Annotated in this window: 94 protein-coding genes, 4 pseudogenes and 1 riboswitch (1 of these 99 running past the window's edge); of the genes and pseudogenes, 66 read left to right on the forward strand and 32 right to left on the reverse strand. The window is 62.6% G+C overall.

Annotation, left to right across the window (positions count from 1 at the left end; translation table 11 throughout):
- Positions 1-2: 2 nt before the first annotated feature.
- From EV679_RS11990 to EV679_RS12000, 3 genes and pseudogenes are all read left to right on the forward strand, one after another.
- Entirely contained in the window at positions 3-569 is a 567-nt protein-coding gene (locus tag EV679_RS11990; protein ID WP_130487352.1) for a S26 family signal peptidase, read from the forward strand.
- Complete coding sequence (locus tag EV679_RS11995) at positions 566-1,009, forward strand: hypothetical protein (RefSeq protein WP_130487353.1); 444 nt, start codon at positions 566-568, stop codon at positions 1,007-1,009. The genes EV679_RS11990 and EV679_RS11995 overlap by 4 nt, the downstream gene beginning before the upstream one ends.
- Positions 1,006-3,000, forward strand: a pseudogene (locus tag EV679_RS12000) (relaxase/mobilization nuclease domain-containing protein). The gene EV679_RS11995 and the pseudogene EV679_RS12000 overlap by 4 nt, the downstream one beginning before the upstream one ends.
- 38 nt (positions 3,001-3,038) lie before the next feature.
- Here EV679_RS12000 and EV679_RS12005 read toward each other — a convergent pair.
- On the reverse strand, positions 3,039-3,713 hold the full coding sequence (locus EV679_RS12005) for an ArsR/SmtB family transcription factor (RefSeq protein ID WP_068370981.1): 675 nt from the start codon (positions 3,711-3,713) through the stop codon (positions 3,039-3,041).
- A 106-nt stretch (positions 3,714-3,819) separates the two neighbouring features.
- Here EV679_RS12005 and EV679_RS12010 point away from each other — a divergent pair, with 106 nt between their 5' ends.
- The 5 genes and pseudogenes from EV679_RS12010 to EV679_RS12030 all read left to right on the forward strand — a co-directional run.
- Positions 3,820-4,206, forward strand: a complete 387-nt coding sequence (locus EV679_RS12010; RefSeq protein WP_068370512.1) for a DUF1360 domain-containing protein — start codon at positions 3,820-3,822, stop codon at positions 4,204-4,206.
- Between the two features lie 71 nt (positions 4,207-4,277).
- Entirely contained in the window at positions 4,278-5,438 is a 1,161-nt protein-coding gene (locus EV679_RS12015; protein WP_068370514.1) for an efflux RND transporter periplasmic adaptor subunit, read from the forward strand.
- Position 5,439: 1 nt separating this feature from the next.
- Entirely contained in the window at positions 5,440-8,637 is a 3,198-nt protein-coding gene (locus EV679_RS12020) for an efflux RND transporter permease subunit (protein WP_068370984.1), read from the forward strand.
- Positions 8,638-8,640: 3 nt separating this feature from the next.
- On the forward strand, positions 8,641-10,116 hold the full coding sequence (locus tag EV679_RS12025) for an efflux transporter outer membrane subunit (RefSeq protein ID WP_130487354.1): 1,476 nt from the start codon (positions 8,641-8,643) through the stop codon (positions 10,114-10,116).
- 133 nt (positions 10,117-10,249) lie between these two features.
- Positions 10,250-10,453 (forward strand): annotated as a pseudogene (locus tag EV679_RS12030) (LysR family transcriptional regulator); the annotation flags it as partial.
- Here the strand turns inward: EV679_RS12030 and EV679_RS12035 are convergent.
- Positions 10,394-10,627: pseudogene (locus tag EV679_RS12035) on the reverse strand (TrbI/VirB10 family protein); the annotation flags it as partial. The pseudogenes EV679_RS12030 and EV679_RS12035 overlap by 60 nt on opposite strands.
- Here EV679_RS12035 and EV679_RS12040 point away from each other — a divergent pair.
- Positions 10,595-10,810, forward strand: a complete 216-nt coding sequence (locus EV679_RS12040; RefSeq protein ID WP_083969589.1) for a DUF2274 domain-containing protein — start codon at positions 10,595-10,597, stop codon at positions 10,808-10,810. The pseudogene EV679_RS12035 and the gene EV679_RS12040 sit on opposite strands and share 33 nt — an antisense overlap.
- Before the next feature lie 34 nt (positions 10,811-10,844).
- Here EV679_RS12040 and EV679_RS12045 read toward each other — a convergent pair whose 3' ends face one another.
- Positions 10,845-12,038, reverse strand: coding sequence for an MFS transporter (locus EV679_RS12045; protein WP_278043809.1), 1,194 nt, complete (start codon positions 12,036-12,038; stop codon positions 10,845-10,847).
- A gap of 117 nt (positions 12,039-12,155) precedes the next feature.
- Here EV679_RS12045 and EV679_RS12050 point away from each other — a divergent pair, with 117 nt between their 5' ends.
- Positions 12,156-12,779, forward strand: a complete 624-nt coding sequence (locus EV679_RS12050; protein ID WP_207224927.1) for a TetR/AcrR family transcriptional regulator — start codon at positions 12,156-12,158, stop codon at positions 12,777-12,779.
- A 55-nt stretch (positions 12,780-12,834) separates the two neighbouring features.
- Here the strand turns inward: EV679_RS12050 and EV679_RS12055 are convergent, their stop codons facing one another.
- Together EV679_RS12055 and EV679_RS12060 are read right to left on the reverse strand one after the other, a co-directional pair.
- Entirely contained in the window at positions 12,835-13,245 is a 411-nt protein-coding gene (locus EV679_RS12055; protein ID WP_130487356.1) for a barstar family protein, read from the reverse strand.
- A gap of 73 nt (positions 13,246-13,318) precedes the next feature.
- On the reverse strand, positions 13,319-14,266 hold the full coding sequence (locus EV679_RS12060; RefSeq protein WP_242611480.1) for an AraC family transcriptional regulator: 948 nt from the start codon (positions 14,264-14,266) through the stop codon (positions 13,319-13,321).
- A 197-nt stretch (positions 14,267-14,463) separates the two neighbouring features.
- Here EV679_RS12060 and EV679_RS12065 point away from each other — a divergent pair, with 197 nt between their 5' ends.
- The 4 genes from EV679_RS12065 to EV679_RS12080 all read left to right on the forward strand — a co-directional run bounded on the left by EV679_RS12065 (position 14,464) and on the right by EV679_RS12080 (position 17,527).
- Positions 14,464-15,207: an SDR family oxidoreductase gene (locus EV679_RS12065; protein ID WP_130487357.1), complete on the forward strand. Its 744-nt coding sequence runs from the start codon at positions 14,464-14,466 to the stop codon at positions 15,205-15,207.
- Between the two features lie 33 nt (positions 15,208-15,240).
- Entirely contained in the window at positions 15,241-16,008 is a 768-nt protein-coding gene (locus EV679_RS12070; RefSeq protein WP_130487358.1) for an SDR family NAD(P)-dependent oxidoreductase, read from the forward strand.
- A gap of 37 nt (positions 16,009-16,045) precedes the next feature.
- Entirely contained in the window at positions 16,046-16,903 is an 858-nt protein-coding gene (locus tag EV679_RS12075; protein ID WP_130487359.1) for an SDR family oxidoreductase, read from the forward strand.
- Between the two features lie 66 nt (positions 16,904-16,969).
- Entirely contained in the window at positions 16,970-17,527 is a 558-nt protein-coding gene (locus EV679_RS12080) for a flavin reductase family protein (protein WP_130487360.1), read from the forward strand.
- Between the two features lie 576 nt (positions 17,528-18,103).
- On the opposite strand, the gene pdxA is transcribed toward EV679_RS12080, so the two are convergent.
- Positions 18,104-19,108 carry a 4-hydroxythreonine-4-phosphate dehydrogenase PdxA gene (gene pdxA / locus EV679_RS12085; protein WP_068370990.1) on the reverse strand — a complete coding sequence of 335 codons (1,005 nt, stop codon included), beginning with the start codon at positions 19,106-19,108 and terminating at the stop codon, positions 18,104-18,106.
- Between the two features lie 243 nt (positions 19,109-19,351).
- Between pdxA and EV679_RS12090 the strand changes: the two genes are divergently transcribed.
- Both EV679_RS12090 and clpB read left to right on the forward strand, forming a co-directional pair.
- Positions 19,352-19,762, forward strand: a complete 411-nt coding sequence (locus EV679_RS12090; protein ID WP_068370539.1) for a YbaN family protein — start codon at positions 19,352-19,354, stop codon at positions 19,760-19,762.
- Between the two features lie 265 nt (positions 19,763-20,027).
- The gene (gene clpB, locus EV679_RS12095) at positions 20,028-22,628 is read left to right on the forward strand and encodes an ATP-dependent chaperone ClpB (RefSeq protein WP_068370540.1); all 2,601 of its coding nucleotides are present in this window, start codon (positions 20,028-20,030) and stop codon (positions 22,626-22,628) included.
- A 218-nt stretch (positions 22,629-22,846) separates the two neighbouring features.
- On the opposite strand, the gene EV679_RS12100 is transcribed toward clpB, so the two are convergent.
- Positions 22,847-23,269, reverse strand: a complete 423-nt coding sequence (locus EV679_RS12100; RefSeq protein WP_130487361.1) for a helix-turn-helix domain-containing protein — start codon at positions 23,267-23,269, stop codon at positions 22,847-22,849.
- A gap of 123 nt (positions 23,270-23,392) precedes the next feature.
- On the opposite strand from EV679_RS12100, the gene EV679_RS12105 reads away from it, so the two are divergent.
- From EV679_RS12105 to EV679_RS12120, 5 genes are all read left to right on the forward strand, one after another.
- A complete protein-coding gene (locus EV679_RS12105; RefSeq protein ID WP_240733232.1) occupies positions 23,393-23,908 on the forward strand; it encodes a DUF2938 domain-containing protein in 516 nt (171 codons plus the stop codon).
- Positions 23,909-24,090: 182 nt separating this feature from the next.
- On the forward strand, positions 24,091-25,728 hold the full coding sequence (locus EV679_RS12110; RefSeq protein ID WP_130487362.1) for an ABC-F family ATP-binding cassette domain-containing protein: 1,638 nt from the start codon (positions 24,091-24,093) through the stop codon (positions 25,726-25,728).
- 93 nt (positions 25,729-25,821) lie between these two features.
- Positions 25,822-25,944 carry a hypothetical protein gene (locus tag EV679_RS17975; RefSeq protein ID WP_274519717.1) on the forward strand — a complete coding sequence of 41 codons (123 nt, stop codon included), beginning with the start codon at positions 25,822-25,824 and terminating at the stop codon, positions 25,942-25,944.
- A gap of 149 nt (positions 25,945-26,093) precedes the next feature.
- A complete protein-coding gene (locus tag EV679_RS12115) occupies positions 26,094-26,861 on the forward strand; it encodes a GrpB family protein (protein ID WP_242611481.1) in 768 nt (255 codons plus the stop codon).
- On the forward strand, positions 26,858-27,337 hold the full coding sequence (locus tag EV679_RS12120; RefSeq protein ID WP_068370546.1) for a GNAT family N-acetyltransferase: 480 nt from the start codon (positions 26,858-26,860) through the stop codon (positions 27,335-27,337). The genes EV679_RS12115 and EV679_RS12120 overlap by 4 nt, the downstream gene beginning before the upstream one ends.
- Here the strand turns inward: EV679_RS12120 and mgrA are convergent.
- Positions 27,306-28,379: an L-glyceraldehyde 3-phosphate reductase gene (gene mgrA / locus EV679_RS12125; RefSeq protein WP_130487363.1), complete on the reverse strand. Its 1,074-nt coding sequence runs from the start codon at positions 28,377-28,379 to the stop codon at positions 27,306-27,308. The genes EV679_RS12120 and mgrA overlap by 32 nt on opposite strands.
- A gap of 319 nt (positions 28,380-28,698) precedes the next feature.
- On the opposite strand from mgrA, the gene EV679_RS12130 reads away from it, so the two are divergent.
- From EV679_RS12130 to EV679_RS12145, 4 genes are all read left to right on the forward strand, one after another.
- Positions 28,699-29,994 (forward strand): O-acetylhomoserine aminocarboxypropyltransferase/cysteine synthase family protein, encoded by a 1,296-nt coding sequence (locus tag EV679_RS12130; RefSeq protein ID WP_130487364.1) that lies wholly within the window; start codon positions 28,699-28,701, stop codon positions 29,992-29,994.
- 60 nt (positions 29,995-30,054) lie between these two features.
- Positions 30,055-30,861, forward strand: a complete 807-nt coding sequence (locus tag EV679_RS12135) for a MetQ/NlpA family ABC transporter substrate-binding protein (RefSeq protein WP_068370551.1) — start codon at positions 30,055-30,057, stop codon at positions 30,859-30,861.
- Between the two features lie 67 nt (positions 30,862-30,928).
- Positions 30,929-31,969 (forward strand): isopenicillin N synthase family dioxygenase, encoded by a 1,041-nt coding sequence (locus EV679_RS12140; protein WP_068370555.1) that lies wholly within the window; start codon positions 30,929-30,931, stop codon positions 31,967-31,969.
- A gap of 119 nt (positions 31,970-32,088) precedes the next feature.
- On the forward strand, positions 32,089-32,937 hold the full coding sequence (locus EV679_RS12145; RefSeq protein WP_207224928.1) for a MetQ/NlpA family ABC transporter substrate-binding protein: 849 nt from the start codon (positions 32,089-32,091) through the stop codon (positions 32,935-32,937).
- Here EV679_RS12145 and EV679_RS12150 read toward each other — a convergent pair.
- Complete coding sequence (locus EV679_RS12150; protein WP_130487365.1) at positions 32,934-33,911, reverse strand: pyridoxal-phosphate dependent enzyme; 978 nt, start codon at positions 33,909-33,911, stop codon at positions 32,934-32,936. The genes EV679_RS12145 and EV679_RS12150 overlap by 4 nt on opposite strands.
- A 105-nt stretch (positions 33,912-34,016) precedes the next feature.
- Between EV679_RS12150 and EV679_RS12155 the strand changes: the two genes are divergently transcribed.
- The 3 genes from EV679_RS12155 (at position 34,017) to EV679_RS12165 (ending at position 36,971) form a co-directional block, all read left to right on the forward strand.
- Positions 34,017-34,961 carry a LysR family transcriptional regulator gene (locus tag EV679_RS12155; protein WP_130487366.1) on the forward strand — a complete coding sequence of 315 codons (945 nt, stop codon included), beginning with the start codon at positions 34,017-34,019 and terminating at the stop codon, positions 34,959-34,961.
- A gap of 54 nt (positions 34,962-35,015) precedes the next feature.
- Positions 35,016-35,831, forward strand: coding sequence for a DODA-type extradiol aromatic ring-opening family dioxygenase (locus tag EV679_RS12160; protein WP_130487367.1), 816 nt, complete (start codon positions 35,016-35,018; stop codon positions 35,829-35,831).
- Between the two features lie 153 nt (positions 35,832-35,984).
- Positions 35,985-36,971 carry a diaminopimelate dehydrogenase gene (locus tag EV679_RS12165; RefSeq protein WP_068370570.1) on the forward strand — a complete coding sequence of 329 codons (987 nt, stop codon included), beginning with the start codon at positions 35,985-35,987 and terminating at the stop codon, positions 36,969-36,971.
- A 170-nt stretch (positions 36,972-37,141) separates the two neighbouring features.
- Here EV679_RS12165 and EV679_RS12170 read toward each other — a convergent pair whose 3' ends face one another.
- Positions 37,142-38,023 carry a PhzF family phenazine biosynthesis protein gene (locus tag EV679_RS12170; protein WP_415777674.1) on the reverse strand — a complete coding sequence of 294 codons (882 nt, stop codon included), beginning with the start codon at positions 38,021-38,023 and terminating at the stop codon, positions 37,142-37,144.
- A 69-nt stretch (positions 38,024-38,092) separates the two neighbouring features.
- Positions 38,093-38,773 carry an epoxyqueuosine reductase QueH gene (locus EV679_RS12175; RefSeq protein ID WP_130487368.1) on the reverse strand — a complete coding sequence of 227 codons (681 nt, stop codon included), beginning with the start codon at positions 38,771-38,773 and terminating at the stop codon, positions 38,093-38,095.
- 271 nt (positions 38,774-39,044) lie between these two features.
- Between EV679_RS12175 and EV679_RS12180 the strand changes: the two genes are divergently transcribed.
- The 5 genes from EV679_RS12180 (at position 39,045) to EV679_RS12200 (ending at position 45,022) form a co-directional block, all read left to right on the forward strand.
- Positions 39,045-39,848 carry an SDR family oxidoreductase gene (locus EV679_RS12180; RefSeq protein ID WP_068370578.1) on the forward strand — a complete coding sequence of 268 codons (804 nt, stop codon included), beginning with the start codon at positions 39,045-39,047 and terminating at the stop codon, positions 39,846-39,848.
- A gap of 594 nt (positions 39,849-40,442) precedes the next feature.
- Positions 40,443-41,237: a response regulator transcription factor gene (locus EV679_RS12185; protein ID WP_068370580.1), complete on the forward strand. Its 795-nt coding sequence runs from the start codon at positions 40,443-40,445 to the stop codon at positions 41,235-41,237.
- Between the two features lie 245 nt (positions 41,238-41,482).
- Positions 41,483-41,959 carry a MarR family winged helix-turn-helix transcriptional regulator gene (locus EV679_RS12190; protein ID WP_127774607.1) on the forward strand — a complete coding sequence of 159 codons (477 nt, stop codon included), beginning with the start codon at positions 41,483-41,485 and terminating at the stop codon, positions 41,957-41,959.
- Between the two features lie 214 nt (positions 41,960-42,173).
- The gene (locus EV679_RS12195; RefSeq protein ID WP_068370586.1) at positions 42,174-43,466 is read left to right on the forward strand and encodes an HlyD/EmrA/EmrK family protein; all 1,293 of its coding nucleotides are present in this window, start codon (positions 42,174-42,176) and stop codon (positions 43,464-43,466) included.
- A gap of 2 nt (positions 43,467-43,468) precedes the next feature.
- Entirely contained in the window at positions 43,469-45,022 is a 1,554-nt protein-coding gene (locus tag EV679_RS12200) for a DHA2 family efflux MFS transporter permease subunit (RefSeq protein WP_068370588.1), read from the forward strand.
- A 150-nt stretch (positions 45,023-45,172) separates the two neighbouring features.
- Here EV679_RS12200 and EV679_RS12205 read toward each other — a convergent pair whose 3' ends face one another.
- The 3 genes from EV679_RS12205 to glnE all read right to left on the reverse strand — a co-directional run bounded on the left by EV679_RS12205 (position 45,173) and on the right by glnE (position 49,577).
- Positions 45,173-45,682 carry a 6,7-dimethyl-8-ribityllumazine synthase gene (locus EV679_RS12205; RefSeq protein ID WP_068370590.1) on the reverse strand — a complete coding sequence of 170 codons (510 nt, stop codon included), beginning with the start codon at positions 45,680-45,682 and terminating at the stop codon, positions 45,173-45,175.
- A gap of 89 nt (positions 45,683-45,771) precedes the next feature.
- A riboswitch (FMN riboswitch) is annotated at positions 45,772-45,925 on the reverse strand.
- Between the two features lie 91 nt (positions 45,926-46,016).
- Positions 46,017-46,688: a glutathione S-transferase gene (locus EV679_RS12210; RefSeq protein ID WP_068370591.1), complete on the reverse strand. Its 672-nt coding sequence runs from the start codon at positions 46,686-46,688 to the stop codon at positions 46,017-46,019.
- 12 nt (positions 46,689-46,700) lie between these two features.
- Positions 46,701-49,577, reverse strand: a complete 2,877-nt coding sequence (gene glnE, locus EV679_RS12215; protein ID WP_130487369.1) for a bifunctional [glutamate--ammonia ligase]-adenylyl-L-tyrosine phosphorylase/[glutamate--ammonia-ligase] adenylyltransferase — start codon at positions 49,575-49,577, stop codon at positions 46,701-46,703.
- Between the two features lie 260 nt (positions 49,578-49,837).
- Between glnE and EV679_RS12220 the strand changes: the two genes are divergently transcribed.
- Entirely contained in the window at positions 49,838-53,530 is a 3,693-nt protein-coding gene (locus tag EV679_RS12220; protein WP_130487370.1) for a YhdP family protein, read from the forward strand.
- A gap of 134 nt (positions 53,531-53,664) precedes the next feature.
- On the opposite strand, the gene rho is transcribed toward EV679_RS12220, so the two are convergent.
- Both rho and trxA read right to left on the reverse strand, forming a co-directional pair.
- A complete protein-coding gene (gene rho, locus EV679_RS12225; protein ID WP_068370594.1) occupies positions 53,665-54,921 on the reverse strand; it encodes a transcription termination factor Rho in 1,257 nt (418 codons plus the stop codon).
- Positions 54,922-55,036: 115 nt separating this feature from the next.
- On the reverse strand, positions 55,037-55,363 hold the full coding sequence (trxA, locus tag EV679_RS12230; protein ID WP_068370596.1) for a thioredoxin TrxA: 327 nt from the start codon (positions 55,361-55,363) through the stop codon (positions 55,037-55,039).
- A gap of 210 nt (positions 55,364-55,573) precedes the next feature.
- On the opposite strand from trxA, the gene parE reads away from it, so the two are divergent.
- Both parE and parC read left to right on the forward strand, forming a co-directional pair.
- Complete coding sequence (gene parE, locus EV679_RS12235) at positions 55,574-57,571, forward strand: DNA topoisomerase IV subunit B (RefSeq protein WP_439649292.1); 1,998 nt, start codon at positions 55,574-55,576, stop codon at positions 57,569-57,571.
- Positions 57,568-59,904 carry a DNA topoisomerase IV subunit A gene (parC, locus tag EV679_RS12240; protein ID WP_130487372.1) on the forward strand — a complete coding sequence of 779 codons (2,337 nt, stop codon included), beginning with the start codon at positions 57,568-57,570 and terminating at the stop codon, positions 59,902-59,904. Before parE ends, parC begins: the two co-directional genes overlap by 4 nt.
- A gap of 160 nt (positions 59,905-60,064) precedes the next feature.
- Here the strand turns inward: parC and EV679_RS12245 are convergent, their stop codons facing one another.
- A complete protein-coding gene (locus tag EV679_RS12245; RefSeq protein ID WP_068370600.1) occupies positions 60,065-61,081 on the reverse strand; it encodes a LysR family transcriptional regulator in 1,017 nt (338 codons plus the stop codon).
- Positions 61,082-61,240: 159 nt separating this feature from the next.
- On the opposite strand from EV679_RS12245, the gene EV679_RS12250 reads away from it, so the two are divergent.
- The 7 genes from EV679_RS12250 to EV679_RS12280 are packed head-to-tail and all read left to right on the forward strand — an operon-like array spanning position 61,241 to position 68,250.
- Positions 61,241-62,455 (forward strand): ABC transporter substrate-binding protein, encoded by a 1,215-nt coding sequence (locus EV679_RS12250; RefSeq protein WP_068370602.1) that lies wholly within the window; start codon positions 61,241-61,243, stop codon positions 62,453-62,455.
- Between the two features lie 37 nt (positions 62,456-62,492).
- Positions 62,493-64,007 carry a CoA-acylating methylmalonate-semialdehyde dehydrogenase gene (locus EV679_RS12255; RefSeq protein ID WP_068370604.1) on the forward strand — a complete coding sequence of 505 codons (1,515 nt, stop codon included), beginning with the start codon at positions 62,493-62,495 and terminating at the stop codon, positions 64,005-64,007.
- 19 nt (positions 64,008-64,026) lie between these two features.
- Positions 64,027-64,914: a 3-hydroxyisobutyrate dehydrogenase gene (mmsB, locus tag EV679_RS12260; RefSeq protein WP_130487373.1), complete on the forward strand. Its 888-nt coding sequence runs from the start codon at positions 64,027-64,029 to the stop codon at positions 64,912-64,914.
- A gap of 39 nt (positions 64,915-64,953) precedes the next feature.
- The gene (locus tag EV679_RS12265; protein WP_238591365.1) at positions 64,954-65,718 is read left to right on the forward strand and encodes an ABC transporter ATP-binding protein; all 765 of its coding nucleotides are present in this window, start codon (positions 64,954-64,956) and stop codon (positions 65,716-65,718) included.
- Between the two features lies 1 nt (position 65,719).
- Positions 65,720-66,424, forward strand: a complete 705-nt coding sequence (locus EV679_RS12270; protein ID WP_068370612.1) for an ABC transporter ATP-binding protein — start codon at positions 65,720-65,722, stop codon at positions 66,422-66,424.
- A gap of 6 nt (positions 66,425-66,430) precedes the next feature.
- On the forward strand, positions 66,431-67,318 hold the full coding sequence (locus tag EV679_RS12275) for a branched-chain amino acid ABC transporter permease (RefSeq protein ID WP_068371002.1): 888 nt from the start codon (positions 66,431-66,433) through the stop codon (positions 67,316-67,318).
- Positions 67,315-68,250: a branched-chain amino acid ABC transporter permease gene (locus EV679_RS12280; protein WP_068370613.1), complete on the forward strand. Its 936-nt coding sequence runs from the start codon at positions 67,315-67,317 to the stop codon at positions 68,248-68,250. Before EV679_RS12275 ends, EV679_RS12280 begins: the two co-directional genes overlap by 4 nt.
- A 49-nt stretch (positions 68,251-68,299) precedes the next feature.
- On the opposite strand, the gene EV679_RS12285 is transcribed toward EV679_RS12280, so the two are convergent.
- Positions 68,300-70,999: a TRAP transporter permease gene (locus tag EV679_RS12285; RefSeq protein WP_130487375.1), complete on the reverse strand. Its 2,700-nt coding sequence runs from the start codon at positions 70,997-70,999 to the stop codon at positions 68,300-68,302.
- A gap of 115 nt (positions 71,000-71,114) precedes the next feature.
- The gene (locus EV679_RS12290) at positions 71,115-72,113 is read right to left on the reverse strand and encodes a TAXI family TRAP transporter solute-binding subunit (RefSeq protein ID WP_127774591.1); all 999 of its coding nucleotides are present in this window, start codon (positions 72,111-72,113) and stop codon (positions 71,115-71,117) included.
- Between the two features lie 466 nt (positions 72,114-72,579).
- Here EV679_RS12290 and EV679_RS12295 point away from each other — a divergent pair, with 466 nt between their 5' ends.
- From EV679_RS12295 to EV679_RS12310, 4 genes are all read left to right on the forward strand, one after another.
- The gene (locus EV679_RS12295) at positions 72,580-73,626 is read left to right on the forward strand and encodes a CDP-6-deoxy-delta-3,4-glucoseen reductase (protein WP_130487376.1); all 1,047 of its coding nucleotides are present in this window, start codon (positions 72,580-72,582) and stop codon (positions 73,624-73,626) included.
- 196 nt (positions 73,627-73,822) lie between these two features.
- Positions 73,823-75,079: a D-amino acid dehydrogenase gene (locus EV679_RS12300; RefSeq protein ID WP_130487377.1), complete on the forward strand. Its 1,257-nt coding sequence runs from the start codon at positions 73,823-73,825 to the stop codon at positions 75,077-75,079.
- 14 nt (positions 75,080-75,093) lie between these two features.
- Complete coding sequence (locus EV679_RS12305) at positions 75,094-76,419, forward strand: extracellular solute-binding protein (RefSeq protein ID WP_068370618.1); 1,326 nt, start codon at positions 75,094-75,096, stop codon at positions 76,417-76,419.
- Positions 76,420-76,620: 201 nt separating this feature from the next.
- The gene (locus EV679_RS12310) at positions 76,621-77,661 is read left to right on the forward strand and encodes a metal-dependent hydrolase (protein WP_130487378.1); all 1,041 of its coding nucleotides are present in this window, start codon (positions 76,621-76,623) and stop codon (positions 77,659-77,661) included.
- A 184-nt stretch (positions 77,662-77,845) separates the two neighbouring features.
- On the opposite strand, the gene EV679_RS12315 is transcribed toward EV679_RS12310, so the two are convergent.
- Together EV679_RS12315 and acnB are read right to left on the reverse strand one after the other, a co-directional pair.
- On the reverse strand, positions 77,846-79,534 hold the full coding sequence (locus EV679_RS12315) for an amidohydrolase (protein WP_130487379.1): 1,689 nt from the start codon (positions 79,532-79,534) through the stop codon (positions 77,846-77,848).
- A gap of 321 nt (positions 79,535-79,855) precedes the next feature.
- Positions 79,856-82,441, reverse strand: a complete 2,586-nt coding sequence (gene acnB, locus EV679_RS12320; protein ID WP_068370621.1) for a bifunctional aconitate hydratase 2/2-methylisocitrate dehydratase — start codon at positions 82,439-82,441, stop codon at positions 79,856-79,858.
- 260 nt (positions 82,442-82,701) lie between these two features.
- Between acnB and tauA the strand changes: the two genes are divergently transcribed.
- From tauA to EV679_RS12335, 3 genes and pseudogenes are all read left to right on the forward strand, one after another.
- Positions 82,702-83,760 carry a taurine ABC transporter substrate-binding protein gene (gene tauA / locus EV679_RS12325; protein ID WP_130487380.1) on the forward strand — a complete coding sequence of 353 codons (1,059 nt, stop codon included), beginning with the start codon at positions 82,702-82,704 and terminating at the stop codon, positions 83,758-83,760.
- Between the two features lie 230 nt (positions 83,761-83,990).
- Positions 83,991-84,746, forward strand: a pseudogene (locus tag EV679_RS17900) (taurine ABC transporter ATP-binding protein); the annotation flags it as partial.
- A gap of 209 nt (positions 84,747-84,955) precedes the next feature.
- The gene (locus tag EV679_RS12335) at positions 84,956-85,801 is read left to right on the forward strand and encodes an ABC transporter permease subunit (protein WP_130487382.1); all 846 of its coding nucleotides are present in this window, start codon (positions 84,956-84,958) and stop codon (positions 85,799-85,801) included.
- Positions 85,802-85,923: 122 nt separating this feature from the next.
- Here the strand turns inward: EV679_RS12335 and EV679_RS12340 are convergent, their stop codons facing one another.
- Positions 85,924-86,910, reverse strand: a complete 987-nt coding sequence (locus EV679_RS12340) for a malate dehydrogenase (RefSeq protein WP_068370629.1) — start codon at positions 86,908-86,910, stop codon at positions 85,924-85,926.
- Positions 86,911-87,384: 474 nt separating this feature from the next.
- Between EV679_RS12340 and EV679_RS12345 the strand changes: the two genes are divergently transcribed.
- The 7 genes from EV679_RS12345 to EV679_RS12375 all read left to right on the forward strand — a co-directional run bounded on the left by EV679_RS12345 (position 87,385) and on the right by EV679_RS12375 (position 93,250).
- On the forward strand, positions 87,385-88,191 hold the full coding sequence (locus EV679_RS12345; protein WP_130487383.1) for a GntR family transcriptional regulator: 807 nt from the start codon (positions 87,385-87,387) through the stop codon (positions 88,189-88,191).
- A gap of 106 nt (positions 88,192-88,297) precedes the next feature.
- Positions 88,298-88,717 (forward strand): succinate dehydrogenase, cytochrome b556 subunit, encoded by a 420-nt coding sequence (gene sdhC / locus EV679_RS12350; protein WP_068370631.1) that lies wholly within the window; start codon positions 88,298-88,300, stop codon positions 88,715-88,717.
- Entirely contained in the window at positions 88,717-89,100 is a 384-nt protein-coding gene (sdhD, locus tag EV679_RS12355) for a succinate dehydrogenase, hydrophobic membrane anchor protein (protein ID WP_068370634.1), read from the forward strand. Before sdhC ends, sdhD begins: the two co-directional genes overlap by 1 nt.
- Positions 89,101-89,103: 3 nt before the next feature.
- Positions 89,104-90,882 (forward strand): succinate dehydrogenase flavoprotein subunit, encoded by a 1,779-nt coding sequence (gene sdhA / locus EV679_RS12360; protein WP_130487384.1) that lies wholly within the window; start codon positions 89,104-89,106, stop codon positions 90,880-90,882.
- 13 nt (positions 90,883-90,895) lie between these two features.
- Positions 90,896-91,612, forward strand: a complete 717-nt coding sequence (locus EV679_RS12365; RefSeq protein ID WP_068370636.1) for a succinate dehydrogenase iron-sulfur subunit — start codon at positions 90,896-90,898, stop codon at positions 91,610-91,612.
- A gap of 49 nt (positions 91,613-91,661) precedes the next feature.
- Positions 91,662-91,922, forward strand: coding sequence for an FAD assembly factor SdhE (locus tag EV679_RS12370; protein WP_068370637.1), 261 nt, complete (start codon positions 91,662-91,664; stop codon positions 91,920-91,922).
- 29 nt (positions 91,923-91,951) lie between these two features.
- Entirely contained in the window at positions 91,952-93,250 is a 1,299-nt protein-coding gene (locus EV679_RS12375; RefSeq protein ID WP_068370638.1) for a citrate synthase, read from the forward strand.
- A gap of 91 nt (positions 93,251-93,341) precedes the next feature.
- Here EV679_RS12375 and EV679_RS12380 read toward each other — a convergent pair whose 3' ends face one another.
- Both EV679_RS12380 and EV679_RS12385 read right to left on the reverse strand, forming a co-directional pair.
- Entirely contained in the window at positions 93,342-94,523 is a 1,182-nt protein-coding gene (locus tag EV679_RS12380) for an MFS transporter (RefSeq protein WP_130487385.1), read from the reverse strand.
- A gap of 48 nt (positions 94,524-94,571) precedes the next feature.
- Positions 94,572-95,813, reverse strand: coding sequence for an MFS transporter (locus EV679_RS12385; RefSeq protein ID WP_130487386.1), 1,242 nt, complete (start codon positions 95,811-95,813; stop codon positions 94,572-94,574).
- Positions 95,814-95,947: 134 nt separating this feature from the next.
- Here EV679_RS12385 and EV679_RS12390 point away from each other — a divergent pair, with 134 nt between their 5' ends.
- A complete protein-coding gene (locus tag EV679_RS12390; protein WP_130487387.1) occupies positions 95,948-96,568 on the forward strand; it encodes a TetR/AcrR family transcriptional regulator in 621 nt (206 codons plus the stop codon).
- A 104-nt stretch (positions 96,569-96,672) separates the two neighbouring features.
- On the opposite strand, the gene EV679_RS12395 is transcribed toward EV679_RS12390, so the two are convergent.
- Positions 96,673-98,001 (reverse strand): aminotransferase-like domain-containing protein, encoded by a 1,329-nt coding sequence (locus EV679_RS12395; RefSeq protein WP_068370639.1) that lies wholly within the window; start codon positions 97,999-98,001, stop codon positions 96,673-96,675.
- 81 nt (positions 98,002-98,082) lie between these two features.
- Here EV679_RS12395 and EV679_RS12400 point away from each other — a divergent pair, with 81 nt between their 5' ends.
- On the forward strand, positions 98,083-98,715 hold the full coding sequence (locus EV679_RS12400; RefSeq protein ID WP_130487388.1) for a LysE family translocator: 633 nt from the start codon (positions 98,083-98,085) through the stop codon (positions 98,713-98,715).
- Between the two features lie 239 nt (positions 98,716-98,954).
- Positions 98,955-99,410: a MaoC family dehydratase gene (locus tag EV679_RS12405; RefSeq protein ID WP_068370642.1), complete on the forward strand. Its 456-nt coding sequence runs from the start codon at positions 98,955-98,957 to the stop codon at positions 99,408-99,410.
- Between the two features lie 14 nt (positions 99,411-99,424).
- Here the strand turns inward: EV679_RS12405 and EV679_RS12410 are convergent, their stop codons facing one another.
- Entirely contained in the window at positions 99,425-100,828 is a 1,404-nt protein-coding gene (locus EV679_RS12410; protein WP_242611483.1) for an aminotransferase-like domain-containing protein, read from the reverse strand.
- A 120-nt stretch (positions 100,829-100,948) separates the two neighbouring features.
- On the opposite strand from EV679_RS12410, the gene EV679_RS12415 reads away from it, so the two are divergent.
- Positions 100,949-101,818, forward strand: coding sequence for a DMT family transporter (locus EV679_RS12415; protein WP_068370643.1), 870 nt, complete (start codon positions 100,949-100,951; stop codon positions 101,816-101,818).
- A gap of 207 nt (positions 101,819-102,025) precedes the next feature.
- Positions 102,026-102,793 (forward strand): thiol:disulfide interchange protein DsbG, encoded by a 768-nt coding sequence (gene dsbG / locus EV679_RS12420; protein ID WP_130487389.1) that lies wholly within the window; start codon positions 102,026-102,028, stop codon positions 102,791-102,793.
- Positions 102,794-102,836: 43 nt separating this feature from the next.
- Here the strand turns inward: dsbG and EV679_RS12425 are convergent, their stop codons facing one another.
- Positions 102,837-103,613 carry an AraC family transcriptional regulator gene (locus EV679_RS12425; RefSeq protein WP_130487390.1) on the reverse strand — a complete coding sequence of 259 codons (777 nt, stop codon included), beginning with the start codon at positions 103,611-103,613 and terminating at the stop codon, positions 102,837-102,839.
- Between the two features lie 262 nt (positions 103,614-103,875).
- Here EV679_RS12425 and EV679_RS12430 point away from each other — a divergent pair, with 262 nt between their 5' ends.
- Both EV679_RS12430 and EV679_RS12435 read left to right on the forward strand, forming a co-directional pair.
- Entirely contained in the window at positions 103,876-104,847 is a 972-nt protein-coding gene (locus EV679_RS12430; protein ID WP_130487391.1) for an MFS transporter, read from the forward strand.
- A 101-nt stretch (positions 104,848-104,948) separates the two neighbouring features.
- Positions 104,949-105,383, forward strand: a complete 435-nt coding sequence (locus EV679_RS12435) for a VOC family protein (protein WP_068370646.1) — start codon at positions 104,949-104,951, stop codon at positions 105,381-105,383.
- Positions 105,384-105,707: 324 nt separating this feature from the next.
- Here EV679_RS12435 and EV679_RS12440 read toward each other — a convergent pair whose 3' ends face one another.
- Both EV679_RS12440 and EV679_RS12445 read right to left on the reverse strand, forming a co-directional pair.
- Entirely contained in the window at positions 105,708-107,279 is a 1,572-nt protein-coding gene (locus tag EV679_RS12440) for an ABC transporter ATP-binding protein (RefSeq protein WP_130487392.1), read from the reverse strand.
- Positions 107,276-108,892, reverse strand: a complete 1,617-nt coding sequence (locus EV679_RS12445; protein WP_130487393.1) for an ATP-binding cassette domain-containing protein — start codon at positions 108,890-108,892, stop codon at positions 107,276-107,278. The genes EV679_RS12440 and EV679_RS12445 overlap by 4 nt, the downstream gene beginning before the upstream one ends.
- A 169-nt stretch (positions 108,893-109,061) precedes the next feature.
- On the opposite strand from EV679_RS12445, the gene EV679_RS12450 reads away from it, so the two are divergent.
- Both EV679_RS12450 and EV679_RS12455 read left to right on the forward strand, forming a co-directional pair.
- Positions 109,062-109,664, forward strand: coding sequence for a TetR/AcrR family transcriptional regulator (locus EV679_RS12450; RefSeq protein ID WP_130487394.1), 603 nt, complete (start codon positions 109,062-109,064; stop codon positions 109,662-109,664).
- Between the two features lie 177 nt (positions 109,665-109,841).
- Positions 109,842-111,500 carry a carboxylesterase/lipase family protein gene (locus EV679_RS12455; RefSeq protein WP_238591368.1) on the forward strand — a complete coding sequence of 553 codons (1,659 nt, stop codon included), beginning with the start codon at positions 109,842-109,844 and terminating at the stop codon, positions 111,498-111,500.
- 114 nt (positions 111,501-111,614) lie between these two features.
- On the opposite strand, the gene EV679_RS12460 is transcribed toward EV679_RS12455, so the two are convergent.
- The 3 genes in view from EV679_RS12460 to EV679_RS12470 are tightly spaced (each overlapping or abutting the next) and all read right to left on the reverse strand, a layout consistent with a single transcriptional unit that may run on beyond the window.
- Positions 111,615-112,388, reverse strand: a complete 774-nt coding sequence (locus tag EV679_RS12460) for an iron ABC transporter ATP-binding protein (protein ID WP_130487395.1) — start codon at positions 112,386-112,388, stop codon at positions 111,615-111,617.
- Positions 112,385-113,401 carry an iron chelate uptake ABC transporter family permease subunit gene (locus EV679_RS12465; protein WP_083969577.1) on the reverse strand — a complete coding sequence of 339 codons (1,017 nt, stop codon included), beginning with the start codon at positions 113,399-113,401 and terminating at the stop codon, positions 112,385-112,387. Before EV679_RS12465 ends, EV679_RS12460 begins: the two co-directional genes overlap by 4 nt.
- Positions 113,398-113,771: the 3' portion of an ABC transporter permease gene (locus EV679_RS12470; protein ID WP_130487396.1), read on the reverse strand. Its footprint extends 646 nt past the window's final position; 374 of the gene's 1,020 nt are visible here — the last part of the coding sequence; the start codon falls outside the window, past its right edge; the stop codon is at positions 113,398-113,400. Before EV679_RS12470 ends, EV679_RS12465 begins: the two co-directional genes overlap by 4 nt.

Raw genomic sequence — 113,771 nt, forward strand, 5'->3', positions numbered from 1 at the left:
ACGTGGCGCCGCGTCCTCGCTCGCGCCTGCGCGCTCGCATCGTCGTGGCGACACTGGCCGCCATCGGCTTCGCTGCGCTGGCCTGGGCGGCTTTCCTGCCTGACAACATGTGGCCGCTGCCGCGTCTGACCTACAACCCGTCCGACAGCGTGGCGGTCGGCTGGTATCGCATCGACCCGCGCACCGCCTCGCTGCCACGTCCGTTGTCCGTGGACAGCATCGTGCTGGTGCCACTGCCGGCCAGGGCCGCCATGCTGGCCGCGCAGCGCGGCTACCTGCCGACCCGCGTGTCGCTGCTCAAACGTGTCGGCGCGGTCGCGCCACAACACGTCTGCATCGTCGCCGGTCAGGTACGCATCGACGGCGTGCCTGCGGCCGCCGTGCTGCCTGCCGACCGGCTGGGCCGGTCGCTGCCGTCCTTGCAGCTTTGCCGCCGCCTCGAACCGGGCGAGCTGTTCCTGTTGAGCGTGACCAATCCGGCGTCGTTCGACAGCCGCTATTTTGGCCCGGTCAGTGCATCCGCCGTGATCGGCGTTGCGCATCCGGTGTGGCTGGAGTCCCGCCAATGATGGCCGCCGACTCGCTGCACGTTGCCGTGCATCTCATCGTGCCATCGGGCGTGTCGATCCAGTGGCTTTCCGGCTGTTGTCGCGCGTGCAGTGCAAGCGCATCCGCGCTGCACTTCGCGCTGCCTTCCCATGTGCAGTCGTCTTGCCTCGAACGCGCCCGGCCTGCGGCCGTCGCCGCGTTCGCCGGCGTGCTGGCTGCAAGCAACGCAGCGCCGCCGCGCCGCCGGTGCCTGGAGCGTCAGCGGAAGGCAAAGGCGGAAGGCAAGACAAAAGAACGCGGCACCGGGCCGCGTCGAAAGACTGTCTGCACATGGGGGTGGCGCGGCACGGAGCGGCTTTGCCGCCGTGCCGCGTTCGGCGCGAAAGTTGCGCCAATGCAGGCATGTCCGCGTGCTTCGCACGACAGGACACGCCAGAGCTTGCAGGGAGCGCAGCCATGACCGACCGCCGCGACGACGATTTCCGCGTGCGCCCCAGCGCCCCGAAGAATCGTGGCAAGGGCCAGAGCCAGAGCTTCGTTTCCAAGGTGCTCAAGCAGGCCGGCAAAGCCAGCAGCGGCAAGTCAGCGGTGCACCGTCCTGGGGCGGCAGGCACCGGCCAGCGCCCCGGCTCGCGGCTTGGGCGCGGCCATACGGCGGCGCGCTTCGCCGGGGCGAAGCTGGCGCCCATGTCCCGGCGCGCGACCATCAAGACCTTGCTGGTGAATCATCAGCGGACCAGTCCGCAGTCGCTCGCCAAGCACCTGCGCTACATCGAGCGCGACGGCGTGGGCCGCGACGGCGAGCCGGGCCAAACCTACGGGCCGCAGACCGATGCCGCCGACCTCGACGCCTTCAAGGAACGCTGCGCCGACGATCGGCACCATTTCCGCTTCATCGTCTCGCCCGAGGACGGGGCCGAGCTGGACGACCTGCGCACCTACACCCGGCATCTGGTGAACCGCACGGAAGCCGATCTGGGCACGCGGCTGGATTGGGTGGCGGTCGATCACTGGAACACCGACAACCCGCATACCCACCTGATCGTGCGCGGGCGCGACGACACCGGCAAAGACCTCATCATCGCGGCTGACTACATCGCCCACGGCTTCCGCCATCGGGCCGCCGAACTGGCGACCGAATGGCTGGGGCGGCGCACCGAACTGGAGATCCAGCAGACCTTGAGGCGCGAGGTGGAACAAGAGCGGTGGACGAGCCTGGATCGCACCTTGCAGCGCGAGGCCGGCGACGATGGCCGAGTGCGGATCGAACGCTTCAACGAACCGCACTTGCAGCGCCAGCGCCTGCTGCTGATCGGCCGCCTGCAACGCTTGCAGCGCCTGGGCCTGGCCGACGAGACGCAGCCAGGCTGCTGGGCCATCCATACCGATGCCGAGAAGACTTTGCGCGCCCTGGGCGAGCGTGGCGACATTATCCGAACGATGCAGCGGGCCATGGGCGGCCAGCCGCGCGAGCTGGCGGTGTTCGAGCCGGGCCAAGATGCCGATGGAGGTGGCCGCAGCATCATCGGCCGCGTGGCCGCGAAGGGGCTGGCTGACGAGCTGCACGACCGCAGCTATCTGGTCATCGACGGCGTGGACGGCAAGGCCCACTACGTCGCGCTCAACGCCCACGACGAACTGGCGAACTACCCCACGGGCGCCGTGGTGGAGGTGAAGGGATCGGCCGACGTGCGTGCGGCCGACAGGAACATCGCCGCGCTGACAAGCGATGGCCTGTACCGCACCGATCATCACCTGGCCATCGAACAGGGCCGGGCCACGCCCGGACGCGACCCTCAGGAGGTTGTCGCCGCCCACGTCCGGCGGCTGGAAGCGTTGCGCCGGGCTGGCATCGTGGAGCGTGTGGCAAAGGGGCTATGGAAGGTGCCGGACGACCTGCCCGAGCAGGGCCGCCAGTACGACGCGCAGCGCCTGGGAGGCGTGGCGGTGGAACTGAAATCGCCCCTGCCCATCGAGCGGCAGGCCCGCGTCATCGGCGCGACCTGGCTGGATCAGTAATTGATCGGCGGCGGCCGTGGGCTGGGCGACCTGGGCTTTGGTGGCGACGCCAAGCAGGCGATGCTGCAGCGCGCCGACTTCCTGGCCGAACAGGGGCTGGCCGAGCGACGCGGGCAGCGCGTGATCCTGGCCCGCAACCTGCTGGGCACGCTGCGCAATCGGGAACTGGCGTAGGCCGCCAAGGACATTGCCGCCGACACCGGCCTGGAGCATCGACCCGTAGGGGACGGGCAGCGCGTGGCCGGTATCTACCGGCGTTCCGTCATGCTGGTGAGTGGCCGTTACGCGATGCTCGATGACGGCATGGGTTTCAGCCTGGTGCCGTGGCGGCCGATGATCGAACAGCGGCTGGGGCAGCATCTCACCGCGACGGTGCGTGGTGGCAGGGTGTCTTGGGAGCTTGGGAGGCAACGTGGGCCTTCTGTAGGTTAGCTAGCCACGTATGTTTCTATGGCTGAACCCGCATGGGATCAGCCTTCAGCGATATCAACGTTCAAACCGGCGGCTCGCCATGCCGGGAAGCCACCCGACAATTTCACCGCGTCATGACCTCGTGTGCGAAGTAACGCCACAGCTTCAGATGACAGTACGCAGTATGGATCTCGGCAGTATGCAACTATCGGAGAACCTGTCTTCAACTCCTCTAGCCGACTAGCTAGTTGATCCAGAGGAATATTGATGGCGCCGGGAAGGTGTCCGTCTGTGAACTCATCACTGGGGCGCACGTCCAGTAGCACCACGGCCTCTTCAGATAGCCGGCGCAGCAATGCTTCAACTGTAAGACCTTCCAGCTTGTCGCGCTCATGCAGGCTATCCATGGCGACCTGTGCGATTTGGCTGCGCTTGTGTTGAACGAATTTCCAGAGCGCGGTGGTCAATTCAGCCACCGGCGCATCATCCAGGGCGTAGATGACATGCTTACCTTCACGCCGGGTCGCCACAAAACCAGCGCGCTTAAGGAGCTGCAGATGCTGGGAAGCGTTTGCCAGGGTCAAGCCACAGCGTTCGGCTAACTGCTCCACCGAACTCTCACCTTGGGAGATGTGGTGCAGAAGCATCAAGCGGTGGGCATGCCCCAACGTCTTTGCGACATCGGCAAGATCGGCGGGATCCTTGAAGACTGATGACAGATCGTGAGTGCTCATTGACAGCATGGTACACTCACTCTATCGTTCAATCAATCTCTTGATTGTTTTATCGTAAGCCTGATCAGGCTCTTCCCCGAATCACGTCAATCTGGATGTCATTGAAATGAATCCCTACCTCACCAATGAGAATCTGCATGCCTTGTGGGCATGTCTGGTCCTGGCCGTCGCTGCCAGCAGCATCGCCATCACCATCACACACACCGAAGTTTTCGCGCCGCTGCGAGCGTGGACGCAAAAGCTGGGGCACATGGTCGGTTATCTCTTCCAGTGTTTCTATTGCATGAGTCACTGGGTGGTCTTTCTCGGCATCCTGATTTACCGCCCGAGGATTCTTAGTAGCGGAAGTCTTCTAGCCGATCTTGTCGTTTCCGCATTCTTCACTCTTACGCTGAGTGCCTTTGTTAGCGGGATCTTTTTCAAGGTTTTCCTGACCGCCATGGCCATGAAGGTTCGAGAAAAAGAAGTCAAAGAAATCATGGCGAAGAAATGACTAATGCCGGGAGTGATCGAAGCGATCGCCGCCATTAAGTTTTTGCGCTATTAACCAAAAGAAGTTGCTCTATGCCAATCCTACTAAAGCGGAAAATCCTTCCGCTACTACTTGTTCTCGCCCTATGCACGACGGCGGCGTTCTACCGCACGTCAGATGTAAATGCGGGTTCCTCTGAAGAGGGTTCGCTTGCAACAGTTACCGTCAAGCCTGCAGCAGAGGAAACAGTGACCGATTGGGAGGAATATACCGGACGGCTCGAAGCGCCAGAACGCGTGGAGGTTCGCTCGCGTGTAGCGGGAACGATCGCAGCAGTTCATTTCAAGGACGGTGAGCAGGTGGCCCAAGGTCAGCTTCTCTTTTCAATCGACCCTGCACCATTTGAGATAGAACTACAGCGCATGCAGGCGATGCTCTCCCAAGCACGCGATCGTGTGCAATTCACTAGGAAGGAATTGGAGCGAGGTAAACGTCTTGTGGAGGTCAATGCGATCGCACGTCGAGATTTCGATGCACTGCAACACGATGCGCAAGAAGCGCGTTCTTCGTTGCAAGCAGCCGAAGCAGGCGTAAAGCGCGCAGAACTGGATTTGGCTTATACAAAAATCGTTGCTCCCATTTCAGGAAAAATATCAAGAGCTGAAATTACCAAAGGGAATTTGATCAAAGCTGGAGAAGATGCCTCTCCTCTTGCATTAATCGTTAGCCAAAGTCCCATCTATGTCTCTTTCAATGCCGATGAACGCACATATCTTCGCTACTACAGTAATCCGAAGAGCGCTCACGACACATCGGTCAGGGTGGGGTTGATCGCCGAAGAAAACTATCCGCATAGCGGAACCTTGGTTTCCGTTGACAACCAACTGGATACGCGATCTGGAACGCTCCGGATGCGCGCATTACTGCCGAATACGGATGGCGTCATGATTCCTGGCCTGCAAGCCCGGGTGCGCCTCCAAACTGGAGAACCCTATCGGGCGGTGCTGATCGACGAGGCGGTTATCGGCACCGATCAGGACAGACGCTTCGTCCTTGTCGTCGACGGCCAGGGTCAAGTCGAGCGGCGGATTTTGACGCTCGGCAGCCGCCAGGGTACGCAACGGGTAGTACTGCAAGGCTTGCGTGCTGCAGATCTCGTAATTGTCGACGGGGCACAACGCGTTCAGCCAGGTCAGAAAGTAAAGGCAGATGTTCCTCCCAGCCCGGGTGTTGATGAGGGCGTGCGGGATTGATATGAACATTTCGAAGTTTTTTATTGATCGGCCCATATTCGCAGGCGTTCTGTCCACGCTGATTTTTTTGTGCGGGCTGATTGCCTTATTCCGTCTGCCTGTCTCTGAATATCCCGCAGTCGTCCCTCCGTCTGTCGTAGTTCACGCGCAGTATCCGGGGGCCAATGCCACGACGATCGCTCAAACTGTCGCAGCACCCATTGAGGAGTCAGTCAATGGCGTGGAGCACATGCTCTACATGCAGTCGCTGGCAAATGATGACGGTAATCTCTACCTTACCGTGACGTTCAAACTGGGAACCTCTTCGGATCAAGCGCAGCAGTGGGTTCAGAATCGCGTTTCCCAAGCGCTTCCACGTCTGCCCGAAGAGGTGCAGCGTTTGGGCGTCACAACCGTAAAAAGCTCACCGAACATTACGCTTGCGGTTCACCTGGAGTCTCCCGACGGCCGGTTCGACGTTAATTACCTTAGCAACTATGCGATTCGCAATGTCAAGGACGAACTGGCGAAGATTGAAGGCGTTGGCCAGGTAACGGTATGGGGGCCGGGCGGCTACGCCATGCGTGTCTGGCTCGATCCCGCGGCAGTCGCCGCACGTGGCCTCACCGTGTCCGATGTCATCGCTGCGATCCGAGAGCAGAATTCTCAGGCGGCAGTCGGCAGTATTGGCGCGGCGCCCACGGTGGCCGACGCGCCCTTGCAGATGACAGTCAGTACCGATGGCAGATTGAGCAGTCCGGAACAGTTCGGCAATATCGTCCTGCGCGCCGATCAAAGCGGCCGGACGACTCTGTTGCGGGATGTGGCGCGCGTGGAGCTGGGCGCGGAAAGCTACGGCATGCGCACCTATCTGAATGAGCGAGAGGCCGTGGCGGTTGCCATTCAAGAGGCACCGGGAGCCAACGCGCTCAAGATTGCATCTGACGTTGAGCGCACGATGGCGCGGCTCAAGCAGCAGTTTCCCGACGGACTGAATTACGAGATCGCCTATAACCCGACCAAATCGGTGGAGGCGAGCATTGAAGCGGTGGTTCACACGTTGCTCGAAGCGATCGTTCTCGTGGTGATCGTGGTGTTCCTGTTTCTTCAGACCTGGCGTGCCTCGATCATCCCTCTGCTGGCGGTGCCGGTGTCCATTGTCGGAACCATGGCCTTCCTGCATGCTTTCGGATTTTCTATCAATGCGCTTTCCCTGTTCGGCTTGGTGCTTGCCATTGGTATCGTGGTGGACGATGCCATCGTTGTGGTGGAAAACGTCGAGCGAAACATCGAAGCCGGCATGCCCCCTCGTGAAGCGACCTACCGCGCCATGAAAGAGGTAAGCGGCCCAATCATCGCAATTGCGCTGACGCTTGTGGCTGTTTTCGTTCCTCTGGCTTTCCTGTCTGGATTAACGGGGCGGTTCTACCAGCAGTTCGCAGTCACGATCGCCGTCTCGACCGTGATCTCTGCAGTCAATTCCCTGACGCTATCGCCGGCCCTGGCATCGCTGCTGCTGAAACCGCATGGGGCGCAATCGGACTGGTTGACCCGGCTCATGCATCGAGTATTCGGGCGCTTCTTTGCTTGGTTCAATAGCGCCTTTTCTCGCAGTTCGGAACGCTATGGCCAGCGCGTGGCATGGCTAGGGCGGCGCAAGGTTCTTGTTGTCGCCGTTTACGCGGTGCTCGTGGCAATCACGGTTCTTCTGAGCCGAAGCATTCCAGGTGGGTTCGTCCCCTCGCAGGACAAGGAATACCTGATCAGCTTCGTCCAGCTTCCCGCAGGCGCATCGCTCGATCGAACGGACGCTGTTTTGAAGCAAATGAATGAGGTTGCCAGGGCCGAACCCGGAGTGGCACGCACCTCGTCATATGCAGGGCTGTCACTCAACGGAACCACCAACAGCGCAAACTCCGGGCTGACTTTTATTCTCTTGAAACCCTTTTCGGAGCGATCCGGACTCAGTGCCGACGACATCGCAGCATCGTTAAACGGAAAGTATTCAAGCTTGGAGAAAGCCGCGTTCGCAGGCGTGTTCTCCGCGCCACCTGTTATGGGCCTGGGCTCTACTGGCGGATTCAAGCTCCAGTTGGAGGATCGAGGCAACCTTGGCTATGACGCGCTGTTCGAGGCCACACAGGAATTCATGGCGAAAGCCAGGGCCGCACCGGAGCTGACGTCGCTGTTCTCGACCTATCAGATCAATGTCCCCCAGTTGCATGTGTCCATCGACCGCATTGCGGCCAAGCAGTATGGGATATCGGTCGCGGACATTTTCCAGACGATGCAGGCCAATCTTGGATCGTTTTACGTCAATGACTTCAACATGTTGGGACGCGTGTATCAGGTTCGCGTGCAGGCAGATGGCAGGTATCGCGCTCATCCCGAGGATGTGCTCAAGCTCCAAGTCAGAACGGCAACCGGAGAGATGGTGCCCCTGTCCACGGTAGCTTCCATCGAGCAAAGCTATGGCCCCGAGCTAGTCACCAGGTACAACGCCTATACCTCTGCCGATGTCAGCGGATCGCCGGCACCAGGATATTCGTCTTCGCAGGCCATGGCGGCGATAGAACGCATCGCGGAGCAAACCCTGCCTTCAGGCATCGAGTATGAATGGACGGATCTGACATACCAGCAGATCATCGCGGGCAACAGCGCGCTTTGGATCTTCCCTTTGTGCGTGTTGCTGGTCTTTCTTGTCCTTGCTGCTCAGTACGAAAGCCTGACACTGCCCCTGGCCGTGATCCTGATTGTCCCTATGAGCATTCTTTCCGCGCTCCTAGGCGTTTGGATAACGAAGGGGGACAACAACATCTTTACGCAGATCGGTCTGATCGTGCTGGTTGGACTGGCATCCAAGAACGCGATTCTGATCGTGGAATTTGCCAGGGAGCTGGAGATGGCGGGATGGCGCACGCTGGATGCGGTTCTCGAAGCATGCCGTCTCAGACTTCGCCCGATCCTAATGACATCTCTTGCCTTCATCATGGGCGTGATCCCTCTGGTCATCTCTACCGGAGCTGGCGCTGAGATGCGACATGCAATCGGTGTGTCGGTATTTTTCGGCATGCTGGGCGTGACATTCTTTGGCCTTTTCTTGACGCCAGTCTTCTATCTTCTTGCTCGAAAACTATCGTCGGGAAAGCTGCATTCTGCCGCTCAACATGAGCCCCCTGTGACGCTGCCACACTCGGCTATAGATCAGAAGGGGGAATAAATAATGAAAGCCAGAGGAAATATAGAATTTCGAATTCTATGTCTTGCCATCTTGGCATCAGTAACGACGGGCTGCTCCGTGATGCCAACTTATGAACGCCCGACATTAAATGTCCCCGGCAGCTACAAGGAGGAATTTACGCCATTGCTTGAGGGCAAAGAGGCCGCTGGAGATTGGAAGCTCGCTGAGCCGGCGCCTGAGGAATTAGCCAATACTGACTGGAGTGCATTTCAAGACGAGCAACTAACCGATTTGCAGTCGAAGGCACTTTCAGATAATCAAGATATCGCCGCAAAAATAGCACAGCTTGGCCGCGCCAGAGCTCTAATAAAGGACGCGCAGGCAGCCTATTACCCAAGTATCTCGGCAAGTACTGGCCCTACAAGGCAGCGAATTTCGAGTACTGGTCAATACCTGTCAGATGGAGACCCAGGAATATCTCAAAGTTATTGGCGAGCACAGGTGTCAGTAGCCTACGAGGTAGACCTTTTCGGGAAAAACTCGTCGGCGGTTGCTGCCACGCTCGCGGATTATGAAAGCAAGCAAAATGATCTGGCAGCTTTGAAACTCTTGGTTCAGGCTGATGTGGCGAGCACCTATTTCCTGCTTCGACAGTTAGATAGTGAGATTCATTTAACTCAAGGCGCTGTCGCGAACAGAGAAAACACAGTAAGCCTGATCGAACGGAAATTGGTTGAAGGCGTTGTAAGGCCAGGCGTCCTGTCCAGCGCCCAGGCGGAATTGGCAAAATCGCGGGCAGCATTGACTGCAATACAACGTCAACGTGCGATTGTGGAGCATGCATTGGCTGCTCTCCTTGGCCGAGCGCCTAGCGATTTTTTCTACGACAGTCATGAGCAGCGTTTCATCACCGTCCATATACCGCCAGGCTTGCCATCATCATTGTTGGAACGCCGGCCAGATATCGCCTCTGCTGAACGACGGATGGCTGCTGCCAATGCGGAAGTCGGCGTCGCAAAGGCTGCTTATTTCCCCGCGCTGAATCTGACCGGATCTGCCGGTTATGAGTCATCCAGCTTAGGGAATCTATTCAATTGGTCACAGCGAACATTTCTATTGGGGCCGTTGGTGGGGGCTGCTCTTAGCTTGCCAATTTTTGATGGCGGAAGACGCGAGGCAACTATTGAGCAAGCGCGAGCACGGTACCAAGAAGAAGTCGCTGCATACAGAGGAACCGTACTCAAGGCTTTCCGAGAAGTCGAAGACAGTTTGGTGTCGATACGAACGCTTGATGAAGCAATAGAGCAACTCCGCCTGGCACAGGCGGCAGCCCAAAGCGCATCAAGCGAAGCGCAGAGCCGGTTTGAAATTGGCGACAGTGATTACCTCTTCTATCTCGATACACAGAGAACCTTGATTGAGCAACAGCTAGAACTAGTGCGTGCTCAGGGAGCCAGATTACGAGCTTCGGTGGATCTTATACGTGCGTTGGGTGGCGGTTGGAGACAATTGAATTGAGTTTCAAATGACAACTCAAGTAATGCGGAGCGACATTCGGGATATCCAGGGACTGCCAGGAGGAAAGGACGCTGAGTTGCCTCTTCTATCCAGTCAGACTGGTCAGGCTCTATTCGAGCTTAAGAGCTAGTTTATGGAATTTCGTCATCTTCGCTGCTTTATTGCTGTAGCAGAAGAACTCCATTTTGCCCGCGCTGCTGAACGGTTGCATATCGAGCAGTCTCCGCTATCACGCACCATCAAGGAGTTGGAAGAAGACCTGGAAGAACAGTTGTTCATCCGTACCAGCCGCAGCACGCGGCTGACACGAGCGGGCAAACTGTTCCTGGAGCATGTTGCGGTTCCACATTACCTGCACACGGCTTTGTCCGTAGCTGACCTGGCTGTTGTACTTGCCCAGGATGCGCGAGCCCTGCGGGATCAGCAGAAACTTGCCGGTCGCCGTGTCATAGACCGGCTCCGTCACCGTGGCGATGACATCGCCTGGCAGGTCGGACTTGATGCCCGTAAGCTGACCTTTGCTTGCCCGGCCAACCTGAAATCCGACCTCGACCGCTACGCCGCGCTGCACGCGCAGGCGTATGGCGAGGCCGTGGATGCCACGACGCTGATCCCGCATATGCTGGAGGCGTTCATGGGTGGGGATCGGTGGTTTAAAAGAGAGCAGAACAAAAAATCTGCCATCGAACCGTGATGCCGGCGCATAAATCGTCATCAGCAAACGCGCGTCAACGATCGTTCTCGCCTAGCTTGATGAACAGCGACCAGCACGCCATCGCGATGATGAAGATCGCGAAGAACTGCGCGGCCGGGAGAAATCCCAGGTGCTGGGCAGCGTAACCTGCAGCCATTGCTAAAAGCGCGTTGGGCAGGTAGCTGGCGATGTAGAAGGCCGAAACCAGTCCGGCGCGTTCCTCCGTCCGCGCCTGTGTCACCAGGCTTCGCAGTACGCCCAGGAATCCACCACCGAACCCGATGCCCGTCGGCAGCGATCCCAGCAGGATCAGCGTCGGGCTGTGCAGCACCGTGCCCGCCAAAACCAGGCTTGTGCCAGCAATGATCGTCAGACTGGCCCAACGACGTGCGTGCGCCGCAGACCGGTTGCGCAACAGCAGTACCGCTGCCGCTCCCGCTAGTGTCATGACCCCGACGGCAGCGCCACTCAGCCATACCATGGACGGGGTGGACGCCATTTCATGGAAGAGTCCTGGCAACAGCGAGAGAAACAGCGCGCCCAAACCCCAAACCGCCACATTCAGCGGAAGAATGCGCACGAAAGTCGAGCGCAAGCCACGCGGAATCTCTATCCTTGGCCGCAGCGACCAGCCATTGCTGCGGCGATCAGGGAACGTTTCTGCGGACACCAGCGTCCGGACGAGCTGAATCAGGCTGATGGCTAGTGCAATGCCGTACACGAGGCGCAAGGGCAGTGGTGCGAACTGGACCAATGCGCCAGCCCCAAGCGCGCCCACGGCCATGCCGACCGTAGGCGCCAGGCTATTGATCATCGCCCCAGCCTTCTGATCCACATCCAGCAATGCTGCGGCCACGGCGGTGGTCGCGATGCCAGTGGCGAAACCCTGCACCAGCCGCGCGGCAACCAGCCAGTGGCCGCTGTCCGCAACCAGGAACATGACCATCGCGACGCACTGAACAACGAGTGCCGCCACGATCACCGCGCGCCTGCCGAAATGGTTGGACAGTGCGCCCAAGAAAAGCAGCGAGAGCAGCAATGCGCCGACGTAGGCTGCAAAGATCACACTGATCAGGAAGGCCGAGACTCCCCAACTGGCCTGATACAGCGGAAAAAGCGGGGTCGTCATGCTTGACGCCGCAAAGAACAGGATGATGGTCAGGCCGTGCAGCGCCAAAGAGGCAGTTGTGCCTCTGCTGGCTGGCCGTGTGTGCTGAAGCGTAGTCATAACATGTCGCCTTCGATAAAAGCTAAAATATTGCTTTTGATGCGCCACTCTACCACTAAAGCTAATAAATTGCTTTAGTGGTGGTGGATGTTGAGGCGGCAGCTATCGGGACACACCATGAAAGATGTAGGGCAATCCTCGAAGAATCAGACGGATGCAACCCAACCGGGAGGCAGCCGTCCCGGTGGCCGTGCCGCACGCATTCAGGCAGTCGTGCTGGAAGCGGTCGAATCGCTTAAGAAGGAAAAGCCCTCAGCCGAGATCACCGTGCCGATGATTGCCGCGCGGGCAAATGTGACGCCTTCGACCATCTACCGCCGCTGGGGCGGCGTGGCGTCGCTGCTTGCCGATGTGGCTGTGCGTCAATTTCAGGCCGACGCGCTGCCGCCCGACAGTGGCGACTGGCGCCAGGATCTGTCAACATGGCTAGAGCAGTTTGTCGACGAGATGGGCTCCGGGCCGGGTCGTGACTTGCTGCACGAAGCGCTGGCGCTGGGTAATACTGAGCGGGCGGGACAATGTACAGAATGCATCCTCAGCACCTTGGACAGCATCATCGCCAGAGGGGTGGAGCAAGGTGCTGTGCCTCCAGACTCGCAGAGACTGCTCGATCAAGTGGTAGCGCCGGTGATATATCGCATCCTGTTCACGCCTAAGTCACCAGATATCGCGTACGCCACGGGCCTGCTGGATGAGTGTCTTGCGCAAGCGGCATCACGGTCGGCACGAAAAACAGCGTGACAAGCAGCCGTAAGACGATGTAGCGATTGCTGACGATTTGCTTGTCAACTGCTGCTCAAGCCAGTTCCAGCGTGAAGCGGGGATGGCCGGCGATGACCTGGCAGATTTGCTCAAAATACGTCGGGCCTTTGCCAGCCTCCAAAGCATGCAGCGCACCCAGCCAGTGCTGGTGGTTGAAGGTATCGGGGTGGGCCAGTTTGTCGAGGTAGTGGGCGCGCGTTGCGGCGTGTCCGAGCTGTGTGCGGCTGTGCTCGGCATTCAGCCAGCGCAGCTTAACCGGCACATGGCCTTGCGCTGCGCCATACCCTCCGTAGAGCATGTCGTCCAACGCATCAAGGCTGACGCCCAGTTCCCAGTCTTCCTGCGCCATGAAGACGCGATTGATCTCAGCGTAGAAATCCGCGATGCCATCTATGCGGGCGCCGTCGATCATCAGTGTGCGTTCGGGAGAGTCCGTTTGATTCATAACTCAGTAGCTATAAAGTGAAGCCACCTTGTTGATCAAAGTGGCGACAGGTTGGTGGATTACCCTGCGCGCCTCAATGCATCGCTGCAGCCTCCGCAAGCTGCGCCGGCTCCATCAGCGCAAAGGCCGAGCGCATTTCGCGTGCTTCCTCGCCGGGGCTGCGGCCAAACAGGCGCTTGAACTCGCGGTTGAACTGCGAGGGGCTTTCGTAGCCGACGCGCACCGCAGCGCCGGCTGCGGTGACATGGTCGCGGATCATCATCAGCCGCGCCTGGTGCAGCCGTACCGACTTGATGTACTGGATGGGCGAGGTGGCGGCCACGGCCTTGAAATGCGCATGGAAGGCCGGCACGCTCAGGCCCGCCTCGCGCGCCAGCACCGCCACGTCCAGCGGCTGGGCGTAGTCGGTGTGGATGCGCCGCAATACCCGCGCGATGCGGCCGAAGTTGCCATGGCTGGCCAGGGCCGCGCGAATGGCGCCGCCTTGCTCGCCCAGCAGCACGCGAAAGCACAGTTCCCGCACGACGGCAGGCCCCAGCACGCGTGCTTCAAGTGGCGAGCGTAAGGCCCGCAGCAAGCGCACAGTGGTATCGGCCAGCGCAGCGTCCAAGGGCGTCGAGACGATGCCGGCGGGTGCCGTGGACGTGGCGCTGGCTTGTTGATCGACCTCGATGACCAAGTCGGCTACCGCGGTCATGTCCAGGCGCACTGACACCGCCAGTAAGGGCTCGTCGGGGCTGGCATCGGTTTCGGTGGAGAACGGCAGCGGCACCGACAGCACCAAGTAGTGTTGAGGGTCGTAGTCATAGACCCGATTGGCAAGATAGCCGCGCTTGTGGCCCTGGCAGACGATGACGATGCTCGGCTCGTACAACACAGGTGTGCGACCCAATGGCCGGTCGGAGCGCATCAGGCGCACGCCGTCGAGCAGCGAGCGGGTATGGCCTTCCTGCGGGGCCAGTTGCCGGATTAATTCGGCCATTTCCGTCTGCCGTGACAGATCGGGTTGCGCATGGGGCATGCTGTTACCTTCGTGTAATGATGATATGGCTATATTTTTGCATCATATTGCCTGTTAAAGGTGGTCAATAAGTAGGATTGGGCAATGATGCAAGAGGTATCGACCTAGTCCGTCCAGGCCCTTGTCTCTACGATTTCACCTTGTTCTTACCCCCTTGGCTTGCCCTTGCGCTAGCCAAGAAAGCACAAGGAGAAATCATGTCATCCACCGCATCGGCCACTACCAAGGTCATCGTGCTCACCGGCGCCAGCAGTGGCATCGGCGAGGCCACGGCCCGCCATCTGGCGCGGCAAGGCCACCACCTTTACATCGGCGCGCGCCGCCTGGACAGGCTCACCGCCCTGCAGGATGAACTGTGCGCCGAAGGCTGCCATGTTGAGGCGGTGCAACTGGACGTCACACGCCAGGAAGACCTGCAAACCATCGTCGCTCGGGCGCACGCCGAGCATGGCCGCGTCGATGTGCTCATCAACAATGCAGGCGTCATGCCGCTGTCTCCATTGGCGGCGCTCAAGGTTGACGAGTGGAACCGCACGCTGGACGTCAACGTGCGCGGCGTGCTGCATGGCATTGCCGCCGTTCTGCCGATCATGCAGGCGCAAGGCTATGGGCACATCGTCAATATCGCCTCGGTCGGCGCACATCAGGTGTGGCCATCTTCGGCGGTCTATTGCGCCAGCAAGTTCGCGGTGCGTGCCATCTCCGATGGCCTGCGCCAGGAGACCGATGCCATCCGCGTCACGCTGGTCAGCCCCGGCGTGGTCGAGTCTGAACTGGCCGACCACATCACCGATCCCGGCGCACGGGAGGCCATGCGCGACTTCCGCCGCATTGCCTTGCCGCCGCAGGCCGTTGCGCAGGCGATCGCCTACGCGATCGCGCAACCCGATGGCGTGGACGTGAGCGAGCTCATCGTGCGTCCCACGGCCAGTCCGTACTGATCGCTGAATCCATTCACTCCCAAGGAGTTTTTCATGTCGGAAACAAGCATTCCGTCCCAGGCCACGCCCTTTGCCGGGCGTGTGGCCATCGTCACCGGTGCGGCCAGCGGCATCGGACGGGCAACCGTCGAGCTGCTGCATCAGCAGGGCGCGCGCGTCGTCGCGGTCGGCCGTGGCGACAACGTCAATGCGCTGGCGCGCGAGGGCATCGTGCCGGTCGTGGGCGACGTGGCCAAGGAGGCCAGCGCCGCGCTTGCCGTGGACACGGCGCTCGAGCAATTCGGCCGCCTGGACATCCTGGTCAACAACGCCGGCATCATCATCAATCGCCCGGTGGCGGAGATGAGCCTGGAAGAGTGGAACCACGTGCTGGCGGTGAATGCCACCGGTGCCTTCCTGTTCTCCCGCGCCGCCATGCGCCCGATGATGGCCGCCGGCTCCGGCGCCATCGTCAACATTGGCTCCTACGCCTGCTACCAGAGCTTTCCCGGCATTGCCGCCTATGCCGCGTCCAAGGGCGCGTTGGCGCAATTGACCCGCACGCTGGCGCTGGAAGCCATCAGCCACGGCATTCGTGTCAACGCGGTCGGCTCGGGCGATGCCGTCACCAACATCACCAACGCCATCCAGCCCGATGGCCAGGCTTATCTGGCCGAACACGGCCGCAAGGCGCCCATTGGCCGCGCCGCTCGTCCCGAGGAAATCGCGCAAGTTGCCGCCTTCCTGGCTTCGGATCAGGCCAGCTACATCGTTGGCGCGGTGGTCATGGCCGACGGCGGCATGAGCGTAGCCATTCAGTAACGCAACCCATATTTCAACCTCACAGGAGTTTTCATCCATGCAACAACAAGTACACCCCTCCAAAGTCTGGTTCATCACGGGTGCCGCGCGCGGCATCGGCCTGTCTCTGGCCCGCCAGGCGCTCGCGCGGGGCGATGCCGTGACAGCCACCTCGCGCACGCTGGCCAGTCTGCAGCAGGCGTTCGGAGACAAGCACGAACGGCTGCTGCCGCTGGAAGTGGATCTGGTCAATGAAGCCAGCGTGCAGGCCGCCATTGACAAGACTGTCGCCACCTTCGGGCGCATCGACTGCGTGGTCAACAACGCCGGCTACGGCCAGCAGGGCACCATCGAGGCGCTGAGCGATGCCGAACTGCGCCGCAATTTCGACGTCAACGTGTTCGCGCCGCTGCACGTGCTGCGCCATGCCTTGCCGCATCTGCGCGGCCAGCGCAGCGGGCATGTGTTCAATGTCGCGTCCATCGTCGGCTTTCAGGGCGGCTATGCGGGCTGGGGCAGCTACGTGGCCTCCAAGTTCGCCATCGCAGGACTGACCGAAACGCTGACCGCCGAGCTGGCCGAACTGAACATCAAGGCGACCGTGGTCTATCCCGGCCCGGTGCGCACCGGCTTCCTGTCCAAGGACACGCTGGTCGTGGCCGAGCGTTCCATCGCCGATTACACCGAGGCCCAAGCCTCGCTGGACTTGCACCTCAATGGCCTGGACGGCAAGCAGGCGGGCGACCCGGAGAAAGTGGCCACCTTGATTTTGCAAGCCGCCGCCGTGGCCGAGCCGCCGGTGCACCTGTTCGCGGGCAAGATCGCCAACACCCTGGCCGAGCAGAAGATGCAGGCAGTGCGCAAGGATCTGGATGCGTGGCGCGGCGCATCCGATGCCACGGATTTTGCCGAGTAATTTCGCACGAGGGCGGGCACGCGGCTGGGTGCTGCGTGCCTCTCCGGTGCATCAGGAGATCATACCATGCTCAATGAGTTGCCCGCCGAAAAGGCCTACCGCATCCTCGAATCCGGCCCCATCGTGCTAGTGTCCACCCGCAGCGCAGATGGCCGTGCCAATCTGATGACGATGGGGTTCCACATGATGATGCAGCACGATCCACCCTTGGTCGGCGCGGTCATCGGCACCTGGGACCATAGCTACCGGGCGCTGTCGGACACGGGCGAATGCGTGCTGGCGGTGCCGACGGTGGACCTGGCCGAAACGGTGGTGGACATCGGCAACTGCTCGGGCAATGCACTCGACAAGTTCACGCATTTCGGCCTGACAGGCGCGCCGGCGCAGACGGTCGATGCGCCGCTGGTGCGCGAATGCTGGGCCAACCTGGAATGCCGTGTCGTCGACGATGACTGGACACGCCGCTACAACCTGTGGGTGCTGGAGGTCCAGCGCATCTGGATCGACACTGCGCGCAAGGAAACGCGGTTGATCCACCACCAGGGCGATGGCCGCTTCAGCGTCGATGGCGAGATGCTCGATCTAGGCGAGCGCATGACTAAGTGGCGCTACTTGATGCGCTGACGTCCCAGGCCGCTTGAGCAGCGACAGGCTGGCATCGCCGATGTCGCCGTCTCGAAACCGGACCGGTTCGACGCGGCAGTCTTGCCACGTCAGCAGTCGCTCTGGACGTGCTAAGCAGGTGCACCTTCTGGTTGGAAATTGCCCGCCGGGTGCGAACGCGGACAGGATCGCTTATCAGATGATAAAGGCGAACTATGGCCTTGCGAAAATCTCGTCACCCCAAGGTGAGGCTGAGTCAACGTCGCACCGCTGACCTTGAAGTCGTGTTGATGGTGGTTTGCGCTGGTGGCGCTCCCGCGAATGGATGCAACCTTGGACTGAGTGCTCTTCGGGCTGCATATCGGCCGTTAATCGGACTAAGATGCTGTCATGCGGCAGTCGTTTACTTGCAATCGCGTTCGATCCAACGCGCCTGGGCTTTCTACCGCAACGCTCTTATGTGGCTCCTAGCCCATAACGCCACATCCTCGCCAAGCGGCCTGACGTAGAACTAAACCTGCGTCCTATATAGACTTTCGATCATTAGGTTGTTCTGACTAATCTCTTGACACCGGCCCTTTTTTGTCGCCGGGCCGTTTACCTGGCTTCGGGTGACATGGCTGCCGCCATGTCACAGGCGACGCGCAGCGAGGCTTCGTCGGCAATGCCTTTGCCGGCGATGTCGAAAGCCGTGCCGTGGTCCACGCTGGTGCGTACGATAGGCAGGCCGGCGGTGATGTTCACGCCCTGGTCCAGTCCCAGGTACTTGACCGGGATCAGGCCCTGGTCGTGGTACTGAGCCACCACGATATCGAATTCCCCTTGTCGGGCACGCATGAACACCGTGTCTCCTGGCCAGGGGCCGCTGGCATCGTAGCCCTGCGCCCTTGCCCAGGCGACGGCGGGGGCGATGATGTCCCGGTCTTCCAGGCCGAATTTCCCGCCTTCACCGGCGTGCGGATTCAGGCCCGCGACGGCGATGCGCGGATGCGCCACGCCCAGCTGGCGGCAGACCCGGTGCGCCAGCGCCAGTGAGCGCCGCTGGCCTTCCGGCGTGATGCGCGCCGGAACCTCCGACAGGGCGATATGAATGGTGGCCAGCAGTACGCGCAGGCAGTCGTTGACCAGCACCATGGCATAGTCATCGGTGGCGCAGCGCGTTGCCAGGATCTCCGTGTGACCAGGAAAGTCGACACCTGCCGCCTGCAGTGCTTCCTTATGGATGGGAGCCGTTACGACTGCATGCAGATGCCCGGCCAGGGTATCGTCGATGGCATGGCAAATGGCTTCGTAGGCCGATAGTCCTGCCAGTGCGCTGACCCGGCCCAGCGGCAGCCCGGCAGGCAGCGGAGTGGCGCGCGAGATGACGGGAACGAGGCCGGGACGGAAACAGGCGTCACGGGGGTGGTCTATTTCCTGTATCTCCAGGCTTGCGGCTGCTGCGCCACTGTATGCACGAGCGCGCGCCAGGGCGCCGGCGTCGCCATAGACGATGGCAGGGTAGGGCAGCCCCGTGGCATGGAGTTTCAGCACGAGTTCCGGGCCGATGCCGGCGGCATCGCCCAGGGTGATGCCCAATGGGCGCGAGAGGATGTTCGACATGCCGCCATTATCGCGCTGCAGCGGGGCGCTGCAGCGATCCGGCTGGATTTTGCCTGGCATTTTGGCAGGCGCTGTTGCACAATTCAGACCAGAGGCCGTCTGTACAAGGCCTTGCCTGTGCTTCCGGCCGCCTCAGCCTGTCTTTCTTCCGGTTCGTATGCCCCGCTTTCCTCGCCCCGCTACTTTGCTGCCTGCCGCCCCTGCGGCGCCACGAGTGCTGGCCGGCCTGTCCGGGAGGACGGCATGAAGCCTGAGGAACAGGCTCAGCCCGTGAACGTTCCGACCCGCAATCGGGTGGTGCGCTGGGGATATTTCGTACTGGGGCTGGCGCTGGTCGGCCTGGGGATCATCGGGGCGTTGCTGCCGGTGATGCCCACCACCGTTTTCCTGATCGGTGCCGCCTGGTGCTTTGCGCGTTCGTCACCGCGCTGGGAAAGCTGGCTGCTGAATCATCCTTCCTTCGGCCCGGTATTGCGCAACTGGCAGGCCCGTGGCGCGATCGCGCCGCGAGCCAAGGCCTATGCGTGCAGCGGCATTGCGGCCGGCTACGCCATTTTCTTTCTGTCAGCCAAGCCGGGGTTGTGGCTGGCACTGGGCGTGGGCGCATTCATGCTGGCCTCGGCGGCCTATATCCTGACGCGGCCCAGCGCCTGAGTCCGTTGCGGCATGGCGGCGCGGCCGCAAGCGATGCGTCGATCAGCAGTGCCAGGGCGGCCCGGTTTCTGGTCAAGCGTGCTCATTGCAGCACGCCCGGACGCTGTTAATTTCATCCATTCTGAGTATGCTTGTGCTGCTGCACCTGCTTTTCTTGCGCCAGCGCAACGAAAGCCTGTGGACAAGTCTTGAAAATCTGCGATGTTGCCCGCATCTTTAGCGTATCGGGCCAGATGGCCCCCCTGATTTCTGCTCAAGGTAGATTATGCGATTCGACAAGCTCACCACGAAGTTTCAGCAGGCACTGGCCGATGCTCAGAGCCTGGCAGTACGCAATGACAACCCTTATATCGAACCCGCACATGTCCTGGCCGCCATGCTGGCTGACCAGGACAGTGGTGCGGCCGCCTTGCTGGCGCGTGCCGGGGTGGCGGTAAACCGCCTGGCGCCTGCGCTGGATTCCGCCATCAAGGCCTTGCCCCAGGTGCAGGGCGGCGATGGCAATGTGCAGATCGGCCGTGATCTGCAGGCTGTGCTCGCTCGCACCGACAAGGAAGCGGGCAAGCGTGGCGACGCCTATATCGCCGGTGAACTGTTCCTGCTGGCGCTGACCGACGACAAGGGCCCGGCGGGCCGCGCGCTGGCCGAAGCTGGCCTGCAGCGCAAGGCGCTGGAAAGTGCAATCGACGCCGTGCGCGGCGGTGAGGCCGTGAACGACCAGGATGCCGAAGGCCAGCGCGAAGCGCTGGGCAAATACACCCAGGATCTGACGGAGCGCGCTCGCCAGGGCAAGCTGGACCCGGTCATCGGCCGCGACGACGAAATCCGCCGCGCCATCCAGATCCTGCAGCGCCGCACCAAGAACAACCCGGTACTGATTGGTGAGCCCGGCGTTGGCAAGACTGCCATCGTCGAAGGCCTGGCGCAGCGCATCGTCAACGGCGAAGTGCCGGAAAGCCTGCGCGGCAAGCGCGTGCTGTCGCTGGACCTGGCCGCCTTGCTGGCCGGCGCGAAGTTCCGTGGCGAATTCGAGGAGCGCCTGAAGGCCGTCCTGAAGGAACTGTCCCAGGATGAAGGCCGCAGCATCGTCTTCATCGACGAAATTCATACCATGGTCGGCGCCGGCAAGGCAGAAGGCGCCATGGATGCCGGCAACATGCTCAAGCCCGCGCTGTCGCGTGGCGAACTGCATTGCATAGGCGCGACCACGCTGGACGAATACCGCAAGTACATCGAAAAGGATGCCGCGCTGGAGCGCCGCTTCCAGAAGGTGTTGGTTGATGAACCCGACGTGGAATCGACCATTGCCATTCTGCGCGGCCTGCAAGAGCGTTATGAACTGCACCACGGCGTCGAGATTACCGACCCGGCCATCGTCGCAGCGGCAGAGCTGTCGAATCGCTATATTACCGACCGCTTCCTGCCGGACAAGGCCATTGACCTGATCGACGAGGCTGCGGCGCGCATCCGCATGGAAATCGACTCCAAGCCGGAGGTCATGGACAAGCTGGACCGGCGCATCATCCAGCTCAAGATCGAGCGCGAAGCGGTAAAGAAGGAAACCGACGATGCATCGCTGCGCCGCCTGCAGGCCATCGAGGAAGAACTCGATAAGCTGCAGCGCGAGTACAACGACTATGAGGAAATCTGGAAGGCGGAAAAAGCGGCCGTGCAAGGCACGCAGTCCATCAAGGAAGAGATCGACAAGGTGCGCGCCGAAATGGCGGAACTGCAGCGCAAGGGCCAGTTCGACAAACTGGCGGAACTGCAATACGGCAAGCTGCCTGAACTGGAAGCGCGCCTGAAGGCGGCCGAACGTACGGAAGAGTCTGCGGAAGCGGCTGACAGCGGCAAGCCGCGCCTGTTGCGTACCCAGGTCGGGGCGGAGGAAATCGCGGAAGTGGTGTCGCGTGCCACGGGGATTCCCGTCTCCAAGATGATGCAGGGCGAGCGTGCCAAGCTGCTCAACATGGAGGATTACCTGCACCGCCGCGTGATCGGCCAGGACGAAGCCGTGAGCCTGGTGGCCGATGCGATTCGCCGTTCGCGTGCCGGCCTGGCAGATCCGTCGCGCCCCTACGGTTCCTTCCTGTTCCTGGGCCCGACGGGCGTGGGCAAGACCGAACTCACCCGGACGCTGGCAGACTTCCTGTTCGATTCCGATGAGCACTTGATTCGCATCGACATGAGTGAATTCATGGAGAAGCACTCGGTGGCTCGTCTGATCGGTGCACCTCCCGGATATGTGGGCTACGAGGAAGGGGGTTACCTGACCGAAGCCGTGCGCCGCAAGCCCTACAGTGTTGTGCTGCTCGACGAAGTCGAGAAGGCGCACCCGGACGTATTCAACGTGCTGCTGCAAGTGCTCGATGATGGCCGCTTGACCGATGGTCAAGGCCGCACGGTGGACTTCCGCAATACGGTGATCGTCATGACGTCCAACCTCGGGTCGCACCAGATCCAGTTGCTGGCAGGCGAGCCCTATGAAACCGTCAAGAGCGCGGTGTGGGAAGAGCTCAAACAGTCCTTCCGTCCTGAGTTCCTGAACCGGATCGACGAGGTCGTGGTATTCCATGGCCTGGACAGCAAGCACATCCAGGAAATTGCGTCTATCCAGTTGCAACGCCTGGACAAGCGCCTGCAGCAGCAGGACATGCACCTGGACGTGACGGATACCGCGCTGGCGGAAATCGCCAGGGCAGGCTTCGATCCGGTCTTCGGTGCCCGGCCGCTCAAGCGCGCGATCCAGCAGGAAATCGAGAATCCGGTGGCTCGCCTCATCCTGGAGGGCAAATTCGGTCCGGGGGATGTGGTGCCGGTCGATTGGCGCGAAGGCAAGTTCGTCTTCGAACGCACCCTGCAATAAGCGTATGAGCCAGAAAGGAGGCCACGCTGCCGTCAGTTGGCGTTGACCTCCACGTGGATGTACGCCACGGCCTGCCATTGCGGCAGGCCGTTTTTTTGCGTGGCCCCGGCTTGCCTATGGGGGAACATCATGATTCCTTGGCCCCCGGTTCCTCGCCGTCCCAGCGGCCGCTGCCGCAGCATGCCCAGGGGCGGCGAATGATGGCTGTTTGCTGTTTGCTAGGAGTTATAGGCTGGCGCTGGCGTGGCGTTCTTTTTTTCCCGCCGTGCGGCAATTTTCAGCAGGCGTTGGAAGGTCGGGCATTGCATGTGCGAGGCCGCAGGGCATTCGGCGGCGTGCCGCAGGCCCAGGCTGACAGCGTGCAGGCGTTTGATGGTGGCATCTATGTCATCGGCCCTGGCGGCAAGCAGCTGGCGGTCGACGGCAAGGGCGCCGTCGGGGGTGAGCATGGCGGATATTTCGTCCAGCGCAAGACCGCCCGCCTGTCCCAGCGCGATGAAGGCCAGTTGGTCAAGCACAGCCGGTGCAAAGCGGCGGCGCTGGCCGGCTGCACTGATGGCGGTGATCAGGCCCCGGTTGGCATAGAAGCGGATCGTGGAGGCGGGCAGGCCTGTCTGCCGGGAGACTTCCGATATGTCCATTGAGTTGGCTCCTGAGGTGACGGATTCCTGGCGGCCAGGCGGATGTCCGTGCAGGCTTGACTTGAAGTTGACTTCGACTTTTACCATGTCCGACATGAATCGTTTCTTGATCGGGAGCCGGGCATGGCAAGCTTGACTCCGCTGGAGGTGGCCTGGGCCAGCATGGTGACCGGCATAGGTGCCACCTTGGTGATGGATGTATGGACGCTGCTGCAAAAACGGCTGGGTGCGCCGACGCTGGATTATGCGCTGCTGGGGCGATGGGCGGGCTATCTTTGCCGATATGGGGTGTCGCATGCAGGACGGCAGGCAGATGTACGGCAATGGCAGCCGCTGACTGGCGAGCGCAGTCTGGGATGGTTGCTTCATTACGCCATCGGCGTGGTGTTTGCCACGCTCCTGGTTGCGATGGCTGGCCCTGCGTGGTTGCAGCAACCGGAATGGCTGCCGGCCTTGTGGTGGGGGCTGGTGACTGTCGCGGCGCCTTTTCTGGTCCTGCAGCCCGCCATGGGGGCGGGGATCGCATCATCGCGCACGGCAACCCCCTGGAAAAATCGCTGCCGCAGCCTGCTCACGCATGCAGTGTTCGGCACCGGGCTGTATGCCTCGGCGCAGATTCTGGCATGGGTGCAGACATGATGCTTGCTGGTGGCAGGAACTTTATTGCGTTGGAACGTAAAGCTATACTTTGTCTATATGACCCATTCCGGGTTTCACCATTGAGGTATTCGTCATGCGCCATTAATGCCGCCGTCCCTGTGACGGCCAGTCTCCACCTACCCCTATGAGCAGGGGGAGTTCCTGGCATTTCTGGAGTGACCATGACGAGTCCTTGTACCCATTCCTATACGGGTCCCTATCTCGCGCTGGAAGGCGTGTCTTATGTCTTGCCTGATGGCAGGACGCTTTTTTCCGGTCTTAGCGAACATTTCGACAGGCGTGCCACCGGCCTGGTCGGGCGCAATGGCATCGGTAAATCCGTGCTGGCGCGTCTATTGTCCGGACAACTGCAGCCCAGTGCGGGACGCTGCGTGATGTCTGGCAAGGTGCATTACCTGGCCCAGCAACTGCTACCGGCTCCTGAGGCCACGGTAGCCGGCCTGACAGGCGTGCAAGCCAGGCTGGACGCACTGGCTCGCATCGAGGCCGGCAGTAGCGCAACTGCAGATTTCGAGATTTTGGGCGACGCCTGGGATATCCGCCAGCGGCTGCACGATGAACTGGCCCGCAGCGGGTTGGGCTACCTCGACGAGACCGTCGCTGTCAGCCGGCTCAGTGGCGGAGAAGCCATGCGGCTGGCCTTGATCGGCGCCATGCTGTCGGAAGCGGATTTCCTGGTGCTCGACGAACCGACTAACCATTTGGATGGCCATACCCGGCAGGTTTTGCTTGAGCAGTTGCAGCGTTGGCCGCGTGGATTGCTGGTGCTCAGCCATGACCGCCGTTTGCTCGACACCATGGATCGGATCGTGGAGCTGTCTTCATTGGGCGTGCGCAGCTACGGTGGCAATTACACCTTCTATGCGCAATGCAAGGCGCGGGAGCGGGAGAATGCGATCGAGCGCCTGGAACAGCGCAAGCTGGAGCGTCAGCGAGACGAGCAGATGCTGCGTGAGCAACGCGAACGCCAGGAAAAGCGGCAGGCACGCGGTAACCGCCAGGGACGTGAAGCGAATCAGGCCAAGATCCTGTTGGATCGGCAGAAAGAGCGCAGCCAAGGTTCGGCTGGCAAGTTGCGCCGCTGGCAGGCCGAGGCCAGCGAGCTTGCGGCACGGCGGGTGATCGAAGCTGCCCGGGAGGTTGCCGAGGAAGCCGAGATCGTGATGCATGCGCCTGTTGGCGCATCACATGCGCCCCGTTGCGTTGCCACGCTGGAAGAGGTTGTCTTGCCTTATGTGCAGGGGGCGGCAGGCAGGCTGAGCCTGCAGGTGGCAGGGCAACAGCGGATAGGCGTGGTCGGTCCGAACGGCTGCGGCAAGTCTACCTTGCTCAAGGTATTGGCGGGCCTGCTGGCGCCAGTGGCCGGTCGCTGCCATGTGTCGGTGCCGGCGGTCTATCTGGACCAGGGGCTGGCAGACCTGGCGCCCGAGCGTTCCGTGCTGGTGCAGATGCGTGAACTCAACCGTAGCCTGCCCGAGGGAGAATTGCGCATGCGCCTGGCGCACCTGGGCCTGGATGCTCAGGCGGTGATCCGGCCCAGCGGCAGGCTCAGTGGCGGAGAACGCTTGAAGGCAGCGTTGGCCCGGGTGATGTATGCCGACGTGCCACCCCAGCTGTTGTTGCTGGACGAACCGAATAACCACCTGGATCTGCCGTCGATTCAGGCGCTGGAAAGCCTGTTGCAGGCCTATGCCGGGGCCTTGGTGGTGGTGTCTCATGACGAGGCTTTTCTGGACCAGCTAGGGCTGACCGACCGTTTGCTGGCAACCGGGCAAGGTTGGCACCTGCAAGCGTGGTAGCTGGCAGGAGGGGCATTGGGCGGGGAGCGCGATCATGGCGTCTTCCTGTGGCCCTTGCATAGGGCGGGCGATGAGCCATGGGAGAGCTTGGGAATGGAACTGATCGACGCAGCTGATGGCGGCGCTGATGGATCCGGCGGGCAGAGGGCGTTGAACGATGAACTAGAACGATGGCACGGGTTGATTGATGAGGCTGAATGGATGGCGTTGAATTGACGGCGCTGAAGTGATGTCACTGACCACGGGCCTAAGCGCAAGCCTCGGCCTTCAGGCCGAGGTCAAGCGAGGCATTATCCATACGGCGCCGCAGGCGCCCCCGTATGGTGGCGGAGAAGCTCCGGCCCTCGGGCCGGAGTTCTTCACCGATGACACTGAAGTCATGGAGCGAAATGATGACGATGAATGATGAGTATGGGGCAAGCGGCCGCAAACCGGACGTTGCTCCGGGCGTCGGCCAGGCGGCTGGAGGGGCCGTGGCTGTGCCTGGCGACGGTCGGGTGAGCCCGGCTGCGTTGATGACCTTCGCAGCCGGGGATCCTGGTGAAAATCCGTGGGTACATGGCAAGCCACGGACCTTGCCGGTGCAGGTCACCGATTACGACACGGCCTGGCCGGCGCGGTTCCTGGCGGTGCGTGGCGATATTGCCGAGGCTTTGGGCGCGGTGGCGCTGGCCATCGAACATGTGGGCTCCACCGCGGTGCCGGGCTTGCGGGCCAAGCCGGTGATAGATGTCGATGTCATCGTCGCAGACCCGGAGCGGGAGGAGGGTTATGTGCCGCAGCTGGAGGCCCTGGGTTACACACTGACGGTCCGAGAGCGCTCCTGGTACGGGCATCGCATGTTGCGGCATGATTCCCCTGAGGTGAACCTGCATGTGTTCGGCCCGGATTGCCCGGAGCATATCCGTCACCTGATGTTTCGGGACTGGCTGCGCGAACATCCCCAGGATCGCCAGCGCTATGCGCAGGCCAAGGACACGGCCAAGGTCGGGGCGGATAACGTGCCTGCGTACAATCAGCGCAAGGAATCCGTCGTGCGGGATGTTTACGCAAAGATTTTTGCGTCGCTGGGCTGGCTCCAGGCGGCACGCGAGTCGCACAGCGGGCAGGGCACGCAGGTGGATGCAGAATGAAGAATGCGCCATGGGCGATTCGCGCCTATCGCCCGGAAGATCAGGCGCGCTTATCTGCAATCTGGTTCGCGGCGTCGTCGCAGGCCCATGCGTTCCTGGGCGTCGATTGCCTGAACCGGCAACGGCAGTTGATAGAGGAAACCTACCTGGCTGCCGCAGAAACCTGGGTCGCCTGCCGGGATGGCCGCCCGCTGGGTTTCATCGGTTTGCTGGACGATTTCATTGGCGGGTTGTTTGTCGATCCCGCTGAACAGGGGCTAGGGGTAGGGCGGGCGCTGGTGGCGCATGCCCTGGCACTCAAGGGCAGCCTGCAACTGGAAGTCTATGCCAGCAATCCCGGGGCGCTGGCTTTCTACCAGCGGCTGGGTTTTCTGGAATACGGCAGGCAGGCCGAAGATGGCGAGGGCCTGCCGTTCGAGGTTGTCCGGATGCGCAGCGCAATGCCTACAGATCGGACGATTGCGCCCACAGGTTGATGCCGCTGTCGCCTTGCACCGCGTGGTCGATCGCTTGCAGTTCCTCGGTACTGAAGGCAGTGTTGGCAAGCGCAGCCAGGTTTTCATCCAGTTGCGCGGTGGAGGACGCTCCGACCAGCACTGAGGAAACCCGGTGGTTGCGCAACAGCCAGGCGATGGCAAGCTGCGCCAGGGTCTGGCCACGTTCGCGGGCGATGGCGGCCAGGTCGCGCAGCCGGCGCAGATTGTCTTCCGACAGATGGGACGCATCGAAGGAAAAACGCTTGGAGGCGTGTGCGGCGTTGCGGTCTTGCAGGAAACGGTCGGTCAGCAGGCCCTGAGCCAGGGGGGTAAAGGCGATCAGGCCCAGGCCGGTTTGCTCCAGGGTATCGAGCAGGCCATCTTCTACCCAGCGGTTCAACAGCGAATAGGCCGGCTGGTGGATGACCAGCGGCGTTCCCAGGCTGCGAGCGACTTCCACGGCGCGCTGCGTGCGTTCGGCAGAATAAGACGAAATGCCTACATAGAGCGCCTTGCCCTGGCGCACGATGGTATCGAGCGCGCCTATGGTTTCTTCGATGGGGGTATCGGGGTCGACACGGTGGGAGTAGAAAATGTCTACGTAGTCGGTGCTGAGGCGGCGCAGGGATTCGTCCAGACTGTTGATCAGGTACTTGCGCGAGCCGAAATTGCCATAGGGGCCGGGCCAGTGCGGCCAGCCTGCCTTGGTGGAGACCACCAGTTCGCTACGGTAGGGCCGGAACTCATTGCGTAGCAGGCGGCCGAAGTTTTCTTCTGCCGAGCCATGTGGCGGGCCGTAATTGTTCGCCAGGTCGAAGTGGGTAATGCCGCGATCAAAGGCATGCGTGAGAATGTCGCGCTGCCGGGAAAAGGGATGCTCGTCGCCGAAGTTCCACCATAGGCCGAGCGAAATTGGCGGCAGCAGCAGGCCGCTGTTGCCGACGCGACGGTAGGCGTGGTGGCTGTAGCGGTCGGGGGCCGCTTGCCACGGGCGGTGGATGTCTGGGACGGTGTTCAGGAATCTGACTTCGCGGCTGGTCATGGACAGGAATAGGTGTTCTAGGGAATGCAGGTGGGAGATGCGCCTGCCGGGCAGGCGGCACCTCGTCGGACGCCGGCCAACAGGCCCGGGCATGGGTGGAAATCATTTTAGGAGTGCAGGATCGGGGCGCGATGGACTAACAAGTCATGAGCAAGTGTGCGCTGGTTATGAAGCCTGGCTCGGGCCGGCACGGCAGGGTGCAGGCGCAGTTGCCATGCCGTCCTGAGCATTAGCATATTGCGAAGTGATTATTCAAAAAATGGGGCGGCCCCCATAACCTTGTCTGGTCAATGATTGTTGCCAGACAAGGAACCGCATCATGCCGCAACAGGAAACACCCGACTGGAAATTCGAGACGGTCGCCGTACATGGCGGCTACTCCCCGGAACCGACTACCCGTGCGGTGGCCGTTCCCATCTACCAGACCGCCGCCTTCTCGTTCGACAATACCCAGCATGGCGCGGATCTCTTCGACCTGAAAGTCGAAGGGAATATCTACACCCGCGTAACCAATCCGACCAACGCCGTGCTGGAAGCGCGCGTGGCGGCGCTGGAGGGCGGTGTCGGTGCGTTGGCGCTGGCGTCGGGCCAGGCTGCGGTGACCTATTCGATCCTGACGCTGGCCGAGGCGGGTGACAACATCATTTCCGCCTCCACGCTCTACGGCGGCACCTACAACCTGTTTGCCCACACCTTGCCGCAGTTCGGCATCCAGACGCGCTTTGCCGATGGCGCCGATCCGGCATCCTTCGACGGGCTGTTCGATACCCGCACCAAGGCCGTGTTCGTGGAATCCATCGGCAATCCGTTGGGCAACATTACCGATATTGCCGCCATTGCCGAGATCGCGCACCGCCATGGCGTACCGCTCATCGTTGACAACACGGTGGCCACGCCTTATCTATTGCGGCCCATCGAGCATGGCGCGGATATCGTGGTTCATTCGCTTACCAAGTATCTGGGCGGGCATGGCACGACACTGGGCGGCGCCATCGTGGATTCGGGGCGCTTTCCGTGGGCCGAGCATAAGGACCGCTACCCGCGCCTCAATGAACCCGACGTCAGCTATCACGGCGTGATATTTACCGAGGCCCTGGGTGAGGCCGCTTACATCGGGCGGGCGCGGGTCGTGCCGCTGCGCAATACCGGTGCGGCGCTGTCGCCTTTCAATGCTTTCCTGATCCTGCAGGGCATAGAAACCCTGGGCCTGCGCCTGGATCGCATCAACAGCAACAGCCTGGCAGTCGCGCAGTTCCTGCAGGCACATCCCAAGGTGGAATGGGTCAGTTATGCAGCGCTGCCTGGTCATCCCGACCATGCCCTGGCGCTCAAGTACCTGGGCGGGCAGGCGTCTGGCGTGCTGACGTTCGGCGTCAAGGGCGGGCGTGAAGCTGGCGCCCGTTTCCTGGACGCATTGCAGCTGTTTACCCGCCTGGTGAATATCGGCGACGCGAAGTCGCTGGCGACGCACCCGGCCTCCACCACGCATCGTCAGTTGTCGGCAGAAGAGCTGCTCAAGGCTGGCGTGCGCGAGGAAACCGTGCGCCTGTCCATAGGCATTGAACACATCGAAGATTTGCGCGCCGATCTCGACCAGGCCCTGGCCCGTATTTGATTCCATGGAAGGCATTGCGCCTTTCCTCCCCCCCATTGCAAAGCAGAGTTGTTTGCCGTTATGTTGAAAATCAAGAAAACCTTGTGGGCCGGCGTGATCCTTGCGCTGTCGTTCGGTGCAGCCGCCGAAGCCCAGACCACGATACGCCTGGGCATCAGTGGTGGCGTTATGGAAGATGTGGCTGAAGCTGCCAGCCAGGCAGCCGCCCGGGAGGGAGAAATCCGGATCAAGCCGGTGGTGTTCACCGGGCATCTCAATGCCAATGGCCCGCTCAATGACGGCGATCTGGATGCCAATGCTTTCCAGCATGAACCCTACCTGCGCGGACAGGTGCGAGCGCATGGCTACGCGTTGGCTCCGGTCGCGCGCACGCTGAGCGCGCCGCTGGGTATCTATTCGCGCAAATACAAGTCGCTGGAAGAACTGCCGGAAGGCGCGCTGGTGGGTATTCCGGGCGACGATACCAATCGCAATCGGGCCTTGCTGCTGTTGCAGCATTACGGACTGATCACGTTGCGCGCCGATCTCGATGTCAACAAAGGGGACAACGCGACGGCGCTGGATATCGTGGCCAATCCCAGGAAGCTGGACATCCGTGAGATCGACTCGCTGATCCTGGCACGCGCCCTGGATGATGTCGACGCCGGAGCGATCATCACGGCGGAAGCGTCGCAGGCCGGGCTGTTGCCGGCGCGTGACGCCATTGCCATCGAGCCGCCTGGCGGTCCGTATGCCAATGTGCTGGTGGTGCGCGAACAAGACCGCGAGCAACCCTGGGTGGCGCCGCTGACGCGAGCCTTCCAGTCCGACGAAGTCCGCCAGTTGCTGGCCACGCGCTACAGCGGCACCCTGCTGCCGGCATTCTAAGCCCCGGCCCTGCTGTTACCGTCTTGCAGGGCCTTTTTCATTTTCCCGTTCCGGATCGTTCATTGCCATGAGTCTTGATCTTCATAACGAAAGCCTGCCCATTCTCGACCTGTCGCTGCTTAATGGCGATGCCGGGCAACGCGAAGCCTTCCTTGCCGATTTGCGCTATGCCGCCCGCGAGATCGGCTTCTTCTATATCAAGGGCCATGGCATCCGGCCTGAACTGCTGCACGCGGTGAAACAACGGGCACGCGAGTTCTTTGCCCTGCCGCAAGCTGACAAGCTGGCGGTGCAGATGATCCATTCACCGCATTTCCGTGGCTATTCGCTGGCGGCGGCGGAGTACACGCGCGGTCACCAGGACTGGCGCGAACAGTTCGATATCGGTGCCGAACGCGCAGTGCGCGACATCGGGCCGGGTAGCCCGCCGTGGGCACGCCTGCAGGGGCCCAACCTGTGGCCCGACGCGGCCTTGCCCGAGCTGCGTCCGGTGTTGCAGGAATGGCAGGCGGAAATGACGCGCACTACGCTGCGCCTGTTGCGGGCTTTTGCGCTGGCGCTGGGGCTGGAGGAAAACGCATTCGACGCGCTTTATGGACGCGAACCGAATGAACATGCCAAGATTATTCGCTACCCCGGCCGCGAGCAAACCAGTAGCGACCAGGGGGTGGGGCCGCACAAGGACAGCGGCTTGATTACTTTCGTGCTGCAGGACGAGCAGGGCGGCCTGCAGGTGGAGGGCAAGGATGGCCGCTGGATAGATGCGCATCCCATAGAAAATACCTTCGTGGTGAATATCGGCGAGTTGCTGGAATTGGCGACCAACGGCTACCTGCGCGCCACCGTTCATCAGGTGATTACCCCGCCCTCGGGGCGCGACCGCCTGTCCGTAGCCTTCTTCCTGGGCGCCAGGCTGGATGCCGAAGTGCCCCTGTACCGCCTGCCGTCAGAATTGGCGGCGCAGGCACTGGGCCCGGAGACAGATCCGCTCAATCCCTTGTTGCGCCAGGTCGGCCTGAATTACCTGAAAGGGCGGTTGCGCTCACATCCGGATGTCGCGCAGCGTTATTACGCGGACGTACTGGACAAGACCGGCGTGCACGCCTGATTACCTGGCCGGCTGACAGGCCGGCCTGCCCCGTACCCCTCAGCCGGCAGGTCGGCCGGCTGCAACGACTCATCGGAGTAAGAGACATGCATCCGCTTTTCGATTCCAAATAGGAGGACATGGCGCCTGCTGTATCGCATCCTGCCAGCCGTATGGCACGCTGGCGTCGCCTGCTGGCTGGCGCCATGGTCTGTTTCGGTGCCAGCCTGGGCGCGACCGCCTGGGCGCAAGCGCCATTGATCGTGGCGGCTGATGCGATCCCGCATGCGGAAATACTGGAGCAGGTGGGGCGTGTTGCCCCGGATCTGAACCTGAAAATCATTGAAATACCCAATGGCGTGAACCCCAACGCTTTGCTGGCAGGCGGTGACGTGCAGGCGAATTTCTTCCAGCATGTGCCGTATTTGCGTACCCAGGAGGAAGCGCTGGGGCAGAAGTTCGCCGTGGTTGCCACCGTTCATATTGAGCCGCTGGGTATTTATTCGCGCCGTCATACCTCCCTGAAGAATCTGCCCGAGGGGGCGGTGGTGGCCTTGCCTAATAATGCCAGCAATCTCAGCCGCGCTTTGTTCCTGCTGCAGGACCAGGGCCTGCTGAGCCTGCGTCCAGGCCTGGAGGACCCGGCCAGCGGCCTGGCGACGCTTGCCGATATCGCCGGGAACCCACGCAAGTTGCGCATTTCGGAGGTGGAATCACCCTTGCTGCCGCGAGTGCTGCCAGATGTCGATCTGGCGATCATCAATGGCAACTATGCGCTGGAAGCCGGGCTCAAGCCTGCGACCGACGCCCTGGCACTGGAGCGCGTGGCAGGCAACCCCTATGCCAATGTGTTGGTGACTTCACAGGCGCTGGCGCAGGACGCGCGGGTGGCGCGGCTGGCGCAAGTGCTGGAATCGCCGCAGATCGCCACCTATATCCGGGACCGCTACGAGGGTTCGGTGATCCCGGTGCATGAGGCCCGTCCTTAGGCAGCAGACCCGATATCTGCCGTTCCTGGCTGCTCGTACGCCGGCGGGTGGGCAGCGTGTTGCGGAGCGATTCCCTGACTGGCCTGGACCGGGGGGATGATGACGCCGCCGCAGACTACCACAATGATGTCATGCAGCCCTGCCAGAACACCGGCCTGGTCGTAGGCCAGCGCCAGGCTGGCGCCGCAGGCCGGTTCCACCAACAGACGGTGGTCATCAAGGAAATGCTGGCAGGCAAGCAGCGCCTCGGTATCGCTGACGACTGCAGGACGGGTGGGGTGGGCCTGCCCCAGCTGAAAGGCCTGTTCGCAGACCTGTTTGGCGGCCAGCGAGCTGGCCACGCTGGTAATGTGTTCCAGCGCGACACGCCGGCCCGTCGCCAGGGAGCGGGCAAAGGCATCGGCGCCGTCGGTTTCCGCAGTGATCACTGGAACATGGCCCCAGCCATTGCGGCGCAGGCCTTCGACCACACCGCAAAACAGCCCGCCACCGCCCACGGACAGGAGGATGGCGTCGGGCGCGGCGGTCGAGGCAGCGAGTTCGTCGATCAGCGACGCATGGCCCTGCCACAATAGGGGGTCATCGAACGGGTGGATGAAGGCATCCGTTTCCGTCAGCAAGGATTGCGCCAGGGCATTGGCTTCATGCCAGGCAGCGCCATGCACGATGAGTTGCGCCTCTTGCCGGCGAATGCGTTCGCGAGCGGCTTCCGGGGTGGATTCGGGCACGACGACCACAACGGCAATGCCCAGATGGCGTCCGGCATGAGCCACGGCAATGCCGGCATTGCCGCCGGAGGATGCGACAAACCGTTGCTTGCCCTGCTGCGCGTAGCGCGCGCAAGCCAGGCCGATGCCGCGTATCTTGAACGATCCCGGCGGCTGCAGTATGTCCAGCTTCAGGCGGATGCGGCGCCCGGCAGCACGGCTGATGGGTTCAGATTCGATCAACGGGGTATTGATATGTAGGGTCATTGGTGCGGGCAGCGGTAAACAGGCGATTGCAAAAGGGTGTGCGGCCAGTGTACGAAATAGCGAAAATGGCGATAATCATCTATTCATTCAAATAATATTTGCGCCATGAGCACAAATCAGGAAATGACCCTGCTGGCGGAGATGGCCGTATTTGCCAAGGTGGTCGAGGCCGGCAGTTTTTCCGCTGCGGCCCGCCTGCTTGGCAGCACGCCTTCGGCCACCAGCCGGGCCGTCGCGCGGCTGGAAAAGGCGCTGGGCACTCGGCTATTGCAACGCACGACCCGCAAGCTGCGCCTGAGTGAAAGCGGGCGCGATGTCTATGCCGGTTGCCAGGACATGGTGCACGCTGCGCAGGCCGTTGTGGCGCGGGCGGGGCGTTTTGATGAAGTGCCGCGTGGTCTGGTGCGCATGAGCGTGCCCAAGGCAGTGGGGCATTTCGTGGTGCATCCGCACATGCCGGAATTCCTGCGCCGCTACCCCGAGGTGGATGTGGAACTGCGCCTGGATGACAGGCCGCTGGATCTCATTGAAGACGGCATGGATCTGGCGATCCGGATTACCGATCAACCCCCGCCCGGCCTGATGGGGCGGCCCTTGCTCGCGCTAGAGCACAAACTGTGCGCCAGCCCCCGTTATCTGGCATGCCATGGCATGCCGTTGCAGCCGCAGGACCTGAAGCAGCACAGCTGCATCTATCTCGGGGAAGTGCCCGGGGACGCACGCTGGAAGTTCGTGCGTGGCGGTAAGACCGTCACGGTGCAGGTCAGAGGGCGTTATGCCGCCAACCATACCGGCGTGCGGCTGGACGCTGCCCTGAAGCACCTGGGGATAGCCAGCCTGCCGGATTTCACCGCACGCCAGGCGCTGCGCGAGGGCCGTATCGTACAGGTGCTGCCAGATTGGTCGTTCAAGACCTCGTACAGCGGCGATGTATGGGTACTATATCCGCCTACCCGGCATCTGCCGCCCAAGCTGCGCGCATTGATGACCTTCCTGGCGGAGCGTCTGGGACAGGAACCTGTCCAGGCCGATGAGGCCATGCCTGGCTGAGCATGCTGCGCCACGACCGATCAAGCATTTTCCGATTTTTCCGAGTTCTTACGCATGACATCACCATTACCCACCTTTTTCATTTCCCATGGCGGCGGCCCCTGGCCCTGGATGGACGGCATGCTGGACGGGCCCTATGCCGGCCTGGCGCAGTCGCTGCGGCGCCTGCCCGAAGATGCCGGCGGCGCGCCTCGGGCCATCCTCATGGTGTCGGCCCATTGGGAGGCGCCGGCGTTTACCGTGCAGTCGCATCCGCGCCCGCCGATGATCTATGACTATTACGGTTTCCCGGAACACACCTATCACGTCGAATATCCCGCGCCCGGGGATCTGGGATTGGCGCTTGAGGTCGAAAACCTGATCCGTGCGGCGGGCCTGCCTGTGGCCTGTGATGCGGAACGGGGCTATGACCATGGCGTCTATTCTCCTATGGTGGTGGCCTATCCCGACGCCCGTATGCCCATCGTGCAATTGTCCTTGATGGCCGGGCTGGAGCCGCAGATTCACGTGGCCTTGGGGCGGGTGCTGGCGCCTTTGCGCCGCGTCGGCGTCCTGATCATAGGCAGCGGTCTGAGCTATCACAATCTGCGTGCCTTCGGCCCGCAGGCTCGCGAGAGTTCCACCGCCTTCGATGCCTGGCTGTGTGAGGCCATGGCCCTGCCGGCGCAGGCGCGCACCCAGGCGCTGCTGGATTGGGAATCAGCACCTTATGCGCGCCAGGTGCATCCGCGTGAAGAACACCTGTTGCCCTTGATGGTGGCGGTCGGAGCGGCCGAGCACGAGCCTGCGGCGCTGAGCTATCACGAGACCGGCTTCCGGGGCGGCGTGACGGTATCGAGTTTTCGTTTCGGCGCCGCGGCTGTTGCATGAGGTGCGCTGCCGCACGCTGACGTGCCTGTATCAGGCGCCGGTAGGGGGAACGGCCCGGTTTGCCGCGACAGGTAAAATTTCTTTTTTCGTGCGCCGCGTGCCGTTCAGCCGGCGGCTGTGGCGCTTTAAATATTGGCTGGATGGAATGGGACAATGAGCAAGAAAATCCGGATAGGCATTGCAGGTTATGGCAATCTGGGCCGTGGTGTGGAGTCCGCCGTGGCGCAGAATGCCGACATGGAACTGGTGGGCGTGTTTTCGCGGCGCCCGCCGGCGAGCGTGAGCTTGCTGGATGCCTCCGTACCGGTATACCCCTGGGATGACATCGAGAATTTCCGCGATGCGATCGACGTGCTGATCCTCTGTGGCGGATCGCGCACCGACCTGCCCGAACAGGGGCCGGCACTGGCGCGCGCGTTCACGACTGTAGATAGCTTCGATACCCATGCCAGGATTCCCGAGTACTACGCTGCCGTCGATGCCGCGGCACAGGCGGGCGGCAACGTCGCTTTGATCTCTGTGGGCTGGGACCCGGGCCTGTTCTCGCTGAATCGCCTGTTCGGCGAAGCCATCCTGCCCGAGGGCGCCACCTATACGTTCTGGGGCAAGGGCCTGAGCCAGGGGCACTCCGATGCGGTGCGCCGTGTGCCGGGCGTGAAGGGCGGCGTGCAGTACACGGTGCCGGTCCCGCAGGCCGTGCAGCGTGTGCGCGATGGCGAACAGCCGGTGCTGAGCACGCGTGAAAAGCACAAGCGCGAGTGTTTCGTGGTGCTGGCCGAGGGTGCAGACCAGGCGCAGGTGCGCGACGCCATCGTGACCATGCCCGATTATTTTGCTGATTACGACACCACGGTGACTTTCATTTCCGAGGAAACGCTGCGCCGCGAACACAATGCCATGCCGCATGGCGGCTTTGTGATCCGCAGCGGCACGACGGGGACGGGCAACAAGCAGATCATGGAATATGCACTGGCGCTCGACAGCAATCCGGAGTTCACCTCCAGTGTGCTGGTTGCCTATGCGCGTGCCGCCTATCGCCTGAAGCAGGCTGGCGAGCGTGGCGCCCGCAGCGTATTCGACGTGGCTCCGGGGCTGCTGTCGCCGAAATCAGCGGCCGAATTGCGCAAGGAATTGCTGTAATCCGCAGGCGGCTGCCATCGCAGCGGCAACCGCCGTGTTGCTGCTGCGATGGCGCATGGTGAAATGAGAAAATCGGGCTGCCGTCGCAGTCCGTATGGATTGCCTGGTTTGTTTTTGCGTTGCCTAGGGAGATGCCCTTGGCATTGCCGCCACAGTCGGCCCAGGGCGGGTCAGAGCATGACCGTGCCGCTGATGCAGATGCTGCTCTGGCCGCCCACCCAGACCTGGCCGCTGTCGTCCTGAGACAGGTGCACCTGTCCGGCGCGTCCTAGGTTGATGCCTTGGCTGGCAAGATAGGGGGCGGCGATATGCCCGCGCTGGATCAGCCATTGCGCCAGGCTGGCATTGAAACTGCCCGTGATCGGGTCTTCCGTCAGGGTGCTGCCGCTATTGAACCAGACCCGTACTTCCAGGTCGGTGGCGCCGGTATCCGGATGGCGTGCGGCGACACCCAGCTGAATGCCCTGCGCATGCAGCGCCGGGAGATCGGGTGTCAGGCCGAGCACGGTCTCGGGGTTGTCCAGCAACAAAGCCCAGAATCTGGGGCCATTGAACAGGATCGCGCTATCTTGCACCTGTTGCGCCGACAGGCCTGCCGCTTGCAGCACGGCCTGGTGTTGCGGTTCGCTGATCGGGCTGCATTCCATGGAAGGGGCGGCAAACGCCCATAGTCCGTTGGCTGGATCGCGCCGCAAGGGCACCAGGCCCTTGGCGCATTCCTGTATGACCAGGCCCTCGGCCTGCGGCTGGCCGCCGCCGTTCAACCAAGCATGGCAACTGCCCAGCGTCGGATGTCCGGCAAAGGGCAGCTCGCCGCCGGGCGTGAATATCCTGACCCGGTAGTCGGCCCCGGCAGCTCGTCCAGCCGTACTGGGGGGCAACAGGAAGGTGGTTTCCGAAAGATTGGTCCAGTTCGCGAAACGCAGCATGGCCGCGTCGCTGATACCATCGCTGTCCAGCACGACAGCCAGGGGGTTGCCCATATAAGGCTGCGCCGAAAAGACGTCTATCTGCATGAAACGGCGTGCGCGTACTGAGGTCATGGACATCATCCTGGTTCGGAAGGAGGCAGCGCTAAGCAGGCAGTTTCAGGCAGGGCAGGGCCACCGGGTTGTTGGGCGTCAGTCTCCCAGCGAGGTTTCTTCCACCCCGTAGTACTTCACGCCGATCCGAATGCGCTCGCGGCCCTGGTCGCGGCGGTGGCGGTTGGTGTCGCGCAGCGAATATACGCAGCCGCAGTATTCCTGCTGGTAGAACTGTTCACGCTTGCTGATTTCGATCATGCGCGCCGAACCGCCGCCCTTGCGCCAGTTGTAGGTCCAGTAGACCAGCTCGGGATAGCGCGCGGCGGCGCGTTCGCCGCAGCCGTTGATCTGGTTCATGTCCTTCCAGCGGGAAATGCCCAGCGAGCTGGTGATGGTGTCATAGCCGTGCTCATGGGCATAGAGCGCGGTGCGCTCGAAGCGCATGTCGAAGCAGGCCGTGCAGCGCACGCCACGCTCGGGTTCGTTTTCCATGCCTTTGACACGATCGAACCAGTTGTCCATATCGTAGTCGGCGTCGATGAACTTGATGCCGTGCTGCTCGGCGTAGCGGATATTTTCTTCCTTGCGGATTTCGTATTCGCGTACCGGATGGATATTCGGGTTGTAGAAGAAAATGTCGTACTCGATGCCCGAGACCAGCATGGCCTCCATGACTTCGCCCGAACAGGGGGCGCAGCAGGAATGCAGCAGCACTTTCTTGCGTCCAGTGGGCAATTGCAGCGGTTTGCGATTGGCGAGGGTATCTGTAGTCGTCATGGCGTGCGTGCCGGGCGCATGCGGCGCCGGCCTTCAATGCGTATCCGGAACCCTGCATTTTAGGCTGAATCAGCAGCAGTATCCATGCCGGCTTGCACGGGTGTTTCATTCCTGCCCAGGCTTTCCCTGATGGCGGCGCAGGCTGCCGCCAGGCGAGGTAAGTCAATGTTAAAAAGTATGTCCGGCCAGCACGCGGTTTGAGGCGCCAGCGAGCGCCTGTCTGCGTGGTTCATGCTCGCCATATAGCCAGGAATGAAACAAGGGGAAGGGTATGTCGGAATACACGGGATACCAGGGATACGATGATGAGTTCTCAGGGGTTTGTGTCGCGATTTCAGGCGCGGCGGGCGGTGTCGGCCATGTGCTGGCACGCCGGCTGCTGAGGGCGGGCGCGAAAGTCGCTGCGTTCGATCAGCTGGGGGAGAGCCTGCAGCCGCTGGCGAGTGACGCCGGGCCGGCGCAATTGCATATGGCCAACCTGGACGTCAGCGACGCCGCTGCGGTGGAACTGGCGGTGGCCGCCGCAGAGCAGATGCTGGGGCCGGTGGAAAAACTGGTGAGCGCAGCCAGCCTGTTGCAGATCGGACGCATCGTTGATGTCGCACCTGCCCATTGGGCGCGGGCCTTCGAGGTGAATACCATGGGGGCCTTCAACTTCAATCGCATCGTGGCTAGCGGCATGATGGCGCGGCGCCGGGGGGCGATCGTGAATATCGGTTCCAGCGCGGCGGCAACGCCCAGGGCGGGCATGGGGGCCTATGCCGCCTCCATGGCGGCGGTGGCTCAGCTTACCCGGTGCCTGGCGCTTGAACTGGCAGGCTACGGTGTGCGTTGCAATATCGTCTCTCCGGGCGATACCGAAACCATCCAGCCTTACGCCAGGCTGCAACAGGGTTTGTCGCGGGAAAAGTTGATCGAAGGGGAACTGGCCCACTATCGGTTGGGCATTCCGCTGCGCAAGCTGGCGACAGCAGATGAAGTGGCTGATGCCGTGCTGTTCCTGTTGTCCGACCGCGCCAGTCACATCACCTTGCACGATCTGCGCGTGGATGGCGGTGCTACGCTGGACCAGTGACGCGGGCGGGTAGGGCTTGCGTCCGGGCCGCCACGTCGTCACATGACTGGCGGCGCCAGCGCGACCGGCCGTCTGGCAAGGCACAACGGGCAAGGATTGCGCAGCGCTGTTCAAAATTTGCTCAGTCAATCAAGCCTGCGCGTCATTGTTGCGTTTGCATGACATATGCCAAGCTTTTCCACCGACTTATTCACAGGCCTTGGGGATAAGTTTCGGGCCTGAAACAGGCCTGGCGAAAATGGCCGAGGCCAGTCTGCACGCCGTTGGCAGGGGAATCTGCGCGATTGGGCGAGGCTTGCGCTTGGCAGTAATAGGGGTATATTGCCGGGAAGCTGGCAAGCCGGTGCAAAAGAACATGTCAAACAGGGAAAATGGGTAGCTTTCCTGTCCCGGAAACAAAGATTCCTTCATATTCAGGCATGCCGCTTGAGTCATCTTAAGTTTGTGAAGATCTGTTGGGAAATCTTCAACTTAAAAATAGAAACGATTCGCATCCTGAGTTGCGGTCTTGCCTGTGCTGTGCTAAAAAAATGATTTCCAAACGTATCTTTTGAATACTTTGGAAATTCCTGGAACATTCTTCGCTGTTGTCCTATGCAACAAGCCTATCTGGATAAGCAGGACATGAACATCACGCCGCCTGCGGGCGAGCCGCGTGTCGACGCCTGCCCCTATGCAAAATCCGTTTCCTTCCTGATCGTCTCCGGACCGACCGTGCTGCGCCAGGTACTGCCGGCGCTCGCCCTGGCGGCGCCCTTGTCCGTGCATTTGGCGGCAGATGGCGAATCGGCCTGGAATTTCGTTCTGCATGAGCGGGTGGACCTCGCAATCATCGACGCCGGGCTGCCGGAAAATGACGGTTTCACGCTGTTGACCCGCCTGCGTCGCCGTTCCGATATGCCAGTGCTCATGCTGATCGAAAGCGACGGTGACACCGAGCGCCTGATGGGTCTGCGTTGCGGCGCCAGCGATTACGTGCGCAAGCCGGTGGATTTCGATATCCTCTGGACCCGCTTGCATGGCTGCCTGCGCCGCCAGGTAAGCCAGGCCGACGCGGCCAGCCGCTATCTGCAAGTGGGCGATCTGAGCCTGGATTCTGCTTCGTCGGAAGTGCGGGTCGGTGGCAATCAGATTTACCTGACGGCGGCGGAAACCAGCATACTCACGGCCCTGATGCGTCGGCCCGGCGCCATGATCAGCCGCGAGCACCTGACGGAAACGGCGCTGGGCCGCTCCATCGAACCGCTGGATCGCAGCCTCGATACCCACATCAGCAATCTGCGGCGCAAGCTGGGCCTGCGCGCTGGCCAGGAAGGGCGGCCGCAGATACGCAGCTACCGCAATCGGGGTTATGCCCTGATGATGCCGGCCGACGACGCGCCGGCCTGAGACCTGGGCGCAGGTACTGCGCTCCCCTATACACAGAGGTGGCGCTATCCGACTCCGGGCGCCGCCCAGACCCCTGCCACAGGAAGGCTTCCAGTGGCAGGGGTTTTTTGCATCTTGGGCGCGTGTTTTTGCCGCCATTCAGCTACTTGCAAGTAAGGCAGTGAAACAGCTTTCTAGGCAAGATCTTCGTGATAAATCAATCAATGCTTTGACAGTGATTGACTAGGCAAATAATATTTTCATCCATGGAACAAGCAGGCAAGACAAAGGATCTGCATCAGGACTATGACCTGATGGACAGCGTGGGCTGGCTGATGCGCTCGACGCTTGCCGTCATGCGCCAGGAGATAGAGCGGCGTATGGAGCCCTTCGGGCTGACCAACGCGCAATGGCATCCCATTCTCAAACTTTATACCGGGCAAGCGGATACGGTGGCGGAACTGGCGCGTGGCTGTATGCAGGATGCGGGCGGTATGACGCGGCTGCTGGATCGCCTGGAGGCCAAGGGACTGTGCCGCCGCAAGCGGTGCCAGACCGACCGGCGGGTCGTGCGTATCGAGCTGACGCCCCAGGGGCTGGCAGTGGCCAGCCGGATACCGGCGGTATTGCGTGATGTCCATGACTTGGGCCTGCAGGATTTTTCTGCAACGGAAGTCGATCAGCTCAAATCCTATCTGCGGCGCATGCAACAAACGCTGCAGGACAAAACAGGCCAGGCTTGAATGATTTTCCCGGCGTATGCAACCCGGCGCGCAGCTGCCGTCCGCCTGGCGGCTTGCGTGCGGCATCGCGCGGCGCCGGCAGCCGGGCAGGCCGTGCGATGCCACGCCTACGCCTGGCCCATGCATTGCTGCATGGGAATGACGGGGCCTTAGGGCTGGAATTTTTTCACCCCGGCAAGCGCCGGGTTTTTTCATTGTTCAGCGAAAATTTGCCATGAGTGACGACAATCACACGCAAAAGAGTGACGTAAACAGCAGCAGCAAGCCGCAGCTGGATCCCGCGGCAGTGAAGCACCGCCGCAAAGTGCTGCTGAGCGTGACGCTGGTCGTCGTGCTGGCGGCCCTTGCCTTCGGCGTCTATGAGTGGCTGCTGGGCGGCCGCTATGAAACCACGGACAACGCCTATGTGCAGGGCAATGTCATCCAGATCACACCGCGGGTGGAAGGGACGGTAGAGGCCATTTATGCCGACGACACGGACTTCGTGAAGGCGGGTCAGGTATTGGTACGCCTGGACCCGGCAGACGCGCACATCCGCCTGGAACAGGCCGAGGCGCAACTGGCGCAGGCTGTGCGTCAGGCGCGCACGCTGTACGCGGACAACGAAACCCTGAATGCGCAAATAGCCTTGCGCCAGGCCGAGGTGGTCAAGGCGCGCAGCGATCTGGCGCGTGCCGAGGACGACCGCAAGCGCCGTACGACGCTGGCCAGCAACGGGGCTGTGTCGCGCGAAGAGCTGCGCCATGCCGAAGCCAGTTCGGCGGCAGCGCGCAGCACGCTGGCCGCTGCCGAGGCGGCGCTGGCCGCTGCCAGGGAGCAACTGACCAGCAACCAGGCGCTGACTGACGGGACAGACGTGATCCACCATCCGGCCGTGCAGTCGGCGGCAGCGGCGGTGCGTGAAGCCTATCTGGCCAACGAGCGCATGGCCGTCCTGGCGCCGACCGACGGCTACGTGGCGCGCCGCAATGTCCAGTTGGGCCAGCGCGTGTCGGCCGGTTCCAACCTGATGACCATCGTGCCGCTGCGCGAGGTCTGGGTGGAAGCCAATTTCAAGGAAAACCAGCTGCGCGACCTGCGCCTGGGCCAGGAAGCGACGCTGACGGCCGACCTGTATGGCACCAAGGTGCGCTATACCGGCAAGGTGACCGGCCTGGGTGTGGGGACGGGCGCTGCCTTTGCCCTGCTGCCTGCGCAGAATGCCACGGGCAACTGGATCAAGGTGGTGCAGCGTGTGCCGGTGCGTATTGAATTGACGGGCGATGAACTGGCCGAGCATCCGTTGCGTGTTGGCCTGTCCATGGATGTGAAGGTCAGGATCAGCGACAAGAGCGGCAATATGCTGGCAGCCACGCCGCGTACCGAGGCGTTCGCGCAAACGGATGTCTTCCGCCAGCAGGAAGAAGGGGCTGAAGCGGATGTCACGCGCATCATTGCAGCCAACCTGGGTGTGCCGGATCGGGCCATCAAACTCGGCATGACGTCGCCGGCGACGGGCGTGAACTGATCATGGCGGCAGCGATGCAGCCTTTGCCGCCGCTGGAAGGACGGGCGCGGATGATGGGGACGCTGGCCTTGTCGGCCGCCGTCTTCATGAACGTGCTCGATACCTCTATCGCCAACGTTTCCCTGCCCGCGATCGCCGGCGACCTCGGTGTCAGCGCGACGCAGGGCACGTGGGTCATTACCAGCTTCGCGGTGGCTAACGCCATTTCCGTGCCGCTTACGGGCTGGCTGTCACTGCGCTTTGGCCAGGTGCGCCTGTTCGTGTTGAGCGTGGCCCTGTTCGTCCTGTCGTCCTGGCTGTGCGGCCTGGCGCCCAATATGCCCTTGCTCATCGCCTTCCGGGTGTTGCAAGGCTTTGTGGCCGGCCCGATGATTCCGCTGTCACAGGCTTTGCTGTTGTCGAGCTATCCCAAGGCGCTCGCTGGACTGGCCATGGCGGCCTGGTCCATGACCACGTTGGTGGCGCCGGTGACCGGGCCCCTGCTGGGGGGATGGATCACGGACAACATGAGCTGGCCGTGGATCTTCTATATCAACGTACCGGTGGGCATCCTGTCGGTATTTGTGACCTGGCGCATCTTCCGGGATCGCGAGACCATGCGGCGCTCCCTGCCCATCGACAGCATCGGGCTGGCCCTGCTGGTGCTCTGGGTCGGCGCCATGCAGATCATGCTGGATATCGGTAAGGAACATGACTGGTTCCAGTCGCCGCTGGTGGTAGGCTGCGCGGTGGTGGCGGTCGTGGGCTTTGTGTTCTTCCTGGCCTGGGAACTGACGGAGCGCCATCCGGTCGTGGATCTCGCGTTGTTCCGCATTCGTAGCTTCTGGACCGGCACGCTGGCGATTTCCATCGGCTATGGCCTGTTCTTCGGCAACGTGGTGCTGCTGCCCTTGTGGCTGCAACAGTACATGGGCTACACCGCCACGCAGTCCGGCATGGCGATGGCGCCGGTGGGCCTGCTGGCCCTGGTGTGTTCGCCTTTCGTTGGCAAAAGCATTGCAAAGGTGGACCCGCGCAAATATGCGACGTTCTCCTTCCTGGTGTTTGCGCTGGTGCTGTTCATGCGGGCGCGTTTCAATACGCAGGTGGATTTCGATACCATCATGATCCCGACGTTGATCCAGGGGATAGGGCTGGCCTTCTTCTTCATTCCGCTGATGACGCTGACGCTCTCGAGCATCGCGCCAGAACGCATGCCGGCGGCATCCGGGCTGTCCAATTTCGTGCGCATCACGGCAGGGGCGGTAGGCACGTCGGTTTCCACGACGTTCTGGGAACGGCGGGCCAGCCTGCACCACGCGCAACTGACCGAGCATATGCTGCCCGGCAGCGAAGCGCTGCAGCATGCCCTGGATACCTACCAGGCGGCCGGAATGTCGATGCAGCAGGCGTTGGCCCAGGTGGAAAAACTGTTGAACCAGCAGGCGTTCATGCTCGCAGCGGATGACATCTTCTATGTGTCCGCCATCATTTTCATGATGCTGATTCCGTTGGTCTGGATCGCCAAGCGTCCCAGCCGTGGCGGCGCGGGCGGCGAGGCGGCAGGCGCGCACTGAGTACGAACAGCGCAACAAACAGCGCAACAAACGGCGCGTGCCAGCCCAGGCCGGGCGCGCCGACATGAAAAACGCCTCCGGACGATCAACGTCCGGAGGCGTTTTTTTCATGTCCCGACCGACGCCGTGGCGCTGGCCGGGAGAACGGCTTCAGGCCGCGGCGAGCTCGGTGGCAGCTGTGGGCAGTTGCTCCAGGCTGGCGACGGTTTCCAGTGCAGCACGTGCCGCTTCGGCGCCCTTCTGCGAGAAGTGGCGGAAGAAGTAGTCCTGGTGCTGGTCGTGTTCGTGGAAATGGTGCGGCGTGAGCACGACGGAGAAGACCGGAACGTCATTGTCCAGTTGCACGCGCATCAGGCCGTCGATGACAGCCGAGGCAACGAAATCGTGGCGGTAGATGCCGCCATCGACCACGAAGGCCGTGGCAACGATGCCGTCATAGCGGCCGCTGCGGGCCAGGCGCTGCGCATGCAGCGGAATTTCAAAGGCGCCTGGCACGGTGTAAATGTCGACGAGGTCGGCAGCGTAGCCGTGCCTGGCCAGTTCGTCGAGAAAGCCTTCGCGAGCCTGGCCGACGATTTCCGCGTGCCAGCCTGCCTGGATGACGGCATAACGAGGTGTGCGGGTGGGGAGAGGGGTATTGCGAGAAACGGACTGATTCATGGTATTCCCATTGAAGACTGAGTTCCAGAATCAGGGCAGACAACACGAAAACCGACCCCCTGCGGCCAGCGGCCGTGGGTGGAGGATTTGCGCGCTTTCTTTCATCCGGACTATGACCGTCGGCTCCGGCATCGAACCGGATCTGCTGACCCCGGCAACAAGGCTGCCGGGCGCTCGCGGGCTCGCGTGTCTATTGGCACGCCTACCGCCGGTGGGGAGTTTCACCCCGCCCTGAAAACGCTTGCCCTGGCTGGCTGCAGTTGCAGTTCGACAGGACATGGTCAGTATAACGCCGTCTCTTATGAGATGGCGTTGGAACGATATGCCTGACGGCTCACAGCTCGTAGGGGCCTCCGCGCTCGCGTGCGCGCAGGTAGGCGGGACGGGCCTGGATGCGCGCCAGCCAGCCGAGCAGGCGCGGGTGCTTTTCGGGGGTCAGCCATTCCCGGGCGGCGGCGGCTTCCAGTGGGAAGCTCAGCTGGATATCGGCAGCGGTGAAGGCATCGCCGGCAAACCAGTCGCGGCTGGCGAGTTCGCTTTCCATGAAGTCGAGCTGGCGTCCGAGATTGGGCTGGACGAAGGCCGATTCGACGCTGTCGGCGATGCGTTCGGCAATGGGGCGTGCGAAGAAGGGCATGTCAGCCTTGCGTACCCGGCGGAAAATGAATTGCACCAGCAGCGGCGGCATCATCGAGCCTTCGGCGAAGTGCAGCCAGTAGGTCCAGCGCAGCGCTTCCGGCGTGCCGGCTGCGGGACGCAGGCTGGCATTGCCGCCGTGCCGGTCGACCAGGTATTCGATGATGGCGCCGGATTCCGCCACCACGTTGTCGCCGTCGGTGATGACCGGCGCCTTGCCCAGCGGGTGCACTGCCAGCAGGGCGGCCGGCGCCAGGTGCGTGTCTGCATCGCGGGCGTAATGCTGGATCTGGTATTCCAGTCCGAGCTCTTCAAGCAGCCAGATGATGCGTTGCGAGCGTGAGTGTTCGAGGTGATGCAGGGTAATCATGCGTAATCCGCTTCAATGATGGAGGTGATTGTTTTCGGGTAACCGGGGGCCCAGCACTTGCTGCCAGAGCCGTTCGGCCACGGCGCGTTCGCTGGCCATCTGACCGGCAGGCAGCCTGGCTTTTTCATCGCCGCGCATTCTCAGGTTGTGTTGTATGCGGCGCATGATGCGATAGGCGTCGCCGGACTGGCGTGCCAGGTCCTGTGGTATCAGCCCGAGTTCACCGGCGATGCGCAACAGCGCGATGTTACCCAGGTTGTCCAGCAGCGCCGGATGTTGGCAGGCGTGGCGCAGGACCAGGTATTGGGTGATGAATTCGATATCCACCATGCCGCCCCGGTCGTGCTTGATATCGAACAGCATGCTGGGGTTGGGGTGGCCGTCACTGATGCGCTGGCGCATGGCGCGGACTTCTTCGGCCAGCAACAGCGGGTCCCTGGGGCGCAGCAGGATTTCCCGCCTCAGGGCTTCGAAGCGCTCTCCCAGGCAGGCGTCGCCAGCGGCAAAACGCGCCCTTGTCAGGGCCTGATGTTCCCAGAGCCAGGCGTGATCGCGCTGGTAACGCGCGAAGGCATCGTAGGACACGGCCAGCAAGCCGGCGTCGCCATCGGGGCGCAGCCGCAGGTCCACGTCATAGAGCCTGCCCGATGAAGTCATGGTGGTCAGCCAGGAGGTCATGCGCCGGCCCAGGCGGGCATACAGCTCGGCAGCATTGTCGTCCGGGTCTTCGTAGATGAAGACCAGATCCAGGTCGGAGGTATAGCCCAGTTCCTTGCCGCCCAGCTTGCCGTAGGCGATGACGGCGAAGCGCGGTTGGGGCAGCACGTTGTTGCGCTTGACCATGGGCCAGATGCGGTGAATGGTTTCTTCGAGCAGAGCGTCGGCCAGGCTGGACAGCTGATCGGCCAGCGCTTCGACGCTTAGGGTGCCTTCCAGGTCCTGCGTCAGCAGCTGGAAACTGGCCTGGCGCTGGGTGTCGCGCATCAGGTTCATCTGTCGCTCGACATCGGGCGAGCCGTCGGGCAGTTGGCAGGCATCCAGTTCGCTGCGCAGTTGTTGCGCCAGCTGGCGCACGTCCAGGGGCTCGGCCAACGTGTTCCAGTCGATCAGGCCGTCCAGCAGCAGGGGATGCTGGGTGAGGTATTGGGCGGCCCAGGGGCTGGCGCCTACGATGCGGGCCACGCGCGTCAGAATGTCGGGGTACTCTGCCAGCAGGGCCAGATAGGCGCTGCGCTGGGATATCTGTTCGATCAGGTCGAGCAGGCGCACGGCAGCGTCGTGCGGGGCTTCTGTGCGCGCCGCGGTTTCCAGCACGGCAGGCAGCAGTCGCTCCACCCGTTCACGGCTGAGCGAGGGCAGGCTGCGCATGCGATGGCCGCCCAGCATGGCGCGTATCCTTTGCAGCAGGCCATCCGCCTGGTCCGTGAAATGCTGGCGCGCCAGGGCTTCCAGTTTTTCCTGCACGTCCGGGCTGTCTTCCTGGCTGCCGGTGTCGCTGCCGGGCGCTACGGCGCGGCCGATGCCGGTCAGATGAAAGACATCCTGGAAGATGCGCGAGACATTGGCGCGGTGCTGCGCCAGGCAGGCGCTGAATTCCGCTTCCTTCATGCCCATGGCATGCGCCAGTTGGGCCAGGCGTTCCGGGCCGGCGGGCAGCAAATGGGTCTGCTCATCGGCGCGGTATTGCAGCATGTGCTCGGTGCGGCGCAGGAAACGGTAGGCCTGTGCCAGTTGCGCGCCTTCCTCGGCAGGCATGACGCCCGCGTCCTGTTCGGCCTGAAGCGCCAGCAGCAGATTGCGTTCCTGCAGCGTGGGCTGCCGGCCGCCGCGCATCAGTTGGGCCAGTTGCACCACGAATTCGATTTCCCGGATGCCACCTTCACCCAGCTTGATGTTGTGGATCGCTTCGACGCCATTGCGTGCATGTGCACGGCGGTTCCAATCATTGCTGATGCGTTCCCGCAGCGCGCGCAGCGCGGCGATGGCATCGAAATCGAAGTATTTGCGGTAGACGAAAGGCACGCGCAGGCTTTCCATCTGCCGCCACTGTTCGTCGAGCTGGCTGTCCGGAAAGGCGCGGGCCGGTAGTGCGCGCGCCTTCAGCCAGGCATAGCGTTCCCATTCCCGGCCCTGGCGCAGCAGATAGTGTTCCAGCGCGTCCAGGCTCCAGGCCAAGGGGCCGCCGTCACCGTCGGGGCGCAGGCGCAGGTCGGTGCGGAAAACATAGCCGTTGATATCGTTATCGGCCAGGATGGGCATCATGCGCTGCGTCAGGCGGCCATAGAACTCGTGGTGGCTGAGGCGCCGGGCACCGTCCGTTTCACCTTCCTCGCCATACAGCATGATCAGGTCGATATCGGACGAGACATTCAGTTCCTCACCGCCCAGCTTGCCCATGCCGACGATGATCATTTCCTGCGGAGCGCCGCTGGCAGGGTCGCGTGGCGTGCCATATACACGCGTCAGTTCCGCCATCGTGGTGCGATAGGCCGTGGCCACGGCCAGTTCGGCCAGCGCCGTCATGCTCCGGGTGACTTCTTCCAGTGTCGCCATGCCGCCGATATCTCGCACCATGAGCGTGCAGAAGATGCGTTCGCGCAGCTGGCGCAGGACGCGTCTGGCGGCGTCGGGATCCAGTCCCTCATTCGTCGCCAGGGCAGCCGTAGCCGCCAGGGCCTGGAACTGTTGCTGTATGACCCCGGCATCCACCGGCGCAAGTGCCAGCGCTTCTATCGTGTCCTGCAGCCCTGGCCGGGCCTGGAGGCGGCGGGCCAGGTACTCCGACCAGGCCAGTGCGGCCTGCAGGGCGGCGCGAGGGGAGGGCTGGGTGTCTGGGCCGGTTTCCGGTGGCGAGGGCAGGGAAGCGGCGGTAGGGGAGAAATCGCTCATGACAGGGGCTCGAAGGCAGTGGCTGCGCGGTGGAAATGCCCGCCAGCGTCCAGGCCGGGAACGCAAGCGGTTTCTGAGGTCTAATATAACTATTGCACTGACGAATCAATCATCAAGCGAAGCGCTGATTGCATTTTGGTCGATGGGCTGGCGTCCCGGAGGGACAGCCCGGACATCGGCTGGACGCATGCTGCGCGGGCTGCGATGCTTCGCTTGAAGCAGAATACAACAAGAGGGACCATGCGCGAGGAAGCACTGCATTGCGCCGGTTAAGGAAATTCCTGCACATACTGTTCTGGCTGCTGCTGTCGCTGTATCTGGCGGCCGCAGGCTCGCTGCTGGTCGTTCGCTATGCGGTGCTGCCCCAGGTGGACAGGTTCCGCCCGGCGATAGAGCGCGTCGCGTCGCAGGCGTTGGGCGCCAAGGTGGAAATCAGCCGGGTGGGCGCGGATTGGCGCGGCCTCAACGCCAGGCTGGCTTTGTCCGGGGTGCGCATACAGGGGGACGATGGCGAGGTGCTCAGCGTACCGGAAGCACAGGCGGTCATGTCCTGGCGCAGCCTGTTGCAATGGGAACCGCTGTTCCTGTACCTGGAGGTGCGCGGCCTGGATCTGTCGGTGCGGCGGGATGCCCAGGGCAACATCCACCTGGCCGGCCCGCAGGGGCAAACGGCTTCGGATGACCCGCAAGCCAGTGAACGCGTGTTGCGCTGGCTGGGCAAGCAGCGCGAATGGGTTGTGCGCGATGCCGTATTACGCTGGCGCGATGAGCGCCACGATCCGCAAGCGCCGGAATTGCTGCTGAGTTCGGTGCAGGCACGTTTCATCAACCGTTTTGCCCACCATGCCTTCGGATTGTCGGCAGCGTTGCCGGCAGGGGCGGATACAGCGGCTGGCAGCCTGACACTGCGCGGCGAATTCGACCGGCGCTGGTTCGAAGTGCTTTCCCGTCAGCCGAACTGGGATGCGCGCCTGTATGCCGGTTTCACCGGCGTGGACCTGGCGCGTTGGGCGGCCTGGCTGCCGGCCCGGCAGGCAGGTCTGGAGCAGGGGCAGGTATCCGGCCAGGCCTGGGCATTGGTGCAGGACGGCGTGTTGGAGCATGTGGTACTGGATTTGCATGCGCGCGGTCTTGCCTGGCGGACGCAGGCAGCCGCCCTGCAGGCGGCTGCCGTCGACGTGTATGCCGATGGTTCGCCTGCCGCCTTGTGGCAGGTGCCGCCTCCGGCGGCGCAGGCAGACAGTCAGCAGCAGGCTGGCGCGGCCTTACCAGCCTGGCTTGCGCCTGCGCGGGAGGGCCAGCGGGTCTATGCCGATGTTGCGTTGCGGGATGCGGCGTTCTGGTGGCCCGCAGAGTTCGGCGAACGCCGCCTGCCCTTGCGGCAGGCGTCTGCCGTCGCGGAACTGCGCGGGGCGGATGCAGAGGGTTGGTCGGCCGCTGTGCGGCGGCTGTCTCTGGAAAATGAGGACCTGGCCCTGGCGTTGCAGGGGCAATGGCAGCAGAAGGCAGGCAGCGAGGCCGGGTGGCTGGATGTCCAGGGCACCATTGCGCGCCTGTCTTTGCCTGCCCTGCACGCCTATTTCCCTCTGGTGGTGCCGGAAGAGACCCGGCACTGGCTGGCGACGGCGCTCAAGGCCGGAGAGCTGCGGCAGTCAGACCTGGAATTGCGCGGCAACCTGGATGATTTTCCGTTCGAGGACGCGGCCAGCGAGGGGACGCGTTTTTCCCTCAAAGGGGATTTCGATGGCCTGACGCTGGATTACGCCCCGGCACATGGCAGGTACAAGGGCTGGCCGCTGGTGCAGTCCGCCAAGGGCCGCATGGATCTCCTGCAGAATGTTCTGGCGCTGGAACTGGAATCCGGTACCGTGATCACGGGGCCGGCCAATCGGCTGGCGCTGAACCGGGCTGCCGCAAGTATCACGGATCTCTACCGTCAGGCTGCGCACCTCAAGGTTGATGCCGGGCTGGCTGGCGAGGCGCGCCATTACCTGGCGCTGATGCAGCATTCGGATCTTGGCGAGATCCTGGCGCATACCGTGTTGCCCCAGATCGCTGCGACTGGCAATTGGGGCATGGCGCTCAAGCTGGATATTCCCTTGATGCACAGTGTGGACAGCCAGGTCAGCGGTTCCGTGGCCTTGCAGGGCGGGCAAGTAGAAATCAAGCCGGAAATCCCCGTGTTCTCGGCGCTGAGTGGTTGGCTGGATTTTGATAACGACGGTATCTCTGCACGTGATATCCGCGGCCGTTTCCTGGGCGGTGCCTTCAGCCTGGGCGGCAAATTGACGCGCAAGGATATCGACGCGGCCCTGAACATGGAGGGCGCGCTGGCGGCCGACAGCCTGCAGCGCTGGTTGCCGCCGGCAGCGGCTGCGCGTTTTGGTGGGGAAATTCCCTACCAGGCCAGACTAGGCATGGATGCTGGCGACCGCTTGTGGTTGCAGGTCGACAGCAGCCTGCAGGGAACGACGCTGGACTTTCCTGCTCCGCTGGGAAAAGCGGCGCAGGCGCGCCGCTCCGTTACCCTGAATTGGGGGCCGGGAGAAGCGGCAGGCAGCGAAGTGCTGGCGGCGCGTATTGGCGGTATCGGTGCCCTGCGGCTGGAGCACGATGCGGCCCGCCGCGATGCCTATTTCTGGCGTGGCGCGCTGGTCGATGGTGCGGTGGCCCTGGCGCTGCCGGTATCGGGGCTGGCGGTAGACCTGCATATGCCGGAGTTCGACTGGGCTGCCTGGGATCAGGTTTTCACGGATTTCGACGATGGCCAGGCGAGCGGACGGCCATTGCTGCCGGGGCTGGCCAGCGTGAAGCTGGCGGCAGAGCGGGTGCACGCGTTTGCCGCGCAGTGGAACCAGGTTCGCCTGCAGGCCGAGCGCCAGGCACGTGGCGGCTGGCGTATTGCCGTGCAGGGAGACGAACTGGACGGTACGCTGGATTGGCGCAGCCAGCCTGAGGCGCAGCATCCTGTGCTGCTGGCTGAATTCGGCCGCCTGGCATGGCCCCAGGCTGTCGGGCAGGCCAGCCAGTCGCCGACGCAGGAAGCACCTGATTGGAATATTTCGTCGGCCTTCCGCCTGCCGGACCTGGATTTGAAAATCAATGAGTTGTCATGGCGCGGCAAGGCGCTGGGCAAACTGCAGGCGCGCGGGAAAAATCGCAACATGCGCGGCGACTGGGGGCTGGACAGTCTGGTGCTGGGGCAGCCGGGAGCAGTGCTGAGCGCCACCGGCAACTGGCAGGTCGAAGGGCCGGGTCGGGGGCTGGCGCTCAACCTCAATACTGCCGTCAGCGACCTGGGAAAGTGGCTGGATGTCTGGGGCTTGGACGATGCCGTACGCGCTGGCCGTGGCAAGGCGACGGCCAGCTTGCGCTGGCTGGATTTCCCCTGGCGCCAGGATGGTCGCAGCCTCAGCGGCACGGTAGCGCTGGATCTTGAACAGGGGCGGTTTGTGCACATGCGTTCGCGCAGCGCCAGAGTGCTGGAAATTCTGTCGCTGCAATCGCTGTCGCGGGTGTTGAGCCTGGATGCCCGCCCCGCCGAGGCGTTCAAGGATGGCTTTCCTTTTGACAGCATCGTGGGAACGGTGCAGCTGGCCGGACCCGAGATGGATATCAAGACCCTGACGGTGGATGGCCCGGCGGCTCAGGTCGTGCTGCAGGGCGGCACTGACCTGGTTCAGCAACGCTGGAACCTGCAGGCGACGGTGACGCCTCACCTGGATGTTAGCGGGGCCTCGGTGGCGGCCGGCTTTGTGGTGAACCCGGTGGTAGGGGTAGGGGCGTTCGTGGCGCAATGGTTGCTGAAAGACCCGCTGGCCCGAGCCATGCGGCTGGAGTACGAAGTCACCGGCAGTTGGGACGACCCCAGCATCGAGGCGCTGGAAAAGGAAAAGCCCGAACGCGCCAGCAGCCCGTCCGCAGAGCTGCACTATGCCGAGACCGGCAACTGATCCCTGAAAACAGCCCGATGAAAACAGCCAGCCTCGGCGATTGTCGTCGGGGCTGGCTGTGAATCCCGCCTGCCAGGCTGCGCGGAGGCAGCCTGGCCGGTGGAAAGGGTGCAGGCATGAGGCCTGCACTGCGCTTATTTCTTCATCATGTCGAAGAATTCGGCGTTGTTCTTGGTCTTGCGCATCTTGTCGAGAATGAACTCCATGGCCTGCACGTCGTCCATTTCGTGGATGAACTTGCGCAGCACCCAGATTTTCTGCAGCAGGTCCGGCTTGATGAGCAGTTCCTCGCGGCGCGTACCCGACTTGTTCAGGTTCATGGCCGGGTAAATGCGTTTCTCTGCCAGGCGGCGCTCCAGGTGGACTTCGCAGTTGCCGGTACCCTTGAATTCTTCGTAGATCACTTCATCCATGCGGCTGCCGGTTTCGATCAGTGCGGTGCCGATGATGGTCAATGAGCCGCCTTCTTCCAGATTGCGGGCTGCACCGAAGAAGCGCTTGGGGCGTTGCAGGGCGTTGGCGTCCACGCCGCCGGTCAGCACCTTGCCGGAGGACGGCACCACGGTGTTGTAGGCACGTGCCAGACGCGTGATGGAGTCCAGCACGATGACCACATCGCGTTTCATCTCAACCAGGCGCTTGGCTTTCTCGATCACCATTTCCGCGACCTGAACGTGGCGTGTGGCAGGCTCGTCAAACGTGGAAGCCACGACTTCGCCGCGCACGGTGCGCTGCATTTCGGTCACTTCCTCGGGGCGCTCATCGACCAGCAGGACGATCATGTAGGCGTCGGGGTAGTTGGTCGTGATGGCATGGGCAATGTGCTGCATCATCACGGTCTTGCCCGACTTCGGGCTGGCGACGACCAGGGCGCGCTGGCCCTTGCCGATGGGCGCGAAGATGTCGAGGATACGGCCCGTCAGGTTCTCTTCGCTCTTGATGTCGCGTTCCAGGCGCATCGGAGAATCCGGGTGCAGCGGCGTCAGGTTCTCGAACATGATGCGGTGCTTGAGCACTTCGGGCGGCTGATCGTTGACACGATCGACCTTCACCAGTGCGAAATAGCGTTCGCCATCCTTGGGCACGCGGACTTCGCCTTCGATGGAGTCGCCGGTATGCAGGTTGAAGCGCCGGATCTGGGACGGGGAAATATAGATGTCGTCGGGGCTGGCCAGATAGGAGGTATCGGGCGAACGCAGGAAGCCGAAACCGTCAGGCAGCACTTCGAGCACGCCATCGCCAAAAATCTGCTCGCCTTGCTTGGCACGGCGCTTCATGATGGCGAACATCAGCTCTTGTTTGCGGAGCCGGTTGGCGTTGTCGATGTCCAGGCTCGCGGCCATTTCCAGCAGCTGCGAGACGTGCAGCGCCTTCAGTTCATTCAGGTGCATGAGCGGAGAAAAGAGGGGATGGAAAGAAAGGACTTGTTCGTAAGGAGATGCTGGCCGGCGATAGAAGACGCCGAGCGCGTCGGAGCAGGCGCGAAGCCTGCTCCGTGATGGCGGATTACAGCGAGCTTTCCAGGAAAGCCGTCAGCTGGGCCTTCGAGACGGCGCCAACCTTGGTGGCGGCGACTTGACCATCCTTGAACAGCATCAGGGTCGGGATGCCACGGATGCCATACTTGGCAGCGCTTTCGGGGTTATCGTCCACGTTCAGCTTGGCGATCGTGAGACGGCCGGCAAAGTCGCGGGCAACATCCTCGAGGATGGGGGCGATCATTTTGCACGGGCCACACCAGGCTGCCCAGTAATCGACCAGGACGGGTTGGGAGGACTTGAGGACGTCAGCGTCGAAGCTGGCGTCGCTGATGTGCTTGATGGCTTCACTCATGATGGATTCTCGTGGCGGGAAAGACTAGGCGGGGCGCCTGGTCGTTTAGGTTTCCCATGAATAGGTGATACTGATAGCAGTGAGCATAACACTGTATCGGGGCTTCTGGCAGCCGGTGGTGGGCTGGAAAGGCGCGCCGGGTGTTGCTCACGGGGGAACAAGCAAGAAGTTTGGCACGTAAAAGAGCGCAAGGCGCCGACTTTCCTTAAAATGTCTGTTTTTTTCCACAGTAGTTGGAGCAATTGCGTGGCGACACCGCGATATAACGAAGCATCCATCCGCGTCCTGAAAGGACTGGAGCCGGTACGGCAGCGCCCGGGCATGTACACACGCACCGAGAACCCGCTGCATATCATCCAGGAAGTCATCGACAACGCGGCCGACGAAGCGCTGGCAGGTTTCGGCAAGCAGATCCAGGTCACGTTGCACCTGGACGGCAGCGTCACCGTCGAAGACGACGGGCGCGGCATTCCGGTCGGCATGCACCCCGAGGAGCACGCGCCAGTGGTAGAACTGGTGTTCACGCGCTTGCACGCCGGCGGTAAATTCGACAAGCAGGACGGCGGCGCATATGCCTTTTCCGGCGGCCTGCACGGCGTGGGCGTGTCGGTCAGCAATGCGCTTTCCACCCGGCTGGAAGTGACAGTCTGGCGTGACGGCAGCGTGCATCGCATCGCTTTTGCCGGCGGGGATCTGGTGGAGCCGTTGGCCCCCTGCCCGGAGGCTGGCCGCAAGAAATCCGGCACGCGAGTGCGGCTCTGGCCGGATGCCAGTTATTTCGACAGTGCCACCATTCCGCTCAATGAACTGACGCACCTGCTGCGCAGCAAAGCTGTCCTGCTGCCAGGCGTGAAGGTTGTGCTCAAGGTGGAAAAAACCGGCGCCGCCACAACCTGGCGCTATGAGAACGGTCTGCACGATTATCTGGCCGAAGCGCTGGACGGTGCGGAATTGCTGGTGCCCTTTTTCGAGGGCGGGCAACATGCCGGCGCCGATGACGAACATCATTCCCAGGGCGAGGGCGCCGATTGGGTGGTGGCCTGGACGACTGAAGGTCAGGTGGCGCGTGAGTCCTATGTCAATCTGATCCCCACGCCTGCCGGCGGCACCCATGAGGCCGGCTTGCGCGACGGCCTGTTCCAGGCCGTCAAATCGTTTGTCGAACTGCACGGCCTGCTGCCCAAGGGCATCAAACTGCTGCCCGAGGATGTCTTTGCGCGCACCAGTTTCGTGCTCTCGGCCAAGGTACTGGACCCGCAGTTCCAGGGCCAGATCAAGGAGCGCCTGAATAGCCGCGACGCGGTCCGGCTGGTGTCTGGCTTCGTCAAGGGCACCCTGGACCTATGGCTCAACTCCAACGTGGAATACGGCCGCAAGCTGGCAGAGCTGGCCATCCGCCAGGCCCAGGCGCGGGTTCGTTCCGCGCAGAAAGTGGAAAAGCGCAAGAGTTCCGGCGTGGCTGTGCTGCCCGGCAAGCTGACCGATTGCGAATCCAGCGACGTTTCGCGTACCGAAGTGTTCCTGGTTGAGGGCGACTCGGCCGGCGGCTCGGCCAAGATGGGCCGGGACAAATCCTTCCAGGCCGTGCTGCCCTTGCGCGGCAAGGTGCTCAATGCCTGGGAGGTGGAGCGCGACCGTCTGTTCGCCAATAACGAAATTCACGATATTTCCGTGGCCATCGGGGTCGATCCCCATGGCCCGGAGGATGATCCCGACCTGTCCGGCTTGCGCTACGGGCGTATCTGCATCCTGTCGGATGCCGACGTCGACGGTTCGCATATCCAGGTGCTGTTGCTGACGCTGTTCCTCAAGCATTTTCCCCGGCTGGTAGAGGCCGGGCATATCCACGTGGCCAGGCCTCCGCTGTTCCGGGTGGACGTGCCGGCGCAGGGCAAGCGCCCGGCGCGCAAGATCTACTGCCTGGACCAAGGTGAACTGGATGGCCTGCTGGAAAAACTGCGCAAGGAAGGCGTGCGCGAGGATAGCTGGCGCATCAGCCGTTTCAAGGGCCTGGGAGAAATGAGCCCTGAACACCTGTGGGAAACCACGATGAATCCGGATACCCGGCGCCTGCAGCGCGTGGCCTATGGCCCGCTGGGCCGCGATGATACCAGCCGCATGTTCGACATGCTGATGGGCAAAGGGGAAGCGGCCCAGCGCCGCAGCTGGATCGAAGACAAGGGCAACCTGGCCGAGCTGGACATATGACTGACGATTTCAACCAAAATTTTGATCCGCAGGACGCCAACCAGGATCCGGATGGCGACCTGACGCTGGGGCTGTACGCCGAACAGGCCTATCTGGATTACGCCGTTTCCGTGGTGCGCGGCCGCGCCTTGCCCGAAGTGGGCGATGGCCAGAAGCCGGTGCAGCGCCGCATCCTGTATGCGATGCACGCCATGGGCCTGCATTCCGGCGCCAAGCCGGTGAAATCGGCCCGCGTCGTCGGCGACGTGCTGGGCAAATACCATCCGCACGGGGATCAGGCCGCGTATGACGCACTGGTGCGAATGGCGCAGGATTTCACCTTGCGCTATCCGCTGATCGACGGCCAGGGCAACTTCGGCTCGCGCGATGGCGACAATGCCGCCGCCATGCGTTACACCGAGGCCCGCCTGACGCCTTTCGCGCGGCTGTTGCTCGACGAGCTCGACGAAGGCACGGTCAATTTCGGACCCAACTATGATGGTTCCTACCAGGAGCCGCTGATGCTGCCAGCGCGGCTGCCCGTCATGCTGCTCAATGGCGCATCCGGTATCGCGGTGGGCATGGCGACCGAGATCCCGTCGCACAATCTGGGCGAAGTTGCGCGTGCCAGCGTGGCGCTGCTGAAGAAGCCTAGCCTGCCCGATGACGACCTGTACGCGATGGTACCCGGGCCGGATTTCGCCGGCGGCGGCCAGATCATCACGGCACCCGACGATATCGCGCAGATTTATCGTACTGGCCGAGGTTCGATCAAGGCGCGGGCGCGCTGGCACTATGAGGAAATGGCCCGTGGCCAGTGGCAGCTGGTCGTGACCGAATTGCCGCCCGGCACGTCTGGCCAGAAGGTGCTTGAGGAAATCGAGGACCTGACCAATCCCAAGCCCAAGGCCGGCAAGAAAGCACTCAGCGCCGAGCAGCAGCAGACCAAGGCCTTGATGCTGAACCTGCTGGATACGGTGCGCGATGAGTCAGGCAAGGATGCCCCGGTGCGTCTGGTCTTTGCGCCGAAATCCTCGCGGGTGGACCGCGACGAATTCGCTACTGCTTTGCTGGCGCGTACCAGCATGGAAGGCAATGTTGCCATCAATCTGGTGTGCATCGGCCTGGACGGCCGTCCGCGCCAGCGCTCGCTGCGCGAAATCCTGACGGAATGGCTGGCTTTCAGGCGTGATACCGTGGTCAGGCGTACTGCCTTCCGGCGCGACAAGGTGGCCGACCGCATTCATGTGCTGGAAGGGCGCATGGTGGTTTACCTGGACGTCGATGCTGTTATCGAGACCATTCGGGAATCCGATGCACCGCGCGAGGCGTTGATGGCGCGCTTCTCGCTGAGCGAGCGCCAGGCGGATGACATCCTGGAAATGCGCTTGCGCCAGCTGGCGCGGCTGGAAGGGTTCAAGATCGAACAGGAACTGGCCGATAAGCGCCAGGAACTGGAAAAGCTGCAAGCCCTGCTGGACGACGAAACTACGCTCAAGCGGGCCATGGTCAAGGAAATCGAGGCCGACGCCAAGCTGTATGGCGATGAGCGTCGCACCCTGATCGAACCGGCTGAGCGCGCCGTCATGGAAGCCAAAGTGCTGGATGAACCGGTCACGGTGATCGTATCGCAACAAGGCTGGCTGCGATCGCGCCAGGGCCATGGCCACGACGCCACCCAGTTCGGCTTTAAATCGGGCGATGCGCTGTATGGCGCTTTCGAATGCCGCACTACCGACACGCTGATCGCGTTGAGTGACACTGGACGGGCCTATACCATTGCCGTGGCGGGCCTGCCGTCGGCACGTGGCGACGGCGCGCCGGTCACGAGCATGATAGAACTGGAGCCCCGCAGCCGCATCATCCATATGTTCGCAGGTGCGCCTGACAGCCGCTGGGTGCTGTCCAGCGCAAGCGGCTATGGTTTCCAGATCAAGCTGGCGGATGCCACCAGCCGCCAGCGCGCCGGCAAGCAATACGTCACGATCGAAAAGGGCGACAGCCTGCTGGCGCCGGTACCGTGCGCGCCGGAAGCCCGTTATCTTGCGCTGTTGTCCGAACAGGAACGGCTGCTGGTCATTGATATCAATGAGGTGAAGAAGCTCACCGCCGGCGGGCGGGGCACCATACTCATGGGCCTGGACGCCAAGGACAGCATTGCCCAGATCGTGGCGGCCGGCGAGGGCGGGGTGCGCTTGTCAGGCATCTATCGCAAGAAGGAAGTAGAAGATGTCCTGGCCGGGGAAAGCCTGCTGGCCTATCTTGGCAAGCGTGCCCGCAAGGGCCGCCAGCTGGATGTCCGGCCGCGTCAGCCGCGCCTGTGGGCGGTTGATGACGAGGACGGGCTGGCATAACGGTGTTGGCAGGCCTGTGTGGCGTGTGGCGAGGGCTGGGTACCGCGCCAGCAGGCAGCTGATCGTCCGGGCGGCCAGGGCTTGCCTTCTGCCGGGGCCTGTCTTCTGATCCAGGCCGGGCATTTCCGTGACATGAATGGCACTGCCCGGACGCGCCTGGTCACAGGTCTGGCCGCGGACTGGATGCATGACGGGAAAGGGCCTGCTCGTGCGCGCGCACGGCTTCGTTCGCGGGTTCGATGCTGGGCGCCGTCAGCCAGCGCATGGTGGTGGTTTCGCCCATCAGGTAGGCCTGGTTCACCTCGGCAACCTCCCTCAGGTAGTCCCACAGGACTCTCACCCGGGTGACTTGACGGTGCTCCGCCGGAGTCACCAGCCAGAAATTCCGTGTGATGCGGGCTTTGCCCGGCAGCACCGGAATGAGGTCTGTAGCGTCCGCTGCCAGAAAGCAGGGCAGGACAGCCAGCGCCTTGCCCTGGCGGGCCGCATGCAGTTGGGCGATCACATTGGTGCTGCGCAGCGGCACGCGTGATTGCGGTGCGATCTGCGCCAGATAGCTCAATTCCGCACTGAATACCAGATCATCCACATAGCCGGTCAGGCGATGGGAAGCCAGGTCGCGCAGGTTGCGTATGGGCGGGTGCGTGGCCAGGTAGCGCGAGGTAGCGTAGAGCTGCAGCCGATAGTCGGACAACTTGCATGCCACATAGGCGCCTGCCGCGGGGCGCTCAATGGTCACGGCGAGGTCGGCTTCGCGCTTGGAGAGGTTGACGAAGCGGGGGACCGCCAGCAGGTCGACCACGATGTCGCGATGGCGGTCGCAGAAGTGGGCCAGGTGCGGCGCCAGAAAGGCGCAGCCCAGGCCCTCGGTGGCGCCGAGCCGGACCTGGCCGCTGATCGCCTGGGCATCGTTGCGGATATCAGATTCCATTGCACCCAGGGTCGCTTCGATTTTCTCGATGTGATTCAACAGGCGTGTGCCCTCGGGCGTCAGGGCGTGGCCTTGCGTCGTGCGGCTGAACAGCAGCGAACCAATTTCATTTTCCAGGCGGCGCAGGCGCCGGGTAATGGTGGAGTGGTCCATGTCCAGCAGTTGTGCGGCATCCAGGGCCGTGTGGGCGCGGGCGACGGCCAGGAAGATGCGCAGGTTATCCCAGTTGAGGCGTGCTGGATTCATGATTTATTGTGCGTTGCCGCATATCCTCGTTGTGCATTAATGCAAAGTGGTGCTGCATATATTAGCTAACTCGCGTCGGAAACGCATCGCTATACTCGATTCACAAAAAACAGGAATCCGGTACGCCGGCTATCCGAATGACAACCCGAGGAGACAAACATGGCAGCTTATTCCAAGCGTTGGGCGGCGCTCGCCCTGACGGTAGCGGCAAGCGGTGCGGCACAGGCTCAGATTTCGGACAATGTGGTCAAGATCGGTGTGTTGACCGATATGGCCGGGCCGTATTCCGGCATGGGCGGCGCCGGTTCAGTGGTTGCCGCGCAAATGGCGGTGGAGGATTGCCTCAAGGCCGATTGCAAGGGCATGAATATCGAAGTGCTGTCGGCAGACAACCAGAACAAGGCAGACATCGCCTCGGCCAAGGCGCGCGAATGGATGGACCGCGATCATGTCGATGCCTTTGTCGACCTGACCAATTCGGCGGGCGCGCTGGCGATCCAGAAATTGATACGCGAAAAAGGCGGCATTGCAATGTACAGCGGGCCGGCAACGGCGCTGTTGACCAATGACGAATGCGCGCCCAATGGCTTTCACTGGATGTTCGATACCTATTCCCAGGCTGCCGGTGCTGCCGCCGCCCTGACGCGGGAGGGGCGCAAGAAATGGTACTTCCTGACGGTGGATTACGCATTCGGCCACTCTCTTGAGAAAGAAGCCGGCGACATGGTGAAGGCCAATGGCGGCACCGTGGTCGGGGCGATCCGGCACCCGCTCAACAATAACGACTTTTCTTCATTCCTTCTGCAGGCCCAGGCTTCAGGCGCGGATGTGATCGGTCTGGCCAATGGCGCCCAGGACACGATCAATGCCATCAAGACGGCCCAGGAATTCGGCATCGGCAGCGGTTCGCCCAGCATTGCGGCCTTGCTGATCTTTCTGTCCGATGTCCATGCGATGGGCCTGGATGCGGCACAGGGCCTGATTTTTGCCGATGGCTTCTATTGGGATATGGATGATCGGGCGCGGGAGTTTTCGGCGCGCTTCGAGCAGCGCTACCGGGGTAACAAACCGACCATGGTGCAGGCGGGGGTGTACTCCAGCACGCTGCATTATCTGAAGTCTGTGGCCGCTGCGGGGACCGATGACTACAAGGTCGTGATGGAAAAAATGCGCGAGCTGCCGATTGACGATGCCGTGATGCGCAATGCATCCATCCGTCCGGACGGACGCGTCATTCACGATATGTACCTGTACCAGATCAAGACCCCGGCAGAGTCCAAGGGCCCCTGGGACTACTACAACCTGCTCGCCACCATTCCGGCTGACCTGGCCTTCAAGCCGCTGTCCGCCTCCACTTGTCCCCTGGTCCAGTAAGCACCACCTGGCCTGAACCTTCACACGGAGTATCACCATGAGTTCGCCGCAAACGGCCGTGCCGTGCATTCCGCATTTCATTGATGGCAAGCCTTATCAGTCACGCAGTACGCAGTGGCTTGATGTCACCAATCCCGCCACTCAGGAAGTGGTGGCGCAAGTACCGCTGGCGACACCCGAAGAGGTCGAGCTGGCAGTGGCCAGTGCTGTCCGCGCATTCCAGAGTTGGCGCAATACCTCGCTTGGAGCGCGGATGCGGGTGATGTTGCGATTGCAGCAACTGATCCGCGAACATACTGCACAGCTGGCCGAGCTGATCACGCGTGAGCATGGCAAGACGCTCCCTGACGCCGAGGGCGAGGTGGCGCGCGGGCTGGAAGTGGTCGAGCATGCCTGCGCCATCACGACCCTCCAATTGGGGGAAATCGCCGAGAACGCGGCGACCGGCGTAGATGTCTATAGCCTGTTGCAGCCGCTGGGTGTCGGGGCCGGAATCACGGCATTCAACTTTCCGGTGATGCTGCCGTGCTTCATGTTTCCGATGGCCATCGCGTGCGGCAACACCTTTATTCTCAAGCCATCCGAGCAGGTACCCAGTTCGACCATGCTGCTGGTGGAATTGGCTCATCAGGCGGGCGTGCCGCCGGGAGTGCTCAATGTGATACATGGCGGGGCCGATGTGGCCAACAGCCTGTGTGATCACCCGGATATCCGTGCTTTGTCGTTCATTGGTTCGACGGCGGTGGGCACCCATATCTATCGTCGCGCTACCGAGGCGGGCAAGCGAGTGCAGTCCATGATGGGGGCCAAGAATCATTGCATTGTCATGCCCGATGCGCACAAGGACCAGGCCATCAACAATTTGCTGGGTTCTGCCTTCGGGGCGGCGGGCCAGCGCTGCATGGCCAACTCGGTGGCGGTTCTGGTCGGCCAGGCGCGCGATTGGGTGCCGGAGATCGTGGCGCGATCCCGCGCGCTGCGTGCCGGGCCAGGTACCGACCGTGCCGCGGACCTGGGGCCTTTGGTCAGTCCCCGGGCGCGTGCGCGTGTCGAGCGTCTGATCCAGTCAGGTGTCGAGCAGGGGGCGCAACTCGAACTGGACGGCCGCGGCTACCAGGTGTCTGGCTACGAGCGCGGCAATTTTGTCGGTCCCAGTGTGTTTTCCGGGGTACGGCCGGGCATGGAAATCTATGACCAGGAAATTTTCGGACCGGTGCTGTTGCTGGCCGGGACGGATTCCCTGGATGAGGCGATTGCCTTCATCAATGCCAATCCCAATGGCAACGGCACTTCCATCTTCACCAGCAGCGGCTGGGCAGCCCGCAAGTTCCAGAATGAAATCGACGTCGGCCAGGTGGGTATCAACGTACCGATTCCCGTACCCGTCGCCTATTTCAGTTTTACCGGTTCGCGGGCGTCCAAGCTGGGTGATCTGGGCCCCAACGGCAAGCAGGCGATCAGCTTCTGGACACAGACCAAGACCGTGACGGCACGCTGGTTCCAGCCGGATGCTGAAGGCGGCAGCGTCAATACGACGATCGCCATGAAGTGATCGCACAGGAGGAGACAACATGAGGATCGCATTCATCGGACTGGGCAATATGGGCTTGCCCATGGCCGTGAACCTGCTGGCGGCAGGCCACCAGGTGCTTGGCTACGATTTGGCCGAGGCAGCCCTGGAGGCCTTCGCGGCGGCAGGGGGCCAGCGTGCAGCTTCGGCCAGGCAGGCCTTGGAGGGGGCGCAAGCCGTCATCACAATGCTGCCGGCCTCGCGCCATGTCGAAGCGCTGTATCTGGGAGATGAAGGCGTGCTGGCTGCGGTTCCCGCCGGCACGCTGCTGGTGGATTGCTCCACCATTGCGCCGGCCGTGGCGCGCAAGGTTGCTGCGGCAGCGGCCGAATCCGGGCATTTCATGCTGGATGCGCCGGTGTCAGGGGGAACCGGCGGCGCCAAGGCGGGGACCTTGACGTTCATGGTGGGCGGGGAGACGGCAACGTTCGAGCGGGGCAGGCCGCTGCTGGAAGCCATGGGCAAGAATATTTTCCATGCCGGAGATTGCGGTAGCGGCCAGACCGTCAAGGTGTGCAACAACATGCTGCTGGGCATCCTCATGGCGGGTACCAGCGAAGCATTGCGGCTGGGCATCGCCAATGGGATGGACCCCAATGTGCTGTCGGATGTCATGCTGCGCAGTTCGGGGCGCAACTGGACGCTGGAGGTTTACAACCCTTGTCCTGGTGTGATGGCGCAGGCTCCCGCGTCCCATGGCTATGCGGATGGCTTTGGCGTGGACCTGATGTTGAAGGATCTTGGCCTGGCCCAGGAAAGCGCATTGGCGACCGGTACGCCGACACCGCTCGGCGCGCTGGTGCGCAATCTGTACGATCTGCACAGCAAGGCCGGGCATGGCCGGCTGGATTTTTCCAGTATCTATAACCTGCTTGCATCCCAGGCTTGACACAAGGCACCCGATAGAAGGATGAGGAAGGAGACAGCTTTGGATTCAAACCATGACTATGTGCTGGAAACAGCAGGTCTGGCCAAGGAATTCAGGGGCTTCGTGGCAGTGGCCGGCGTCGATCTCAGGATCCGGCGCGGCCACATCCACGCCCTGATCGGTCCGAACGGCGCGGGCAAGACAACCTGCTTCAATCTGCTGACCAAGTTCCTGACCCCGACGCGCGGCACTATCCGTTTCAACGGTGTCGACATCACTGCTGAGCCGCCAGCGCGTATCGCCCGGCAGGGAATTGTTCGTTCATTCCAGATATCTGCCGTCTTTCCCCATTTGACCGTACTGGAAAACGTGCGCATCGCCCTGCAGCGCCAGTTGGGGCTGTCGTTTCACTTCTGGCGGCCGTCGCGCGTGCTGGATCAGCTCAACGATCGCGCCATGGCCTTGCTGGCCGAAATGGGGCTGGAGGACAGCGCCGGTATGATCGCCATGGAGCTTCCCTATGGCCGCAAGCGCGCGCTGGAGATAGCGACCACGCTGGCGCTGGAGCCGGAACTGATGCTGCTCGATGAGCCGACCCAGGGCATGGGGCATGAGGACGTGGAACGGGTGATGGCCTTGATCCGCAAGGTGGCGCAGGGCCGGACCATCCTGATGGTGGAGCACAACATGAAAGTGGTGTCAGGTATCTGTGACCGCATCACCGTGCTGGCGCGTGGCGCTGTCTTGGCCGAGGGGGATTACGCGGCCGTTGCCAATGACCCGCGCGTGGTTGAGGCATATATGGGCGGTGCTGGGGGGCAATGACATGGGCATCGAATATCTGCGCATCACAAATTTGCATGCCTATTACGGCGAGTCCCATATCCTGCATGGCCTGGACATGAACGTCATGCAGGGGGAGTGCGTGACCTTGCTGGGCCGTAATGGCGCAGGCCGTACGACGGCGCTGCGCGCCATCATGGGCCTGACTGGAAAACGCACGGGTTCCATCACGATCAATGGTACTGAGGCCATTGATCTGGCGCCGCATCGCATCGCTCGCCTGGGCGTGGGGTACTGTCCGGAAGAGCGTGGCATCTATGCCAGTCTCAATTGCGAGGAAAACCTGCTGTTGCCGCCTCGGGTCGGCAGCGGCGGCATGAGCGTCGAGGCACTTTATGCGATGTTCCCAAACTTGCTGGAACGACGACACAGCCCTGCCGGAAAGTTGTCGGGGGGCGAGCAGCAGATGCTCGCCCTGGCGCGCATCCTGCGCACTGGCGCCCGGCTGCTTTTGCTCGACGAAATCTCGGAAGGCCTGGCGCCTGTGATTGTGGCGCAGCTGGGCCGGGTGATCCAGACGCTCAAGGAGCAGGGCTACACCATCTTGCTGGTCGAGCAGAACGCTGCGTTTGCGGCACCGCTGGCCGATCGCATGTACATCATCGAACACGGCCAGGCCGTGGCCGAGTTGACGCGCGAGGAACTGCCGCAACGGCAGGACCTGCTGCGCCGCTACCTGGGGGTATGAGCCATGATGGAAATCCTGGGCGTGCCATTGCCCGCACTGATGGGGCAATTGTTGCTGGGGCTGGTCAACGGGGCGTTCTATGCAATGTTGAGCCTGGGGCTGGCCGTGATTTTCGGTTTGCTGAATATCATTAATTTTTCGCACGGGGCGCTCTACATGATGGGCGCCATGTTTGCCTGGATGGGCTTGCACTACCTGGGCATCAATTATTGGTGGTCGTTGTTGCTGGCGCCTCTGGCAGTAGGCCTGTTCGGTATGGTGATAGAGCGCACGCTGCTGCGGCGGCTCTATAAGCTGGATCATATCTACGGTTTGCTGCTGACGTTCGGGCTTGCGCTCATCCTGGAGGGGCTGTTTCGGGATGCCTACGGCGTTTCCGGCCAGCCATATGCCATTCCGTCGCAATTGACCGGAGTCTTCAATCTGGGCTTCATGTTCCTGCCCAAGTACCGGCTCTGGGTGATTGTGGCGTCCTTGGCGGTGTGCCTGTTCACCTGGTTCATGATAGAACGCACGCGCCTGGGCGCCTATTTGCGCGCCGCTACTGAAAACCCGTCGCTTACCCAGTCGTTTGGGATCAATGTACCCATCATGGTGACGCTGACCTACGGCTTTGGTGTTGCGCTGGCCGGGCTGGCCGGGGTGCTGGCGGCACCGGTGCTGCAAGTCAGCCCGCTGATGGGCTCCAATCTCATCATTGTCGTATTTGCGGTAGTGGTGATTGGCGGCATGGGTTCCATCATGGGGGCGATTCTCTCAGGGCTGGGGCTGGGAGTGATTGAAGGCTTGACCAAGGTGTTCTATCCGGAGGCATCAGCGACTGTCGTATTCGTCATCATGGCCGTGGTGCTGGTCTTGCGTCCGGCGGGCCTGTTCGGCAAGGAGGCATCATGAAATTGAAGGCATCGCAGTTTCTTTATCCTGTCCTGCTGATCCTGGGCCTGTGCGCGCCGGCGCTGGTGTATCCCATCCTGATGATGAAGGTGTTGTGCTTCGCTCTGTTTGCTTGCGCATTCAATCTGATGCTGGGCTATACCGGATTACTGTCGTTCGGCCACGCAGCGTTTTTTGGTTCAGCCGCGTATGTGGCAGGGCATGCAATCAAGGTCTGGTCCTTCGGTCCGCTTACGGGTGTGATAACAGGCACGCTGGTGGCTGCTGTGCTGGGATTGATCATCGGCTTGCTGGCGATTCGTCGGCAGGGGATATATTTTTCGATGATTACGCTGGCTTTGGCGCAAATGGTGTTTTTCCTTTTCCTGCAGGCGCCCTTTACGGGCGGGGAGGATGGCCTGCAAGGGGTGCCGCGCGGCACGATACTGGGCCTGGACCTCAATAACGATATCACCCTCTACTATGTGGTGCTGGCGATCTTCGTCCTGGCGTTCGGGTTGATTTTCCGGATCGTGCATTCGCCTTTCGGCGAAGTGCTCAAGGCAATCCGCGAGAATGAATCCCGTGCGATATCGCTGGGCTATGACGTGACCCGCTACAAACTTCTGGCATTTGTCCTGTCTGCCGGTTTTGCCGGGCTGGCCGGCGCAACCAAAGTGCTGGTGTTCAAGTTTGCCACGCTGACCGATGCGCACTGGCATATGTCGGGCGAAGTGGTGCTGATGACGCTGGTGGGTGGGATGGGAACGCTGCTGGGGCCGGTTGTGGGAGCCAGCACCATCGTGACGTTGCAGAACGTGCTGGCTGACAAGGTCGGTTCGCTGGTGACGGTCATCATGGGGGCGATCTTTGTGCTGTGCGTACTGGCATTCCGGCGCGGGATCGTCGGTGAACTCCAGGCATTGGCCAGGCGTGTGCTGCGCCAGCGCTGACGCGGTACGGGCCGGCCAGCGCGGCGGCCCGTACCATTTTGTCGTCACCTCACCGGCCCGCGCGGCGCAAATTGCCTGGAGACGGCATCGCTTGTGCAGGCGGTGCGTGGCGCATGCGCCGTCCCTGTTGCCACCAGACCAGCGCCAGCAGCAGCAAGGCAGGCAGGTAGACGACGAATGGCGAGGGGCGGTCGGGGTTGGGCACTTTCAGGCTGCGGACATCCCAGCCTTGTTCCCAGCTGGCCTTGCGCGCCGTACTGCCGAAGCGCACGTTCATGATTTGCACCGTATCGCCCATTTCCATGAACTGCAAGCCTGCCAGCGCCAGCCGCTGCATGCCCAGCGCCTTGTGCGCCGCCGCAGGGGCAGCCGCTGTTGCGGCGCTGTCCGGGGTGACGCCGCCTGCCGTTGCCAGGGCATCGTCCGGCAGCGCCGGCAGGCGCACGGCCACGGTCTTGGAGAGTTCGTCGCCTTCGATGTTGTAGCCCTGGATGATGGCGACCAGCCGGCCATTGTCAGGCAGTTCGGCCGCGACCTGATAGATGTCGGCGGCGGGCTGTTCGCGGTATTCCTCGTAGAGCTGGTTCATGAACCAGTCAGGCCGGAACAGCATGAAGGTAACCAGCAGCAGCACGATGACTTCCAGCGGGTTGGCGCGTATGCGCATCCAGCGCATGGTGGCTGCGGCGAAGGTCATGGACGCCAGCGTGGCGCCGATGATGACCAGGCTGAGCTGCCACCAGCCTTCGACGTCAATGAGCAGCAGCATCGGGTTGAACACGAACATGAAGGGCAGCAAGGCCGTCCGCAGTGCGTAGGTCACACCCTGCAGGCCGGTCTTGATCGGGTCTTCGCCGGAAATGGCCGCGGCGGCGAAGGTGGCCAGGCCCACGGGCGGCGTGATGTCGGCCATGATGCCGTAATAGAACACGAACATGTGCACGGCGATCAGCGGGATGATCAACCCGCTTTGGGCGCCGAGTTCGACGATGACGGGTGCCATCAGCGTGGCCATCAGGATGTAATTGGCCGTGGTCGGCATGCCCAGCCCCAGGATCAGGCAGACTAGCGCGGTGAAGAACAGCATCGCCAGGACGTTGCCCATGGATACCATTTCCACGAAGGCTGTCATGCGCAGCCCCAGGCCGGTGAGCGTGATGCCGCCGACGATCAGGCCGGCGGTGCCGCAGGCAATGGCGATGCCTATCATGTTGCGTGCGCCATCCTGCAGGCCGAGGATGGCTTCGCAGGCGCCTTGACGCCATGCCGGGGCGGTAGCCTGCTGGCGGAACCAGGCCGTCAGCGGGCGCTGGGTCACCATTTGCAGCAGGATGGCCACGGCGGACCAGAACGCCGACAGGCCGGCGGAAAGCTCTTCTATGCTCAGGCACCAGACCAGCACGCCAATGGGAATCAGGAAGTGCAGTCCGGCCCGTACCGTGGGCCAGGTTTCGGGGCGTTGCGGGTTGGTGATACTGATGTCAGTGGGCAGGTCGGGGTGGCGGGCAGCCATGCGCAGCAGCCAGACGTTCAGGACCACCAGCAGCCCTATCAGTATCCACATGGCTGCCGCGCCGGCGACTGCCTGCACGCCTATGCCTATGTAATAGACCAGGCCCATGACCACCAGCGTGCCGGAAATGCCCATGCCCCAGCCGGCCAGCTTTTGCAGCGGGGTTTTCGGCTTGCCGGCCGACATCATGGGCTGGATGCCCAGTTTCAGCGCTTCCAGGTGCACGATATAGAACAACGCAACATAGGAAATCGAGGCTGGCAGGATGGCGTGGCGGATGATATCGGTGTACGGAATGCCCACGTATTCGATCATCAGGAAGGCAGCCGCGCCCATGACTGGCGGCATGAGCTGGCCATTGACCGAGGAGGCGGTTTCGATGGCGCCTGCGCGTATGCCGCCATAGCCTGCTTTTTTCATGAGCGGAATCGTGAAAATGCCGCCAGTGACCACATTTGCTACCGAAGAGGCCGAAACCAGGCCGTTGACGGCAGAGGACACCACGGCCACCTTGGCCGGCCCGCCGCGCAGGTGGCCCAGCAAGGCAAAGGACACTTGCATCATGTAGTTGCCGGCACCGCTTTTGTCCAGTAACGAACCCAGCAGTACGAAAATGAAGATGTATGAAACCGATACCCCCAACGCGACGCCATACACGCCCTCGGTGGTCAGCCACATGTGCGAGGCCAGGCGTTCCAGTGAGGCGCCGCGGTGGGCCAGGACATCGGGCATGTAGGGGCCGGCCATGGCATAGATGACGAAAGCCAGCCCGAGCACGGCCATGGGAGCCCCCAGGGCGCGGCGCGTGACTTCCAGCAGCAGGACCAGCCCCAGTGCGGCAGAAACGATGTCGAATTGGGTGGGCTGTCCGGGGCGGCGCGACAGTTCGACATAGAAAAGATAGAGATAGGCGCCGCAGAATGCTGCAGCCAGCGCCAGTAGCCAGTCGTAGAGCGGCATGCGGTCGCGCGGCGAGCGTTTGCTGAAAGGATAGGCCAGGTAGCCCAGGAACATGGCGATGCCGAGATGCAGGGCGCGGGCTTCGGTATCGTTGAATATGCCTATGCCCAGGTCGAAGGGGAAGGGCGAGGCATACCAGAGCTGAAACAGCGACCAGAGCAGGGCGCCGATAGCGAGGACTGCGCCCGCCAGGCCGCCGGCGTTGCGGCCGCCGCGGTCGGCATCTGCGACCAGTTGCTCGAGATCGGTGGAGGGTGTCTGCGGGGTGTTGCTCATGGCATGCCTCCTGTGTTGCTGCGAACCGGTGCCGTCGGTCCGTTGGCAGGGGCGAGGCCGGGCCGGCCAAGCCCCTGCGGGGAAATGGCGCCGGTTGTGGCGCCGCTTCCGGGCATTACATCCAGCCGCGTTCCTTGTAATACTTCTCCGCGCCGGGATGCAGCGGTGCGGACAGGCCGTTCTTGATCATTTCCTCTGGTGTCAGGTGCGCCAGCGCCGGGTGCAGCTTCTTGAAGTCGTCGAAGTTGTCGAACACGGCCTTGGTAATGCGATAGACCGCTTCGTCCGGCACGTCCGAGGAGGTGACCAGCGTGGCAAGCACGCCATAGGTGTCGATGTCGTTGGGGTTGTTGGGATAGAGCCCGCCGGGAATGGTGACCTTGGCGAAGTAGTCATGGTCATTGACAAGTTTGTCCACGGCGGGGCCGGTCAGGGGCACCAGCTGCGCGCCGCAGGTAGTGGCCGGGTCCTGGATATTGGCGGAAGGGTGGCCGACGCCATAGATGAAACCGTCTATCTTGCCATCGCACAGGGCGGGGCCGTGCTCATCGGCACGCAGCTCGGAAGCCAGTGCGAAGTCCTTCAGCGTCCAGCCGCGTGCCGCCAGGTACTGTTCCAGCGATGCGCGCGTTCCTGATCCGGGATTGCCTACGTTGAAGCGCTTGCCCTTGAAATCGTCGAAGGATTTCACGTTGGCTTCTTTCCGGGCCATGACGGTGAAGGGTTCCGGGTGCAGGGAGAAAACCGAACGCAGCTTATCGTACTTGGCATCCTTGAATTGTTCTTCGCCATGGTAGGCGTTGTAGGCCACGTCGGATTGGGCCACGCCGAAATCCAGTTCCCCGGCTTTGATAGTGTTGATGTTGAACACGGACGCCCCGGTGGATTCCACCGAGCAACGCAGGCCATGATCCTTGCGGTCTTTGTTTACCAGGCGGCAAATGGCGCCGCCGGCGGCGTAATACACACCCGTGACGCCGCCTGTACCAATACTGACGAATTGCGTCTGGGCCTGTGCAGGGCTGGTGATCACGGCGCCGCCGAGCAGGAGGGCGGCAAGGATGCTGAGAGTCGGCCCTTGGCGGCGAAAGAGGGGGGAGAGTGGATTGCGCATGCGATTTCTCCTGGCTTTGATGAAAGGGGACAGAAATCCGTGCTGGCCGTGTGCCCAGGGGTGCGGGCGGGCGGCAGGAAGACCGGAGGCGGGTAGCGCACCGGGCGGGCTTGCAACCCATTGAAGCAAATTTGTTGCTTTGCAGATATTTGGGGCTAACCCGATATCGCGAACGTGCGCCATGCACCGCTTGCGGGCATGGCAACGGGCAAGTGGTGCAAACATCCCGGCAGCGTTTGCAGGGGGGATCGAGACTGGACATGGCTTTCCCCTGGCGGTGCGGGGGGCAGGCACCACGCAGAAGCGAGTCGGCGAGCCGCCTGCCCGCACCCTGGCCGCAGGGGCGACATACCGTCTAAAATCAAGCTTTTATGACGCATGCGAGGGTGTTTCCCCCGTTGCGCTGTCCGCCGTGCCCGGCTGCTGTTTTTCGTGTCCGGGCATTTCGTCCTGATGCATTCTGTTCATGTCACATCACATCACCGTCCTTCCCGCCAATCATGCCTTTTCCGCAGAAGGGGGGCAGAATCTGTTGGATGCCGCGCTCGCGGCGGGCATCGTGTTGCCCTACAGCTGCCGCAACGGCGCCTGTTCGAGCTGCAAGGGCAAGGTGGTCAGCGGCAGCTATGATGCGGGCGGTGCCGTCGCGCAGAGCCTGCCAGCCTCGGATATCGCCGCCGGCTATACGCTTTTCTGCCAGGTGACGCCGACCTCCGATATGGTCATCGAGTCCCACCAGGTGCGCCTGGCGACGGATATCGAGATCCGTCGGCTGCCGGTGCGCGTCATGGGTATGGAGCGGCCCGTGCCGGATGTCACCATTCTGACGCTGCAGTTGCCAGCGACGGAAAACTTCCGCTATTACGCCGGACAGTACGTGGATATTATCCTGAAGGATGGTACGCGCCGCAGCTATTCCATGGCGAGTGCGCCGGGCCAGGCGAAGTTCCTGGAACTGCATCTGCGGCACGTGCCTGGCGGCCTGTTCACGGATCATGTGTTCGGTGTGGGCGCCACCCAGATGCGCCTCAAGGAAATTTTGCGCATCGAAGGGCCGCAAGGGTCCTTTTTCCTGCGTGAAGAGGATGACGCGCCCATCGTGATGCTGTGCAGCGGTACCGGCTTTGCGCCGGTGCAGTCCATGGTGGAGCACATGCGTGCGCAGGGCTTGCAGCGCAAGGTTCGGTTGTACTGGGGCGGACGCCGTCCGGGCGACCTGTATCACGATGCCAGGGCGCGGGCCTGGGCGGAGCAATTGCCTGATCTCACTTATATTCCGGTGGTGTCGGACGCGTTGCCCGAAGACAATTGGCAAGGCCGTCGAGGTTGGGTGCATGAGGCTGTGCTGGAAGATTTACCGGATCTGTCGGCCTGGCAGGTGTACGCCTGTGGCGCGCCAGCCATGGTCGAGGCCGCGCGGCGGGATTTCCATGCCCGCGCCGGTCTGTCCGAGGCGCAGTTTTTCTCGGACGCCTTCACCAATGCGGCGGATCTTGCCGCATTACAGGTGTAAATCGGGAATGCTGCCGTGCAGCGACGTTATCACCGCGCGGTTTTGTCGCTTTTTTATGGCTGCGGGATGGCAGCCGGAGCGTTACACTCAGTGATTATCGTCTGAAGTCACGGACGGTCTGTATCATCGCGCCAGCGGGCCATGTCGGCCATGCTGGCGCAGCAAGGGTTTGCATCCTGTAAGACGGGGGAACAGCATGAGAGTTGTGGTGTTGGGCAGCGGGGTGGTAGGCACTTCCAGCGCATGGTGGCTGCGTCAGGCAGGCCATGAGGTTGAAGTGCTCGATCGCAGTACGGGGCCTGCACAGGAAACCAGTTTCGCCAATGGCTGCCAGATTTCGGTTTCCTATGCTGAGCCTTGGGCCAACCCGCATGCGCCGCTGAAACTGCTCAAATGGTTGTTCAAGGATGACGCGCCGCTGCTGTTCCGTCCTCAGCTGGACTGGCACCAGTGGTTGTGGGGCGCGGCCTTCCTGCGGGAATGCCTGCCCTCGCGGTTGCCGCGCAACATCCGCGCCATGGTGCGGATGGCGGAATACAGCCGCAGCACCCTGCGGGAGCTGCGGCGCGACTTGTCCATTGAATACGACCACCTCGAACGCGGCATCCTCAATTTCTACCGCAGCCAGGAAGAGTTCGACGATTCCCAGGAAGCCGCGGGCATGATGCGCGACTTCGGCGTGGAACGCCGGGTGGTGTCTGCCGATGAAGTCGTGCAGATCGAGCCGGCGCTGGCCAGCAGCCGCCACCTGATCGTCGGCGGGGACTACACCCCCGAGGATGAAAGCGGCGACGTCCACAAGTTCACTGCGGCCCTGGCGCAGCGCGCCGAAGCTGCTGGCGTCAATTTCCGTTTCTCCACCCGGATCACCCGGCTGCTGTGCGAGCAGGGCAAGGTGACAGGCGTGGAGGTCATCGCACCCGATGGCCACTATGAAATCGTGCGCGCCGATGCCTTTGTCGTGGCGCTGGGCAGCTATTCGCCCGAACTGTTGCGTCCGGTAGGCGTGCGCTGCATGGTTTATCCCGCCAAGGGCTATTCCGCGACCTTCCCGGTGATCGACCCGGCACAGGCGCCGACCGCCAGTTTGACCGATAGCGGCCACAAGATCGTATTCAGCCGGCTGGGTGACAAACTGCGCATGGCCGGCACTGCGGAACTTTCTGGGTATTCGCGTTCTCTAAATAACAAGCGCTGCGACGCCATGACGCGGGTAGCGCGAGAACTATTCCCCAATGCGCTGGATTTCGAAAACGTCACCTACTGGACCGGCCTGCGTCCCGCAACGCCCTCCAATGTGCCACTCATCGGCCGTTCACGCATTGCCAATCTCTATCTCAACACCGGGCACGGCACGCTGGGCTGGACCATGGGTGCCGGTTCGGGCCGGGCGTTGGCGGATATCGTTTCCGGCCGCCGTCCCGAGCCTGAGTTCCCCTTTCTAGGCGTTTAAAGTCAGAGTCATCTATGAGTATCAAACAAGAGTTTTCTGGCCGTTTGCAGCAAGCGATGCGCCGTTTGCCCCAGGCGCTGGTGCTGGCGCTGGGTGTGTCCGGCGCTGCCGTGGCATGGGCTGCGCCGCAGGAAGTACAGGTCTGGCATACGCTGACAGGCCGCAACCAGGCTGAATTCGACAAGCTGGCTGCAGATTTCAACAAGAAGAACGCCGATGTACGCGTCGTGCTGCGCGGCTTTGGCAGTGAAGATGAACTGGCGCGGGAAACCGCCATGGCGGTGGCCGGCAAGTATGCGCCGCAGCTGGTGCAGATCAGCGACCAGCATTCGCCGGAAGTCATTGCCGAACATGCGGCCATCTTGCCCATGCACCAGTTGCTGGCGTCGCATCCCATCCGCGACCAGGCCTGGTTCCTGCCCCAGGCCAGCAGCTTCGTGCGCGACGGCCGCGGGCGCCTGCTGGCCTTTCCCTACATGGCCGAAGTGCCGGTCATGTTTTATAACCTCGATGCCTATCGCAAGTCTGGCCTGAACCCGGCCCAGCCGGCCCGGACCTGGCCCGAGCTGCAGAATGAACTGGCCCAGATCTACGAACGCACCGATCTGCAGTGTGCTTACGCGACCGGCGACCCCCTGACGGTGCACCTGGAAAACCTGGCGCCCATCAATGGCAAGCTGTATGCCACGGCGGACAACGGACTGGGCCGGGGCAAGCCCACGCTGAATTTCGACGTGCTCTACATGCGCCATATCTCGCTGATGGCCAGCTGGAAGCGCGGCCACCTGATGACCGAGTTCCCCACCGATACCGAAGCCAACCTGGCATTTGCGCGCGGCCGCTGTGGCGTGCTGACCACCGGTTCGGGCGCGTTGGGCGAGCTGCTGGCATCCAATACGCTGTCGTTCGGCGTGGCTCCGCTGCCGTATTACGCGCAGGTCACCAGCCAGCCCGGCAAGCCATTCATCAGCGGCAGCGCCCTGTGGGCGTTGAAGGGCCATGACCGTGGTTCCGACGCGGCAACGGCGTCGTTCCTGGCCTATCTGGCGACGCCTGTGGTGGCGGCCGAATGGCATCAGAAAACTGGCTATCTGCCTTTGACGCAAGCGGCATTCCTGGCGGCCGACGTGTCGTTCTATGACCGCATCCCTGGCACCCAGCAACTGATCGCATCGCTTGAAAGCGCGCCCACCGTGGCCAGCCGTGGTTTCCGCCTGCCGAACTACCCGCAGGTGGCTGTGGTGCTCAACGATGCGCTGACAGCAGCCTTGTCGGGCCAGCGTCCGGCGATGGAGGCCCTGCAGAATGCCATGCGCCAGGGCAATGCCTTGATGAAGTAAATGTGGCCGGGGTACGCCCCGGTGCAATGGCCGACGGATACTGGCCGATAGAAAACGGGAGGAGCGGCTCAGGCCGGCTTCCCGTTTTTTGTCGTCGGGCCGCTGCGTATCGGCTTGAACAGGCAGCAGGACTGCACCGGGCATGTTTTGCGCATGCGCAACTGCTTGCGCAAGGATTGGGACAGGCGGGAGAAGCCAGGCATGGATTCATTGACACAGGCAGTACTGGGCGGTGCCCTGCAGGGCAGCCTGCTGGGACGATGGCAAGGGCGGCGAGCCCTGGCGTATGGCGCGGCGTTGGCAACGCTGCCGGACCTGGATGTGCTGATACGGTATGCCGACCCGGTGTCGATGATGACCTATCATCGAGGCTTTTCGCATTCCCTGTTTGTCCTGACCGGGCTGGCTGCCGTACTGACGGGCCTGATACGCTGGCGTTGGCCGCAGGCGGCCTATGGCTGGCGGCGCCTGTTTCTGACCTTGTGGCTTGTGCTGGTCACGCATCCGCTGCTGGATGCGTTCACGGTGTATGGCACTCAGCTATTCTGGCCCTTGCAGTCAGTACCGGCGAGCTGGGCGGGGGTGTTCATCATTGATCCTGTCTATACCCTGCCTTTGCTGGGAGCGGTGCTGTATGGCGTCTGGCGTGGCTGCACCGTCAGGGCGCGGCGCCTGATGGCGGCCGCCCTGGTTTTCAGCATCCTGTACCTGGGCTTCGGGTGCATCAGCCGAATGGTGGCCGAACACCGGGTTTCGGCGGAGCTGCAGGCGCGTGGGGTGGCGGTCACCGAATTGCGTGGCGTGCCCATGCCGTTCAATACCCTGCTCTGGAGGGTATTGGCGCGAACTCCGGATGGGGGCTACTACGAGGCTGTCAGCGGCCTGTTCGACCAGGCGCCGCCCGAGTTGCTGCGCCAGCCTTTGAACCAGGAATTGGCTCTGGCCCTGGCGGTCGACCCCTTGTACCAGCGGCTGCGCTGGTTCACGGACGGCTGGTTGCGCTATGACCAGCGCGGGAATGCACTGGTGGTGACGGACCTGCGCATGGGGGTACCGGGCAGCTACACTTTCCGCTTCAAAATGGCCGAACAGGATGGCCAGGGGCAGTGGCAGCGTGTCGTGCCCAGTGCCTGGGAGAGCCAGGACACGGCAGGCAGCGCCGAGTTGGGCTTGTTGTTCAGGCGTATCTGGCGGCAGGATCCTCCGCTGCCGCTGCAAAACTGGATGGAGCGTTTCCTGTAAGAGCGGTTTCCTGTAAGGGCGGAGCGATTGCCGACTCACCAGCCACAAGGGGGCGGTACGGCAACTGCCGCCCCGGCAGGGTGCTGCTGGCATGGCGGCGAGTCGGGCACAGGGGGGGCGCAGGGCCGTGGCGGGTGGCTGGGGTCGCCATGGCCCGGCACCCGTCCGCCACGGGGTATCGGGCTTAGCGCTTGGCGGGTGTAGCGGTGTGAACCGGGCGGCCCTGGAATATGGTCAGCAAGACTTCGGTATCGCTGATGTCGGCCGTCGGGACAGTGAAGAGATTGCGGTCCAGCACGATGATGTCGGCCGACTTGCCGACTTCCAGCGTACCCGTCTGCTCTTCGCGCCCGATGGCCTTGGCGCCTGCCTGGGTAAAGATGCGCAGGGCCTCTTCCAGCTTGATGGCCTGTTCCTTGTTCAGCGTCTGTCCGGCGCGCTGGCCATGAGGATCAGCGCGGGTTAGCAGCGCTTCGATGGCTGGCCAGGGATTGTTGTCTTTGACGCCCGAGGGCCAGTCAGAGCCGGCGATGATGGTGGCGTGCTGGTCTAGTAGCGTGCGGGCCGGGAACATCTGGTCGGCGCGGTCGCCGACGCTCTTGCGGATGGCATCTATCAGCGGCGAGGGATACCAGATATAGGGCGAAAAGTCGGCGGCGGCGTTCAAGGAGCCAAAACGCGGAAGATCTTGCGCGCTGATGAATTCCGCGTGAGCCAGCTCATGCATGGTGCCAGGCTTGCCATTGGCCTGGCGCGCTGCCTCGATGGCATCCAGCGCGAGCCGGATGGCGCGGTCACCGGCGGTGTGCATTTTCAGGCCATAACCCGCTTTGTCGAACTCGAGGACGACTCGCTTGAGCTCATCTTCCGGCACCACCAGCATACCCAGAGCGTGCGGGTCGTGGGCATCAGCGTCGGCATATGGGTTCAGCATGGCAGCGGTATGGCCGCTGGTGGGCACGCCGTCGACGTAGATTTTCAGGTAATTGGTTTTCAGCCTGGGAGTGGCATAGGTCTGGCTGATGCGGATGGCCGTGGCGACGTTGGCATTCAAGCCCTTCTGGGTGTCCAGCGCATGATAGGCCTTGACCACGGCTTCGCTGGCATCGGCGTCCTTGATGCCGGTAATGCCATAGCGGTTCGATTGCTGGATGGCATAGTCGGCGGCGGCCAGGTATTGCTTTTCGCTCCAGTCCGGAACGAAGGCGCGCAGGTAGTTGTTTCCTTCGTAAAGTACGCCATTGGGCGTCTTGCCGTCTGCTTCGCGCCCGATGCTCATGCCGGAGGGGGGCTGGAAGTTCGCGTCGATCTTGAGCAGCGCCAGCGCCTTGGAATTGACCCAGGCATTATGGCCGGTGTCATCGGTGAGCGTGATGGCCTTGTCGCCGGAGACGGCATCCAGCCACCGGCGCGGCGATTCGATGTTGTGAGTTTTGAAAAAACTGCTGTCCCACTGGCCGCCACGTATCCAGGCAGTATCGTCGCGTGCCACGCAGGCCTGGATGATGTCAGCCAGTGCCTCCGGCGTTACCGTGAAGGGGAAGTTGCATTGAAAAAGCTGCTTGAGCCCGCCCCAGACCGGATGCGAGTGGGCCTCGACGATGCCGGGCATGGCCATTTTCCCCTGCAGGTCCACGACCTCGGTTTGCGCGCTGCGCAAGGGCAGCAAGTCGACGTCCTTGCCCAGGGCCAGGATGTTGCCATCCTTGATGGCAATCGCTTCCACCCAGAGCTGCTGGGGGTTTTCGGTATAAATGCGGCCATTGTGGAGCAGCATGTCGGCATTGTTGCCTGACGCGGCGAGCGTCGGCGTCGACAATACGCTTAGGCCGGCGGCCAGCGCCAATGCCAGTGCGGGACGATGAAAGATCATGCGAATGGGCTCCAGGGAAGGGAAACGCAGGCATGGCGGATGCTCGGGAAAACGGCTCCCGGCCTCTACTCAGGCGGGGAAGAAGTGGTTATGACCGTTATCCTAATGGGGCCAGTCCTGCACAGGCATCGGGAATAATCACAATATCCAAATGGAGATATCTGTTTATGTAATTAATAAGTTAATGAATGGGAATGACTTTTCCCTGATCCAGGCAGATATGAAAAAAGCCATGCCCAGGTAGGACATGGCTTTCTTGAGGCCGCCCCTGCGAAGGGGGGGGGCTTGTGCGAGGTAGCCGGTGCGGGCACCGGCCTTGCATTACACGCTGACGCTGTCTGCAACGTCCTTGTAGTCTGCGATCTGGTCGAAGTTCAGGTATTTGTAGATCTTGTCGCCATTTTCATTGATGACGCCAATATCGGCCATGTACTCTTCCTTCGTCGGGATGCGGCCCAGGCGCGAGCAGATGGCGGCCAGTTCGGCGGAACCCAGGTACACGAAGGTGTTCTTGCCCAGGCGGTTCGGGAAGTTACGCGTGCTGGTGGACATCACCGTTGCGCCTTCACGGACTTGAGCCTGGTTACCCATGCACAGCGAGCAGCCGGGCATTTCAGTGCGCGCACCCGCCGTGCCGAATACGCCGTAGTGGCCTTCTTCGGTCAGCTGGGCGGCATCCATCTTGGTGGGCGGGGCCACCCACAGCTTGACCGGGATATCACGCTTGCCTTCCAGCAGCTTGGAGGCTGCACGGAAGTGGCCGATGTTGGTCATGCAGCTGCCGATGAACACTTCGTCGATGGTTGCGCCAGCAACGTCGGACAGCGTCTTGACGTCGTCCGGGTCGTTCGGGCAGGCCACGATGGGTTCGTGGACATCGGCCAGGTCGATGTCGATGACGGCAGCGTATTCGGCGTCTGCATCGGGCTCCAGCAGCTTGGGGTCGGCCAGCCAGGCTTCCATGGCCTTGATGCGGCGCGCCAGGCTGCGCTCGTCCTTGTAGCCATTGGCGATCATCCACTTCAGCATCACGATGTTGCTGTTGATGTATTCGATGATCGGTTCCTTATTCAGGCGCACGGTGCAGCCTGCGGCGGAACGTTCGGCCGATGCGTCGGACAGTTCGAATGCCTGTTCGACCTTCAGGTCGGGCAGGCCCTCGATTTCCAGGATGCGGCCGGAGAAGATGTTCTTCTTGCCTTGTTTGGCAACCGTCAGCAGGCCTTGCTTGATGGCGTAGAGCGGAATGGCATTGACCAGGTCGCGCAGCGTGACGCCGGGTTGCATCTTGCCCTTGAAACGGACCAGGACCGATTCCGGCATGTCCAGCGGCATGACGCCCGTGGCGGCGGCGAAGGCCACCAGGCCCGAACCAGCCGGGAAGCTGATGCCGATCGGGAAGCGGGTGTGCGAGTCACCGCCGGTACCAACGGTATCCGGCAGCAGCATGCGGTTCAGCCAGGAGTGGATCACGCCGTCGCCGGGGCGCAGCGAGATGCCACCACGGGTGCTGATGAACTCGGGCAGCGTGTGGTGCGTCTTGACGTCCACAGGCTTGGGGTAGGCGGCGGTGTGGCAGAAGGACTGCATCACCAGGTCGGCCGAGAAGCCCAGGCAGGCCAGGTCTTTCAGCTCGTCGCGGGTCATGGGGCCGGTGGTATCCTGGCTGCCCACGGAGGTCATCTTGGGTTCGCAGTAGGTGCCCGGACGCACGCCCTGGCCTTCCGGCAGGCCGCAGGCGCGGCCGACCATCTTCTGGGCCAGCGAGAAACCCTTGCCGCTGTCGACGGGGTTTTGCGGCAGACGGAACAGCGTGGAGGGCGGCAGGCCCAGCACTTCGCGCGCCTTGGCGGTCAGGCCGCGGCCGATGATCAGCGGAATGCGGCCACCGGCGCGCACTTCGTCGAACAGCACATCCGACTTGACCTTGAATTCGGCGATGACTTCGCCGTTCTTCAGGGCCTTGCCTTCATAGGGACGCAGTTCAACGACGTCGCCCATTTCCATTTGCGATACGTCGAGTTCGATCGGCAGAGCGCCGGCATCTTCCATGGTGTTGTAGAAGATGGGGGCGATCTTGCCGCCCAGACAGACGCCACCGAAGCGCTTGTTGGGAACGAAGGGAATGTCTTCGCCAGTGAACCACAGCACCGAGTTGGTGGCGGACTTGCGCGAGGAACCGGTACCAACCACGTCGCCGACGTAGGCGATGAGGTGACCCTTTTCTTGCAGGGATTCGAGGAACTTGACGGGGCCGACCTTGCCGGGCTCATCGGGTTCGATGCCGGGGCGCGGGTTCTTGAGCATGGCCAGCGCGTGCAGCGGGATGTCCGGGCGGCTCCAGGCGTCAGGCGCGGGCGACAGATCATCGGTATTAGTTTCGCCGGTCACCTTGAAAACGGTGATGGTCATGCTTTCCGGCACTTCCGGGCGGCTGGTGAACCATTCGCCATCTGCCCAGCTTTGCAGCACGGCCTGGGCGTTGGCATTGCCCTTCTCGGCCTTCTCCTGGACATCATGGAAAGCGTCGAACATCAGCAGCGTTTTTTTCAGGCCTTCGGCTGCCAGGGTGCCGACTTCGGCGTCGTCCAGCAATTCGATCAGGGCGCTGATGTTGTAACCGCCGAGCATGGTGCCCAGCAGGCGGACCGCGTGGGCGCGGTCGATCAGCGGACACGATTCGCTGCCATGGGCCACGGCGGCCAGATAGGAGGCCTTGACCTTGGCGGCGTCATCCACGCCGGCCGGCACGCGATGCGTGATCAGGTCGAGCAGGAATTCTTCTTCGCCGGCGGGCGGATTCTTCAGCAATTCGATGACGCCGGCGGTTTGCTGGGCAGACAGCGGCAGCGGCGGGATGCCCAGGGCAGCGCGCTCGGCGACGTGTTGGCGGTAGGCTTCTAGCATGGTTTCAGACCTGCAAAAAAGGGACTCGGTTTAACCCCTTTATTGTAGGGCTATTCCATGGCAGGTGCAACAGTCTTATATAAGACATAAGACTGGTTCGCATTTGCGCAGCAGCCTTGAGGGCGCAGCCGGATGCGCCAGGGTTGGGGGGACAGGGATTTGCATATAGGGAATGAGTATTTCCTGTGCGTCGGTGCTGACGGTAAAAGATTCCGTAGCCTGCGCATGGCGCGGGCCGGAATTCAATCAAGAGGTGTTTCATGTCCGGATTTCGCCGTTGGGTGTTGCCGCTGGCCGTGCTGGCCGGGTTTTCTGTCGTGGCGGGTGCCGCTTCGGCGCAGCAGAAGGAAGTCGTTATTGGCTATCAGGACATGATCGTGCCCTGGCGCTACGCCCAGGAAACCGGCGAACTGGAAGCCCGTACCGGCTATAAGGTGACCTATCGCAAGATTGGCAGTGGTGCCGAAGTGGTGCGGGCGCTGGCTTCTGGTGCCATCGACATCGGCGAGGCCGGTTCGGCACCTTTTGCGGCGGCACTGTCGCAGGGCGTGCCGCTCAAGATCTTCTGGGTGCTGACCAATATCAACGATGCCGAGGCGCTGGTGGCGCGCGAGGGCAGCGGTGTGCATTCCGTGGCAGATTTGCGCGGGCACACCATTGCCTTGCCGCATGCTTCCACCACGCACTTCCATACGCTGGTGGCGCTGGAGCAGGCCGGGGTGGTTGCCCGCGATGTACGCATCCTGAATCTGCGTCCGCCGGAAATTCAGGCTGCCTGGACACGCGGCGATATCGACGCGACTTTCATCTGGGACCCGGTGCTGCAGTCGGTCAAGCAGAATGGCAGTGTGCTGCTGACTTCCGGGCAATTGGCCGCCAGCACCGGCAAGGCGACGTTTGACGCCCTGGCGGTACGCGATGGTTTCGCCAGCAAGCATGATGCATTCCTGGCGCAATTCGTGCAGGTGCTGGCCGGGGCCGATGCCGACTACCGTGAGCATCGGGCGCAATGGACGCAGGATTCCGCGCCGGTAAGGGCCGTGGCGAAGTGGAGTGGCGCGACACCAGCAAGCGTTCCCGCCAGTCTCGCCTTGTATGCCTTCGTGCCTCCAGCGGAGCAAGCCACTGCGCAATGGCTGGGCGGCGGCAAGGATGGCGTGGTGGCCCGTTCGCTGGCCGCCACGGCTGCGTTCCTGAAAGAGCAGGGCACCATCGGTGCAGTCCTGCCGGATTACTCGACCGCTGTCGAACCGCGTTGGGTGGAGCAGGCCGCTACTGCGGCGCCTGCGCCTGTCGCAGCGGCACAGGCCCGGCCATGACGGGCACGGCAAGCCGCAGCCTGTTGCGCTGGTTGCGCAGGCCGGTGACGCCCGTGTCTGCGGCCAGCCTGCTGGCCGGGGCGCAGGTGGGGTCGCCTGACGGCAGCCCGGCGCCAGCGCCAGGTGCGGTAGCCGCCCAGGCGGCCACCCCGGTCGCTGCGCATGCGACCGGGGTGCTTGCTGCTGCCAGCAACGCGGCGCCGTCCTCGGTCGGGCGTGGCGGCGGCAGCCTGTCCTTGCGGCAGGTATCGGTGCGCTATGCCGGCCATGGCAATGATGGCAAAAGCCTGGCCTTGCACCAGCTGGATCTCGATATTGCGCCGGGGGAGTTCGTCGTGGCGCTGGGCGCATCCGGTTGCGGCAAGACTTCCCTGTTGAATGTGATTGCAGGCTTTACCGGCGTGTCGGCGGGACAGGTCCTGCATGATGGCCGTCCGGTGCGGGGGCCCGACGCCTCGCGTGGCGTGGTATTCCAGAAGCATGCGCTGTTGCCTTGGCTTTCTGCGCTGGAGAATGTCATGCTAGGGCCGCGCCTGCGAGGTGTCTCGCGCGCGGTGAGTCGGGCGCAGGCAATGGAGTACCTGGCGCGGGTCGGGTTGGCCGGCCAGGAAGCGGCCAGGGTATGGCAGTTGTCCGGGGGCATGCAGCAGCGAGTGGGCATTGCGCGGGCGCTGGCCAGTGATCCGGATGTGCTGCTGCTGGATGAACCCATGGGTGCACTGGACGCTTTTACCCGGGAATCCATCCAGGCGCTGCTACTGGACCTCTGGTCACGTACGGGCAAGACAATTCTGCTGATTACCCATGATGTCGAGGAAGCGCTGTTTCTGGCCAGCCGGCTGATTGTCATGGCGCCGTCGCCCGGCCGGGTGGTGGGGGAGCGGCAGTTGTTCTTCGGACGACGCTATCTGGCTGGGGATGCGCCGCGGGCGGTCAAGTCGGCAGCGGGTTTCATCGCCGAGCGCGAGCGTCTGCTGGCATGGATTGCCGAGCTGGGGGCAGGTGAGGCCGGTGCGGCTGTGCCACTGGCGGAGGAAGGACTGGCGCATGGCCGCGGAGCGGCAAGCGGTGTCAATGGCGCGGGCAGGCGGGGCTTCGTGGACGTGGCGGCAGCGCCTGTGCAGCAGGATGCGTTGGCCGGCTATGTGCTGGAAGAGCGCAGCAGTGAGGCGGCCGGTCTGCGGCCGATGCGCGCATGACGGGGCCGCAGCAAACGGTGGGCAGGCCTGAGCAGTCAGGCCTGCCGGTGGTTGCTCAGTACCGTGTGCCGGGTGATGGCAACAGCCGCTGGATCAGCCTGGTTTGTGTCGTGGCCTTGCTGTCATTGTGGTGGCTGGCGACGCATCAGGGCTGGCTGCCGCCCTTGTTTCTGCCGGCGCCGGAAGCGGTGTGGACGGCGCTCGGGAATGCCTGGTTCGGCGACATCCAGGGCGGCGAGCCCCTGCTTGAACACCTGAAGTGGAGTGTGATCCGCGTGTTCGGCGCTTTCGCGCTAGCAGTGGTCACGGCCGTGCCCGTAGGTATTGCAATGGGTGTCAGCCGCATTGCACGCGGTATCTTCGATCCGCCCATCGAGTTCTATCGGCCTTTGCCGCCGTTGGCCTATTTGCCGCTGATAGTCATCTGGTTTGGCATCGACGAAATGGCCAAGCTTGTGCTGATCTGGCTGGCCTGCTTTGCCCCGATCGCGCTGGCGGCCAGAGCGGGGGTGCGCAGCGCCAGCGTGGAGCAGATCAATGCCGTGCTGTCATTGGGAGCGAGCCGCTGGCAACTGATATGGCATGTGATCCTGCCGGCAGCGTTGCCCGATATCCTGGTGGGCCTGCGCATTGCTGTCGGATTCGGCTGGACGACACTGGTGGCGGCGGAAATGGTTGCTGCCAGCGTAGGCCTGGGGCAAATGGTCCTGAATGCATCCAGCTTCCTGCGTACCGATATCGTGGTGATGGGTATTCTGGTGATTGCGTTGGTGGCCTGGACCGTCGATTTGCTGATGCGCGGCCTCGAGCGAGTGCTGGTGCCCTGGCGCGGCAAGGCGTGATTCCAGCCGGACGGGCGGCGGGAAGGGGCGGCTGTTGCCCAGAAAAAATGCCCTGCACCATCAATGGTGCAGGGCATTCTGCATGACGGCCCCGCTGGCAGTGCAGCGGGGCGGGCCAGGATTTACAGCAGGTCCTTGACGCCGTCGCGCTCTTCGAGCAGCTCTTTCAGCGTGAAGTCCAGGCGTTCGCGCGAGAATGCGTCGATTTCCAGGCCTTCGACGCGCTTGTACTCGCCGTTTTCGGTGGTCACCGGCACGCCGTAGATGATGCCTTCCGGAATGCCATAGGAGCCGTCCGAGGGCACGCCCATCGTGACCCACTTGCCGTTGCTGCCCAGCACCCAGTCACGGATGTGGTCGATGGCGGCGTTGGCGGCCGAGGCAGCCGACGACAAGCCACGGGCCTGGATGATGGCGGCACCGCGCTTGCCCACGGTGGGGATGAAGTCGTCGCGGTTCCAGGCGTCATCGTTGATGAGGTCTTTCAGGCTCTTGCCGTTGACGGTCGCGAAGCGGAAGTCGGGGTACATCGTGGGCGAGTGGTTGCCCCACACGACCAGGTTCTCGATGTCGGCGACGGCCACGTTGGCCTTGGCCGCCAGTTGCGTCAGGGCACGGTTGTGGTCCAGGCGCAGCATGGCGGTGAAGTTCTTCGCGGGCAGGTCCGGCGCGGATTGTTGGGCGATGTAGGCATTGGTGTTGGCAGGGTTGCCGACGACCAGGACCTTGACGTCGCGGCTGGCCACGTCGTTCAGCGCCTTGCCTTGTTCCGTGAAGATCTTGGCGTTAACGTTCAGCAGGTCCTTGCGTTCCATGCCGGGGCCGCGGGGGCGGGCGCCCACGAGCAGAGCGATGTCGGCATCCTTGAAGGCTTCGCGAGGATCGCTGTGCGCGGTGATGGCTTGCACCAGCGGGAACGCGCAGTCGTCCAGTTCCATGATGACGCCCTTGAGCGCCTGTTGGGCCTTTTCGTCAGGGATTTCCAGCAGTTGCAGGATGACAGGCTGGTCTTTACCCAGCATTTCACCCGAAGCAATGCGGAACAGCAGCGCGTAGCCGATCTGGCCGGCGGCGCCGGTGACGGCAACACGTTTTGCAGGCTTGGACATTCTTCAATCTCCGTAGGTCTTGGTAATGGCGCCGGACGAGATGTCCGGCGGTTTGCATGATGTTCGGGCGCGACGATCGCCTGTGGCGGGCAAGCGGGCAGCAGGCACCATGATGGTGCGCACATCATGCCGCAGCGCCGCAAATATTAAACCTTCAATGGCGATGTTGCTATGAGACCGACACTGATTTTCATCAATTCCAGATGGAATTCCATTTCAACGATGAATTAATTCTCATTGACTGGATTCTGTTGTATTTCCATCTATTGAATTTTCAGATTCGTGAAAGGTTCATTAAAAATCTTAGAGCAAAAATCCAACGAGCGTCAAACGATCTTATATCTTATATAAGACAAAAGAGTGCTGGATTTATGCACGATTCGTATGCGACAATTGGCCCCGTTTCCGATTCTTTCCTACCGGCAGGTTCCGGCAAGCGGCCAGTCCGCAGCCGGGCCCATGGTTTCGTGCTTTATGTCTGAAATACCTGGCGAATCTTCTTCAGCGCGACCGCGGGCGGCGACGCGCCAGGTGGTGCGTGCGGCAGGTGCCGGCGCCGGCGGCGCGGCATTCAGTCCGCTGTACCGGCAGATCAAGGCATTGATCGTCGACAGCCTGGAGCGCGGCGAATGGAAGCCCGGTGAATCCATTCCCAGTGAAATGGAACTGGCGGCGCGTTTCCACGTGAGCCAGGGCACCGTGCGCAAGGCAATCGACGAACTTGCCGCCGAACATCTGCTGATGCGGCGGCAGGGCAAGGGCACGTTCGTCGCCACCCACAGCGAGCCGCGCACCCGCTATCGTTTCCTGCGCCTGGCCAGTGACGACGTCACGGATAGCGGTGGTGCCCAGAGCCGTTTCATCGACTGCCGGCGGGCGCGTGCCAGCGCCGATATCGCCAAGGTACTGGCGCTGCGTACCGGCGATCCTGTCATTACGATCCGGCGCGTGCTGTCCTTCGATGGCGAACCTACCGTGATTGACGACATCTGCCTGCCTGGCGGTCCGTTCCGCCGCCTGACGGCGGAGCTGCTGGCCGGCTACCGCGGCCCGCTCTATGCCTTGTTTGAATCGGAATTCGGCATCAGCATGGTGCGTGCCGACGAGAAACTAAAAGCGGTGGCTGCCACCGAAGAAGATGCGACTTTGCTGAGTGTGCAGGCGGGGTCCCCATTGCTGCAGGTGGAGCGGGTTTCCTATACGTATGGCGATCGTCCCATGGAATACAGAAGGGGTTTATACATCACGGAGCGTTACTACTATCGCAACAGTTTGAAGTGAATCCGGTGTAACATACTGCTGCCCGCGTTTTGTGATGATTTGAAACCCCAACTGACATAAGCGAAAATAGCGCGTTTGCCTAATTTTTTTAGAAACGAGGCTGTCCATGAGTGATTCCATAACCAAGCCGCGTCCCACTTACAAAAACGTAGGTGTGCCGCAACTCCTTGTCTATCTTCGGCATATGCCGGCGCCGGGCAAGTTATCCATCCTGCATCGCGCCAGCGGCGTGATTCTTTTCCTCTGTCTTCCGTTGGTGATCCTGCCTCTGTTCGCCAAGAGTGTCGGTTCCGAGGCAAGCTACGCGTCCATCGCGGAAATCGCCGGCAATCCGCTGGTGAAACTCGTGCTGTTGGCCATTATCTGGGGCTACCTGCACCATTTCTGTGCTGGCATCCGCTTCCTGCTGCTCGACCTGCACATTGGTGTCGAGAAGGTTGCGGCCCGCAAGAGCGCGACCACTTCGCTGGTCATCAGCCTGATCCTGACCGTCATCCTCGGCCTGAAACTTTTCGGAGCATGGTAATGGGAGCCCCTGATAACATCGGCCCGCGTCGCCTGGTCGTCGGCGCACACTATGGCGTGAAGGATTTCATCGCACAGCGCCTGACCGCAATCATTCTCGCCACCTATACGCTGGTGTTGCTGATCGGCATCCTCGTGATGCCCGAATTCAACTACGCCAACTGGAAGGCATTGTTCACGTTCCATGTCTTCGCCCTGCCTGTGGGCCAGATCCTGGCCACTCTCGCATTCATTTCGCTGGCCTGGCACGCCTGGATCGGCGTTCGCGATATCTGGATGGACTACGTGCGCGCCGTCAGCGTGCGTCTGTTGCTGCACACCCTGACGATTCTGTGGCTGGTTGGTTCGGTCGCTTATTTCGCACAAATCCTTTGGAGCCTGTAAGCCGTGGTCGCTGTCAAAAAATCTCTTCCGCGCCGCCAGTTTGACGTTGTCGTCGTGGGTGCCGGCGGCGCCGGCATGCGCTGTTCCCTGCAACTTGCACAGGCGGGCCTGTCCGTGGCCGTGCTGTCCAAGGTTTTTCCAACCCGCTCGCATACCGTTGCTGCCCAAGGCGGCGTCAGCGCTTCGCTGGGCAATATGAGCGAAGACAACTGGTACTGGCACATGTACGACACCGTCAAGGGGTCGGATTGGCTGGGCGACCAGGATGCCATCGAGTTCATGTGCCGTGAGGCTCCTCACGCCGTGTACGAAATGGAACACTTCGGCATGCCTTTCGACCGCAACCCGGACGGCACCATTTACCAGCGTCCGTTCGGCGGGCATACGGCCAACTTCGGTGAAAAGCCGGTGCAACGCGCCTGTGCCGCCGCTGACCGTACCGGTCACGCACTGCTGCATACGCTGTACCAGCGCAACGTTTCGGCCCGCACCCAGTTTTTCGTGGAATGGATGGCGCTGGACCTGATCCGCAACGACGAAGGCGATGTCCTCGGCGTGACTGCGCTGGAAATGGAAACCGGCGAAATCTACATCCTGGAAGCCAAGACCACGGTGCTGGCCACCGGTGGCGCCGGCCGTATCTGGGCTGCGTCGACCAACGCCTTCATCAATACTGGTGACGGCCTGGGCATGGCGGCACGTGCCGGCATACCGCTGCAGGATATGGAATTCTGGCAATTCCACCCGACTGGCGTGGCCGGCGCAGGCGTGCTGATTACCGAAGGCGTGCGTGGCGAAGGCGGCATCCTGCTGAACAAGGATGGCGAACGCTTCATGGAGCGCTATGCGCCCACGCTGAAGGATCTGGCGCCGCGTGACTTCGTGTCACGCTCGATGGACCAGGAAATCAAGGAAGGTCGCGGCTGTGGCCCCGATGGCAGCTACGTGGTGCTCAAGCTCGACCACCTGGGCGCTGACGTCATCAAGAAGCGCTTGCCTTCGATCCGCGATATCGCCATCAAGTTCGCCAATGTCGATCCGATCAAGGAACCGATTCCGGTCGTTCCTACCATCCACTACCAGATGGGCGGTATTCCGACCAACTTCTATGGCCAGGTGATGGATCGCAAGAACGGCGAGAACCAGGTCGTCAACGGCCTGTACGCCATCGGCGAATGCGCCGCGACTTCCGTGCACGGCGCCAACCGCCTGGGTACGAACTCGCTGCTCGATCTGATCGTGTTTGGCCGTGCTGCCGGCAACCACATCGTGGCCGCGCACCCGGAACGCCAGCATGCGCACAAACCGCTGGCGATGGAATCGGTCGACGCTTCGATGGCGCGTGTCGATGCCATCGAATCGCGTACCGGCGGCGAGCCGACGCAGGAAGTGGGCAATGCCATCCGTATGTCCATGCAGCATCACTGCGGCGTGTTCCGCACGTTGGAACTGCTGGAAGAGGGCGTGGGACAGATCGCCGAACTGAACGAGCGTGCCAAGCACATTTCGTTCAAGGACAAGTCCAAGGTCTTCAATACCGCCCGCGTCGAGGCACTGGAACTGTCCAACATGATCGAAGTGGCCCGCGCCACCATCCTGTCGGCTTCCAAGCGTACCGAAAGCCGTGGCGCGCATGCCCTGGATGACTTCCCCACCCGCGACGACGAAAACTGGCTGCGCCATACGCTGTGGTACTCCGCGACCAACAGCCTGGAGTACAAGCCGGTGCAGATGAAGCCCCTGACCGTCGACTCCTTCCCGCCCAAGGCGCGTACCTTCTAAGCAGGACCCAGTCATGAGCACCAAACGTATCGTTAAGTTCGAAATCTACCGCTACGATCCGGACAAGGATGAGCGTCCGTACATGCAGAAGCTGGAGGTGGAGCTGCTGCCCACCGACAAGATGCTGCTGGACGCCATCATCCGCATCAAGAACTCGGTGGACGACAGCCTGGCCCTGCGCCGCTCCTGCCGTGAAGGCGTGTGCGGTTCGGACGCCATGAACATCAATGGCAAGAATGGCCTGGCCTGTACGACCAACCTGCGCGACCTGAAGGAACCCATCGTTCTGCGGCCGCTGCCGGGTCTGCCGGTTATCCGTGATCTGATCGTCGATATGACGCACTTCTTCAATCAGTATCACTCGATCCGGCCGTACTTGATCAATGACACCCCCCCGCCCGAGCGCGAGCGTCTGCAGACGCCCGAAGCCCGCGAAGAGCTGGACGGCCTGTACGAGTGCATTCTGTGCGCCTGCTGCTCGACGTCCTGCCCCTCGTTCTGGTGGAACCCCGACAAGTTCGTCGGTCCTGCCGGGCTGCTGGCGGCCTACCGCTTCATTGCGGACAGCCGTGACGAAGCGACCGGTTCGCGCCTGGACAATCTGGAAGACCCGTATCGCCTGTTCCGATGCCACACCATCATGAACTGTGTCGATGTCTGTCCGAAGGGTTTGAACCCGACGCGCGCTATCGGAAAAATCAAAGAATTGATGGTGCGTCGCGCTGTCTGACCGCTGTTAGGGTTGCGGCGTGCAGGGTTTTTTTAGGAAGGAAGGTTAGATGTCAAAACTGACCGATCTGGATCGTGTTCGTCTGCGCTGGCGTGGCCGGCGCGGTATGCTGGAAAACGATCTGATAATCACCCGGTATCTGGACGCCTATGAGGCGGATCTGGACGATGAGGACGTTGCCGTGCTCACTCAGCTGTTCGAGCTGAGCGATAACGACCTGTTCGATCTGCTGCTGGCGCGCAGTGAACCGGAGGGTGACCTTGACACGCCGCGCATGCATAAGGTCCTTGGCCTGATGCGCGCACTTTGATCATTCACTAAAGTAGAGGATGCATTGCAATGAAACTGTCCGACAAGAAGGCAACGCTAAGCTTTTCCGATGGTTCGGCTTCGGTTGAATTCCCTGTTTACCAGGGCACGGTTGGCCCGGATGTGATTGATATCCGTAAGCTCTACGGGCAAACGGGCATGTTCACGTATGATCCCGGTTTCCTTTCGACAGCATCTTGCTCGTCTGCCATCACTTACATCGACGGCGACAAGGGCGAGCTGCTGTATCGCGGCTACCCGATCGAGCAACTGGCCCAGAACTGCGACTTCCTGCAAGTCTGCTACCTGATCCTGAATGGCGAACTGCCCGACGAAAAGCAAAGCGCCGATTTCGACTACGCTGTAACGCACCATACCCTGGTACACGACCAGCTGCAGTTCTTCCTGCGTGGCTTCCGCCGCGACGCGCACCCGATGGCCGTGCTGACGGGCCTGGTTGGTGCCTTGGCGGCGTTCTACCATGACTCCACCGACATCAACAATCCGGAGCATCGCCGCATTTCCGCGATCCGCCTGATTGCCAAGATGCCGACGCTGGTCGCCATGGCGTACAAGTACTCCGTGGGCCAACCGCTGGCCTATCCGCGCAACGACCTGTCGTACACCGGCAATTTCCTGCGCATGATGTTCAGCAATCCGTGCGAAGACTACGTGGTCAACCCCGTCGTCGAGCGCGCTCTGGACCGCATCTTCATCCTGCACGCTGACCACGAACAGAATGCCTCGACTTCGACCGTGCGCCTGTGCGGTTCGTCGGGCACCAACCCGTTCGCAGCCATTGCCTCCGGCGTGGCTTGCCTGTGGGGTCCGGCTCACGGCGGCGCCAACGAAGCTTGCCTGCAAATGCTCGAAGAGCTGCAAGCCAACGGCGGCGTGGCCAAGGTCGGTGAATTCATGGAAAAGGTCAAGGACAAGAACTCGGGCGTGCGCCTGATGGGCTTTGGCCACCGTGTCTACAAGAACTACGATCCGCGCGCCAAGCTGATGCAGGAAACCTGCAAGGAAGTGCTGCAAGCACTGGGCCTGGAGAACGACCCGCTGTTCAAGCTGGCCATGGAACTGGAGCGTATCGCTCTGGAAGATCCGTATTTCGTCGAGCGCAAGCTGTACCCGAACGTGGACTTCTACTCGGGTATCGTCCAGCGCGCCATCGGTATTCCGACCTCGCTGTTCACGGCCATCTTCGCGCTGGCCCGTACCGTGGGCTGGATTGCCCAGTGGAACGAAATGATCTCCGATCCCGAATACAAGATCGGCCGTCCGCGCCAACTGTTCGTGGGGTCGCCCTCGCGTGACATCAAGGCTTAATGGCTGGCAGCCGTTGAGCGGATGCGGCGGCAGCATCCTCGCCAGCCGTATCTGAATGATCCCCGTGTCTTTGGCACGGGGTTTTTTTTGCCTATTCGTTGCCGGTGAATGGCTTTGAGCGCAGGGCCAGTAGCAGGGCGGCGGCGGCAAATCCAGCCGCCAGCCAGAGATTGCCGGCGAGGCCCAGCCTGTCCACGCTGTGGCCGCCGGCCCAGGAACCCAATGCAATGCCGATATTGAACACGCTCACATAGAGCGCGGCGGCAATTTCCACGGCCCTGGGAGCGGCTTTCATCATCCAGGTCATTAAACCGACAGAGACGCCGCCGTAGGCCAGGCCCCAGGCCAGCAGCAGGATAGCCCCGCCGGCCGGCGTGTGGCCCAGGCCCAGGAACAACAGGGGCGCGGCCAGCAGGCCCATGGCGATTGCTGCCACAGTTGCCCTGGTATGGCGCGCGGCATGCATGCCCGCGAGGAAGTTGCCAGCCACGCCGGCAACGCCATAGGCGAAAAGCAGCATGCCTATCCATTGCGAATCGAACGCTGGGAATGTCAGCAGCAAGGGGCGCACGAAGGTGAAGGCGATGAAGTGGCCGGCCACCAGCAAAAGTGTCAACAGCAGCCCGGTACGCAACTGCCGGTTGTGCCATTGCGCTCGGAAATGTCGCAAGGCCGTGGAACCGGAGACTGGCAGGGCGGGCAGGACAGCGCCATGCAAGACCAGTACCAGTCCGCTGAACAGTGCCATGCTGCCGAAGGCCCAGCGCCAGCCGGCAAGCTCGCCGATCATCGCCCCCAGCGGTACGCCCAGCACGGACGCCGCAGCCACACCGCCGAAAATGACAGAAGTGGCGAGGCCAAGGGCATGGCCTGGGACCAGCCGCGCCGCCAGCCCGCCAGCGATGGCCCAGATGCCGCCGATACAGAAACCGAGCAGTGCGCGGGCCGCCAGCATCCCGCCCAGGTTTATCGCCAGCGCCGAGGTCAGGTTGGCCAGTGCCAGCAAGGCCAGCAGGCCGCACAGGATCTTGCGCCTGTCCAGATTGCCCGAGACGATGACAACCAAGGGAGAGAAGCCGGCGGCCAGCAACGCGGGCAGGGACATCATCAGGCCGGCCCTGCCGTTGGACGTGCCCAGGTCGGCGGCGATGGCATCCAGCAGGCCTACCGGCAGCATTTCCGTGCTCACGACCGAGAACGTGGCAAGGCCCACGGCAATAACTGCCAGCCAGGCGCGCCGGGACGTGGCATGGGTATCAGGCGCGAGATTCATGGCTGGTAACCTTGAAATGAGCAGTCAAAGAGGAAAAGGCATGCAGGGTTATGGCTTGCAATGCTCCAGCGTGGAGTCAGGGGCGACAGCAGGGGCGACTGCCGGGGTGGCTATCCGCAGGCGCTGATGGCCGCGCAAGGCTGCCAGCAGCACCACGGTTGCTGCGCCGAGTGCGACCAGGAGGCCAGCCCGGGCACCATGTTCATCGACCAACTGGCCGGCGGCTGCGGCACCCATCGCAACTCCGATGTTGAGGCCGGCCAGCAGCCATGTCATGCCTTCGGTAAGGCGTTGTTCCGGTACCAGCCGTTCCACCAGCGACATGGCAACGATCATGGTTGGGGCGAAGAACAGGCCGGCTATCCATACCGCAGCGGCCAGCATGGGAATACTATTTGCCAGCAGCAGAGGCAGCGTTGTGGCCGCCGTTGCCAGACCGCCCAGCAGCAATAGGCGGTGCAACGGGGCGGACAGCTTCAGCGCACCGAAGCCGAGCCCGGCCAGGCAGGACCCCAGGGCATAGGCGGACAGGATCAGGCTCGCCGCAGCCGGCTGGCCCAGCTGTGCGGCAAAGGCCACGCTCACGATATCGACAGTGCCGACTATCGCCCCCATTGCCATCATCATGAGCACCAGCAGTTGTACCGGCGTCTGGCGGATGACCGATCGCACTGCGCCGTACGTGGCCTGCTGCGGATTCACGGGAGGCTCTGTGCCACGTTGCACGACCAGGGCTGATACACCTAGTGCCAGCACAAGTGCAGCTGCCATCAGGCCAGCCTGTGGCAGCACGGCAACGGACAAGCCTACCGATAGCGGCGGTCCGGCAATGAAAGTCACTTCGTCCAGTACGGTTTCCAGTGAATAGGCGGTTTGCAGCCTGGGCTGGCCACGGTAAAGCACCGACCAGCGGGCCCGCACCATGGCCGACAGGCTGGGCATGAAGCCGGCCAGCAGCGCGCCGGCAAAGAGTGGCCAAACGGCATGAGAATGCCAGGAGGCTGCGATCAGGAGCAGGAGCCCGACGCTGCTGACTGCCGTGGCGGCGGGCAGGACGCGGCTTTGCCCATGCCTGTCGACCAGGCGGGATATCTGGGGCGAAACCAGGGCGTAGGCCAGCACGAACGTGGCGGAGACGGCACCTGCCAGCGCGTAGCTGCCACGCAATTGTGACAGCATGGTGATGATGCAGATGCCCGTCATGGGCAGGGGAATTCGTGCCAACAGGCCAGCCAGGACAAAGCCACGGCTGCCGGGCGCATTGAAAAGTTCTCGATAGGGGTTGGCCATCTTGTTTCTCTGAAGGCGCCGCTTGCCTGGGGGGGACGGTACGGCGAAAATACATACGTAGCGTATGAATGTGATCATATATTCATACGCAGTGTATGTAAATAAACATTCAATGTGTATGTAAAGGGGATGTGATGGTTCGTCGCACACGTGCTGAAATGGAAGAAACCAGGGTGATACTGCTGGTCACTGCCCGTCGGGTGTTCGGCGAAGACGGCTACGCGGATGCGTCAATGGATGACCTGACCGCCAGGGCCGGGTTGACCCGGGGAGCGCTGTACCATCATTTCGGTGACAAAAAGGGACTGCTGGCGGCAGTGGTCATGCAGATCGACGCCGAGATGGATGCGCGCCTGCAAGCGATTTCAGATGGGGCCGAGGATGACTGGGCAGGGTTTTGCAAGCGATGCCGCGCCTACCTGAAAATGGCGCTGGAGCCGGAAATCCAGCGCATCGTGCTACGCGATGCGCGCGCCGTACTGGGTGGCGCCACGCCGGAGGCGCAAGGGCACTGCGTGAGCTCCATGCAGAAGATCATAGACAGGCTCATGCAGCAGGGAGTGGTGGCGCAGGCTGATGCGCAGGCGCTGGCATCCATGATTTATGGCAGCCTGGCCGAAGCCGCGTTCTGGATCGCGGATGCCGAAGATGGCAGTCAACGCTTGCAACAGGCCACGCAGGCGTTGGAATTATTGTTGCGCGGATTGCTGGCCGAGCCTGGGTCCGAGGGGCGAAGGGTTAATTCGGCTGGCTAGGCGACGCGGCTGGCAGGCAACCTGGCAGCCCGGCGACAAGATGGTCCGGTGGCCCGATGACCCGGTGGCGTGGGCCGAAGTGGCTAGTGCTGGTGGCAAGCAACCTAATCTATTTCCGTTGCGCCTGCATCCAGGATCTGGCGCAGTTGCGTCAAGGCTTGGCGCAGCGTCTCTGGTGGCGGGGCCGACAGGGCGAGGCGCACGGCGTTCGGCGAGTGTCCGCTGGCGATGGCAAAGGCGCTGCCCGGCGCAATGGCGATGCCTTGCCGGGCGGCGGCGGCGACCAGGTTTTCTGCACGCCAGCCAGCGGGCAAGGGCAGCCACAAGTGATAGGCGCGCGGGTCTCCTGCCGGCGCCAGGCCGGCAAGCGCCTGGCGTGCGATTTCCTGCCGCATGGCGGCGTCTGCACGCTTGAGCGCGGCAATCTGCCGGGCGCTGCCGTCGGACATCAATTGCAGGCCCAGGGCGAGAGGAAAGCCGGCTGCCGCCACGCCGCCAGCGCGTATGCTGGCGGCCAGCCGTGGCGCCAGGGCTGGTGGGGCTGATGCGAAGCCCAGCGTCAGGCCGGGTGCAATGCGCTTGGAGAAGCTGTCCACGTAGATGACTTGTTCAGGCGCATAAGCGGCAAGCGGTAGGTCATCGACAAGAAAGCGGTAGATAGCATCTTCGATGGCGGGTAAACCAGTGCTGGCCAGTACGGTTGCCACGGCCTGGCGCCGAGCCGTGTCCATATGGCAGCCCAAGGGGTTGTGCAGTGAAGGCTGCAGGTAGAGGCCATCGAGCGGCGTGGCTGCATGCGTCTGCAGGATGGCGTCGGGCACCAGGCCTTGGGCGTCGATGGCCAGCGGTACTAGCGTAATGCCCAGCTGGCTGGCCAGGCCCCGTATTCCCGGGTAGGACAGGGACTCCACGCCGATGCGGCCGCCCGGCGCAGCCAGTGCGCGCAGCGCGGCGGCAATGGCCTGCCGTCCGTTGCCGGTGAAAAAAATGCTGTCGTCCTGCGGTTGCCAGTGCGCTTGCGCCAGGAAAGCGGCAGCGATGCGGCGGGCCTGGGGCTTGGCGGCAGTGCCCACGGCCTGCAGGGCATGGCCGAACAGGCCGGCCTGGAGTATCCGGGCAGTGGCGTCGGCCAGCATGGTATTGGCCTGGGCCAGGACGGGAATGTTCATTTCGAGGTCTACGGAAGCCAGGCCTGGCTCCGACAGGGCAGGATGAGGCGCAGCCCAGGCGGGCCGGACATAGGTGCCGCGCCCGATCTCACCGCTGGTCAGTCCGCGGCGGGCGAGCTCGGCGTAGACGCGGCTCGCAGTGGAGGCGGCAATTCCGTGCCGGTCGGCAAAATCGCGCTGCGGCAACAGCCGGCTGCCGGGTGGCAGGCAGCCTGATGCGATATCGGCGGCGATGGCATCGGCCAGCGTGCGGTAGTCCGTCATGTCATTGCTCCGAGTGCAATATATCAATTGCACTGAATTATGCCTCAGTGCAATGATGAGTCCTTTGCAGGAGTCACAACAATGGTTTCCGCCAGCAATCTCGCGGCCTTTTCCCTGGTCGCCCTGGGCATGGTGATCACGCCAGGTCCAAACATGATTTACCTGATCTCTCGTTCCATCGCCCAGGGACGGCGCGCGGGGCTGGTGTCGTTGTGCGGCGTGGTCATGGGTTTCTTCTTCTACCTGGTCTGTGCGGCTTGTGGCCTCACAGCGCTGCTGCTGGCCGTGCCATACGCCTATGCGCTGATACAGTGGGCGGGGGCGGCCTATCTGTTGTATCTGGCGTGGCAGGCCGTGCGGCCTGGAGGCAGTCCGGTATTCGCGATACGCGCGGATATGGTGCCAGACAGGCCGTGCAAGCTGTTCCTGATGGGGTTTGTGACGAATCTGCTCAATCCCAAGATCGCCGTTCTGTATCTGTCGTTGCTGCCGCAGTTCATGGACCCGGCCATGGGCGATCTGTTGCTGCAGGGCATGACGCTGGGGCTGGTGCAGATTGCCATCAGCTTTTCGATCAATCTTGCCATCGTCTGTGCAGCCGGTTCGATCGCGGGTTGGCTTGCTTTGCGTCCGGGGTGGTTGCGGATGCAGCGCTGGTTGATGGCGGGAGTGTTGACGGCATTGGCGCTGCGGCTTGCGACGGAACGGCGCTAGGCAGGAAGCGTCAGCGCAAGAGGCGCGTATCGGTGCCGGTGTCGGTGTCGATGCATGGCGGCAGGCGCGGGCTTATGATGGATGCTGGGTTGGCGCAAGCCGGCTGCAGGCACAAGCCGGAGTCTGCGCGGCACTGCCACCTTTTCAGGGTGGAGAAAAAGGCGGCTGGCAGGCATCCGGATAGGGTGGAGAAGCCTTTCATTCCTGAACCCGGAAGGCTTCACAAGGAGACTGATTGCATGACCAAGCAGAACAAAATCTATCTGGAAGATATTGAAATCGGGACGGAGTTCCGTAGTGCCGAACATGCGCTGGATGTGGCGCAAGTCATTGGCTTTGCCCAGCAGTTCGACCCGCAGGTATTCCACCTGGACGAAGATGCCGCTCGGCAGACGTTTTTTCAGGGGCTGGCGGCCAGCGGTTGGCATACGGCCGCGATCACCATGAAGCTGCTGGTACAGAGTATTCCGGTCGGCAATGGCCTGATAGGCGCGGGCGTCGAGGTGGCCTGGCCGCAGCCAACCCGGCCGAACGATGTGCTGCGGGTCGTCAGCACGGTCAAGCAGATACAGCCGTCCAGGTCCAAGCCGGACCGGGCCATCGTCATCATGGAGTGCCTGACGCTGAACCAGCGCGACGAGGTCTGCCAGCGCATGACGGTCAAGACGCTGGTCATGCGCAGGCCGGCGGGCTGAGCCGCAGCGGCCAGCTAGCCGGCCATGGCTTGTGCCAGTACTTCGAAAATGCGCGGGTCGGCACATTGGGCGACATTGAAGCGCAGGTAGTCGGCGGCGCGTTGCGACTGGCTGAAGGCGTTGCCGGGTGCCAGGATGATACCTGCCTTCAGGCAGGTGCGGGCCAGCGTGGCGGCATCGCCGCCGGCGGGCAGGCGGCACCAGAGGAACATGCCAGCCTGGGGCCGCAGCCAGGGCTGGATGCCTAGTGCCGCAAGCCGTTTCAGGGTGGTGTCCATCGCGGCGGCCAGGCGTACCCGGATGGACTCCATATGGCGGCGGTAGCCGCTGTCGCTCAGCGCGGCCAGGATGGCTTCTGTCGCAAGGCGGCCGCCGCCGAACGACGTGGCGATCTTGAGGTCTGACAATCCTTCCAGCCAGTCTGGTCGGGTCGCAATGTAGCCGCAGCGCAGCGAGGCGGAAATGGTTTTGGAAAAACTACCTATCTGTATCACCCGGGAAAAATCGTCGAAGGCGGCCAGCCGGGGTGCCGGCGTGGTTTCGAAGTCCGCGAAGATGTCATCCTCGATGATCGTGAGCCTGGCTGTGTCGGCAAGTTTCAGCAGGCGATGCGCCACGATGGGGGAGAGCGTGGCGCCGGTGGGGTTGTGAATGCCCGCATTGGTGATATACAGGCGTGGCGCATGTTCCTGCAAGGCAGACGCGAAGGCATCCAGGTCGGGTCCTTGTGGGGTATAGGGCACGCCGACCGCATGAACCCGGTGCGCTCGCAGCAACGCGTGGAAATTGAAGTAGCAAGGATCGTCGACCAGGACGGTATCGCCAGGCTGCAGCAGGAAGCGGCAGATCAGGTCGATGGAGTGCGTGCTGGATTCGGTGAGCATGACCTGCTCGGGGGCGACATCGACGCCATTGCCGGCCAGGCGTCGTGCCAGCCATTGACGCAGCGCGGGGTTGCCCAAGGGGGGCGCGTACTCGGCAAGCGTCGTACTGGATGTACGCGCCAGGGTACGCAGCGCCCGACGCATACCGGTTTCATAGAGCCAGTCGGGCGGCAGCCAGCCGCATCCGGGCTTGAGAACGTCCACATCGGTTTCCAGCGACTGCCGGGAAATCCACAGCGGGTCGATGGCGCGGTCCAGGTCGGGGGCCAGTTCAGACAACGCCAGTGGGGCCAATGGCCCGGCAACATAAAACCCGGAGCCAGGGCGTGACACCACAGCGCCGCCGGCACTGAGGCGGCCATAGGCCTCCACGACCGTGGAAACAGAGCATTGCATTGCTTGCGCCTGGGCGCGCACGGAAGGCAGGCGTGCACCCGGCGGATACACGCGGGAAGCGATCCTGGACTGTATTTCCGCCATGACAGCTTCGATGCGGGTGTGTGCCTGAGCCTGGCGATGGGATGCGTTTTTCATATCGGTCATCAACTGTGCTGGATTTTGATCCATAACAGTTCTTTCTAATCGTACTGGATTGTATCTGGCCCGGCAGCAGGAACGGGTGATCTACTGCCATCAAGCTTGATGGAGAGGATGATGTCGAAAAACAGCAAAGGGTGGGTGCAGGGCATGATAGGCGTGGCGATTTTCGCGGGTTCTCTGCCCGCCACGCGTTTGGCCGTGCGCGGATTCGACCCGGTGTTCCTGACCGGCGTCCGGGCGCTGATCGCGGCGCTGCTGGGGGCTGCCTTGCTGTGGCTACTGCGGCAGCGGCCGCCCGAGCGCAAGGATTTGCCCGCGCTGGCCCTGACTGCCTTGGGGGTAGTGGCCGGGTTCCCGTTGCTGACGGCCCTGGCCTTGCAGCAAGCCAGTGCGGCACGCGCCATGGTGTTCGTGGGCTTGCTGCCATTGTGCACCGCGCTCTTTGCCGTCTGGCGCGGGGGTGAACGGCCTAGACCGGCATTCTGGCTGTTTTCCGGCGCAGGGGCCTTGTGCGTGAGTGCCTATGCCGCGCTGGACGGTTCGGCTGGTTCCATCCCGGGTGATCTGATGATGTTGGGTGCTGTGCTGATCTGCGGACTGGGCTATGCCGAAGGGGCTGGCTTGGCGCGCCGCCTGGGCGGCTGGCAGGTGATCAGCTGGGCCCTGGTCCTGTCGGTGCCGGTTATGCTGCCGCTGGCGCTGTGGTGCTGGCCGCCGTCGTTGGTGGGTATCGGGCAGGAGGCCTGGCTGGGCCTGGCCTACGTTTCGGTTTTCAGCATGCTGGTGGGCTTCGTGTTCTGGTATCGCGGGTTGGCGCTGGGCGGTATTGCTGCGGTCGGGCAACTGCAGTTGCTGCAACCGTTCCTGGGCCTGGCGCTGGCAGCCGGTCTGCTGCATGAGCCGGTGACGACCGGTATGCTAGTGGCCATGCTGGGAGCACTCGTGTGCGTGACGGGCGCCAAGCGCTATGCGGCTGCTGGATGAAGTCCAGGGAATCGGGAGCTGAGGCGTGGCACCTGCGTGGCAATGCGATGGTGGCATGCCGCATCTTGTTGACACCTGCTTGCAGGTTCATGGTCGGCGAGCTGGCGCTTACATGGGAGAATTGAGCCTGGCTGGTTTCAGGCGGACGGTAGGGTGCAAGCGTGCGCCATTGCCTTCACTGGATTTTCTCAAGGAATAAGAGCGCGTATGTTTCAGCAAAGCCTTTGTTTTTCTTCCCTGCTTCTGGCAAGCCTGGCCCTGGGGGCCGCACCTGCGCATGCGGCTGAGATGCCCGAAGCGGTGACGGCGCTGCAGGCCAAGGGGCTGAAGGTGGTGCAGGAGTTTGAAGTCGGAGGCGGCCTGCGCGCCTTCGCGGGCGTTGCCGGGGATGTGCCTGTCGCCGTTTATTTGACCAGCGATGGCAAGGCGATCATCGGCACGCGCCTGGACGAGAAGGGGCAGGCGCTGGACGAGGAGATCCTGGAGCAACTGGTGGCGCAGCCGATGGCGGAACAGGCCTGGGCGCAGTTGACCGAGGCCGATTGGGTGCTGGATGGCAAGCCGGACGCGCCGCGCATCGTCTATACCTTCAGCGACCCCAATTGTCCGTATTGCAATCGTTTCTGGCAGGCTGCCCGGCCTTGGGTGGATGCCGGCAAGGTGCAATTGCGGCATGTGCTGGTCGGCGTCATCAGGGCTGACAGCCCCGCCAAGGCAGCCGCCATCCTGGAAGCCAAGGACCGCACGGCGGCGCTGCTTGAGAACGAACATAATTTTTCCAGGGGCGGGATCAAGCCTGCGGCGAAGATTTCCGCAAAGGCCGGCGCGAGTCTCAATGCCAATCAGGCCTTGATGGCCAGCCTGGGTTTTCGTGGTACGCCTGGCATCGTGACGCAGGACGGCAAGGGCGGGTTGACCAAGCTCAACGGCATGCCCCAGCCGGAGTCTTTGCCGGAATTGTTCGGCCCGCTCTGAGCGCGTGAGTGGGCGCGGCCCAGGCAGCGCTCCCGCTGGCCGTTCAGCCGTGGCCGAAGTATCTGGCGGGAGTTTTGCCGAACATGCTTCGAAAGGCGGCGATGAAGCTGGAAGGCGATTCATAGCCGACTTCAAGCGCAGCCTGCGTCACACTGGCGCCATAGGCGAGTTGTTCCATCGCAGTCAACAGGCGCAGGCGGTAGCGCCAGGCGCCAAAACTCATCCGGGTTTCCAGGGAGAACAAGCGTTCCAGCGTGCGTGCGCTCGCACCGGCATGGCGGCACAGGCTGGCCAAAGGTTCCCGGTTGGCCGGGTCCTGCTGCAGGATGGCAACGATGCGCAGGGCACGCGGGTCCGTCGGCATGGGGATATCCGCCGGGGCCTGCTCCAGGGCCTGCAACTGGTCGATCAGAACGTGAGCCATGCGGCCCTGGGGGGAATCTGCTGTGTAGTCGGCGGGATACTCGGCGCAGGCCAGTATCAGTTCACGTACCAAGGGTGGTACATCCAGTACCCGGCAGGCGCTGCCGCCGGGGATGTCATAGGCGTCGGGATCTATGTAAAGCACACGGGTCTCGGCCGGCCGCTTGACCTCAAGCCCGTGTGGGATGCCACCGCCTATCCAGATGGCACGGCTGGGCGGCAGGATCCATTGGCCGGCAGGCGTCGCGACATGCACGACGCCACGGGTCGCATAGATCACCTGGTGGCGCAAATGGCTATGGGGCGCCAGCCTGCCTGGCTGCCAGCGCTCCACCTGGCCGGCAATCGGGGTGCGGGCCTGGTCGGGATTGGCAAGGGATTGGCGGATTATCAACATATTCGGTCATTATGCATGGAGACGCGCCGGCAGGGCTGGCCTAAGCTTGGATTTCATTACTGTTCGGCTTGCCGGCCGACGTAGGCGTCTGCGGCAGCGGTGCGACGGCAATGCGGAACGAAAGACCTTCCCCACGACAGGCATACATGCATACGAGAACCCCTGACACGACTGCTGCGCCGCTGGACGGCGCCAAACGCGCCACTCGGCTGGCCTTTTTCATTGCCGGCTGCGGGATTTCCGCCTGGGCGCGGTGCTTGGCATGCCCGCAGCCGGCGTCCTGTCGGGGCGGCTGGGTAGCAGGCGTGTCATTGTCGCAGGGGCGCTGGGGATTTTCGTGGCCTTGCCGCTGCTGGTGATAGGCACCAGTCCATGGGCGATGGGCGCAGCGTTGCTGCTGTTCGGCGCGTCCATAGGCGCCATTGACGTTGCGGCCAATATCCACGGTTCGCAGGTACAGGACCTGGCGGGCGTGCCGCTGATGTCCGGCTTTCATGGCATGTACAGCATCGGCGGCCTGGCTGGGGCCAGTGGCATAACGGCGCTGCTGGCCGCCGGTCTGCCGCCGGGCGCCGCCGCCGCGCTGGCCAGCGTCGTCATCGGCGCAGCGATCCTGTGGGCATTGCCGGGCTTTCTCAACACCCGGGCAGAAGGACATCATCCCATGTTCGTGCTGCCGCGAGGCGCCGTGTTGGTGATGGGTGTATTGGCATTGATTACCTTCCTGGTCGAAGGCGCCATGCTGGACTGGGGAGCAATCCTGTTGACGCAGGTGAAGCATGTTGATGTGTCCCTGGCCGGCATGGGCTATTCCGTCTTCGCCACGGCCATGGCGCTCAGCCGCCTGGTGGGCGACCGCCTGGTCCTGGCCATGGGGGAGAAACGCATGCTTTCGGTCAGCATGGCAGTCACCGGCTTGGGCATCATGTCGCTGGCCTGGGTGACATCCGTTCCGGTTCTGCTGGCGTGCGTGGCGCTGGCGGGCATGGCCGTCGGAAATGTCGTGCCGGTGTTGTTTTCCCTGGCGGCACGCCAGCGCGTCATGCCTGCCGCCCATGCCATCGCGGCCGCCAGCATGCTGGGGTACCTGGGTGTATTGCTCGGGCCGGCCTTGATCGGCTATGCCGCCCATTTCGTCGGCCTGGAAATTGCTTTCGTGGGGGTGGGGGGCTTGCTGCTGCTGGCGCTGGCAGGCCTGCCAGCCGTGCTGGCGAGCGGGCGGAACGCGTCCTGAGGATGGCTGACAATAGCTGTTTCGCTGCGCTACGGCTGCACCGGTGAAAAACGGTAGAACGCATACTGGGTGCCTGTCCGAGTTTTTGTCCAGGAAAAGACATGACCCAAGCCCGCAATTTCAACCAGCTCTGGCGCGAGCGTAACGATACGTCCCGGCAACCGGTGCCGCGCGTTTTGATCCGTGTTTTCGTTGGTCCGGGGCAACTGGAGGCGTCTGTGCGCTTCTACGAGGACCTGCAGGACGTGAAGGCGGATGCCGGTTTTCCCTTCCCGGAAGCCGGCCTGCGGTTGGCGATGGTGGGGGCCTTCCTGCTGATTGAGGGGGCACCGGAGGCGCTTGCGCCATTCACATCGACGACCGGCACCCTGCTGGTGGATGATGTCCGGCCATACTATGACAAGCTGGTGGCGGCCGGCGCGGAAATTATCTTTCCGCTGCAGGTCGTGCCCACCGGCGCTGCGTTCAATGCCGTGCATCCGGATGGTACGGTGGTGGAATACGTGCACCACAGGCCGGACCCGCAAGGGCGCTGAACTAGGCGCGCCGGCCGATGGTGACCAGCGCGAAGGCGCTTGCGCACACGGCCACCAGCAGGAGCATGACGGCCCGGACAGCTTGGCTCGCGTTTGTGCCATGCGCCGCGCCAGCCGCATATGCGGCTGGGTGATCTGGCTGCGGTTCGCCAGGCAGCCCGAGCCCCCTGCCGATACACCTGCTTTGGCTGAAAACCACGCGCATGACCGCCAGGTTGCGCCTGGTGATAGATGCACTGCTCAATACCCTGGGGCCGCCGCAGGCATGATGCCGCCGGCCCGCAGTCATGCTGCGGGCTGCAGATCAGGGGCGTGCGAGGCTGGTCAGGTGCCCAGGCCTAGCCGTATGGTACGGCTGGCTTGCCAGACGCCGGGATCACGGTGGGTGACGATGACGACGGTGGCATCCAGCGCACGGATTGCCTGGGCGACTCTTGCCTCGGTGGTTTCATCCAGCGCTGCCGTTGCTTCATCCAGGATGAGCACGGGAGCGCGCTTGAGCAGGGCGCGGGCCAGGGCCACACGCTGGCGCTCCCCGCCCGACAGCGCCGAACCCTGGTGGCCCAGTTGCTGGTGAATACCCTCAGGCGTACGTGTCAGCACTTCATCCAGCGCCGCCAGCCGGGCTGCCTCGATGACTTCCGCATCGGACGCGCCCGGACGACCCAAGCGCACGTTTTCAGCCAGGGTGCCGGTGAAGACCACCGGTTCCTGGGGCACATAGGCGATATGGGTGGCGAAGTCCTCATAGCGCATGTCCGGCAGCGGGACGCCGCCCAACGTGATACGGCCGGATTGGGGGTCGTCAAAGCGCATCAGCAAACCCAGCAAGGTGCTTTTGCCGCTGCCGGTCGGACCGGCGATGAGTATCCGTTCTCCTGCGGGGATGCGTGCATTGATGCCGTGCAGCACCGGGGCATGACTGACATCACTGAGTTCGAAATGCCAGCCTTGGGGCTGCTGCGCCTGCGCGGCGCCGGGCTCGGGCAGTGTCGGTGCGGTAATGGCCTTGCGGTAATCGTCGATGGTGGCGCGCAGGTCGTTGATACCCAGCCCGGCCAGGGCCAGGGCGTCGAGGGGGGCGGCAGCCCTGGCGGTCAGGATGAGAATTGCCAGCGCGGCGGCCGGGTCGGTGAAGCCCTGCAAGCCCTGAGACAGTACGACGCCTGCCAAGGGCAGCACACTTGCCAGCGCAGAAATGAAAGTGGCCGGGGCAGCGGCATGATTGGTGCGCGCCAGCGCGCGTTCCTGTGCCTGCCAGCGCTGTTCCAGGCGAGCCAGTGCGCGGCTCGGACCGGCGGCGGTACGCAGTAATTCCAGGTGATCGGTCAGCTCCAGCGTGGCCTGAGTTGCGGCCAGTTCGGCTTCATGACGCCGTGCGTCGGCCCGGCTGAGCGCGCGCTGGGAGAGATATTGCGCCGTCAGTGCGACGACCATCAGGCCGCCGACCAGCAGCGTGGTGCTGGCGCCGGCAACCAGCGCAATGCCGACCAGCAGGAAAAGCGGGGTGAGCGGAGCCAGCAGAAAGGTTTGCAACTGGTGGGCCGGCACGCTCATCAGGGTGGGAATGCCACGGCCGGCAATGCTGGATACCAGGGCGCGATGTGCCGGCGTGAACCAGGACAGGCGTGTGCGAGTCAGCGCCTGGCCCAGCGCGTCATAGAGATCTCCAGCCATGCGGGCGCCGGAGAAAAATCCGGTCCGTGTGACCAGGACAGTGAGCAGCAGCGTGAGGGCGGCGCAGGCCAGGACCAGGCCAGGTGGCTGGTGATGCAGGATCGCCAGCGCAAGCAGGGTATAGGTGAAGGCTTCCAGCAACGCCACGGCGGACCAGCCTATGCCGATGGCAATCAGGCGGCGGCGGGCGGAGTGAATCGGGTTCGGTGCGGCGGTCATCGCGCATCTCCCTGGTGAAAGGCGGCAAGGTCCAGCCGTGCGTCGGCAGTATTTGCCAATTCTGTATCGTGAGTCACCATCAGGATGGCCTTGTTTGCCTGCCGCGCCAGGCGCAGCAGTTCCTGCATCAGGCGCGCAGCCGTCTGCGAGTCCAGTGCGCTGGTCGGTTCATCGAGCAGAATGAGGCTGGCGGAGGACAGGAAGGCGCGGGCCAGGCCGACGCGCTGCTTTTCGCCACCGGAGAGTAGGCTGGCGTCGGCGCCTGGTTCGATGTCGATCTGCGCCCGGCCCAGGGCGGCCAGATAGTCTGCTTCGCTGGCGCCGGGAGCGGTCAGGGCAAGCGTTGATTGAACGGCGGCGGGCAGTACGCTGCCACCTTGCGGAATCAGCAGCAGGTGCTGGGAGCGCACGTCTTCCGCCAAGTCGGCCACACGCGTATGGCCCAGCCGTATTTCGCCGCCTTGGGGCGTTTCCAGTCCTGCAAGCACGCGCAGCAGCGTGGTCTTGCCGCTTCCGCTGGGGCCGGTGATGGCTGTCAGGGTGCCTGGCATGAAAATGTGCGTCAGCCCTTGGACCAAATGGCGTTCCCCCTGCTGCAGTTGCAGGTCCGAAACCGTCAGCGGCAGGCCCTGGCCCGTGGGTTCGGGCGCCAGGCAGGTGCCGCTGGCCAGCGGGGTTTCTTGCAGCAGTGCTGCCAGGCGCTGTGCAGCGGCACGTCCTGCTGATAGATAATCCAGGCCGTGACCGAGCTTTAGCGCTGGGGTCACGATGGCCAGGCTGAACAGCAGGGCGGCAGCCAGCCGATAGGCGGGCAGTTCATGGCCGACCGCATAGGCAATGGCGAAGGTGGAAACAGCCTGCAGCAGTGCGACGGCGATGGCGGCAGCCGTCGCGACCCGGCCGACGCGTTCCAGCATGCCGTCGATGAAGCGCCGTGTCGCCGACTGGTAGGCGGCCGCCGCGCCGGCCTGGGCGCCATAGATGCGGCTCACTCGGATGCCGCGCGCATAGTCGTCGGCGGCACTCATGATATTGCCCATGACATCCGCTTGTTCAGCGCCTTGCCGGGCTGCCATTTTCGGAATCACCACCAGGTAGAAACCGGCAGCCAGTGCGCCAGGGATCAGCGCCAGCAAGGCAAGCGGACCGGCCAGGCCGGACAGCAGCAGCACGGAGGCAATCGGCACGATGACAAAGGTGGCGATTTCCGAAGGCAGGTGCGCAACCATGTGGTGCAGGGCGCTGATGTCGTCCGACACCAGACGGCGCAGCTTGTCGCCGCCGTGGCGGCTTAACGTGCTGGCTGGCAGGCGCAGGAGGTGCCCGGCGACCTGCCGCCTGAGCCTGGCCTCGAAACGTCCTTCTGCGTCATGCGATAGCCACGCAGACAGCGACGCCAGCAGGGCGCCGCTGACCCACAAAAAGCAAGCCGCACCCGCCCAGGACAGCGTCGGCTCGCGCAGCATGCAGACCAGGCACCAGAGCGCGCCGAGTGTCGCGAGGCCAGATGCCGCAGCGGTGCCGATACCGGCAGCCAGGGCCGGGAATGCGGGTTTCAAGGCGGGGAGCAGGACGGGATCCAGCCATCGGTTCCGGGGAACAGTTTGAGTCATGGTGTGTTCTGTCATCGGCAGGGGCGTCCGGTTTCAGGGAAGGGGCGCCGTGGCGGAACCGTTATTCCGAAAATCAGGCCCAGGTCGAGAATGGTTTTCAATCAATTAGTTTCATGATGATAAACTAATTTCGTTGATCAGATGAAGATGACCCGGAAAAGCGAAATACATGGAAACGGTTAAACCAGCCCCCCGGCGTGGCCGGCCGCCCAGCATCACTCGCCAGCGCATTGCCGAGGCGGGGATGGTCATGGGCTTGCCCAGGATGACATTCGTGGGCGTGGCGGCTTTGCTCGGGGTGAGTCACATGGCCCTCTACAAGCATGTGCAGAACCTGGAGGCGCTCAAGCGTCTGGTCGCCGAGGAGATTTTCTGCCGCTGGCAGATGCCGGAAACGGTTGGGCCGCTACACGAGCCGCTCGAGGCATACCTGCATCGCTTCAGTGCGTCTTTGCGCGAACTGGTGCGCCGGCACCAGGGATTGGCGCCCTATCTGATACGGCGCAGCGCTACCACGCCCACCATGCTGGACAAAATCTATGCGCACCATGAATGGTTCGCTGGCCGCTACGGCTTGACGCGCGGGCGGGCACGCTGGCTGTTGTCCACGATTGCCTTTCATTGCATTGCGCTGGCAGATACCGTGTATGCCGTTAGCGCGGACGATGATGTGCCGCTGCTGGATGATGAAACTGAGGCTGCGGAAATCGAAGCGGAATTCGACCGGGGCATGCAGGCCCTCGTTATCGGGGTGCTGCACATGCCGTCCTAGCCATGCCAGCCGTCGGGCTACCCCTGTTATCAGATGTTAGTTAATGCATAAAAGTTCGTTTGAACATGCCTTCGGGTTATTTAGACTAATCGGTCTACCCCTGTGCTGGCAGCAGCATTGTCCGACAGTGGCGGGCAGCCGGTCTGGCTGGTGGTGCAGCGTATGAACGAAGGATGGATGATGAATAAACGAGAATTTCTGGTATCAGGCTTGAAAGCCGGTGTGGTCGTCAGTTTGCCGGGTGGCCTGCTGGCCTGCGCCAGTCCGGTCGCGGCGGGCGAACCGGTCGTGGAAACGGCGGCCGGGCGTCTGCGTGGCGTGCGCACCAGCCAGGGCTATGCCTTCCGTGGCGTCCCCTATGGCGAAACAACGGCAGGAGCCAACCGGTTCCAGCCGCCCGTGCGCAAGCAGCCGTGGGCAGGCGTGCGCGATGCCACCAAGCATGGCGCGAGTGCGCCACAGCTCAAGGGTGCTTCCGTTGCGGAATTCGCCTGGTACTGGTCTGGCGTGGCCGCCGATGAGGATTGCCTGTCGCTGGCGGTCTACACCCCTGCCATCAATGACGGCAAGAAGCGGCCGGTGCTGTTCTGGCTGCATGGCGGAGCGTTTTCTGCTGGAGCAGGGACTTCCGCCGGTTTCGATGGCAGTTTCCTGGCGCAGAGCCAGGACGTGGTCGTCGTCTCCGTCAATCATCGCCTCAATGTGTTCGGGTCGCTCTATGTGGGTGAAAATGCGCCCGGGTTCGCAGCGGAATCGGCCAACGTCGGTGTGCTGGACCAGGTCGAGGCCCTGCAGTGGGTGAAGGACAACATCGAGGGCTTCGGCGGTGACGCCGACAACGTTACGATCTTCGGGCAATCCGGCGGAGCGGCCAAGGTCACGGCGCTGCTGGGGCTGCCGGCGGCCAAGGGCCTGTTCCACAAGGCCATCGTACAAAGCGGTTCGGGTCTGTGGCGCCTGGGCAGCCAGGAAAAGGCTGAGCGCGCCACGCATGGCCTGTTGCAGGAACTGGGGCTCAATGCAGGCAATGCTGCGCGCATCCAGCAGTTGCCGGTGGAACAGATCCTCGCCGCCTATGGCAAGCTGCTGGCCAAGACCGGCGGCGTCAGTGAATTCCGCCCGACGCTCGACGGCGTGGTGTTCCGTGAGGAACCCTATGACCCGCGCGCGGTGGCGCTGGCGGCTGACGTGCCGGTGCTGGTGGGCTATGCCCAGGATGAAGCGACGTTTTTCCTGGCAGGCAATCCGGCCAATTTTTCCATCAGCCAGGCGCAGCTGGAGGCCCGGGTACAGAAATTCCTGCAACTGACGGATGCGCAGACCAGGGAAATCCTCCAAAGCTACGCGGCACGCTATCCGGGCAGCACGCCTGCCCATCAATTGATCGCCATTGCCGGCGACTACAACTACAAGCTGCCAACACTGGCGTTTGCGGATCGTCAGGCGGATCTGAACGGCGCTGCCGTCTACGCCTACGAGTTCGACTGGAAGTCTCCGGCGCGCGCAGGCGTGCTCGGTGCGGCCCATACGTCGGAAGTGCCCTTCGTGTTCGGTACGCTGGATGCCGCCCGGGCGCTGGTGCAGGATAGCTCCGATCAGATCGAGGTGCGCAATCGCCTGGGGGCAATCTGGGGGCAGTTCGCCCGCACCGGCAACCCGAATTCGGATCGTGCCGGCGTGCAGGGCTGGGAGCGCTACGAGCGTGGCCAGCGCCAGACCGCCCGCATTGGCGGCAGCTGGCAGGTCGTTGCCGACCCGCAAGCCCATGGGCGCGAGGCGCTGGCGGACTTGCCGCTGTACGAGTACAGCTTCCCGGTTTCGTTCGTGAAGGACTGAGCCGCGGAAAATGCAGGCCTGGCCGAAATCCTACCGCCAGGCCTGCAGTCGTCTGCATGACCTCATGCCATGCGAGCCTGGTTGTTACGATTCCTGCGCCTGGGCGGGCTGGCCTTAGCGTCGGGGCTGGCCGGTGTAATAGACGCAGATACGCTGGCCGCCGATGTCATGCACGCTGATGGGCGTTTCATAGAGTTCGCTGAGCAGATCGCTTCTGACCAGTTCCGCCGGCGAGCCATGATGGGCCAGCCGGCCCCGGCGCATTGCGATGATGGCGTCGGCATAACAGGAAGCGAAATTGATGTCATGCAGCACCAGCACCACGGTCTTGCCCAGGGTGTCGGCCGCATGCCGCAAGGTGCGCATCATGGCTACCGCGTGTTGCATGTCCAGTCCGTTGAGCGGTTCGTCCAGCAGCACGTAGTCGGTGTCCTGGCATAACACCATGGCGACGAAGGCGCGCTGGCGCTGGCCGCCGGACAACTCGTCGAGAAAACGATGCGCCAGCGTTTCCATATCCATGTAACGCAGCGCCATGCTGATCTGCCGTTCGTCTTCCTCGGCCGTGCTCACGCCCTTGTGCGGGAAACGGCCGAACGCCACCAGGTCGCGGACGGTCAGGCGCAGCGGCAGGTGGTTGTCCTGGCGCAGGATGGCGAGCCGCCTGGCCAGCACTTTGCTGCTGGCGCGGCTGACGTCCAGCCCGTCGATGAGGACTGCGCCGGCATCCATGGGCAGCAGTCGGCTGATCATGGAGAGCAGGGTGGATTTGCCCGCCCCGTTGGGGCCGATGATGGCGGTGACGCCTCCCGTGGGAATGCGCAGCGAAACGCCATCGACCACGACGCTGCCGCCATAGTGTTTGCTGAGTTCGGAGACTTCTATCATTTCATTGCCTTGCGCGTAACCATGAGCAGGAACAGCAGCCCGCCGGTGAACTCGATGACCACGCTGATCGCAGTTTCCAGATGCAGGACATGTTCCAGCACGGTCTGGCCACCCACCAGCAAGATGATGCCGATCAGGATGGCGGCAGGCAGGGTTAGCCGGTGCCGGTCGCAATCCATGACGTGGTAGGCGAGGTTGCTGACCAGCAGGCCGAGAAAGGTGATGGGGCCGACTAGCGCCGTGGAAACGGCAACCAGCACGGCAATGACCACCAGCGTCTGCATGACGGTGCGCTGATAGGGCACGCCCAGGTTGATGGCGATATCGCGCCCCAGCGCCAGGACATCGTAGCGCGGCAGCAGGCGTAGCGCCCAGAGCGCTGCGGCCACCAGTAGTACGGTGCTCAGTCCGAGCAGCTTGGGTTCCACGGAATTGAAGGACGCGAACAGTTTGTCCTGCACGATGACAAACTCATTCGGGTCGATCAGGCGCATCAGCAGATTGGCCAGGCTGCGAAACAGCAGGCCGAAAGTGATGCCGACCAGTATCAGGCGATGCAGGCTTTGTGCCGTATCGGTGAAAAGCCAGCGGAACAGCAGGCAGGCCAGCCCGGTCATGATGGCGACCTGCACCAGGAACTGAACGCCGCTGGCTTGCGAAATCGACGTAAGTTCGGTGCCCAGGCTGAAGGCGGCCGCGGCCTGTATCAGGGTATAGAGGGCATCGAAACCGATCAGCGCGGGCGTGAGGATGCGGTTATGCGTGATGGTCTGGAACAGCACCGTAGAAATTGCAATGGCACAGGCCACCAGCACCATGGTCGCCAGCTTGATTCCGCGGAACGCCAGAATGAAACCCCAGTCGCCACGGGTGCCGGTCGTCATGAAGGCGAGGATGGCCAGTAGCGCCAGGACCAGCAGCGGCAGCAGGCGCCAGGCGCGTCGTGCGGCAGGATTCAGTGGCAATGTGTCGACGGTCGCCAGGGCAGGGGATGATTCACCACGATGCATCATGCGGCTCCGTTCCTGTTGCGTAGAATCAGGTAGAGGAATAGGATGCACCCGAGTATGCCCATGGTGACGCCGATGGGTATTTCATAAGGCGGATTGATCAGGCGGCCGACAATATCGCACAGTAGGGCCAGGCCGCCCCCCATGAGGGCGATCCATGGCAGGGAGCGGTGCATATTGTCGCCCATGATCAGGCTGATGACATTGGGCACCACCAGCCCCAGGAACGGGATGTTGCCAGCCGTGATGACCACGACGGTCGATACCGCAGATACGATGACCAGGCCTGCCAGCGTCAGGGCGCGGTGGTTCAGGCCGAGATTGGTGCTGAAGCGCTGGCCCATGCCCATGACCGTGAAACGGTCGGCGGCGA

The organism is Kerstersia gyiorum, assembly GCF_004216755.1.
In the GTDB taxonomy this organism is placed as follows: domain Bacteria; phylum Pseudomonadota; class Gammaproteobacteria; order Burkholderiales; family Burkholderiaceae_B; genus Kerstersia; species Kerstersia gyiorum.

What these genes read in the sequence shown, in the direction of transcription:
- EV679_RS12090 (WP_068370539.1), top strand. Translation starts at nt 19,352, where the DNA reads ATGAAGCCTGAGGAACAGGCTCAGCCCGTGAACGTTCCGACCCGCAAT.
- EV679_RS12070 (WP_130487358.1), top strand. Translation starts at nt 15,241, where the DNA reads ATGTCGGAAACAAGCATTCCGTCCCAGGCCACGCCCTTTGCCGGGCGT.
- EV679_RS12155 (WP_130487366.1), top strand. Translation starts at nt 34,017, where the DNA reads ATGAGCACAAATCAGGAAATGACCCTGCTGGCGGAGATGGCCGTATTT.
- EV679_RS12425 (WP_130487390.1), bottom strand. Translation starts at nt 103,613, where the DNA reads ATGTTGATAATCCGCCAATCCCTTGCCAATCCCGACCAGGCCCGCACC.
- EV679_RS12175 (WP_130487368.1), bottom strand. Translation starts at nt 38,773, where the DNA reads ATGACGACTACAGATACCCTCGCCAATCGCAAACCGCTGCAATTGCCC.
- EV679_RS12245 (WP_068370600.1), bottom strand. Translation starts at nt 61,081, where the DNA reads ATGAATCCAGCACGCCTCAACTGGGATAACCTGCGCATCTTCCTGGCC.
- EV679_RS12160 (WP_130487367.1), top strand. Translation starts at nt 35,016, where the DNA reads ATGACATCACCATTACCCACCTTTTTCATTTCCCATGGCGGCGGCCCC.
- EV679_RS12180 (WP_068370578.1), top strand. Translation starts at nt 39,045, where the DNA reads ATGTCGGAATACACGGGATACCAGGGATACGATGATGAGTTCTCAGGG.
- EV679_RS12400 (WP_130487388.1), top strand. Translation starts at nt 98,083, where the DNA reads ATGGTTTCCGCCAGCAATCTCGCGGCCTTTTCCCTGGTCGCCCTGGGC.
- mmsB (WP_130487373.1), top strand. Translation starts at nt 64,027, where the DNA reads ATGAGGATCGCATTCATCGGACTGGGCAATATGGGCTTGCCCATGGCC.
- EV679_RS12380 (WP_130487385.1), bottom strand. Translation starts at nt 94,523, where the DNA reads ATGAATCTCGCGCCTGATACCCATGCCACGTCCCGGCGCGCCTGGCTG.
- EV679_RS12135 (WP_068370551.1), top strand. Translation starts at nt 30,055, where the DNA reads ATGTTGAAAATCAAGAAAACCTTGTGGGCCGGCGTGATCCTTGCGCTG.
- sdhD (WP_068370634.1), top strand. Translation starts at nt 88,717, where the DNA reads ATGGGAGCCCCTGATAACATCGGCCCGCGTCGCCTGGTCGTCGGCGCA.
- EV679_RS12385 (WP_130487386.1), bottom strand. Translation starts at nt 95,813, where the DNA reads ATGGCCAACCCCTATCGAGAACTTTTCAATGCGCCCGGCAGCCGTGGC.
- EV679_RS12005 (WP_068370981.1), bottom strand. Translation starts at nt 3,713, where the DNA reads ATGAGCACTCACGATCTGTCATCAGTCTTCAAGGATCCCGCCGATCTT.
- acnB (WP_068370621.1), bottom strand. Translation starts at nt 82,441, where the DNA reads ATGCTAGAAGCCTACCGCCAACACGTCGCCGAGCGCGCTGCCCTGGGC.
- EV679_RS12195 (WP_068370586.1), top strand. Translation starts at nt 42,174, where the DNA reads ATGAGTGACGACAATCACACGCAAAAGAGTGACGTAAACAGCAGCAGC.
- EV679_RS12405 (WP_068370642.1), top strand. Translation starts at nt 98,955, where the DNA reads ATGACCAAGCAGAACAAAATCTATCTGGAAGATATTGAAATCGGGACG.
- EV679_RS12455 (WP_238591368.1), top strand. Translation starts at nt 109,842, where the DNA reads ATGATGAATAAACGAGAATTTCTGGTATCAGGCTTGAAAGCCGGTGTG.
- EV679_RS12190 (WP_127774607.1), top strand. Translation starts at nt 41,483, where the DNA reads ATGGAACAAGCAGGCAAGACAAAGGATCTGCATCAGGACTATGACCTG.
- EV679_RS12315 (WP_130487379.1), bottom strand. Translation starts at nt 79,534, where the DNA reads ATGATCTTTCATCGTCCCGCACTGGCATTGGCGCTGGCCGCCGGCCTA.
- parE (WP_439649292.1), top strand. Translation starts at nt 55,574, where the DNA reads ATGTCTGTTTTTTTCCACAGTAGTTGGAGCAATTGCGTGGCGACACCG.
- EV679_RS12060 (WP_242611480.1), bottom strand. Translation starts at nt 14,266, where the DNA reads ATGCCCCATGCGCAACCCGATCTGTCACGGCAGACGGAAATGGCCGAA.
- EV679_RS12185 (WP_068370580.1), top strand. Translation starts at nt 40,443, where the DNA reads ATGCAACAAGCCTATCTGGATAAGCAGGACATGAACATCACGCCGCCT.
- EV679_RS12310 (WP_130487378.1), top strand. Translation starts at nt 76,621, where the DNA reads ATGGATTCATTGACACAGGCAGTACTGGGCGGTGCCCTGCAGGGCAGC.
- EV679_RS12465 (WP_083969577.1), bottom strand. Translation starts at nt 113,401, where the DNA reads ATGATGCATCGTGGTGAATCATCCCCTGCCCTGGCGACCGTCGACACA.
- EV679_RS12165 (WP_068370570.1), top strand. Translation starts at nt 35,985, where the DNA reads ATGAGCAAGAAAATCCGGATAGGCATTGCAGGTTATGGCAATCTGGGC.
- EV679_RS12255 (WP_068370604.1), top strand. Translation starts at nt 62,493, where the DNA reads ATGAGTTCGCCGCAAACGGCCGTGCCGTGCATTCCGCATTTCATTGAT.
- mgrA (WP_130487363.1), bottom strand. Translation starts at nt 28,379, where the DNA reads ATGACCAGCCGCGAAGTCAGATTCCTGAACACCGTCCCAGACATCCAC.
- EV679_RS12280 (WP_068370613.1), top strand. Translation starts at nt 67,315, where the DNA reads ATGAAATTGAAGGCATCGCAGTTTCTTTATCCTGTCCTGCTGATCCTG.
- EV679_RS12460 (WP_130487395.1), bottom strand. Translation starts at nt 112,388, where the DNA reads ATGATAGAAGTCTCCGAACTCAGCAAACACTATGGCGGCAGCGTCGTG.
- EV679_RS12115 (WP_242611481.1), top strand. Translation starts at nt 26,094, where the DNA reads ATGACACTGAAGTCATGGAGCGAAATGATGACGATGAATGATGAGTAT.
- EV679_RS12270 (WP_068370612.1), top strand. Translation starts at nt 65,720, where the DNA reads ATGGGCATCGAATATCTGCGCATCACAAATTTGCATGCCTATTACGGC.
- EV679_RS12080 (WP_130487360.1), top strand. Translation starts at nt 16,970, where the DNA reads ATGCTCAATGAGTTGCCCGCCGAAAAGGCCTACCGCATCCTCGAATCC.
- EV679_RS12025 (WP_130487354.1), top strand. Translation starts at nt 8,641, where the DNA reads ATGAAAGCCAGAGGAAATATAGAATTTCGAATTCTATGTCTTGCCATC.
- EV679_RS17975 (WP_274519717.1), top strand. Translation starts at nt 25,822, where the DNA reads ATGGAACTGATCGACGCAGCTGATGGCGGCGCTGATGGATCCGGCGGG.
- EV679_RS12170 (WP_415777674.1), bottom strand. Translation starts at nt 38,023, where the DNA reads ATGATGTCCATGACCTCAGTACGCGCACGCCGTTTCATGCAGATAGAC.
- EV679_RS12200 (WP_068370588.1), top strand. Translation starts at nt 43,469, where the DNA reads ATGGCGGCAGCGATGCAGCCTTTGCCGCCGCTGGAAGGACGGGCGCGG.
- EV679_RS12340 (WP_068370629.1), bottom strand. Translation starts at nt 86,910, where the DNA reads ATGTCCAAGCCTGCAAAACGTGTTGCCGTCACCGGCGCCGCCGGCCAG.
- EV679_RS12290 (WP_127774591.1), bottom strand. Translation starts at nt 72,113, where the DNA reads ATGCGCAATCCACTCTCCCCCCTCTTTCGCCGCCAAGGGCCGACTCTC.
- EV679_RS12285 (WP_130487375.1), bottom strand. Translation starts at nt 70,999, where the DNA reads ATGAGCAACACCCCGCAGACACCCTCCACCGATCTCGAGCAACTGGTC.
- EV679_RS11995 (WP_130487353.1), top strand. Translation starts at nt 566, where the DNA reads ATGATGGCCGCCGACTCGCTGCACGTTGCCGTGCATCTCATCGTGCCA.
- EV679_RS12205 (WP_068370590.1), bottom strand. Translation starts at nt 45,682, where the DNA reads ATGAATCAGTCCGTTTCTCGCAATACCCCTCTCCCCACCCGCACACCT.
- parC (WP_130487372.1), top strand. Translation starts at nt 57,568, where the DNA reads ATGACTGACGATTTCAACCAAAATTTTGATCCGCAGGACGCCAACCAG.
- EV679_RS12430 (WP_130487391.1), top strand. Translation starts at nt 103,876, where the DNA reads ATGCCCGCAGCCGGCGTCCTGTCGGGGCGGCTGGGTAGCAGGCGTGTC.
- EV679_RS12140 (WP_068370555.1), top strand. Translation starts at nt 30,929, where the DNA reads ATGAGTCTTGATCTTCATAACGAAAGCCTGCCCATTCTCGACCTGTCG.
- EV679_RS12365 (WP_068370636.1), top strand. Translation starts at nt 90,896, where the DNA reads ATGAGCACCAAACGTATCGTTAAGTTCGAAATCTACCGCTACGATCCG.
- EV679_RS12370 (WP_068370637.1), top strand. Translation starts at nt 91,662, where the DNA reads ATGTCAAAACTGACCGATCTGGATCGTGTTCGTCTGCGCTGGCGTGGC.
- EV679_RS12390 (WP_130487387.1), top strand. Translation starts at nt 95,948, where the DNA reads ATGGTTCGTCGCACACGTGCTGAAATGGAAGAAACCAGGGTGATACTG.
- EV679_RS12275 (WP_068371002.1), top strand. Translation starts at nt 66,431, where the DNA reads ATGGAAATCCTGGGCGTGCCATTGCCCGCACTGATGGGGCAATTGTTG.
- EV679_RS12295 (WP_130487376.1), top strand. Translation starts at nt 72,580, where the DNA reads ATGTCACATCACATCACCGTCCTTCCCGCCAATCATGCCTTTTCCGCA.
- rho (WP_068370594.1), bottom strand. Translation starts at nt 54,921, where the DNA reads ATGCACCTGAATGAACTGAAGGCGCTGCACGTCTCGCAGCTGCTGGAA.
- trxA (WP_068370596.1), bottom strand. Translation starts at nt 55,363, where the DNA reads ATGAGTGAAGCCATCAAGCACATCAGCGACGCCAGCTTCGACGCTGAC.
- EV679_RS12445 (WP_130487393.1), bottom strand. Translation starts at nt 108,892, where the DNA reads ATGACTCAAACTGTTCCCCGGAACCGATGGCTGGATCCCGTCCTGCTC.
- EV679_RS12110 (WP_130487362.1), top strand. Translation starts at nt 24,091, where the DNA reads ATGACGAGTCCTTGTACCCATTCCTATACGGGTCCCTATCTCGCGCTG.
- EV679_RS12300 (WP_130487377.1), top strand. Translation starts at nt 73,823, where the DNA reads ATGAGAGTTGTGGTGTTGGGCAGCGGGGTGGTAGGCACTTCCAGCGCA.
- EV679_RS12150 (WP_130487365.1), bottom strand. Translation starts at nt 33,911, where the DNA reads ATGACCCTACATATCAATACCCCGTTGATCGAATCTGAACCCATCAGC.
- dsbG (WP_130487389.1), top strand. Translation starts at nt 102,026, where the DNA reads ATGTTTCAGCAAAGCCTTTGTTTTTCTTCCCTGCTTCTGGCAAGCCTG.
- EV679_RS12045 (WP_278043809.1), bottom strand. Translation starts at nt 12,038, where the DNA reads ATGACTACGCTTCAGCACACACGGCCAGCCAGCAGAGGCACAACTGCC.
- EV679_RS12410 (WP_242611483.1), bottom strand. Translation starts at nt 100,828, where the DNA reads ATGAAAAACGCATCCCATCGCCAGGCTCAGGCACACACCCGCATCGAA.
- EV679_RS12395 (WP_068370639.1), bottom strand. Translation starts at nt 98,001, where the DNA reads ATGACGGACTACCGCACGCTGGCCGATGCCATCGCCGCCGATATCGCA.
- EV679_RS12305 (WP_068370618.1), top strand. Translation starts at nt 75,094, where the DNA reads ATGAGTATCAAACAAGAGTTTTCTGGCCGTTTGCAGCAAGCGATGCGC.
- clpB (WP_068370540.1), top strand. Translation starts at nt 20,028, where the DNA reads ATGCGATTCGACAAGCTCACCACGAAGTTTCAGCAGGCACTGGCCGAT.
- EV679_RS12120 (WP_068370546.1), top strand. Translation starts at nt 26,858, where the DNA reads ATGAAGAATGCGCCATGGGCGATTCGCGCCTATCGCCCGGAAGATCAG.
- EV679_RS12065 (WP_130487357.1), top strand. Translation starts at nt 14,464, where the DNA reads ATGTCATCCACCGCATCGGCCACTACCAAGGTCATCGTGCTCACCGGC.
- EV679_RS12210 (WP_068370591.1), bottom strand. Translation starts at nt 46,688, where the DNA reads ATGATTACCCTGCATCACCTCGAACACTCACGCTCGCAACGCATCATC.
- EV679_RS12130 (WP_130487364.1), top strand. Translation starts at nt 28,699, where the DNA reads ATGCCGCAACAGGAAACACCCGACTGGAAATTCGAGACGGTCGCCGTA.
- EV679_RS12250 (WP_068370602.1), top strand. Translation starts at nt 61,241, where the DNA reads ATGGCAGCTTATTCCAAGCGTTGGGCGGCGCTCGCCCTGACGGTAGCG.
- EV679_RS12075 (WP_130487359.1), top strand. Translation starts at nt 16,046, where the DNA reads ATGCAACAACAAGTACACCCCTCCAAAGTCTGGTTCATCACGGGTGCC.
- EV679_RS12145 (WP_207224928.1), top strand. Translation starts at nt 32,089, where the DNA reads ATGGCGCCTGCTGTATCGCATCCTGCCAGCCGTATGGCACGCTGGCGT.
- EV679_RS12100 (WP_130487361.1), bottom strand. Translation starts at nt 23,269, where the DNA reads ATGGACATATCGGAAGTCTCCCGGCAGACAGGCCTGCCCGCCTCCACG.
- glnE (WP_130487369.1), bottom strand. Translation starts at nt 49,577, where the DNA reads ATGAGCGATTTCTCCCCTACCGCCGCTTCCCTGCCCTCGCCACCGGAA.
- EV679_RS12020 (WP_068370984.1), top strand. Translation starts at nt 5,440, where the DNA reads ATGAACATTTCGAAGTTTTTTATTGATCGGCCCATATTCGCAGGCGTT.
- EV679_RS12105 (WP_240733232.1), top strand. Translation starts at nt 23,393, where the DNA reads ATGGCAAGCTTGACTCCGCTGGAGGTGGCCTGGGCCAGCATGGTGACC.
- EV679_RS12415 (WP_068370643.1), top strand. Translation starts at nt 100,949, where the DNA reads ATGTCGAAAAACAGCAAAGGGTGGGTGCAGGGCATGATAGGCGTGGCG.
- EV679_RS12010 (WP_068370512.1), top strand. Translation starts at nt 3,820, where the DNA reads ATGAATCCCTACCTCACCAATGAGAATCTGCATGCCTTGTGGGCATGT.
- EV679_RS12015 (WP_068370514.1), top strand. Translation starts at nt 4,278, where the DNA reads ATGCCAATCCTACTAAAGCGGAAAATCCTTCCGCTACTACTTGTTCTC.
- EV679_RS12440 (WP_130487392.1), bottom strand. Translation starts at nt 107,279, where the DNA reads ATGACCGCCGCACCGAACCCGATTCACTCCGCCCGCCGCCGCCTGATT.
- EV679_RS12435 (WP_068370646.1), top strand. Translation starts at nt 104,949, where the DNA reads ATGACCCAAGCCCGCAATTTCAACCAGCTCTGGCGCGAGCGTAACGAT.
- EV679_RS12335 (WP_130487382.1), top strand. Translation starts at nt 84,956, where the DNA reads ATGACGGGGCCGCAGCAAACGGTGGGCAGGCCTGAGCAGTCAGGCCTG.
- EV679_RS12450 (WP_130487394.1), top strand. Translation starts at nt 109,062, where the DNA reads ATGGAAACGGTTAAACCAGCCCCCCGGCGTGGCCGGCCGCCCAGCATC.
- pdxA (WP_068370990.1), bottom strand. Translation starts at nt 19,108, where the DNA reads ATGTCGAACATCCTCTCGCGCCCATTGGGCATCACCCTGGGCGATGCC.
- EV679_RS12050 (WP_207224927.1), top strand. Translation starts at nt 12,156, where the DNA reads ATGAAAGATGTAGGGCAATCCTCGAAGAATCAGACGGATGCAACCCAA.
- EV679_RS12055 (WP_130487356.1), bottom strand. Translation starts at nt 13,245, where the DNA reads ATGAATCAAACGGACTCTCCCGAACGCACACTGATGATCGACGGCGCC.
- sdhC (WP_068370631.1), top strand. Translation starts at nt 88,298, where the DNA reads ATGAGTGATTCCATAACCAAGCCGCGTCCCACTTACAAAAACGTAGGT.
- EV679_RS12375 (WP_068370638.1), top strand. Translation starts at nt 91,952, where the DNA reads ATGAAACTGTCCGACAAGAAGGCAACGCTAAGCTTTTCCGATGGTTCG.
- EV679_RS12345 (WP_130487383.1), top strand. Translation starts at nt 87,385, where the DNA reads ATGTCTGAAATACCTGGCGAATCTTCTTCAGCGCGACCGCGGGCGGCG.
- tauA (WP_130487380.1), top strand. Translation starts at nt 82,702, where the DNA reads ATGTCCGGATTTCGCCGTTGGGTGTTGCCGCTGGCCGTGCTGGCCGGG.